Genomic DNA, 115343 nt, shown 5'->3' on the forward strand with positions numbered 1-115343 from the left:
ATGTTCGAAAAGGCTGGCAAACCAGGCTGGGCAGCAATAATTCCTGTTTACAATCTCATTGTTATTCTTGAGATTGTTGGAAAACCTATTTGGTGGATATTTTTCTTTCTGATTCCCTGTGTAAACTTTGTAGTAATCATTTGGGTGCTGAATCTGTTGATGAAGAGCTTCGGAAAAGATTCAATATACACGGTACTGGCGTTTTTCTTCTCTTTTATCATTTTTCCCATGATTGGCTTCGGGAGCGATCGCTATTTGGGACCATCAGCTGCTGAAGCGAGAGGTGGCAACTCGTTTGATCAGTTTAAGAATTATAAGAATCCATTTGATGATCCGAATGCACCTAGAGACCCAACAGCTTAATATGGTATGAACTATTTGCTGTTTTTGATTTTCAGTAGCTGGTCCGGAATAGACTGGCTACAACATCATCTTCTACCTTGCCCTTTTAAATGGTTAACCGGCATAGATTGCCCCGGCTGCGGTTTTCAAAGAGCATTATTGTTATTACTTCAGGGGCGATGGCAAGCCAGTATAGTACAATATCCACCAACCATTCCACTTTTATTATTAGGTTTATTTTTCCTGCTAAAAAACCGTTATTTTAAGAAAAATGAAAAACTTGCTACCGTATTATCTTGCTTAGTGGGCTTTCTAATCATCACGTCCTATCTTAACAAGATGTTTTAAGCGCAGCTAATGGAGCCTTTTATTTCGTATTTGATGTCAGATACGAATAGTCGCGAACAATTTGTTTCAAAAACTCCCATTCATTCATCTCGTTAGGAATGTTCACTTGTAACACATCTTTTGCTTTCATAGCCATTTTATATACGAGCATATTATTGCCTGACTTACTGAAATTGGCCAACACATCATGAATGAGTGTTATGTCCTGATCGTTAAGACTTGTCACCTCCGGAAACAAGGGCTTATATAGTTCTTCGGTTGGAGGATGAAAGGCAATTGCTTCTAACTGCGTTCGGGGAACGGTTTTAATTAAAGTTGTGCCCGCCACAATATCGCCTATTCGTTGCTTGTTTTCGGATAGTGCCACGCAGATCAATGCCCCTACTTGCATTGTTAGTGTAAAATCTACAAACCGGAATAACCACCTCAAAAAGTATTGACCTACACTAGGTTGATAACCGTCTAGGCTGACAACTTTAATTTTCAGTATGCGCTTGCCAACACTCTGCCCATTAAAAAAAATTTCACACAGCAAATCATAAAACACAAACAGCGAACCATATAAAGCCAAAAGTATCAGATTACCGGTATTATCAAAAGCCAGTCCTAAGCCTGAAACGATCAATATAAATAAGAGATAAATAAGAAAAAAGAGGAGCAGATCGATTATACGTGCAGCGATCCGCTCGCCCACGCCGGCGACATCATAATCGATCGATATATTTTGCGAAGTAATTACCTTTACATGATTCATCAAAACGAATTTAGTGAAATCCATGGATATGGAAGCGTTTGATTTTTATTATCTTTATTTCGATTCAGGACTTATACTCAAATTATTAATACCATATGCGGGAAGCACTGTTCGTCAAACAAAATAATGCAAAATGGGAAAGTTATGAAAAAATAAAGACAACCCATCCGGATGAGTTAGCAGCGCGTTTTATCGAAATCACGGACGATCTCGCCTATGCCAAAACCTTTTACCCAAAATCGAAAACCACCGCCTATCTTAATGGCTTGGCAGCTCGTCTACACCAGTCGCTCTATATTAATAAAAAAGAAAAGGCAAGTCGTTTTCTGAGCTTTTGGAAAACGGAGCTTCCGATTATCTTTTTTCAGTATCGAAATCAGTTGGCCTATTCTGCTGTATTTTTCTTATTATTCACCTTTATCGGTGCATTCTCTGCCGCGAATGATGAAACATTTGTTCGGCTTGTTTTAGGTGACGACTATGTAAATATGACAAATACTAATATAGAAAAAGGAGATCCTTTTGGCGTATATAAACAATCGAATCCGTTGCTTATGTTTTTGATGATTGCGCTGAACAATATTCGAGTGTCGTGTATGGCATTCCTCTTGGGTATTTTATGCGCTGTTGGCACGGTCGTACTGCTTATGTATAATGGCATTATGTTGGGATCTTTTCAATATTATTTTTTTACAAAAGGTTTAGGTTTTGAATCGGTATTAGTTATCTGGATACACGGCACATTGGAAATATCGGCGATTGTGTTGGCAGGAGCCGCGGGCTTGATATTGGGAAACAGTCTGCTGTTTCCCAAAACTTACAGTAGACTCACTTCGCTTAAACGGGGAGCGAAGGATGGTCTAAAAATCATTGTCGGATTGATCCCCATATTCATTATCGCTGCTTTATTGGAGTCTTTTGTAACAAGACATACAGCTATGCCCTTCTGGTTAAGCAGCGCTATATTGATAGCATCTTTTCTTTTTATCGTATGGTACGTGGTGATTTATCCCCGTAAGCTTTCCAAACTTATTTAGTTATGAATTATTCCTCTGAAGAACCGATTGAATTAAGAAAGGTAAGAGATTTCAGTGAGACGATGAATGATAGCTTCAGCTTTATCAAACAACATTTCAAAAATCTTTTTAAACCCCTTTTATATATAAGTGGCTTTTTTATTATCGCCACAATAGCCAGTAGCGTTGCACAACAAATGAAAACTATCCGATTGGTTGGCTTGGCAAAAGCATCAACCTCAACCGTATTAGCCGAAAATATGACGGGATACACATTTGGTTTAGCCTACTTTCTGTTACTTTTATTCAGTATCTTATCTGTTAGCGTAATTTATCTAGTTACCTATTGCTATATGAAACTCTATAAAGAACACCACCATACAATTCCATCCATGCAAGCCGTTTGGGACTTATTTAAAAGCCATATTATATCCTTTTTCATAGCGACCATTCTTTTAAGTATATTCATCTTTATTGGTTTCCTCTTTTGTTTAGTTCCCGGTTTTTACCTGATTCCCATTATTAGCTTAACCTTGCCCATTATGATTATGGAAGACAAAGGCTTATTTGAAGCATTATCGCGCAGCATACAATTGATAAAAGACCACTGGTGGAAAACCTTCGCATTGATATTTCTAGCATCTATCATTGCCTATTTTAGCATGGGAATACTGAGTCTTCCATCAGCATTTCTAAGTATCGGCGCCGTATTTGTTGAAGATTCTCCCACCTTGGTTCTCGCTGGTAGTATCTTTGGGTCTATTTTAACGGGTTTAGCACAGCTATTTTATATCTTACCTGCAATTGTGAGTGCGCTGTGGTATTTTAGTCTTACAGAAGAGAAAGACGGATTAGGCCTTATGGAACGAATAGAAGGCTTTGGGTCCGGCGGAGTGAAGGCGTCCAACGATTGGCCAAAAGAAGAATATTAATTATTAATCGATGCACCGTATCTGTCTCTTCCTATTGTGTTTGTTATCTTTTATACGCCCCCTCCAGGCCGTAAGCATAGACGCTGCTTTATCAAAAGGACAAGACAAACAGAAACAGATAAATATTGATACCGGGAAAATAATTTTACGCTCATTTGATGCTGCCAAGTTAGCAAGTTATAAAGAGGACGCAGCCTTCAAGTATGAGGAAGAACAGGTTCCTGTTGGATGGTGGCAACATTTTAAACAGTGGCTTTACAATCAGCTAGCCCGCATTTTTTCGAACGGACAATCCGGGTCAACTTTTAAATGGCTATTTATTATACTAGGGAGTGCCGCGCTCTTATTCCTTGTCTATAAAATTGCCGGTATGGATATACTGTACATATTCGGAAGAAGAAATCGGGTTAGTGGTGCAAGTTCCATTGCGGAAGAAGAGGACATACATCAAATCGATTTTGAAATGGAGCTCCAGACCGCTATTACAAACAAAAATTTCCGACAGGCGGTCCGTTTATCATATCTTCAATTGCTAAAAGAACTGACAGATCGGGCATTAATCGATTGGCAACCGGGAAAAACGAATCAAATCTATGTGCAGGAGTTAGGAAACAGACCATTCAGCAACGATTTTAGAAATTTGACAGGTCTGTTTGAAAAAGTATGGTATGGCGCCTTTCCGGTAAGAGAAAACGATTTTTTCGACTTTAGAAGAAGTTTCGCGAAATTAAAGGATCGGATTTAGATACAGTAACATATGAAAGATCTTAAGTTGTATCTTCTGCTAGGTTTTTTATTGTTGGGTATATATTTATTTATTGAATATAACCGTCCAGTGGCTGTTAATTGGTCGCCCACTTATCAGCGAAGCGACAAAATACCTTTCGGAACTTACATATGCTATCGCGAACTTCCGAAGCTTTTTAAAAGGGGTGTATATAATAGTCGACAACCGCTCGAAGAAACACTTCCAAAGGCTAAAGGTGCCAATTTACTTATTATTTCCTCCAAGATTTCCTTGGGCAACGATGATTATCAAAAGCTTTATACACATATCGAGAAAGGCAACGATGTTTTTCTCGCGGCGAGTGATTTCAATCAAATTCTTTTAGATTCACTTCATTTACAAATTCGTACACGAGATGTTCTTTTTGCAAAAGACAGCTTACAATTTCATTTTCTGAATAAACACTTGGCTCCAGGTCGTTATTATCGGTTCAACAGAGGCATAGCTTCCCAATACTTTAGTAAAATAGACACACTGAAAGCTACTATATTAGGTACGAATAATAAAGGTGAAGCAAATTTTTTGCGTTATCATATCGGCAATGGTGACTTATACTTGTTGGCTTCTCCCGATTTTTTCACCAACTACGCATTGTTAACTGAAGAAGGGGCTGCCTATGCCTCCAAAACACTTTCGTACTTAAATCCAAATCGGCCCCTCATTTATGATGAATATCAATTACTTGGTATGGCAGGTGAGCGATCGCTCTTGCGATTTATTTTTAGCAATGCCTCACTTAAGTGGTCTTATTACATTATGCTTGCATGCCTAATACTATTTGTTCTGTTCGAAATTAAACGGCGACAACGGATCATTCCAATAGAAGATCCAATGGCAAACACCAGCGTAGAATTTATAAAAGTGGTAAGTAGCGTTTATTTTCGACAGCGTGACAATAGCGATATCGCACAGAAAAAGGCTCAGTATCTTCTTCATTTTATTCGCGCTCACTATCGAATTAAAACAAGCGATTTAAACGATGAGTTTTTAGCGTTACTTGCCGAACGCTCGGGTGTCACAGCGGATGTCGTTCAAAAGATATTTGAATATATGGAAGCTGTTCACTTGGGGAAACAATTAAGTGATCAAGAATTGACAGATTTTAATAATTACGTGGAACGGTTTTACAATCAATCGAAGATACTATGGAACAAGAATTTTTCGAACAACGTGCCGATTTAGGTGAATTACAGCAAGCGGTTCAACAAATTAAAGACTCGATCGGTAGGGTTGTTGTTGGGCAGCAAAACCTGGTTGAACTCTTAATTGCCGGAATTTTAGCTGATGGCCATGTACTGATAGAGGGGGTGCCGGGCATTGCTAAGACGTTGACCGCTAAATTAATTGCAAAATGTATTGACGCACAGTTTAGTCGCATTCAATTTACGCCAGACCTCATGCCTTCAGATGTTCTGGGTACATCCATTTTCAATCCAAAAAGTGTTGATTTTGAATTTAAAAAAGGGCCTATATTCGGAAACATCATTCTAGCTGATGAGATCAATCGAGCTCCCGCAAAGACACAATCTGCCTTATTCGAAGTAATGGAAGAACGTCAAATGACCCTAGATGGTATCACACACCCAATGGAAGAGCCATTTATAGTGCTGGCGACCCAAAATCCAATAGAACAGGAAGGAACTTACCGTTTACCGGAAGCGCAACTCGACCGATTTTTGTTTAAGATCGAGGTGGGCTATCCCTCCCTGGTGGAAGAAACAGAGCTTTTGATCCGACACCATCAAGCGGATCCTCTTGAAACAATCAAGCATATACAACCGGTCCTCTCGAGTGGACAAATTAAATCCCTACGGAATACGGTAAGGAAATTACATGTGGAAGATAAATTAATCGAGTTTGTAGCGAAGATCGTCTATCAAACAAGAAACCACAAGTCTTTATTCCTGGGAGCGTCGCCCCGAGCATCATTAGCCATCATGAATGGGGCAAAGGCTATTGCTGCCATGAATAGTCGTGACTTTGTCACGCCGGACGACATCATAGGCGTTACACCTGCCGTATTGCGCCATCGTATTGTTTTAACGCCTGATCGAGAAATGGAAGGCATTACGCCTGATGAAGTTATCCATCAGCTCATTAAGAATATCGAGATTCCGAGGTGAAGCTTATAGGGGATAGGGATTAGGGATAGGGTGGAGATAAGGGTAAAGAGCGGGACTTAACAAAAAGCGTTTATTAAAGATTCTACGATGCGTAATATCGTTCGATTATTTTATTTGGATCTATTTCTGAGTAAGCGATTTTTTATCGCTTGGGGAATAACGGCATTCTTATTTTTATTAGCTTATTTTTTCCCTTGGCTGGGATTTTTACCTTATATAGCTGCTCTTACAACGACGCTGATTTTATTAGCAGATATCGCATTACTATACGCTGTAAAAAATGGAGGGGTAGTCAGTACGCGTATTGCTCCTGCCCGCCTAAGCAACAGTGATGATAACGAAATTTTTATTACAAGCAACAATCGTTATCCTTTTACTGTAAAAATAGGCATTATCGATGAAATACCTTATCAATTCCAAAAGCGCGATATTTGGTTCGAGCGAGCTCTGGAAGTTAAGGAACGGAGTACTTTTTCATACCAACTACGCCCTGTAAAACGAGGCCTTTACTCTTTCGGAAAACTACGAACTTTTGTACAATCACCCATCGGTTTTATACAACGTAGATTTAATGAAGATGCAGAGGCTAATGTACCCGTATACCCTTCTTTTCTTCAAATGCGTAAATACGAGATGTTAGCCATTTCTAATCGGTTAACGGATTACGGCTTGAAGAAGATCCGTCGTTTAGGCCATAGCATGGAATTTGAACAAATAAAGGCTTATGTTCAGGGTGATGATTATCGGACGCTAAATTGGAAAGCTTCTGCTCGTCAAGGCAGTTTAATGGTCAATTCGTACATTGACGAGCGATCGCAACATATCTATTGTATAATCGACAAATCAAGGGCAATGAAGATGCCCTTTCATGGCTTAAGTTTATTAGATTACGCCATTAATGCAAGTTTGGTATTGGCTAACATTGCGCTCAAAAAGGAAGATAAAGCCGGACTTATCACATTTGCCGAGCAAATTGGGACTGTTCTTCCTGCTGATAGGCGTTCTACACAACTTAATTATATTATGGAGGCCTTGTACAAAGAGAAGACACGTTATTTAGAGAGTAATTTGGAGATTTTATACTCGACTGTAAGGCATACGCTACGGCAAAGAAGCTTGATTATCTTATTTACGAATTTTGAAAGTGTATCTGCCTTAAATCGACAATTACCTTATTTGAAGAAAATTGCAAAATACCACTTATTGGTAGTAATCTTTTTTGAGAACATCGAGGTGAAAAACTTAAGTCAAGAAAAAGCGGAAAGCATCGAAGGTATCTATTTGAAAACAATCGCAGAGAAATTTGTCTACGAAAAAAAACTACTTGTTCGAGAGCTTGCCAGGCATGGAATACAGTCTGTCTTGACGCCACCTGAACATTTGACTGTCAACACAATCAATAAGTATTTGGAAATTAAGGCTAAGCAGCGGATTTGATGATTGTTACATTGCGAGTTATTAGTTGTTGGTTGTTGGTTATTAGTTGTTAGTGTTGGTAGTTAGTTGCGGGCAGATATCCATTGGCTATGAAAGGCCTAGGTTCATCATCGCATCATCACATTGGCTTATCGGCTAATTAACTCATTAGCTAATTAACTTATCGGCTAACCGACCGTAGGGAGCTCATGAGTGCCGAAAAAAGCAAGCACTTACGAATAGTTAACTACCTAACTATTTAACAACGGCAAAATGCTGTCGAGATAATTTCGGTCATTTGCCAATCGTGGCACCTTATTTTGTCCTCCCAATTTATCTCGGTTTTTCATCCATCGGTAAAAGGTACCTGACGGAGCCATATGTATAATCGGCGCCTTCAGTGCCATGTTTTTAAACCGTTTCGCATCATAGTCTGAATTCACTTCTCGCAGTTTTTCATCCAACACGTTTTTGAATTCCGTAAAGTCGTCCGGCTCTTTTTCAAATTCTATAATCCATTCGTGTGCGCCAGCCTCGTTATTATGGAAATAAACAGGCCCTGCTGTGTAATCGCGTACAATCGCATTGGTGATTTTACAGGCTTCTCTCAAACCATTATCGGCATTATCAACGATCAACTCTTCACCAAAAGTATTAATATATTGCTTGGTTCGGCCGGTAATCTGTATACGGTAAGGGTGTAAAGTAGTAAACTTAATCGTGTCTCCGATCATATACCGCCATAGACCGGCATTCGTCGAAATGATCAAAGCATAATTTTTACCAAGCTCAACCTGATCGAGCGTAAGCGTTAACGGGTGTTCGTCATACAAATTTTCAACAGGCAAAAATTCATAGTAAACCCCATAATCGAGCATAAGCAGTAAATCATCCGAGTCTGACTGATCTTGAATTCCGAAATAACCTTCTGAGGCATTATAGTTTTCCAAATAGTACATATTATCAGAAGGGATAAGTCTCTTAAACTGCTCTTTATAGGGCTTAAAGCTCACTCCACCGTGCAGATACAGTTCCAAATTAGGCCATATCTCCAATAGATTATCTTTCCCTGTTAATTCAAGCACCCTTTTGCCAATACTACGTTCCACGTGGGTACCCCGGATAAATTGGTTACATTTTCATGAATTACCAGATTGGCGACCCGTTCGATTTTCTCCTCAAAATTGGGATTAAGAGTTGTCTCCAAATCCGGTGTTCTATACATTTCGGCCCAAAAAGGCAGGTTTCGGATCAGAATGGCCGACAAATCACCGGAACTGGAATCTCCATTGCCAAGTTGATTTATTTTATGACTTCCTCCCAGCACAACCCCCTTTCCTGTAAAAACTTTAGCATCGGGCCGATTATGGCAATAAATAGAAAGCAGATCTTTCCCCCCCTGAAAATGGCAATCCTCTAAAGCCTCCTCACTCACCGGTATAAACTTACTCCTATCAGAGGTTGTACCTGAAGATTTTGCAAACCATTTTATATCCGATGGCCACAACAAATTTTGCTCACCTGCAATCATTCTGTCAATATATGGTTTCAGGCTATTATAGTCTTGTATAGGCACACGTTCTTTAAAAGTTTCAAGATTACAAATCGATTTATAGTCGAACTTCTTCCCCCACTCGGTTGCCTGCGCAGTGGTAATAAGGCTTTGAAACCACTCTTCCTGAACTTCATGAGGATATTTCATGAAAAGTTCAATTTGGTGGATTCGCTTTTTCATTATCCAATTAATAATTGAATTGACAATTGCCATTTTGTTATACTAGGATACTTGGTTTTAGCTACTAAAGTAGCAAATTTATTGGTTATTTGTTGTTAGTTACTCGTTGTTGGTTATTAGTTGTTAGCACAGGATTTGGTACCAGGACACCTGCCGGCAGGCAGGTACGTATCAGGATTTCCTATCCTGCGTCCTATGTCTTATATCCTCTTTCAGCCATCAGCAGTCAGCTATCAGCTTTCGGGCGGCCTGGCCGTTCTAATCATGTCGGCTCATCATCACATTGGCTAATTATTTCAGCTTTAGCCATCAGCAGTCAGCTATCAGCTTTCAGTCGTGCTGGCCTTTCTAATCATGTCGGCTATCATCACATTGGCTAATTATTCAGCTCTTAGCCATCAGCAGTCAGCTATCAGCTTTCAGTCGTGCTGGCCTCTCTAATCATGTCGGCTATCATCACATTGGCTCATCAACTACTTAACTACTTAACGATTCAACTACTTAACTATTTACCGGCTCAACTAACTATCCCAGTTTCTTCCTTCTCAACTCAAAATGACGCCCCAGATAATAGGTTCTCGCCATTTCATTGACCGCTATCTCTTCAGGAGTGCCCGTCAACATGATTTTTCCCTCAGTAAGCAAATAAGCTCGGTCTGTAATGGACAAGGTTTCCTGTACATTATGATCGGTTATCAGAATCCCAATATTTCGATGTTTAAGCTTATGCACAATGGTCTGGATTTCCTCGACCGCAATAGGATCGACTCCCGCAAAGGGTTCATCTAACAGAATAAAATGAGGGCTTGCCGCTAGAGCACGAGCAATTTCCGTGCGCCGGCGCTCTCCTCCTGACAGCAAATCGCCTCTGTTTTTCCTGACTTTATGTAAACTGAACTCATTGATAAGCTCTTCCAGCTTTTCTTTTCTAACCGTCTTATCCTGGTGATGGATTTCCAACACCGCCATAATGTTATCCTCAACAGATAGTTTTCTAAAAACCGAAGCCTCTTGCGCCAAATATCCAATTCCTTTTTGAGCTCTGCGATACATGGGATCTTCTGTAATATTATCATCTTCCAGATAAACATTACCTTCATTCGGCTTGATCAATCCGACGATCATATAAAAAGACGTTGTTTTACCGGCACCGTTAGGTCCTAATAATCCAACAATCTCTCCTTGCTCGACATGAAAAGACACATCGTTTACAACCGTACGCTGTTTATATTTCTTTACCAGATGTTCTGCCTTTAATATCATACTAGCTTTAAGCTTTTAGTCATCAGCTGCAAGCTTAAAGCTTACATCAACCTAATTCCCTTTAAATTTAATTGAATATTTTTTTTATCTCGCCATACGTTCTCTTCAATAGAGAAACATGCGGTAAAAGGTATTCCTTTATTAATATGTGTTATATATTCCCCTAAGCCAAATCCAATACAATCAAAGGCCGGAGCTCCTTCCTGTGTAATATACATCTTTAGGTGGTTCGCTCCTACCAACTGCGCCTCGCCTACAGAATACACATTTTTGGCAATAAAAACAGGTGCGTTGTTCTCGGGTCCGAACGGTGCAAATTGTTTTAAAACACGAAAGAATTTTGGTGTAATATCCGCTAGATGGATTTTTGCATCAATTGAAATTTCAGGTTCCAACAATTCGGGAGCGATACTTTGTGCCACTACCGCTTCAAATTTCGATTGCAATGCAGGCACATTTTCTGCTTTCATTGTTAGCCCCGCAGCATATTTATGTCCCCCAAACTGCTCTAATAGGTCACTACATTCAGATAGCGCCTCATATAAATCGAAGCCCGCCACAGATCGAGCAGATCCGGCTACATGACCGTTTGATTTCGTAAGTACAATTGTCGGACGGTAATACTTTTCTGTTAAACGTGAAGCAACGATACCAATAACGCCTTTATGCCAATCTTCCTGGTAGACGACGGTTGTTTTACGTTTAATAAGCGTTTCACTTTTTTGGATAATTTCGAGCGCTTCTGCTGTAATCCGCGCATCAAAATCCTTCCGTTGCATATTCTGTACGTCAATTAGCCCGCAACAGTTTTTTGCTTCCTCTAAACTTTTTGAAATCAATAATTTTACCGCATCTTTTGCATGGTCGATTCTACCTGCGGCGTTGATCCGTGGGCCAATTTGAAAAATAACGTCTGTTAAATTCATTTCACCGGCCTTCGTGGAAAGGTCAACCAAAGCCCTTAGTCCAAAGCTTGGATTATTGTTCAATTTCTTTAATCCGTAGTATGCCAGCACCCGATTCTCTCCAGTTATCGGTACGATATCTGAAGCTATACTCACCGCAACAAGGTCGAGATATTGAAAAACTTCTGCTTCCTCTAACTGATTTGTCTTTGCAAAAGCATGAATAATTTTGAAAGCGATACCGCAACCTGATAGCTCCTTATATGGATAGTTACAATCTTTTCGCTTGGATCCAAAACCGCCGTTGCCTTGGGCAATTCGTCCCCCGGCGTATGTGATCACAATGATAAAATCGATGCCCTTCTGTGCTGCATACTCAATCTTGTCGACTGATTTAATACCACAGTCCAACGCAATAATTAGCGAATAGTTGTTTTCTGCTGCATAATCGATACCTTGGAAGGAAATACCGTAACCTTCTTTATACCGATCAGGGATATAATATCCTATATGGTTATAAAACCGTTTCAAAAAGCTGTAAAGTACTGAAACTGCAGTTGTTCCGTCCACATCGTAATCACCGTAGACCAAGATATTTTCCTTCATGCCGATAGCCTGTTCAATACGGCGAATAGCAAGGTCCATATCTTTCATCAAAAAGGGGCTATGGAGATCGTCGAGTGAAGGCCTAAAGAATTTCCGTGCCTGCTCAAAGTCGAATACGCCTCGCTGTACCAACAATCTTGCTAAGACCTTATGTATATTAAGAGCCTTTGATAAGGAAGTAACGACATCTGTATCAACTGTATTTCTTTCAACCCACCTTTTTTGCATATACTTTTACCTATTAAACTGTATCTCTCAAAGGCTAATAAGAGAGTGACGAATACTTTGTACACGATGTGGGCTGCATGCATCTGCATTCCTGTATGACAGAGGCTCGAACACGCAACGAACACTTGTGAAAAAAAAGCATTTTGTCTAAGTTTGCGCTAATCAATGGGTAAATATACGCTTTTTTAGTTGTAAGTTTTAGGTTATACATTATACGTGGTCCAATCATTCACGGCAGTTTACTTATCACTTATAACTTATTACTTATAACTTATTCGCATGCAAGCATTCTCACTTTATGAAGGTTCCTATTCTGTTGATAGCAGCAAAAAATTTATCCCTTTCGATCCCTTAAAAGATGATCCGAAAGATCGAAAAGGCTCTTTGTTTATTCATATTCATCCCTTCCTCATCCAAACCGCTAAGGATCTGATTTTACTGGACACAGGATTAGGGTATAAGGATGATCTTGGCAATCTGACACTACATAATAATATCAAGAAGGCAGGATTTGATCCTCGTGACGTAAGTTTTGTTTTGATGTCGCACCTACATCAAGACCATGCCGGTGGTATGGTTTTCGAGCACCAAGGCAAGTTACAACTGGCTTTTCCCGAAGCGGAGTATATTGTTTCACGTGGAGAGTGGGAAACTGGTTATAGCGGAAAGTCGGGTTCTTACAAAACCCCAATTTTTGATGTGCTGCAACGTAGCGGAAATCTAGAGCTAGTGGAAGGAAATGGGCGTATTAACGACACCATTACTTACGAACACAGTGGTGGCCATACAGAGTTCCATCAAGTATTTCATATCAGCGAGAACAATTCACATTATTTTTTTGGAGGAGACGAGCTTCCCGAACCGGAGCAGCTTCTCCGAAAGTTTGTTGCTAAATATGATTTTGACGGTAAGAAAGCTATGCAACTTCGGGAAGAATACGGAAACAAAGCAGCAGAAGAAGGATGGACCTGTATGTTTTACCACTCGACGGGAGCCCCCTTTGGCAAGGTTTCCAAGGTAGCTGATAGCTTTCGAGTAGAGCCGTTGGATAGTTAAATAGGAAAATAGTTGAGTAGAAGAAGTCGTTAGGTTGCAGAATTTGGAACTACTTAACCACTTACTATTCTACTACTGAACTATATGAAGCTAGATCAGCTGATATTGCGTGGCTACGCGGATGAGGGCTGCCGCATTTGAAACTTCAAATTTCTGCATCAGATTTCTTCGATGGGTCTCTACCGTATGCGGGCTAATAAACAGTGTTTCGCCAATTTCCACCGTTGTTTTTCCCTCCGCAATACACCGAAGCACCTCCTGTTCGCGCCTGGTAAGTTTCGGTAAATTCATGGGATCATGCAAAGCTGCTTCGAACAAAGATTGCTGCACTTCCGGGCTGAAATAGAGCTTTTTGTTTACAACAGATTGGATCGCATTGATAATTTCTTCCGCGCTTGCATTTTTTAACACATAACCATTAGCTCCATTCTGCAGCATCTTGGTAATCATGCTTCGCTCATTATAATTGCTTATGCCGATAATATGAATATGTGGATGGAGCTGCTTAATCTGTTTACACAGATCAATACCACTGATATCCGGCAAATTAATATCGAGTAAAATTACATCGATATTGTTTTCTGCTAAAAACCGTAAAGCACTTTCGCCATCATGACAGCAAGCTTTGACCGTTACCGATTCGTTATCAGACAATAAGGCCTTCATACCTTCCAGCACCACAGGATGATCGTCAACGATAAGTAGGGATATATGCTTTATTGACATTGAATTCTATATTAATTGTTGTTCCCACATTTTTTTCAGACTGAATATCCAATTGGCCATTCAAATAAGCTACCCTGTTCTTCACGTTATGCAACCCCACTCCTTTTCCTTGTTGGTCGTCGGTATCAAAGCCACAGCCATCATCTTCTACGGTAATAAAAACCTTTCCGTCGTTTTGAATACACTGCACCAGAATGGTGTTTGCTCCAGCGTGTCGCACGGCATTATTGATCAATTCCTGCAAAATACGATAAACCATAATTTGCCGATCTTTATCATCCTCTAAACTAAAACCATAGGTCTGTAAAGATATGCTTATCCCGGATCGCTCAAGATCTTCACAAAAATCGCGAAGTGCGGTTACTAAGCCAAAACGCAATAAAGTTTCCGGCATCATATTCCTAGCGATTCTTCTCAACTCGTTTACAGCTACATCGAGTTTATTAAGAATAATCCTGTGTTGCTCTTGTGCTTGCGGCTCGGGACTTACACAGGGATTTTTAGATAAAAGCAATTTTACATTTGACAGTAATCCGCCTAAACCATCGTGTAAATCACTTGCCAGACGCTTTCTTTCTTGCTCCTGTCCTTGCAACATAGCATTAAAAAATCGTATTTGTTGCTCTTTCTGCATACGCTGAAGCTGTTCTTCGTGCAAATCGCACTGCTGCTTTGCTAACCGTTGTTTGTTTCGATAGAGTAAGTATCCAAGCCCAAGCAATATCAATAGGCACCCCAACACAATACAGATAAAGACCAGCATCGTTTTATTGTATTTCAAGGCCGCTGAATTAAGCTCATTTTCGGCCTTTAGTGATACGATCTCCTTTTCTTTTTTTGCATCTTCATATTTCTTTTCTATTAGGTTTATCTTTACGTTAGTCTGCTTTTCGTTCACTGTGTCGGCCAGCGCAAGATACTCTTTCAAAAGCGCAAAAGCTTTAGCTTTATTGCCGACTGCCTCTTCTACATTTACAAGGTTCCTCAAGCTAATCAGTTTATTTCGAGATAAAGGGAAGGCTTTGTTTTCGTTGTAGACGCGATAAGCCATTTCCTTTGCCTTATCGTACTGCTGATTCTCGAAATATAAATAATACTTACGGTTAAGGAGCTCGATGCGATTGTATGCTTCCTGGCGCTGGTTAGCGAAAGTGATTCCTTCGTTAAAGTTTTTCAGCGCGCGATCGAAATTCTTTTCAACATATTGTTGGTACATTCCTGCGAGGACATAGTAGTTCGTCCAGGGATAGGCTTGCGGATAATCCTTTAATTGCTTATAAGCAAAATTGAGATGTGCTTGCATTCGCTCCCGATTGGCGGGTGAAAAGTCTTCTTGATAAAGCAAGGCCTTCACGATACCTAAATGACTGTTAACAGCATCCGCATATTCATGATGATCAGCGAAAATAAGCGCTGCACGTTGAAAATAGGAATATGCCTTGTCATATTGCTTAATGTCGGCAAAAACATTACCGATATCGTAATAATTGTTTGCCAAGAGCAATGAATCACCTATTCTTTCGAGAATCGGACAGGCTTTTTCGATCAGCAATCTCAAAAAAGTCTCTGTATCGTCTTCGCGTTGACTTATAGCACCTATATTATGCCATACCCGTGCAAGATAACGCTGTGCGTTGTGGGATGTATCTGTTTCCAGTAAAGCTTTGGCTTTTTCAAATGCTCGTCGCGCTTCAGACAGATTATAATGCTCCATGTAAACCCCTGCTACATAATAATGTGCAATGGCAAGCGTTAAAGGTTCTTTCAATCGAACACTTCTCTTGAAGGCATCTTGCGCAAAACCCATCGATTTTGCTGAATCGATGTAAAGCCAGTGATCGGATAAATCCTGAAGTGCACTTATCTTCTTTCGCTCGCTCGCATCACTTTTTAGTACATTCTTCAAACTATCTTCATTAAACGCTAACCTTTGTTGCGCAAATAGCGAATAGCAGGAGAAGAACGATAGATAAAAAACTAAAAAGTAATGCATAAGCAATGGGCGACTAACAAACAAATTTATCGATTCTCTCAAGCATAATTGTAAAGAAAACAAGAATATACCTGAAAACCATTAGAATAAAATCCCGAATGTATAGGATAGCATAAAAGAAAATAAAGCTTCAATTTTGAGCCAATGGTTTTTCAAAAAAATAATTCTAACTTAATGATGAAACAATTTCTTTTCCTTTCAATCTTTTTAATGTTACTCGGGGCTCTGACCATAAAAACGGCTTCAGCCCAAAGTGGAGCTCCCTACAACACCGGTTTTGGTTTGTTTTTAGATCTAGGAAACGGTGGCACTTATGTCGGTCCTCATGTAAAACATTTCTTCACGGAAAACAATGCCGGACAAGCTATGGTATTATTTGGTAACGATATAACTATTCTAGGCGTAGAATACTCTTATAACAAACAAGTTCCTAATGCCGGGGGGCTTATGTGGAACGTAGGTATTGGTCCGCAGGTGTTATTTGGCGATGGCGATACCGGATTTGCCTTCCGCCCACAGGCAGGTCTTGAATTTAAGGTTCCACAGGCTCCTTTAAGTGTTGGTTTCGACTGGCGTCCCTATTGGATAGTTTCGCCCGATTCGGAATTTGAGGCTGGTAGATTTGGGCTTACTTTTAAATACACGCTTTAAAGGTGGAAGGTTTAGGGTGTAGGGGTTAGGGTTGATACTGCCCTGCACCTCATGCCCTTACCTTATACCTAACACCTAATGCCTTACACCTCGCTAAAACTTCTCCTTCATTGTTTTTTCAAGGGCAAACATTTCATCGCGAAGTTTGGCTGCCTGTAAAAAATCCATATCCTTCGCTGCCCGTTCCATGTCTCTTTTTGCAGTATCGATTGCCTTCTGCAGTTGTGCTTTACTCATATATTGCACCACCGGGTCAGCCGCTACACTGCTGGCAGGATCCGGATCGACATAGGCCTTCGCCGCTCCTCCTTTAAAATCGGCAACCGATGTCTGTTCCATAATGGCTTCTCTTGACTTGCCGACCGTACGAGGCACAATACCATGCTCCTCATTATATTTAATTTGCTTCTCTCTTCTTCTATTGGTTTCATCGATCGTTGCCCGCATACTATCAGTAATACTATCGGCATACATAATGACACGCCCCCGGTCGTTTCTCGCCGCTCGGCCAATCGTTTGTATTAGCGATGTTTGTGAACGTAAGAAACCTTCTTTATCGGCGTCTAAAATTGCCACTAAAGTTACTTCGGGCAAATCCAGTCCTTCACGCAGCAAGTTTATTCCCACTAACACGTCAAATTCACCCAAACGAAGTCCACGAAGGATCTCCACCCGTTCCAACGTTTTTATTTCGGAGTGAATATAACGTACTTTTATTCCTAATCGGCTCATATATTTTGTAAGCTCCTCCGACATTCTTTTTGTGAGTGTAGTTACCAAAACCCTTCCTCCTTCTTTGGTTACCTTATCTACCTCATCGAGTAAATCATCAACCTGATTAACTACCGGTCGAATTTCAATGGTTGGATCCAACAAACCTGTCGGCCTAATCACTTGCTCTACCACTACCCCTTCCGTTTTTTGCAGTTCATAATCACCGGGCGTAGCGCTCACATAAATGGTTTGCGGCGCCATTGATTCGAATTCCTGAAAATTCAGCGGTCGGTTATCGAGCGCCGCCGGTAAGCGAAAACCGTATTCTACAAGTGATATCTTTCGAGAGCGGTCGCCACCGTACATAGCCCGTATTTGGGGGACCGTCACATGACTTTCATCAATTACCATTAAATAATCGTCGGGAAAGTAATCTAACAGGCAGAAGGGGCGCATACCAGGTTGTCTGCCATCAAAAAAGCGTGAATAATTTTCGATACCGCTACAATAACCTAACTCGCGCATCATCTCCAAATCATAATTTACACGCTCTTCCAAACGTTTTGCTTCGAGCATCCGCCCATCCTTCACGAGTTGTTCCTTTCGTTGTACTAGTTCATCTTGTATAGCCCATAGGGATTGTGTAAATTTTTCTTTAGGCGTCACAAAAAGGTTAGCAGGAAATAGCGCTAACGTCTCCATCTTATCTAACGTTTTTCCCGATACAGGATCAATGACGCTCAGTTCTTCAATTTCATCTCCGAAGAAAGTAATTCGATAGGCGTCATCCATATAAGCCGGAAAAACATCCACTGTATCACCCTTCACTCTAAAAGTTCCCCGTTTAAAATCAGCGGTTGTTCTTGCGTATAGAATCTCCACCAAACGATGTAAAAAGGCATTTCGGCTGATGGTGGTACCAACGCCGAAGCGAAATACGGAACGTGAAAAATCTTCAGGGTTTCCCATACCGTAGATACAAGAGATTGACGAAACGACAACGATGTCTCTTCGTCCTGACATCAAGGCTGATGTTGTGCGTAAACGTAATTTTTCAATCTCATCGTTAATCTGTAAATCTTTTTCTATATAGGTATTGGAGTGAGCAATATAGGCTTCTGGCTGATAATAATCGTAGTAAGAAACGAAATAGTTTACCGCATTTTCGGGAAAGAACTGCTTCATTTCGTCATAAAGCTGCGCTGCCAAAGTTTTATTATGGCTTAATATAAGGGTTGGCCGTTGTGTTTGCGCAATCACATTGGCAATGGTAAAAGTTTTACCCGAACCGGTGACGCCTAATAGTGTTTGATAATGTTCCCCGGCTTCTACTCCTTCAACCAATTGTCGAATGGCCTCGGGCTGATCACCTGTAGGAACGTATTCAGAGGATATTGTAAATTTCATCTATTATTTTCTTTAATTGCCAATGAGAGCTCGAGTCACTAATAATTACCTTGTGTGTCAATATTATTTATATCTCGGCTTCATTGAGTGATTTATTTAATGGCCGTGGAGATTACGCTTATACAAAACTTTTTGCGTCTGTAATGCTCCAATGCTTTTTATTAATGTTCCGTTGCTTATTCAATTTACGTTATTAAAGGCGTAAATGATACTTATTTGGACCGCTAACGAATTCTGTTATCGTTATGGTAAACAAAGATACGAAAAAGCTGTTTGATTGTTAATTACTAAGTGCGTACAAACCAACACCAAATTGTCTGAACACATGGCCTTTATTCTAAGTAAAGAAAACAGCATTGCGAATCATTTCATTGCTGAAATGCGTGATCTCACTATCCAACAGGACCGAATGCGCTTTCGTCGCAACATGGAGCGTTTGGGCGAAATCTTTGCTTATGAAATAAGCAAAAAATTAGCGTTCAGGGCAGCCGAGGTAGAAACGCCGCTAGGTACCGCTGAAACGTCCTTATTGGTAGCGCAACCTGTACTGATTACGATTGTCCGTGCCGGGCTTCCTTTGCATGAAGGCCTTTTAAATTTTTTCGATCGTGCAGATTGTGGATTTATTGGCGCATACAGAAAAACAAAAAAAAGCGGTGCCTTCGAAATCGAGCGTAAGTATTTAACCTCTCCTGATTTGAAAGGTCGGACAGTTATTGTGATCGATCCAATGATTGCTACGGGTAGCAGCATGGTATTAAGCTGTCAAGAGCTGCTAGCAACTTATGACATCAAAGAATTGCATATTGTTGCCGCAATTGCGAGTGAAGAGGGCGTTGAGCATATTAAGGCCTATTTGCCCAAAGCCCATCTTTGGATTGGTGTAGTAGATAGCGAAATGACCAGCAAGGCTTACATTGTCCCCGGGCTTGGGGATGCCGGTGATTTAGCTTATGGGGAGAAAAGGTAAATAGTTAAGTAGTTGAATCGTTAAGTAGTTAAGTAGTTGATTAGCCAATGTGATGATTAGCCGACATGATTATGAGAAGCAGCGTGACCGAAAGCTGATAGCTGACTGCTGATGGCTAAAAGCTGAAATAATTAGCCAATGTGATAATGGTTATAACAACTTATGACTAGTATAGCTATCTTTGTAGTATGTACACAGGTAAGAGGCATCTTTTTTTTGATTTGGACCATACTTTATGGGATTTCGACAAAAATGCAGAGGAAACACTAAACGAACTTTTTATTTCTTATAAGTTTGTTGACCTCGGGATTTCATCAGCAGATCTATTTATAGAAACTTATACCCGTAATAATCAAAGGGTGTGGGCTCTATACCATAATGGAAAGATTGATAAAACAGAATTACGAAGGGCGAGATTTGCGGACACTTTTCAAGAATTGGGTTTATCGCCTACACTTTTTCCGAGCTCCTTTGAGACTGACTATCTTCGTTTATGTCCGCATAAAACGAACTTATTTCCGGGAGTGCATGAAACACTGAGCTACTTAAAAGAGAAATACGTTTTACATTTAATTTCAAATGGCTTTAAAGATGCTGCAGAAATAAAGGTTATAAAAACAGACATCAAAAAGTACTTTTCGCAAATAATCATCTCTGAAGACGTGGGCGTACATAAACCACATCCCGACATATACCATTACTCCTTAACTGCCGCCAAGGCATCAAAGGAAGAGAGTGTTATGATAGGCGACAGCATTGAGGCCGATATCCGAGGGGCACAGGCCTTCGGGCTAGATGCCATTTACTTTAATCCGAACGGGCTTGAAGAACCCATTGATGTTAAACGTAGTATCAGCGCCTTAACCGAACTGAAGCTATTATTTTAGCATATCGGCTGCGCCGTAAATCGCCGCCATCTCTCCGAGGGCTGCTATTTCGATTGGAAAAGTAAAACCTCTATTACTCAATAATTTGTGGGTATGTTCCAAAAAAAGGCCATGTGCCTTGCTAATATTGCCGCCTAAGACTAAACCTTCCGGCGATTTAATGAGTAGATAGTCGGCAATGAACACGCCTAATGTTTCGCCGAACTCACGAAAAACGCCCCTAGCAACATCATCGGTGGGAACGAGCTCGCACAAAGCCTTCACACTTTCTATATGCTGCCCACTCCGCTGGCAATACGTATCCTTTAGCCATCGCCCGGCGAGGTAGTCCTCCGCAATCCCTTCTCGAAAAGGAGCACACCAAAGATCACCATCCTCTGCATGTCCATTCAAAAACAAAGCACTCCCCAGCCCCGTACCTAATGTTAAGCCTACAGCTTTTTTGAAGGCAGCTCCGGCACCGGCAAACATCTCACCCTGTAGAAAACTAGCAGCATCATTTATAAACTTTATTTGCAAAGGATCGATCCCTAATTGGTTGGCCAATAAATTTCGCACATTGACTTGGTATAGGGCTTCATACTTATTCTGTCCCCTCATTAAGCTAACGCCCTGATCATAATCAAAGGGACCGGGAATGGCAATCCCCACTGCAAGCTTCTCAAAACCACCTTTTTGCAATGAGGCTTTAATACAATCAGTCCAAGCACTAATAATTTCGGAAACTGTATCGTGTGAATTTACTGAGCGCCGTTCGAAGCTATCATTGACTAGTGATTTGCTTTCCAGGTTGACCAATGCTGTTGAGATATGTGATCCTCCGATGTCACAACCTACTACAATTTTATTACTCATTAACGTGTTTATAATTTTTAATGGAACGTGAGGCAAATATAATTAAAGCGTTTTAGCAAAAAAATAAAGCTGCAAAATATTATATATTTTTTTTAAGAAAATGTCATTTCGACAGCAATTATAGTTGATTTGACTAACAGACGAGTATCATCGCTTACGAATTAGGGATATCTAAAGCTTGCGTTGAGATTTGAACTATTCATTGTCAACATTTTATAACGCTTCAGTGCCTGTATATAATAATAATCAGCATAAGGCAATGGCACATCCACTTCAGCCATAACGGGAATATAGCCTGCGCCATGCATTAAGATAAAACCGCCATTAGCTCCCAAAAGCGCAGTATATTCGGGAGATGCCAAGGTTTCGAGCATTGCTTCACCGGCTTTGAAGTATGTTTTACCGTTGTTGGTACTATAGCCACTTAACTCCAAAAAAGCGGCCGACATAATTGCTGCGGCAGAGGCATCTCTATAAGTATTAGGAATATCCGGGGCATTAAAATCCCAATATGGCACTTTATCTTTTGGTAAGTTTGGCTCATTCAGGATGTACTCTGCAATATGTTCGGCATAGTTCAAATAGGTTGGATTGCTTGTTTCCCTATAGAGTACGGTAAAACCATATAATGCCCAAGCCTGCCCCCTTGCCCAGCAAGACTCGTCGTTGTAGCCCTGCGCATTGCGTTTATGTTTAACCTTCCCGGTTTTGGTGTCAAAAGTCACAATCTGACAGGTGCTGTAATCGGGCCGTATATGATTTTTCCAAATCGTCTCGGCCTCGTTGCATGCAACTTTATAATAAGCGGAATCACCGGTAGCATGCGTAGCCCAGAACAGCAGTTCCAGATTCATGAGATGATCGATGACAACAACAAATTCTTTATCATTTTGTCTGGTATCCCAAGAACGAATGGCTTTCACTTTAGCGTTATATCTTTTCATCAGCGTTTTGGCACTGGCTACAAGTGTTTTTTGATAAGATACCTGTGGATCTATTTTCATCGCTGTACCGAAACTATTGTACATGATGGCCCCGAGGTCAGCCAATTTATCATTTGTCTGCTGTTTAGCTAAGAGCTTTAACGTTCGCCGCGCTTCTTTGAGTAAGACACTATCATTAGTTTCTTCAAAAAGGGCCCACAATGTTCCGGGATAAAAACCACTTGTCCACCAATCTGAACCGCTCGTTTCGAGGAAATTATTTGCCTTAACGTAAGTTTTTGGCAATTTATCTTCCTGCAACTCTTCCATGAGTAGCTTGTACTGTGTACTTGCATGTTTGAAGCGTTGTTCAATTGTTTCCGTGAGTGATTTATTCCCCTTTGTCGCGACTTGCTTGCCGGTAGAGCAGCCGCCGATCGCAAGAAGAAATAGCAGTAGTTGTAAAAGGTTTCTTTTGATTAATTTTCTTATCATGCTTGAACTCTGTACCGAAATCCCGGATATAAAAAAGTGCAACCCTATGATGGGTTACACTTTTATTATAACGTCGTCTTATGCTTTTTGTTGTATGGTTGATTAATCTTCGTTGCAATCATAAAAAAAGATTTTATTAATCAATTTCTTATCAAATATTTGCTCTTTTATCTTTGAAAGAAAAGAGCAGATAGATTCACTGATGGACCTCTTACCAGGTGTTGCAAGGGAATAGATAAACCGAAGCACCTTGCCAATAATCAAGCGGAGATGTATAAAAAAATTCTTTTACCGCCCCATCCAACCACCATCTACCGTCAAAATCGTACCATGAACATAGTCGGCCGCTTTAGAGGCCAGAAATACAGTCGGTCCCTTAAAATCATCGGGGTCACCCCACCTTCCTGCGGGGATCCGCGCCAGAATAGATTGGCTTCTTTCTTCATCAGCCCGAAGTGCTGATGTATTATCCGTTGCGATATAACCGGGTGCTATCGCGTTGACATTGACGCCACTACCGGCCCATTCATTAGCAAAAGCTTTGGTCAATTGTCCGACAGCACCTTTTGACGCTGCGTAACCGGGCACGTTAATTCCTCCCTGAAAAGTCAGAAGCGAGGCTGTAAATATAATTTTCCCGCTTCCTCTTTGGACCATATCCTTTCCGAATTCACGTGTAATAATAAACTGGGCAGTTTGATTAATGGCTATAATTTCGTCCCAGTATTCATCGGGATGCTCTGCGGCCGGTTTTCTAAGGATATTACCTGCATTGTTCACAAGGATGTCAATACTTTCGTGATCAGCTTTAACCTTCGCTATGAATTGATAAATGGCATTCCGATTTGAAAAATCACACTGATAGGCATAAAATTTACGACCCAGGGCTGTCACCTCTTTTGCGACCGTACTGTCGGATAATTCAAGGGTCGCCGATACACCGATAATGTCTGCACCGGCTTCCGCCAATGCTATAGCCATTGCCTTACCGATCCCCCTTTTGCAGCCTGAAACCAAGGCAAGTTTCCCTTTAAGATCAAATTTATTGAGTATAGACATATTTTTATTTTATTGAAATGCTTAACGGATTATTTACTTTTTCTTTATAGGATGTTAAATATTGTTCCCATTCATTCGCATTGTGAATCTTTCCTGCCTTATCCCAAGCGCCGCCGTTGTAATAAACCAAAGGTTGGTCGGCAATCGCACTAAAATGTGCCAGCAATTGACCTTCATTTTCGGTGATTTCAGGTAGATCCGTTTGCCCGAGCACCGCTATGCCCAAGGTTCCATCTTCGCCATGAGGAGGTTCCCAATAGGCTGCGATACCTTTGCTCAGGTTTTTTATAATCTTCCCCCCTTCTTCCTGACGAAGCACTATACCTGCCACTAGCGGAAGCTTCCCACGTCCCTCGAAATGATAAAGTAGCTCCACTCTATTCAATTGTGAACCAGCATCTAAGGTAATTGTTTTAGTAAGAGACACGACACGATCGTTCACTTGCCAAGGTTCATAACTTAGCCGAAAGGTAGTGCGCAACGGGCCGTTGTCCAGCACTTCATGCTTACGGTAATGCTTTGAATAAATTATTTTATCGGCTGCATAGGGAGCTATATCACCGGCACCTAAGGTCATACCAACGGAATAATAATCCAATCCATCGCCATGATCTTTATGGTAGTCGCCGGTTTTATACCACTCATCGACAACTAATTTTTCCGTTCGCTTCGCCCAAATATCAAGCCCCTGTGCATCATCCGGCCTTCCTTCTAAGGCTTTACCATACATCCGGAAAGCAATTCTGTCATTTTCCCACGCAAAATCATCATATCGTTCCGGTACGTAGCGGGCAAATGTCTTTGCCGTGATCGCGGTGGGCTCCCCCGACACGGCATGGAGTCTGACTTCACTGTTTGCAGGGATCGCTATCCAGATCAACACATTTACAATACTATCGCTGCCCTTTTTCTCCAACTGATAAGCATATTCCTTACCTTTATCATCAACCAGTTTGAAGCATTTAGGTGCAGAATGGGTATTGTATACCCTTAAAAATTCCCGGTAAGGGATGCTGGCCAATTCCTCACGATCAACTGCTAAAGTGTTAGCTATTACCAGCTGTTTTCCTACTTTATCTTTATTATTACAGGAAAGTAGGCCGACCATCATTATAACAAACGCCAGCCATTTATTTTTCTTGTCCATCTTTAATTGGATAACCTGCATGTACTACCTAAGTTCTGTAATGGCACATCCATCCATATCTCCATAATCCATATTTTCGCCCGCCATTCCCCATATAAAGGTGTAATTAGATGTAGCTGCTCCGGCATGTACCGACCAAGGTGGTGATATGACGGCCTGTTCATTCTGCATCCATATATGTCTGGTTTCTTGCGGTTGTCCCATAAAATGGCAAACCGCCTGACCTTGTGGGACCTCGAAATAACAATACACTTCCATACGTCTATCGTGCGTATGTGCAGGCATTGTATTCCAAACACTACCGGTTTTAAGCTCGGTCATTCCCATTTGAAGTTGACATGTCTCCACCACACTTGACACCAATAATTTATTTATAACTCGATGGTTCGCTGTTTCCAAACTTCCCAATTCGACTATTTCGGCATCCGCCTTCGTCACTTTCTTGGTAGGATAGGCATGATGTGCCGGAGCCGAGTTTATGTAGAATTTAGCTGGGTTATTTTGGTCTTTACTAGCAAAAATCACCTCCTTCTTTCCTTTTCCAATATACAATGCCTCCTTGAAGCCAATATCAAATGATTCACCATCTACTTTAACAATACCGGCACCACCTATATTAATTAATCCAAGTTCTCTCCGTTCCAAAAAGTAAGGTGCTTTCAATGGATCGATGGTTTCTAAAACTACCTCCTGTGCAATAGGCATGACACCGCCAGCAATATATCGGTCGTAATGGGTATATACCAACGTGATTTTGTTTTCTTCAAATAATCTTTCAATTAAGAAATTACTTCTCAAGGCCTCCGTGTCCATGCCTTTCGTTTCGGTTGGACTCGAAGCATAACGGGTTTCATACGTAGTGCTCATTATTTCAGTTTTTATTTTTTTACTAACTAATTGGCGTTTTAGTGGGCTAATATACAAGAAAGTCAGGAAAGGCGCAAACGTTTACATTGGTTAATATGGTCATGTAGCTTAGCATATATGCAGTAGTCTAGTTGATTGGAGTAATCCGTTTGATGTTTTATTCTTTCACGTACAGTTTTAACACACGTATGGCATTATCATATGGATCTTTTTCAGGTAATGAAATCGTAACTCCCTTGTTTCCGTCACTCTTTACATTTCTCATCTCTCCCGTTTCTACCAATTGACAGTTCTGAACCTTATCTTTAGCTATAGCAAGCTTTAAGGTGTTATCAGGAAGTTCATCCAGTATATGCGCATAGATAATTTGGCCACCTTCTATTCTCTTTTGAGTAAGAACGACTCCCTTGTTTGTTGGTACGTCACGAAGCGGTTGCGTGGCATATACTGCTTCACCGTGAGTAAGCATCCATGCCCCCATTTCCCGTAACCGTCTAATGGCCGGAAGCGGAAGCGTACCGTCCGGTTTAGGGCCAATATTAAGTAAATAATTTCCTCCCTTACTTGCATTACTTACCAAGTAACGTAACATTTGTCCGGATGATTTCCAGTTAAAATCCTTACTATGCCATGCCCAGGTATGATTCATGGTTGCAGGCGTTTGCCACGGTTTATCGAGCAATTGTTTGGGATAGGCATTATCCATCATCTCCAAAAAATCAATCTCGTTTCCGGGGTCATGCATCGCTATACGTCCATTGATCAAACATTTACTGCTTAATTTTCGAACTAAATGAATCAGCTCATCTCTTCGGGCAGGTGTAATCAATTCCTTCGCCTCCTCGTCCCAAGTATCAAACCACAATAAATCAGGGTCATAGCGTTCGATTAATTCCTGAACTTGCGGCAGGCTCTTCTCTTTCCAATATTTTTCGAAATCACGGCTTTTTCTTGCGGGTTTCCAGTAAGGAATAGCGCCATTGGGATGTTCCCAATCCTGCCAATGCGAATAGTAAAAGCCATATTTCAAACCGTATTTTTTACAGGCATCTACAAGCTCTCCTAAAATATCCCGGCCCCTGAGCGGTGTAGCCGCTATATCGTAATTTGAGACATTTGAGTCCCATAATGCAAACCCATCATGGTGCTTGGCAGTTATCACAAAATACTTCATCCCTGCGTTCTTCGCTTCCTTAATCCATTCATCTGCATTGAAACGACTTGGGTTAAATTTTTCGACTAAGGCTTGGTATTCGTTATTGGGAATCTCTAAACGTTGCTGTATCCATTCGGCATACCAGCTTTTTCCGTTTGCAAGTGCTGTATCCGGCATTGTTCTTCCATTGTAGGTACCACCCAATATGCTGTAAAGCCCCCAATGGACAAACATACCGAACCTTGCTTCTTTAAACCAGCTAATTTTCTCGACTTCTTTTCTCGATACCTCTTGCGCAATCACCGAGTAATAAAGGCCAAGCAAGACGAGTATCATACTGAAAAATCGTTTCATTCTTATTAATTTTAACTTACACCATCTCCTAATAACTCACCTGAATTTGGCATGCTCTATAAATACCAATCTTTATAACGTTTAAGCGCTTCCAAAAAATAATAATCTGCATAAATAATTGGTCTATCGATCTCAGAATTTAACGGAAAGGCGCCCGTGCTATGCTGCAGAAGAAAACCACCATTTTCGCCAAATTTAGATCGGTAAGTATCACTTGCTAAAGAACGCAACATCTGCTCTGCACTTTTCAAATACAAGCGTTTTTTATCCCCCTCTACATATTGCCCGAGTTCCAACAATGCGGAAGCTATAAGTGCACCGGCAGAGGCATCTCGTTCAGCATAAGGCATGAAAGGCGCATCGAAGTCCCAGTAGGGGATTTTGTCTTCCGGAAGATTGGGATGATTCAAGATAAAGGCGGCAATGCCTTCTGCTTGTTTCAAATAGGCTTCATTTTTCGTATCTCTGTACATGAGTGTATACCCATAAAGCGCCCAGCCTTGCCCCCTTGCCCAAGCAGAACTATTAGCAGCACCTTGCCAGGTAGCTTTTCTGCGTACCGTTCCATTGTTTGGGTTATAATCAATTACATGAAAGGAACTGAAATCGGGACGGAAATGATTCTTAAGCGTTGTGTTCGCATGTGTGATCGCGATTTCTTTATATCGCTTATCGCCTCCATGATCGCTCACCCAGTTCAGCATTTCGAGGTTCATCATGTTATCAATGATCACGGGACAGTCCCAGAACTTATTTTTATTCCATGATTGAATCGCTTGAATTTCGGGTCTATAACGCGTTGCTAAAGAGGCAGCCGATTGAAACAGAATATCCTTATAGGCATTGTCACGCGTGATACGATAGGCATTTCCGAAGCTACAAAACATCATGAACCCCAGATCATGGTTGCCGGTAAAAGTTTTATTCGGTTCAATCAATTTTAGTGTTCGCAAAGCCTCTTGATGGATAGTTTCATCTTTTGTTTGCTCATAAATCAACCATAATGATCCCGGATAAAAGCCGCTGCACCACCATTGAATGTCGCGCGCGTCGATTTTGCCTGTTTTCGGATCCCAATTTTGAGGCAACTTTTCAGATGGTATATTATTGGCAAGCACTTTATATTGCGCTCTTGCAAAATCAAAGTTTGCTTGAATCAGTTCTTTCATGCTTTTAGTTTGCGCGAAAGACTGTATACCTGATAGCATGATGCTTATAAGTATAAAAACCGGCTTGATTATTTTGGCCATCGTTATATTGGTTAAGTGTTTGGATTATGACGGCCAAAATAGTAGAAATAAGTAGTAATTGCAATCGATTACATTACACAATCGTTTGCATAAATTTCACGTTGTCATTCGCCTCACCAATGTTACGGGAACGATTTCTCGCGTATCATTTATAGCCCTTAGGGATTTATCCTTTAACAAGTTCAGCAATTTTTGGGCAACCCGATTTGCCATTTCAACAGGATGCTGGTCGATTGTTGTTATCGGTGGCGAAATAATAGACGCTCTCGGATCGTTTGAATAACCGACAATCTTCAGTTCATCAGGAATTTTTATCCCTTGTTCCCGAGCAAACTCGACAGCCGCTAAAGCGGTTGTGTCGTTTGATGCAAAAATGCCGTCAGGTCGCTCCTTACCGACAAATATCTGCCTTAGGCTATTCCACGCATTTTCCGCCGTAAGTTCTTGATAGAAACACCATTTCCTTTCAAGTTTTATTTTCGCTTTGTCTAAAGCATGTTGAAAACCTTCCGTTCGTTCCTTATAGATACTACATGACAATGGCCCCGAGATATAAGCAATTTTTGAACAGCCGGTTTCTATCAGATGATTGCCGGCCAACAAACCACCACGATAATCGTCGCCTTTGATAATATGCGCTGCATAGGTTTTTGTTGGAACCCGATCGTAAAAAATTAAGGGGATGCCCTGTTTAGTGAAACCATCGAAGTGCTTATAATCCTCTGTGTACAACGCTAACGAAACGACCAAGGCGTCTACTCGTGAAGAGTATAAGGTTGCGGCCAGCTTCTGTTCGATCGATTCGGAATCATTCGACTGGCAAACCATTAAGCTATATCCCTCTTCCTGCAACCTATTCTGTAAAGCGGTAATAAAAATCGCATGGAAGTACATGGAGATTCTGGGCACAATCATTCCAATGATATTAGAGCGCTTATTTCTTAACGACGAGGCCATGCTATTGTGCCGGTAGCCTAATTCCTCTGCCTTATCCTTCACCCGTTTCCGTGTTGCTTCACTTATTCGAGGATTATCATTTAATGCTCTCGAAACGGTTGCAGCCGAAACGTTCAAGGCCTCTGCTATATCAACAATGCTAATTTCGGACTTATCCGGTTTATGTTCTCTCATAAAACCCAAACATGGAGTCTACATTTAGTTAATATTGGCCAGTACTTAATAAAACGAGCGTGCAGGCATAAACAGGTTCAATTCCATTGGTTTTCGCCAATGCAGCAAGCTCATCGTTTTCTGTACCTGGGTTAAATATAATACGTTTAGGCTTAGTTTTCATAAGATAATCATAATATTGTCCTTGCAGTTTCGGCCCAATATAAAGGGTGACGGTATGAATATCGTGTAAAGGCTCTCCGGGCGGGACAATATCTACTCCTGCTACTGCGCCCTTTTTGATTCCCACATTAACAATTTCATGGCCAGCTGCCACCAAGCGATTCGCGGCTAAATAAGCATATCGCGCCGGGTTAGTGGTAGCTCCTAATATAAGGGTTTTCATATTCTTTGTCTATTTATTTGTTATTCGTCGTTGGTTATTAGTTATTGGTTATTGGTTGTTCGTTATTGGTATTGCTTTAGGCTTTACCACCTTGCTATAAGCAAGCATTAGGCCGCACGCCATGGGCCTCACTCCTTTAACGCTACACCCCACACCTTTCACTTCACACCTTATTCCCTATCTCCTATTCTACTAACACAATTCATGCCATCGATAGCCGCCGAAACAATTCCGCCCGCATAACCTGCTCCTTCGCCACAGGGGTATAAACCTTCGATCTCGGGGTGTTGTAAAGTATCTTTATCTCTAGGAATGCGTATCGGAGAAGAAGTTCTGGATTCGACACCAACCAACACGGCCTCATTTGTATAATAGCCTTGCATTTTTTTTCCAAAAAGTGGCAAGGCGCCTTTTAGTGCCTTATATATAAAGTTCGGAAGCAACTCTTCTAATTGAACGGATTTCAATCCAGGCTTATAAGAATTTATAGGTAAATCGGCTGACAATTTTCCTTCTACAAAGTCTATCATTCGTTGTGCGGGCGCCACCAGTTGTCCACCACCCAGGTCATATGCTTTTCGCTCGACTTGTTGCTGAAATGCGAGTAAAGCAAAAGGATTTGTGTGCGCCCCTGCAACGTCTTCCAAGTTCACCTGAACAACTGTTCCTGAATTCGCGTAGGGATTATTTCGTTTAGATGGCGACCATCCGTTCACTACAATCTCGCGCTCACCGGTAGCACAAGGTGCAATGATGCCGCCAGGACACATGCAGAAGGAAAACACGCCTCGATTGTCAATTTGCTCAACCAGGCTGTAGTAGGCCGGTGGCAGGTGCTCACTCCGTATCGAACAATGATATTGGGCTTGATCGACAATTTCCTGGGGATGTTCAATGCGCACGCCCAGAGCAAATGGTTTTGCCTCAACCAACCATTTCTTCCGTTCAAAAAGATAGAAAATATCTCTCGCCGAATGCCCTGTAGCTAAAATGACATGATTACCAACTACCTCTTCCCCATTGTGTAAAACAACGCCTTGTAATTTCTTATTCTTAACGACCATATCGACTACCTTGGAGTCGAAACGTATTTCTCCTCCAAATAAAATGATCTTTTCGCGAATAGCTTCTATAATATGTGGTAGTTTGTTCGTTCCGATATGCGGTCGAGCGTCCACAAGGATGTCCGGCGTAGCACCGTGATCGACGAGGATTTGCAGAACCTTTTGCACATCACCCCTTTTATTAGAACGTGTATACAACTTTCCATCGGAATAAGTACCCGCCCCCCCTTCACCAAAACAGTAGTTCGATTCCACGTTAACTAAACCTGCTTTGTTAATCGCCGCTAAATCACGACGCCTGTCTTTCACGGCTTTGCCCCGTTCCAAGACAACTGGTTTGAAACCTAGCTCCAAACATTGCAGGGCTGCAAATAACCCTGCCGGTCCAGCACCTATAATAATAACGGGTTGGCTTTTTGAAACGTCGTGATAATTAATTTTCGGAACGGTTAAGGTTACTGCTTCATCGATATAGACAACAAGGCGTAATCGGTAAACTACTTTTCGTCCGCGGGCATCAATTGATCTTTTTCTGATTTGAAGCGATTGGATACGTTTCGGTGTTACCTTAAGTTGTGCGGCCGCCTGTCGGAGGATGAAGTGATCGTCCGAAATATTTTCGGGATTCACCGCTAATTCGATTTCTTTTTGCATACTATATTGCCCGGTTGTTATCCAGGATATACAAAGGTAAAAAATTTTGTTGTCAGTCATTTATCTCAAGATAAATCCTCCGAGATTTGACTTTTAATGTAAAGAGGTTGTTGTTTAAATTAAAAGAACGTTTTTGTTTTTCTTTTTATTCGTTATTGTTTGTTTTAAAAAGCACTCATGCTACTTCGTGGTTTCCGCAAAAAAGAAACAGAATCTCATCGCTTGGAAGTTTGCTACAACGGTAGTGCATCAACTTGCAAGCCGCAAACTTCCTAGGTGATATTTTAGCAGAACGGAAGGCTTCTACTTTTAACCCGACTTATTAGCTTTAGCCCAGTACTATAGCCTTGTGCGCGGGAGAAGCGGCCTTGGAGGATACCGACGCAACGGGCAGCAAAGCATTTGCACCTCTGTTCATTGTGCAGTATCCAAGCGGATTGAGGAAGTGAAACGGCTCCAATATGCGCCGTTGATGCTTTGCCATCAGGTGCAAGGTAGCCTACACACGCCTTGATCTTTTGTAACTTTTGGATCAAACCAAAAGTTAAATAAAAAAGGTCAAGAAACCTTCCCGTTAAGTAAAGCTTGAATGCCTTAAAAAAACGAAAACTTAATGAAAAGAAAGAAAGAAGTTAAAATAAACGTTCTTTTAAAATCATTCCATCATGAAAATAATACGTATTAACCTGAGAAAGCCGGACTGACAAAACCAGTTGTTTATAATAAATGGCAGAACATTTGCTATAGCAGAATAAGTTCCGGAGATAATATCAACGGAGGTTACTTGTAGACGGCTAATTTGTATTTGTATTCGTGAATAACAAGCATTTTACATAAGTTTGTTAAGCAGGTAAAAATGATCAACATTAAAAGAAAAGACAATGATTAAAAGATTTATTTTTGGTTTAGTTGGCTTGATTGCCACCTTATCGCTGAGCTCATGTGGCTACAATAGTATGGTTAAATTGGATGAGAATGTTCAATCCAAATGGGCTGAGGTGGAGAATGCCTATCAACGTCGCGCCGACCTGATTCCGAATTTGGTGAATACCGTAAAAGGTGCTGCCAATTTCGAACAGCAAACATTAACAAGTGTAGTGGAAGCGCGTGCGAAAGCGACATCCATTAATATCGATCCATCGAACCTAACACCGGAAGCCATAAAAAAATTCGAAGACGCCCAGGGCGCTCTTACAGGATCATTAAGTCGTTTAATGGCTGTAGCGGAAAACTATCCTGAGCTAAAAGCCACTGAAAGTTTTCAGGGTTTACAGGCTCAACTAGAAGGAACAGAAAACAGGATTGCCGTTGCGCGTCGTGGCTTTAATGAAGCGACACAACAATACAACTCGACAATCCGCTCTTTCCCGAATAATTTGATGGCTGGTATCTTTGGCTTCAAAGCAAAGGGCTATTTCACCTCTCAAGCCGGTGCGGACAAAGCGCCTGAAGTGAAATTTTAAACGATAATGTACCACACGGAAGGCTCGCCTGAGGGCAAGCCTTTCACACTTTAACCTTCGGAAAGAGATGAATATTTTCAATAGTGAAGAACAAGAACACATTGCACATGCGATTGGTTTAGCGGAGGCAAATACCTCCGGAGAAATCCGCATTTGTGTGGAGAAAAGATGCGATCAGGAAGTACTTTCTCGTGCAGCAGCGTGTTTTAACCAACTTGGTATGCACAAAACCAACCTGCGCAATGGTGTACTCATTTACCTTTCTGTTGACGATCATAAATTTGCCATTATAGGCGATGCCGGTATCAACAATAAAGTTGAACCTGACTTTTGGGACACTACAAAGGATAAAATGCTGGCCTATTTCAAGACTGGCAATTTAGTAGAAGGTATAATAGCGGGCATTGAATCTGCCGGAAGCAAACTTAAAGTTCTATTTCCACGTGAACATGACGATGTAAACGAACTGCCTAATGATATTGTGTTTATGAATCGTCCAAAATAAAGCAAACATGAGAGCTTACCAGACCTTGTTCTTTTCTTTTATATTCTTTTTATCAACTTTAGTAAAAGCTCAGGATTTCCCTCCCCCGTCCAGAACATTGGTGACCGACTTTACCGGTACGCTAACGGATGCTCAGCGGCAGCAGCTTGAAAGTAAGCTAGTTGCTTTTGCTGACACCTCTTCAACGCAAATAGCCGTTGTGATTATGCGTTCGGTAGGTGATTACGACATAGCCGACTATGGAGTACGACTAGCCCAGCAATGGGGTATTGGAACAAAAGGTAAAGATAATGGGATTTTGTTGCTTGTTGCCAAGGAAGACAGAAAAGTAACTATCCAAACCGGTTATGGTGTAGAGGGTGCCGTACCCGATGCCATCGCTTTTCAAATTATTCGAAATATTATTACACCTGCATTTAGGCAGGGCGACTATTTTACAGGAATTAATCGGGCTACAGATGCGCTCATCTCTTACACGAAAGGAGAGTTTAAAGCTGAACCACGTAAGAACAGAGGAGGAGGTGGAAGCGGTGGACTCATCCTAACTGTGATTATAATTGCTGTTATCATTAGTTTACTTGCCAGCAGAGGTGGGGGCAAAGGGGGCGGTGGGCAAGTCATCGGTGGCCGTGGTGCATCTGATCTATTCTGGCTTACCATGTTAAGCGGCATGGGACGCGGAGGAAACCGGGGTGGAGGATTCGGTGGCGGCGGTGGCGGAGGCTTTGGTGGTGGAGGTGGAGGCTTCGGCGGCTTTGGAGGAGGAAGCTTTGGTGGCGGAGGCTCCAGTGGAAGTTGGTAGGTAGTTGAGTAGTTAAGTGGTTGAGTAGTAGTAGTAGTAGTAGTAGTAGTCGCATTGTCTTTAGAAGCGTTATCGGAACAACAAACAACGAGCATAACCATAACTGATAACGCCCAACTCAAAGAAATACTGCTAGTAACAGAAAACTGATAGCTTAAAAATGTTAAAACGAGATTCTTTAACCGCACAAATGCAGCAACTAAGCCATACACTGGCAAAGGTGAAAAGGCTGATCATAGAAGACCATGAACCAAAAGCACTGGAAGAGGTAATTTATACTTTAGAACACTATTATGGTACTTCCCAAAAAGCATTGGTTGCCATATCCACTGATGTGTTTATGGATCAAATCCGAGAACAAGCTTATAAGGCAGAAGAATTGAATATGCTAGCGGCCTTCTTAGATGAGCTTGCAGGCCTTAATGATGATGAAGAAACGAGAAAGAACCTATGGGCTAAAGTTATTGCGCTTTATGATTTCATCGAAGAAGAATTTCAAACACTTTCTTTTGATCACATTGCAAGAAGAAATATTTTAGTTAGGGCACTCGGTATGGAGTAATTATTTTGGGTCAAACTAGGTTGTTCGGTATCAATCGTGATATTTAGCTATATTTAGCATCTAAAATGATCGTATCATTTCTACACTTCAACAAACAGAATACATGATTCTTAAACTAGCTTTATAAACTTTTATGAACTTAAAAATCAAAATGTTGATCCTTTCGTGCATGACATGTCATTTAGTAAGCGCACAGACGGGTGATTTCCAACCCATTTACCCAAACGGCAAGATTCCCAATGAACGACCGGATAAAACGGCGGTAACAGAAGTAAGTGAGATAGGAAAGGATGGCATCGAGCGAATATCGTCAGTCAGTATCCCGGCGATAAAGTATTATGCACCAAATAAGCGCAAAAGTAAGGGGTCTGCCATTATTATTTGTCCAGGCGGCGGTTATGGCATTTTGGCCATGGGACATGAAGGGGATCAAATAGGCAAAAAATTTGCAGAGAACGGTATTGCTGCTTTTGTTCTAAAATATAGGTTGCCCAACGAAGCTTTGATGCAGGATAAGAGCATTGGCCCCCTACAGGATGTCCAACAAGCATTCAAACTTGTTAGGGAGCAGGCTGAAACGTATGGTATCAATCCACAAAAAATCGGTATTATCGGTTTTTCTGCGGGGGGGCATTTGGCCTCTTCGGCAGGTGTACATTATCAAGATGTTAAAATTGATAATCCAAAGAAAACCAGTCTTCGCCCCGATTTTATGTTACTGATCTACCCCGTTATTAGTATGGACTCCGGCATTACACACGGCGGCTCGCGTAATAATTTGCTAGGAAAAATGCCGAACAAGGAGATGGTAAACTATTTTTCCAATGAAACACAAGTTACTTCAGATACGCCACCTACCCTTTTGGTCCATGCAGAAGATGATACCGCTGTTCCGATTGCCAATAGCAAACGCTTTTACGAAGCATTACAAAAACAGCAGGTCCCTTCCAAGCTAATCACTTATCCTCATGGAGGACATGGCTTTGGTTTACACAATAAAACAACCACTGACAAATGGTTTGACCATGCCTTGGTATGGTTACATGAAATAGGCTTTTAGTGGTAATCAAGATAGTTTCTGAAATGTCCGCCACCAAAGGTCGGGCATTTCGCCTTCTATGGCTAATAGATAATCTTCATATCGGCAAGGCACTAAATGAAAACGCTCGTTTACTGACTTTGTATTAGGGTAAGGCACCTGCATCCACCAACGATCTGTTTTTTTACTTTTTATGAAAACCAATTCATAGCTATCATCGTTTAATGAAGCACGATAAGTAACATAAGATGATTTTGGTTGTAGTGGAAAATCTTTCTTTCTGTTATAGAAGCCGTCAATAAAATACCAGATCATTTGGGCTAATAACATGGCAGTTTGTCCATTTTGATCGTATGCAGGATTAAACTCGTAAAAGCCGATAGAACTTAACTTATCACTCATCCCAGCGTAGCGACATAGCTGACAGGCTTCTTCACCATAGAAACCGTTTGGTGTTGCATTTGCATTGGCTGCAGCATCAGAAGAACGAACAGCACTGATATCGAAGCTTAATAAGTCGGCATTTCTGATAACAGGTTCTGCCTGATCCGTTTTTCCGGTAAACAAGCCAAGACGATAGGAATCAAAATAGAGCTTATCCATCACTTTCAGACTATCTTGACTTACGAAGTAGGTTTGATACCCTATGTTACTATAATTAAAAAGATAGTTCGGCTGGTGTAGTAATATTTTGGTTAGGTAGGTTTGTGACGTTGTTTCACTTTCATTTTCAATAGATTCGTCTAAGTCGAAATGTGAATCAATCACCACCAGGTCCACTTTTTGCTCGAGTTTTTCATAACCTTGGAATTGTGCGTAGGTCAGATCCTGCCCTCCTCCGATAATAATCGGAATAATGTTCTTTTTTATTAACTCTTCTACCACTATTTTCAGGGCAGCATACGTATCGCTTATCCGCTCACCTGCTTGTATGTTTCCAAAATCAGCAATTCGCAAGAGGTAATCACCGCGGTGCAAGCTATACAATTTTTCACGCACATGATCAGGAGCAAGTGCACACCCTTGATTAGCGATTGCTCGGCGATCTTCCGCTACACCAATGATGGCTAAATCAAAAGCCTCCTCTTCTTGATCCGGGAATTTCGTTTCAAAAGCCTTTATATGCGCTCCAAGCTGACTGGTCAAGAAGCCATGCGGAGGGGTTAATTGCTGAACATCAATAGGAGAAAAAAAATCGATCAATGACATGAAAAAAGGATTAGCTAATGCAATTTACTTTAAGATTGTGCAAATATCCATTTATTAACTTACTTTTGAAAGTATTAATGATCAATCTATAGGAAATAAGACGGTGATATTAGTTACTGGTGGAACAGGATTTTTAGGTTCAACGCTTCTTAGACGATTACTCGCCGAAGGAAATACGATTCGGGCGATCAAACGTCAAACTTCAGTCATTCCTAATGATCTTCTTACACATCCAAACCTGCAGTGGCTGGAAGCCGATATTAGCAATTATTTTGAACTGGAAGACGCCTTTGACGGAGTTAAGGAGGTCTATCATTGTGCAGCAATGATTTCTTTCGATCCAAAAGACAAAAAGAAAATCGTTGCAGTCAATAGCAGCAGCACGGCCCACATTGTCAACCTGTGTATACAATACGGTGCCCGTCTATTACACGTTAGCTCGGTAGCTGCTATTGGTAAGCCGAAGCCACCACAGCTGCTCTCCGACGAAAATGACATTTGGGAATTTGACGGTTCACAGAATGGTTATGCCATTTCAAAATATGAAGCAGAAATGGAAGTTTGGCGAGGCACGGTAGAGGGTTTGGATGCCGTCATCATGAACCCTTCGCTGATTATTGGTTGTCAAAGCGGCCAGGAAAACACCGGTGCAATTTTTAAGCTTTTGAAAGATGGCCTGCGGTATTACCCGGAAGGCAGTGTAGGTCTGGTGGATGTGGAAGACGTTGCCAGAGCCGCGATCATTTTAATGAACAGTAAGGATATCCAAGCAGAGCGTTTTATTATTAACAATGAAAATATGACGTACCAAGAGCTCTTCCGCATTTGCGCGAATTACCTTGGTAAACCTGCACCCAATAAATTAGCAACCAGGGGCATGTTGGGATTAGCATGGAGGGCGGCGAAGGTTTTATCATGGTTTACCGGCCGACAACCGGGATTAACGCACGACACTGCGCATGCGGCCCGTGAAAAGCAAGCCTATTCCAATGCAAAATTTAAAGAGAAGATAGGCTTTTCATTTAAGCCTATTAGCGAAACGTTAAAAGAAATTTGTGAACATATTTAGATAGGCGGAAGTTCTTCTCTCGCCTATCTTTAAAGATTAATCCCATTACGGACATGAAACATTATTACATCATTGATTTCGACAGTACATTTACACAAGTTGAAGCACTTGATGAATTGGCCCGGATTTCCCTTGAACATCATCCGGCCAGAGAATTGATCTACACGGAAATTGAACGCTTAACCAACGCGGCAATGGAGGGCAACATTTCTTTCCGAGAGAGCCTTGCGGGCCGAGTGAAGCTTCTCCAGGCTAACAAATCGCATCTGGAGAAATTGATCAGTACCCTCAAAAAGAAAGTGTCTTCATCTTTCTCTCGAAATCGTGTGTTTCTCCGTGAGCATAGTGAAGATGTATTGATTGTTTCCGGCGGATTTAAAGAATTTATAACCCCCGTAGTAACTCCGTACGGTATAAAAACAGAAAATATTTATGCCAATACATTCATTTTTGATGAGGATGGAAATATCGTCGGTTACGATGAGAGCAATCCCTTATCAGATGAGGGAGGTAAGGTAAAATTGCTCAAGACAATGAATCTTGACGGCACTATTTATGGTATTGGTGATGGTTATTCGGACTTCCAATTAAAAGAATCGGGTCTGATTGAAAAGTTCTATGCCTTCACAGAAAACATTGAACGCAAATCGGTATCAGAAAAAGCAGACCATATCACACCTAGCTTGGACGAATTTTTATACGTCAATCATTTACCCAGAGCTATTTCATATCCAAAAAATCGCATTCTTTGTCTTATTGTTGGCGACGTTCCGGAAATTGCTATCCATCTGCTTAGGAGAGATGGTTTTTCTATCCGCCATAAAGAAACATTAGAAGAGAAATATGTAAAAGATGTCGGAATGCTTCTTTTGGCGAACGGTATAGATATCACCGATGAGCAACTTTCGCAGGCAGAGAAACTGAAAACCATTGGCTATCTCGGAAACAGTAAAGGTCACATTAATCGGGAGCTATGTAATGAAATGGGAATCGTTCTTTTTGACGACAAGAAGGATAAAAAAAGAAGTGGCGAGTTTATTCCTAAAAGAATGGCCGACTTCATTAATAAGGGAGATACAGCCATGAGCCGTAATTTTCCAAACATGCAATTGCCACGCATTCATCAAGCACATCGTCTTATCCATATTCACAAAAACGTCCCGGGAATTATGGCGCAAATAAACAATGTGTTTGCTCAGCACCATATTAATATCGTTGCACAATTCTTAATGACAAAAGGAAATATCGGTTATGTAATAACGGATATTAGTAAAGGCTATGATGATACGCTTTTAAAAGAGCTTAGGCAGATTACTACAACTATTAAGCTTCGGATTTTATATTAGCGCCTTGTCTTTGAAAAGGAACGCTTTTGTTTTTCTTTTTTGCGGAAAAAAGAAAAACAAAAGCGTTCCTTTAACATAACATTCCTATGGCTTTCTCAAAGCGAAACTCTTTCCTATTGAAGTATTTCAGCTAATTTGGCATGCAGTTCTTCTCCTCGTAGATTTTTTCCGACAATTTTTCCCTGTGGGTCAATCAAAAAATTGGCAGGTATGCCTCGTACGCCATAGAGTTGAGCCGCTGCATTATTCCAAAACTGCAGGTCGGAAACCTGTGTCCATGCCAATCCGTCATCGGAAATAGCTTTTAACCAAGCATCCTTTCCATTTGGTCTGTCCAGAGAAACGCCCAAAATAGTAAAATTTCTATCTTTATATTTATTAAAGGCCGCTACTACATTTGGATTTTCCTGCCTGCACGGGCCGCACCAGCTCGCCCAAAAATCAATCAAAACATATTTACCTTTGAAAGAGGAAAGGGCCACTGGTTTGCCTGTTGTATCATTCATGGTAAATTCAGGGGCTTGCGCACCGATACTGGTACCTTTTGCTGCATTCAATGATTGTCCGTATTCTGCGCCTATCTTGCTTGTTTGTATGTCTTTTGACAGGCTACTATATAGTTGTTGTGCCTGTTCATAATCTCTCCCGGGATCCAGCGTAGATCGCAAGGTATACATACTAACTAATGAATTTGGTTTGCTCTTAATGAAATCACTTACAATTTGTATTTGCTTCTGTTGTAAACCTTCATAAAGTGCTTGAAACTTCTTCTGAAACTCTTCGGAGTTTCTTTCTTCATCCGATGCTCCATAATATACATTCATGATGTTTGCCTGATCAGCCTTAAGCACATCCATTGCCTTGTTTAAGGTGGATTGATCTACATTTAATGGAGTTCCGCCTAATGTAGCTTTACTTAATGAATCAGCCGATTGCACCGTAATCGTTCCTTTTTCCAAAAAGACAGGAATCATATCGGGTGCTTCCAGTTGCATTACAGGTTCCCCCTTATGGGCTAATACTAAAACAGCGTTAAGCGGCTCTTCTACTGCACCTTTAAACGAAAATGCGCCATTTATGACACTTGTGGAGTCAAGCTGATTAGCTCCGTTTAGGCGATAAGAAATATAAGCCTTCGCCGGAGCATTTACATTTCCTATATTTCCTTTAATCACATAATCTTGCTGTGCATTGGCCCAAAAAGGCAGGGCTGTTAATACACCAATTATTAGTTGTTTCATACATTTCTTTTTATACCGTATAACTTACCACCAAAATAAACAGTAAGTAAACTGTGTTTAACAAAGTATTTCCATTGCTTGTAACCTAAAACAAAAGGCACCCCCTTCTTTACAAAAGTAACATTAAAATTAGGGAACGGAAGAGGGAATGTTTTAATCGCTAAATTTTAGCTAACATGTTACAGAGATGCCTTTGCAAAACCCTTCTGAAAGAATAAACGGTCTTTTTTAACGCGATCGCCCCACAACATGCTACAAGTATTTGCCTTCTTTTCCTTTTTTTTCCTAAATTGCACGGCATACAACTTATATATTTTTACCGTGGCACATTCTTATGAAATTAAAGTTGAGTTAACGAAAGACTCACAATTAGCAAAGGTTGATTTTAACAACCTAAAGTTTGGACAAATTTTATCTGACCATATGTTAGTGGCGGATTACGATGATGGTGAATGGAAAGAGGTCAAGATTGTCCCTTATGCTAACCTTAGTCTGAGCCCTGCCACTTCAGCCCTTCACTACGGGCAGGCTATTTTTGAAGGCATTAAGGCGTATAAATTTGAAGACGGTCGTGTTAGCATTTTTCGTCCGGACAGAAATTTTGACCGCTTTAATAAGTCTGCCGTCCGGTTGGAAATGCCTGAAGTCCCTCGAGAGATCTTTATGGACGGGCTAAAGAAATTGATTGATATTGATCGCAGTTTTGTGCCACCAACTACCGGTGCGTCCCTTTATATTCGCCCGTTTATGTTCGGTACAGAACCGGCTTTAGGTGTTCATCCCTCAAAGTCCTATAAATTTGTGATTATTACGGGGCCGGTTGGCGCCTACTACAATAAGCCATTACGTGTAAAAGTAGAAACCTATTTTACCCGAGCTGCAGCGGGAGGTGTTGGCTTCTCCAAAAATGCCGGCAACTACGCCCTTTCGCTCTATCCTACTCGGTTAGCACAGGACGAGGGCTTCGATCAACTAATTTGGACAGATGCCAAGGAGCATAAATACATTGAGGAAGCAGGCACTGCCAATTTAGTATTTATGTTGGGAGATACGCTTATAACCCCAGGGTCTGAAACTGTTTTACAAGGCGTTACCCGTCACAGCATTATGGATCTAGCTAAGAGCTGGGGAATCAAAACCGAAACACGGGATGTAAGTGTCCAAGAATTAATCGAAGGCATAGAGACAGGCAAGGTAAGTGAAGCTTTTGCTGCCGGTACTGCTGCTACTTTGACACCAATCTCGGAGATAGGATATGAAGGTAAGATTTATAAGCTCAGCGACCCCGCCACCCGTGAGTTTTCGAACAAGGTATTGGACTATCTTAACCAGTTACGTTACGGTAAAGTTGAAGATCCTTTCGGTTGGAACTTCATTGTAGGATAAAGCTAACCATCGGCTATCGGAATCAGCTGATAGCCGATGACTAATCATTGACGTTTAAGACTGTCTTGTTGTTCTTTTTTTTCCTTTTTATGGAATATTCCTTTAAAGAACTTTTTGAGCTTTCCAACTGCCTTATCAGCCTCTTCTGCCGTAGCTGTTAATTTAGCCTCCCGCTTCTTATCAATTCCGACGCTAGCCTTGACCCCTTCAAAGAGGCTCTTCCATAGGAAATTAAAGAAGGAAGCGGTTAAAGGTCGCCTATAATTAATAGGCCCGGGGTGGAATTTCTCGTTCGCGTCGGGATTACTATCATTGATCAGAAATTTATTTGTTAGGATTGACACCATTCCATTTTTAGATTTTGACCCATCGCTCTCTTTGGTTATTATCTGTACCGCCAAGTTTCTATAAAAGAAGTCGACTCGTCCCACTGCTTTGTACTCATTCGCTTTTACATTAAAATGGAGTCGATCAAAATATCCCGACGATACCTCTACCATTGCCAGCGGTTTTGTTAACGGATTTAATGCTTTGGCATTCATTGCTGTTAATGAACCTTTATAAGTAAAAGCCCCGAGCTTATCAAGCATATTAAACCCGAAATTAATATGGAGTTTACCGTTGTTCATGAATTTCGAGTGAATATCAGCGGTCATATAGGGATTATGGATCAGCGCCAGCGAATCGTTCGTTATATTATAAAAAGTGCCATGTGTATTGTGAAAACTTACTGTTCCAATTTGCCCGCTTTTCAGATTATATTCTTGATAAGTAACCAGCGCTTCTTTTAGCGTGAGTGTGTCTATTTTAATCGGAAAAGCCAGTTTTCTTAACTCCTGGTGCGGGAATTTTCCGATTTTTTCTTTTGCTTTCTTCTTCGGATAGGCTGTATTTTGGTAGATTTCAACTTTTGATTTTCCAAGTACAACTTCGCCTGCATATAATCTCTGTTGTTTTAAAAATTTAAATAGGTCAATGTGCTTGATACTGATGGTATCAAATCGCAATTCAAAACGCTCTTTCGCTATTTTCGTTTTTTTATGGAAATCCACTTTACTATAACGGGGCATCATTTGCAAACCGCTTAATACCATCGTTCGATTAGTGGAAGTAAATTGAATTCCCTTTAAGTCGATATAATATAAACTATCACCGGTGGCAATGCGGTAGTCATTCATTTTAAAATCTACCGAGCGAGCATTATAAAAGCGCAAGCTATCTTCCTGAGAGGTGGAATCTACGCGCAGATCGGTGATGTCGATATTTACATTTTTCAAACGCGTCGTCTTCTCCTTCTTTTCGTTTCGATTGGTATAGGCAATATTTACGTTTTCGAACGCGATATGTTCAACGGTTAACTCATTTAGTATTTTTGAAATCTTTTGATATAGGGTACGCTGATCCTTCGGCTGAACCTTATCATTGTACGCCTGCGTTTGATTGACCACCTTAATATCCGGGTTTTCAATCATAATTTCATCAATATTGAGCTTCCTTTCTGTGTAAATTCGTTTGGGGTGAAAATCACGAATAGCTAACCGGGCTACGGAAATATCGTATATATTATCCGGGGCTTTTCGCTGCGCTTTCAATTCATTGTATACATTAGTATCGGGCGTGAGCTTAAAATTATACAGATAAGCATTTCCTGTTACCATGTTGAAGTCAAGATCATCATAAGAGACCTGGTATAAGCTGTCGCTCGAGCTCAAAACGATCTCGTGTATCTTTTCATTTAAAATAGGTCGCCAGTGATTTCCCAGATACCATAGACCAGCGATAACAACGAGTATCAGCGTTAACAAAATGCCGATCACCCACTTCCAAACGGGTTTCATAGATTTATTTCTTTCGAATGTATAATATGCAATCCATAACCTAAATATAGGCAAAAAGTTTGCGCTCACTTATCATATCTCCGGCAAGCCTAAATTAACTTTTAATCCGGAATAGAGCGCTTTCCACATTAAATTAAAAAAAGTCTTTTCCTGCGGGTGTTTATAATAGTGCCGCGCAATACGAGGCGGCTTCCCATCCTTTGAAGGATTGTTCGCTTCTATCGCTAACCAGTTTATAAACAAGGAGAGAAAGCCTTTTTTCTCCAGTTTGCCACTACTTGCATCCAGTACGGCGACTTTCAAATCATTATATAACATTTCCGTTTCGACATTAGCGCCATAACGATTTGCCGTTATATTGAATCGAACGGAATTCACATAACCCTTTTCAGCTCTCGCTAAAGTAATAGGCTCGAGCAATTGGTTATAAAAGCTTGCCGGTGCTCCGTCCAAAACCCCTTTATAGTGAAATGCGCCAAGTGTATCAAGCATATTAAAATCTATATTCAATGTGAGTTTTGGTTTTCCTAAAAAGAATGTTGAGAAAGATCCTTTAATCCAGGGATTTTGTTTAAGCTGCAGACTATCGTTGCTAACATGTTGCAAATGAGCATTTAAGTTGTTAAAGAACACCAATCCTGCTCTACCGGATTTCGGGTTTAGTTCCTTGTAATAAACATCCGTGTTTTTGATATAGATATTGTTAATTGTAATCGGTACTTTTAAACGTTGAAAAGCAAGGGATGGAAAATTATTTGACGCCGTCGTCTTTTTTTCCCGCATCCCTTTGTCGGCATACACACGGATAATTGCCTGATTAACAACAAGGCTATCCATTTTTAAACATCCTTCGTCCAGCCACCGTTTCAGATCTAGCCCACTAGCCTCAATCTTCGGAAAAAACATGTCATAACGATCTCTTTTATATTTTAGCGTCTTTGACCATTGCTTCTCCGTGTATTTAGGAACAACTGAAAACGAATCAATACCAAGCGTATTTTTTTCAGTAGAAATATCTAAACGGGCTAGTTGCAATTTATATAGCTCATCGTTCGATAAGTAGATTACTTTCTTGCCATAAAAACGAAAGCTCTCCACAAGTCCAAGCCTTGTCGAATCCTGCTGTTTAGCCCACTGGCCTAGTTTAATATTACTTGCATGAAAATTAATATTTTTTAGCCAAGTTTCCTTCTTCGACTGCATATCGATGGTGCGGTATTGAATTCCTGACAGGGTAATTTTCTTTATAACGATTTTATTTTTTATAGCCCGCAATTGCTGTCTTATATTTTTTCCATTTTTTTCCGTTTTAGATGAGATCTTGTATTGTATAATGATTGGCTGACTTACAATTACATCGGAGGCATTGATCTCTTTATGCCAAAGGAGCTTCAATAGCTTAAATCCGGCAACATTTATGTACTTTGCTTTTAGCTCAAACAAAGTTGTCTGTCCTCCTTTTTTCAATCTCCCATTCCTGGCCGTATCCGGTATTAAGTGAATATTCTTAGCTATAAACTGGCCTCTCCATAAGTTTACCTTAGTATATCCGAAATGGATTTGATATAGCCCTTCACTTTCTTTGCTTATGGCTGATTGTAAACGTTTAGGCAGCTTATCTTCAATAATTTGCTCTGCAATTAAAGCGCTTATTAAAAAAACAAGGAGGGCGAATCCTACCCATAACCACCCTTTCGTACCCCTTCTTTTTCCTTTTATTGGTTCTGGCATATAGTATGATTAACACGTCCTAATTGCAAATAAATGCTACCTTGACGAATAGGTTTAATATTACTAGTAAAATAAAAACACATCTAAGTTAAATATCTTCTTTTCGATTAACACCGATTTATACAGATTGTTCGCAAAGGTTGGTAATGTCACTTCATTCAAGCAAGAAGTAGCCTGATGATCGTATTTTAGTATTCGTCTATACCGCGGCGCTGTTAATGCTATGAATAACCACCTTTCCAACAATAGCTGACAAAGTGTCATTAAAACCAAAATTATTTCGTAGTTTTGTAGCCTTAAATCATGGCCATGATAGAGACAGAAATGAGTTTAAAAGAACACGACGAATCGCGGCAAGGCGAAGCAGTAATGTTATCTGATAATAAAGAGCAAAATGGACGCAAACTTTATATTGAAAGTTATGGTTGTCAAATGAACTTTGCTGATAGTGAAATCGTTGCTTCTATACTACTGGATAAAGGTTTCAGCACTACTCCCGATTATAAAGAAGCGGATGTAGTTTTTATCAATACATGTTCCATTCGCGAAAACGCAGAACAACGCGTGCGCAACCGCCTAAAAGAATTTGAATCCGCTAAACTAAAAAAGCCGGGAATGATTGTAGGTGTACTGGGATGTATGGCCGAGCGTTTAAAATCAAAATTCTTAGAGGAGGAAAAGCTAGTTGATGTAGTTGTTGGACCGGACGCCTATCGGGATTTACCCAATTTAATCGAAAAAGTAGATGATGGTAGCCGGGCTGTTAATGTGTTACTCTCGCGCGAAGAAACCTATGCTGATATCAATCCGGTACGATTAAATACCAATGGCGTTACTGCGTTTATATCGATCATGCGCGGTTGCGACAATATGTGTTCCTTCTGTGTAGTACCTTTTACCCGTGGGAGAGAACGCAGCCGTGACCCCTATTCTATTGTTAAGGAAGCGCGAGACTTATTTAAAGCCGGTTATCGGGAAGTTACTTTGTTAGGACAGAATGTGGACTCCTATAAATGGTCGCCTCAAGAAGACGATGCTGCTGCAAATCATACGGCGATTACTTTTGCAAAATTACTGGAAATGGTGGCAGCTGTTGACCCCTTACTCCGCGTACGATTTTCCACCTCGCATCCCAAAGATATTACCGATGAAGTGCTATATAGCATCGCTAGGCATGAGAACATTTGTAACTATATACATCTACCCGTTCAATCAGGCAATAGCCGGATACTGGAACTAATGAACCGCACTTATGATCGCGCATGGTACATAGAACGTATTGACACCATAAAACGAATTATCCCTGACTGTGCGATATCGACAGATGTGATTACCGGTTTTTGCAGCGAAACGGAAGAAGAACATCAGGATACACTTTCCATGATGGACTATGTGCAATACGATTATGCTTATATGTTTGCCTATTCGGAACGTCCCGGAACACTGGCTGCCAAGCGTTACGCTGATGACATTCCGGAAGAGATAAAGAAGAGAAGATTAACAGAAGTAGTAGAGAAACAACGGGCACACAGTCTTTTCAGGTTACAGCAACAGGTCGGAAAGATACACAAAGTTTTGATAGAAGGTTTTTCAAAAAGATCTGACAAGGACTATTGCGGTCGTAATGATCAAAATGCCATGGTTGTTTTTCCCGTTGATGCCCGATATAAAGTTGGCGACTATGTCAATGTAATGGCAGAGACATGCACATCAGCAACCTTAATCGGTAAGATTGTTTGATAACGCATCTATATGTATCCAGTAGGATTGGCAATTCAATTCTGTGTGGCGTAAAATATTAGTAGAACAAATGGATATACAAGATATTAAGAATAGATTTGGTATTATCGGCAATTCGCCTTTATTAAATAGAGCCATTGATGTTGCTAGACAGGTGGCTCCAACCGACATCTCTATTTTAATCACCGGGGAAAGTGGCAGTGGTAAAGAAGTATTTTCGCATATTATCCATCAATTAAGTAGCCGAAAACACGGTGCTTTTATTGCTGTAAACTGCGGTGCTATCCCCGAAGGAACGATTGATTCCGAACTATTTGGACATGAAAAGGGTTCCTTCACAGGTGCTCACGAAGCAAGGAAAGGTTATTTTGAGGTAGTCAACGGTGGAACCATCTTTTTAGATGAAGTGGCCGAGCTCCCTTTAAGTACGCAAGCGCGTTTATTACGCGTGCTTGAATCCGGTGAGTACTTGCGGGTAGGCTCGTCGAAGGTACAGAAAACCAATGTGCGAGTGATTGCCGCAACCAATGTAGATGTTTATGATGCGGTAAAGGCCAACAAATTCAGAGAGGACTTATACTATCGCTTAAATACTGTTCCGTTACGGATCCCGCCGTTACGAGACAGAAGGGAAGATATTCATTTACTTTTTCGCAAGTTTGTTGCGGATTTTACGGACAAATATAGAAGTCCGAGTATTCAGCTTACCGATGATGCCCAACAATTGTTAAGCAATTACAATTGGCCGGGTAATGTAAGGCAATTAAAAAATATTGCGGAGCAGATCGCCGTACTTGAAAAGGAGCGAGTGATTACTGCACAGATATTACAAAGCTATTTACCCAACGAGCGGACAAGCACCTTACCTATGCGGTTAGAGAACAAAGCCAACGAAGATTTTTCAGAGAGAGACTTGCTGTATAAGGTTTTGTTTGACATGAAGAAAGATATGGTGGAATTAAAAAAATTAGTTGTTGAGCTATTAAAAAATGGCATCAATTCCAATACTATTTCCGACAATTCTCCGTACTTAAACCAATTATATCGGGAAGTGCAGCCAAATACATCATCAAGCAATGAAACCTTCTCACCATTAACGATCCATCAACCCCCTGCAAATAAAGAGAATTTTGAAATCGCTCCCCATGCAGAAGAAATAGAAGAATCGTTATCGTTAGTAGAAAAGGAATCCGATTTAATTAAAAGGGCTTTAAAAAAATATAAAGGTAAGCGAAAATTAGCGGCTCAAGAACTTGGAATTTCAGAGCGTACGCTGTATCGTAAAATCAAAGATTTGAATTTAAGTTAAGAGTTCCCGATTGCCAGAAAGTAAAAAGATGCTTAGAGCTGTTAGATTATCATTTTTATTGGTCCCGTTTTTAGTGCTTCTCCAGTCATGTGGAGTATATAAACTTAACGGGGCATCCATTCCCGAAGGAATGAAAACCTTTAATGTGCAATTTTTCGAAAATTCTGCTCCCATTGTGGTGCCTTATTTAAGTCAGCAATTCACCGAGGCATTAAAAGAGCGTATTCGCAACCAATCGCGATTAAGCCAAGTGACCTCCGAGGGCGATGCCATTTTTGAGGGACGCATTACCGGCTATGCCATTACTTCGGCAGCGGTTGGGGGTCAAGATCGCGCGCAGGCCAATCGTTTATCGATTACGGTGAGTGTAAAATACGTTGATAACATCAAGCCGGACAACAGCTTTGAACAGAGCTTTACACGATATCAGGATTTCACCGGTACAGTGCAGGCGCAGGAGCAAACGCTTATTGAAGCAATCAATAGACAGTTAACCGAAGATATTTTTAACCGCGCTTTTGCCAATTGGTAAGCGTAAAATCGTCGACAGTGGAGCAACAATCATTAAGACATAAATTTAATGGATTACTGGCAGATTCTACCCAGATGAAGCAAGAAGATTTGGCATTACTTCTGCAAGCCTATCCTTACAGTCATATCTTATGGTTTTTAGAAGCTAAACGCTGTTCACAGGACAAGGGTGATCAACAAGCTATCTTTAAGAAGGCAGCGCTATTTGCAAGCGATCCGGAACAGCTCTATAACTTTATTTACAATTCTCCTTTAAATGACCTTACGTTAAGTCAGGACGATGCTGTCGCAAAACTCGATCAGGTTTTGGGGCAAGACCGCCTTAAGGAACATGCCGTGGAAAGTGCGTTTATTTCCGAAGCAGCCATTGTAGAAGAAGATGTAATTGATGAAACCACTGAATCTGCGGACGAGCCTGAGGTTATATATACAGAAGAAGACCAAAGAGTACCAACAGGTGTAGCCCCCCCTTCTCCTGAAGAAACAGAAGCCTCTAGAGAAGATGTTTCGAAATATGACGACGATTTAATGCCGTACACGTTTGTATGGTGGCTTCACAAAACTCGTTTAGCTTATGCGGACACTTATCAACCTTATGCCACAAACCGAAAGCCTTCGTTAAAAAAATTACAAAACGATATTAGTGATTTGGTGTTAGATCAGCAGATCCGAGAAAACATCTTTCATTTGCAGGAGCCTGAAGAAAAGCTAAGTATTAAGGAAAGCAGAACCATCACTTTTAAGGTTCCGAAAAAAACCGATGAGATTATCGAACGCTTTATTAAAGAAGAACCGCAGATTCGACCTCCCCAAGCCAGTCAGATCACACTCGAGAATAAGGCTAGGCAAAGTGCCGAAGATCAATCTAACTTTGTTTCGGAGACCTTGGCTCAAATCTATGAAGAGCAGGGGCTTTATCATAAGGCAATCGATACTTACATGAAATTAAGTTTGAAATATCCCAAAAAAAGTGCTTATTTTGCCGACCGTATTAAAGCGTTAGAAAGTAGAATTAATTAACCACATAAAGAAATGTATACATTACTTATCGTATTAACCATTTTAGCCTGTGTGCTTTTGGTATTTATTGTTTTAATCCAGAATCCGAAAGGAGGTGGCTTAGCCTCAGGTTTTGCCGGGTCCAACAACCTCATGGGCGTGCAACGCACAGGAGATATTTTGGAAAAAGGGACATGGGGTTTGGTAATTGCGATTATGGTATTTTCGCTATTGTTGAATATTACGAACCCGGGCGCGGGTACTGGCTCTAATCCCGGATTAGAACTGCAAAAACAAATTACACCGACGGCTACACCGACTGCTCCTTTACAGAAACCGGCGACGACTCCGGCTACTCCGCAAGGGCAGAAACCAGCGTCTGTCGACACTACCAAGTAATTATATTAAAACCCGTAAAAAAACAAAAGGGCATTGCACATTCTGCACTGCCCTTTTTTCTGCCAAATATTCAGCCAAGCTGACAAGTTGAAAATAAATTTCTATTATCACGAGCCTTCGAAATGAAAAAATGACAACAAAAATCGTCTTTTTGATTTTGGCACAGTTCATGACTTAAAATTTCCCGGAAACGTTAATCTAATATTAAAAACAATAATATCTAGTACAATTATGGCATTAAGTATCAAACCGATTGGAGACAGAGTAGTAGTAGAAGCTGCTGCTGCTGAAGAGAAAACTGCATCAGGTATCTACATTCCTGACACCGCCAAGGAAAAACCGCAACGCGGAACCGTTGTTGCTGTTGGCGAGGGAAAAAAAGATGAGCCTATTACTGTTAAAGTGGGCGACCAAGTGCTGTACGGTAAGTATGCCGGAACAGAAATAACCTACGAAGGAAAAGAGTATTTAATTATGCGCGAATCCGACATCTATGCTATAATCTAGTCAGTATAGCTTTTTAGAATAGATTAAAACGAACATTAACCATTAAAAGCGCGTATAATTAACTAGAGAAGATCGATGTACGCAATTTTAAACTTTAAAAACTATGTCAAAACAGGTAAAATATAACGTAGAAGCGCGTGATGCCTTAAAAAAAGGTGTTGACATCTTAGCAAATGCTGTCAAAGTAACATTAGGTCCAAAAGGACGCAATGTAATTATTGAGAAAAAATTTGGTTCGCCTGCCATTACTAAAGATGGTGTTACTGTAGCGAAAGAAATCGATTTAAAAGATGCGCTAGAGAACATGGGTGCACAGATGGTGAAAGAAGTAGCTTCTAAAACCGCTGACCAAGCAGGGGACGGAACAACAACGGCTACAGTTTTAGCACAAGCCATTGTGACTGCAGGTATTAAGAACGTTGCAGCCGGTGCTAATCCAATGGATTTGAAACGCGGTATCGACAAGGCTGTTGCTACTATTGTTGAAAATTTAAAAGCACAATCGCAAACAGTAGGAGAAGACAATAGTAAAATTAAACAAGTTGCTACTATCTCTGCAAACAATGACGAAGTCATTGGTGAATTGATTGCAGAAGCGATGGAAAAAGTTGGAAAAGACGGTGTTATTACTGTAGAAGAAGCGAAAGGTACTGAGACAGAAGTAAAAACCGTAGAGGGTATGCAATTTGACCGCGGTTATTTGTCGCCTTATTTTGCTACCAACACGGAAAAGATGGAGGCCGAGCTTGAGAATCCTTACATATTGATTTATGACAAAAAAATCAGCAATATGAAAGAGTTGCTTCCGATTCTGGAAAAGCAAGTACAGACAGGCAAGCCGCTATTGATTATCGCTGAAGATTTGGATGGCGAAGCATTAGCTACATTGGTAGTTAATAAAATTCGTGGTTCATTGAAAGTTGCTGCCGTTAAAGCTCCTGGCTTTGGCGACCGTCGTAAGGCTATGCTTGAGGACATCGCGATCTTAACAGGTGGTACCGTAATCTCGGAAGAAAGAGGTTACAAACTAGAAAATGCAGACCTTTCTTACTTAGGACAAGCTGAAAAAGTTGTTGTTGACAAAGACAACACTACTATTATCAACGGTTCAGGTGAGGTAGAAACCATTAAAGGTCGCGTTAACCAAATCAAAGCGCAAATCGAGACGACTACATCTGACTATGACCGTGAAAAACTGCAAGAGCGTTTAGCGAAATTAGCAGGCGGTGTGGCTGTACTTTATGTTGGTGCTGCTACAGAAGTAGAAATGAAAGAGAAGAAAGACCGTGTAGATGATGCTCTTCACGCAACACGCGCAGCTGTTGAAGAAGGTATTGTTGCAGGTGGCGGTGTAGCCTTTATCCGCGCTATTGAGTCTCTTGAAAATCTTAAGGGAGAAAGTGAAGATGAGACCACAGGTATCAACATTATTAAACGTGCTATCGAAGAGCCGTTGCGTACAATCTGTAACAATGCTGGCGTAGAAGGTTCTATTGTTGTACAGAAAGTAAAAGAAGGTAGCGGTGATTTCGGTTACAACGCTCGCTTTGACAGATATGAAAATCTAATTAGCGCAGGTGTAATTGATCCTACGAAGGTTTCACGTGTTGCCTTGGAAAACGCAGCTTCAATCGCTTCGATGCTCTTAACGACCGAATGTGTATTAGCAGATGAGCCAGAAGATGAGAAAGCTGGTGCCGGTGCTCCTCCAATGGGTGGTGGCATGGGCGGCATGATGTAATATAAATCATTCCCATAAAAAAAGCCATGGTATAATATCATGGCTTTTTTATGGGAAATATGTTATTAAGTTGTTAGCATCAGCACTTTCCAAGTTACTGCTTCGGCAGTTAGCTAATACGTTTCACTATCGGGCGGGATACCGAAGTTATAATCACTTCGCCTATTTTTTCCGGATTTTGCAGTATGGCTTTTCTTTGTAGACTTTCTTATCCACGACGTAATGGCATCGACCCCTTGAGCGAGGCGTTCTTTATTAAAGAACCCAGCAGCTTGGCTTGAGAGCAACCCCATTAAAATACGTTTGACATAACCTGCTTTTCTAAAAAAGACGCGATTAACAAGGAAAGGTAACCCTACCCGCAAGCTCTTTGTCAGCCAATCGCCTTGAAAAGCTCCCCCTTTTGTACCAATGTTGCTAAACAAGCTCGCCGTATTGGGAAGAAAGGCAAACATGTTTTGAAAAAAATGAACGGGCTTATTGATTTTATTCTTCAGGATCCCAAACTGATGCTCCAAATAGGCTTCCTGTTCCATCTTTACTGTCTTCAATCGTGCAATTTCAGCTTGTAGCTCTTCTATATTAGTTATTTTGTTCTTCATCGTCATCGTCTTTACGTAGACTAATAAAAATTTTTATAAAAACATTGGCGATCATCTTTTTGATCGTTTGTCTAAATGCTGCTACAAGCAATATGAGTAAGATGAACACCAATCCGGTGACGGCAAAGCCCAATGCGTAGCTATCTAAAAGCTCCCCAATAAAAAAAGCGAGCGCCATACTTAGATAGAATACCACAAAAAAAGCAAATAAGAGGCTTATACCACTAACAGCAATTCCGGGAAGTATTTTGGAAATGCGTCCAACAAATTTTAGATAAGCTAAGTCAGTATAGTTTTCTACATATTCTTTTAGCTTCTGGACAACACCTTTAATTGAAAATGTATCTTTTTCTTCCATAGATAATATTTTTCCATTATAGATGCTATCAACATCTATAATGGATTTCATTTATATTCACGCATGTTCTTCCAATGCTTCTTCCACGCTCGCCTCGCCTTTATTCACTTTTGACTTGATTGTAGACACTAAACGTTCTTTCAAATCATTAAACTGCTCCACCTGTTCTGCTGTGCGCTCTTTAATTGCGTCGCCCAAATCTTTTAAGGAGTCGCTTAGTTTATCTCTAGTATCAGAGCCTTTTTCAGGTGCGAATAAGATTCCTAACGCTGCACCCGCAGCCAAGCCTGCTAGCAAAGCAGCTACTATTTTACCATTATCATTCATGACTTTTAAAAAATTAATGTTAATTATCAACTAATAGTTTTTAAAGGCTACCTGAAGCGACCTTATATATATACAAAATAACAAGCAAACAGTTTGCCAACAATACTAATTGTCATTATTTTTTTTCCTTAAGCGCATTTCAGCCAACTTGTTTGTTTCATAAATTTTCACAGTGATCAAGAAATAAGAAAGCAGCAATGGCCCGAAAACAAGCCCCATAATGCCGAACATGGGAATTCCTATAATAACCCCTACAATGGTAATAATGGGATGGATATCGCCCACACGCTTTGCAATTACCAAGCGAAGTACATTATCGATATTCGACACTAAAAGGATGCCCCATAGCAGCATGGCGATTGCATTGAATGTATCGCCGTCTATAAATTTTATGATACAAGCAGGAATAAAAACCATGGGAGCACCTACCACTGGAATAAAAGACAGGATAACGCAAATCACTCCCCAAAATAGAGGATCAGCGAAATCAAACATCCAATATCCAAAGGCGACGGCACCTCCCTGTATTACGGCAATCAGACCTTGACCTAGCACATTCGAATAGGTAATATTTCTTAATTCCACACCGAAGCGTATTGCGTTCTCATCCGAGAATGGGGAATAACGCAATACACCTTTCTCAAACTCCCTACAGCCTACAAACAGAAAATATAGTAGAAAATACATGACCGAGATGTCGAGCAAAATATTGGCGGCACCACTTAAAATAGAAGTCATCAGATTTCCCGCATAAGCCACCCCTCGTTGCAGGTTATTCGTTATCAAATCCGGCTGTTGTAACTTATCTCCTAAAAAGCGGTTAATCTCATCGATTACCCGTTGGATTTTATCAGGATGTTTGGTGAGCTCTATTACTCGTTTGGCAATCATGTTAATGAGGCCATAAAAAGGGAATACAATAATAAAAAAAGAAGCAATGATGATCAATACCGCTGAAATTGATTTCCGCCATTTCAGTTGCTCTGTTAAGTACAGATTTAGCGATCTGAAGATGGTGTACATAATCATAGTTGCCAGCAAGGCACCGAAAATGCCTCGTAAAGAATATAGAATAAATGCACCTAGCACAACGATAATCACTAAAGTGATATTATTCCGCTGTTTCTGATCGAACAAAGCTAAAGACATGCTTTTTTTAAATTCAAAATTAAAAATTAAAAATTAAAAAACTTGCCTCCCGTAGGGATGGTAAAAACTGACCTGGGTAATCAGGTGAGCTCATTTATGGTTATAAAAAGTAAAAGCAGTTATGCAAATACTTGATATCTCATTATTCTTTAGGAAATTGGGGTTGTCGTCTTTCAAGAAATGCAGCTACGCCCTCCTGAAAGTCAGCGGTTGCGAAGCATTTAGCAAATTCATTAATTTCAACATTAAACCCTTGCTCGCCAGCTACTAGGGAGGCATTAATTGCTCGAATGGCTGCGGCTACGGCACGTGGTGATCGCTTTGCTATGTCATTAATGATCTCTTCCGACTTGCTAATTACTTCGTCAGCCGGTACCACATGGTTAACTAAACCAATCTGCAAAGCCTTTTCAGCATTAATCATATTTCCGGTTAGTATCAGCTCCATCGCATTTCCCCTGCCTACTAACTGGGTTAAACGCTGCGTTCCCCCATATCCCGGGATTAGCCCAAGAGAAACCTCAGGCAAGCCCAAACGTGCGGTATGACTAGCAATGCGTATATGGCAGGCCATTGCAATCTCAAGCCCACCACCCAATGCGAACCCATTGATAGCCGCTACAATGGGCTTTTCTGCATGATGAATTAAGTTAAAAACCTCCAATTGCCCCTTAGTTGCCAGATCTCGACCCTGCGATTCGTCAAAGCCGGCAAATTCGCTGATATCGGCCCCTGCCACAAAAGCTTTTTCTCCGGCCCCGGTAATAACTATACCGGTTACGTTTTTATCCTGCAAACCTGTTGTAATTGCCTGGTTTAATTCTCGCAGCGTATCTCTATTCAATGCATTAAGCTTCTGTTCACGATTGATGGTTATTTTCAAAATCTCTCCCTCAATCGTCGTTAACAAATATTGATATGTCATATGAATTTCAGTTTAGTTCCTAACAATCAAACGAGCGAATGTTTTTAAATTCTGATAAATATAAAGCCTTCTCGCTTCGTTTTATATATAAAACTTCTGTTTTGACATTTTTCTTAGTATCCTGTTATTAAATTGTCAGAATAGTTAAAATATTTCTTACAATGAATGAGTTTTAAGATATTTATTGTATTTTTGTCACACAATAAATTCGGGGCAATTGTCGTTTTCAAAAAAACGTCTTTTGACTCTAAATGGAAAAGAGAAAAGTGGAGAGTATATGAAGTTGAGAAAGAGCATTTTAGTGCCCAGTATTATTTTTTTATTTTTAGCAATCGTTATTAATACCAGTTGGCGATCCATCCATTCACCCAGACCTATAAACCATAAGGTTTTTAACAAAAAAAAGAAGACCAATCGCGGTTCGCTCTTATCTAACACGTTTGAATCTGTTTACGAGCATGTGCAAAAGCTTGCACCTACATTAGATAGCGTCGTATTCAGGCAAGCATATATTGGCTATTTGAATTTAAGAGAACAAGGAAAGACCGATTCACCCATTTTGACCATCGCAGATCTCAGCATACACAGTAGTAAGCCTCGTTTGTGGATTATTGACTTGGAGCGGGATAGTCTATTGTTAAATACCTTTGTCGCGCATGGCCGCGGGAGCGGTATTCAAGAGGCTAGGTTGTTTTCCGATCGACCAAATTCGAATCAGAGTAGTTTAGGATTTTATTTAACGGGAGAAACGTATCAAGGAAAGCATGGTCGGTCGTTAAAATTGGACGGCTTAGATCGTGGATTTAATACAAACGCGCGAGCGCGGGGCATTGTGCTCCATGGCGCTTGGTATGTAGGAGCCAATATATTGAAAGGCCAAGACCGAATGGGAGTAAGCCAAGGCTGTCCAGCCGTATCCGAACCTTTAAAAGATAAAATCATTGATCTGATCAAAAACAAATCGGTTCTTTATATATACGGTAAATCAGCAAAATACCAGTCCGCCTATCTAAATGAGCAGACGGCAACACAAAGCTTAATGGCGGCCAACATGGATGAATCCAAATCAGAAATACCCGATTCAATGTCGTTAGCCGAAGCAGGCAACCTACTTTAGCGATCGGTACAATAGGGAGTCTAGTTTATATACGTCCGGATAAAACTTTAAAGTGGAAGAACTATCCATTTTACAAGTAACATAGTCTAATACCACGGGAACTTGTGGCTTAAGTCCAATTGTTTTGGCTACAGGTTCCTCACTAGACATCTCTTCCTTGATGAGGTCGTATTTTTCGCCTTCGCCAAATAAAGCACGTGCCAGATCCAGCGGCTTTTCTACCCTTACGCATCCATGACTGGCAGCACGCATTGATCTACTGAACACTGCCTTTGCCGGTGTATCGTGCAGATAGACGCTGCTTCCATTTTTAAACAGAAACTTAATAAGTCCGAGTGAATTAGTGTTCCCAGGTTGTTGCTTAAAGCTATAAGGCAGGTTTTCTTCATTATATACGCTCCAGTCGATCGTATCCGGATTTGCGATTTTTACGCCCCTTCTATACACATCCATTCCATGATTGGCCAGATAATATTTGTCGGCCTTCGCCTGTACTAATATCTCCTTCTTTGCAATACTTGTTGGTATATTCCAAATCGGATTCACTTGTACACTATGAATTTTACTTGCCAGCATCGGGGTTTCGTGCCCGTCTGCCTTTCCTACAACCACCTTCATTTGACCCTTTGTGCTTCGGTCACGGATAATATATAATTGATAAGCTGGAATATTCACATATATCAAATGGGTGCTGTCCATTTTGTACTTCCATCGCAAACGTTCCATATTTGCGATCAACGCTATCTTTTTTGCTCCATGGTTCTCATTAATCAAAGCTTTTTGCATCGCTCTGTAAGCACCACTTTTAGGCTGTATACTATCTAGGTAATGCTTTAAATTTTCAACGCTCAGAACCCGGTCAAAGGACACGCTATCGGGTCTGCTTACAGGAATATAATAACGAGGTAATACTTTCCTTGGATTCGTCATCCCATATTCCAATGCAAAAGCATATCGAGTAAGCGCCTCCGCCGCGAGCAGCTCCGCACGAACAATACATGCATAGGCCTCATCGACCTTCATATCCTTTCGACCCGACAGCTGAACAAGTGCATCGTATAGGGTATCTGCTTTATACGATCGGGTTGAAAGGCCATGTTCTTCGACACGCTTTAGAAAATCTATCAAACGAAAAAGTGAAGAATCCGCGTAAAACTTGGTAATTAGTACCGGCTCAAAATTTGCGTTTGTATAAAAGCGGGTTAAATACTTTGGATTCTTAAATAGATTTGTGTTTGTCTCCAAATAGTTTTTAAAGTAAGTATGTAACGAATCGGTGTTTACTTCTTTATAAACTTTATTTTTGGTTTGCTTAAATAACAGATCTCCGATAGGCGAGCCCGATTGTCTGCAAGCTGCCAGTAATACAAAAAATAAGATATAGAAAAGCTGTTGAGGTAAAGTTTTGTGCATAGACAAATTCTGGCTTTTTGTCTTTATTAAGACATAAATCATGCCGATTATTTTGCAACACTTTCGGGAAGCACACAAATTCCCACGTCGCTAACTCCTTTTAAAGGACTATCTCGCATGTTTTGCTCAATTTTAAAATAGTAAGTCCCTGTATCGGGAAAATGATAGTTGGTATTGTAAGCAATCTGATAACTATACAAGCTTCCGATACCTTTGCCCAGCCAACGGCCGTCTTTATCGGCCACCTGCAGCTCGATCCGTTTGCTGCTCGGTTTATGTTTTGCACTTCTTTGATGTACCAAAACAAATAGATTTGCGTATCGGTACTCCGACGTCAAGCGTACATTCACTTTCAATCGATAGGGTATCGTATTATTTTTTACTTCAACTTTAAACTCTGGTGTAAAGGCATAATTCCATGCCTGGTTGGGTACGGGTCTAAACTCGTCGACCAATGCGCCATGATTACACGAAAGCATACAGCTCATCATAGCCACCAAGCAAATAAGGTTACGAATTTTAGGGTTTTTCACCATTTGATGCCCCTCCCTCCTTATTTGTTCGTTTACCTCTGTATCGTCTGCGACTGTTTTTTGTTTTTTGCGCGTTTGCCGCGTCCTTAACCGCTCCCTTATCCCCTCCCGCATGATCCGCTGAAACCTTGCCTTCTTTTTTTGGAGAAGTGGCTGTTTTCTGTTGCAGTTTCTGTCCGGAATTTAGTGTCTGTCCGGCATCTGTCTGTCTATCGGAGGCTGGTTGTTTGTTTTTATTTCTTTTCTTGGACGGACGTTTCTTCTTTTTGCTTTTGTCATCTAAACGAGTTAAGCTATCCTGTCCTACTACATTTTCATAGTCGTAAGTTACCGGTTTAACAATGGCTACCTCTTCCTTAATCTCCACCAGATCATCTGGTTTGATGCCCTCTTTATTTCCTTCAGCTATGATACGCACCTGGTCTATTTCGAGGGGAATCCAGTTTTCATCTTCCGGAAAGGAAAACCACATTAGTCTCCTAAAGATATCCGTTTTCTGCAAACGTGCGGTACCTCTTTTTGTTTCCAAGCGGTCAATATCGTTAGGAATATCTTTTAAGGCGTCCATATAGGTATCCAATTCATAGTTGAGACAACATTTGAGCTTTCCGCACTGGCCGGCTAATTTCAGCGTATTCAGCGATAAATTCTGATATCGTGCAGCAGCGGTGGAGACCGTTTTAAAATCGGTCAACCAAGTGGAACAGCAAAGTTCTCTTCCGCAAGACCCGATGCCTCCCAAACGACTTGCTTCTTGCCGCATACCAATTTGGCGCATCTCAATACGAATACGAAAAGCTTCCGCCATCTTTTTAATGAGTTCTCTAAAGTCGACCCGGCCCTCAGCTGTATAGTAAAAAGTAGCTTTTGTCTTATCTCCTTGATAGTCTACATCACTTAACTTCATGGACAACCCTAAATCAAGAGCCAATTTTCGCGCACGATGCATAGTTTCCCATTCTAAGTCTTTAGCCGCCTGATATTTATCCATATCATTACTGGTTGCCTTACGAAATATCTTGCGTTCAACGCTATTAGGGTCAACCTTGTTCTTTTTAAGTTGCAAGCGAACCAGTTCACCGGTGAGTGAGACAAAGCCAATATCGTAACCGCCTGTTGCCGTTTCTACTGCAACAGGTTCGCCCATTTCCAGATAAAGATTATCCTGATTGATATAAAAGTCTTTTCGAGATCCTTTAAATCTTACTTCTACAATGTTAAACGGTATATAATTTGTTGGCATATCCATATGGCTTAGCCAATCGTACACATCCAATTTATTGCATCCATTCGTCATGCATGAACCGTTGCTCTGGCAACCTGCAGGGGCACAACCTCCTCCGGATGAACAATTATCACATCCCATATTTCTATATATTGAGTCCCGTTTATCACGGGAGCGTTTAGTGTTTAAATAATAAAACTAATTGCAAAGATACATCTAAAAATAAGATTTTAGGGTTTGCATTGCGTTCTACGTAATAACTTGTTTTTTCAAATATGCTGACACAAGCTTCCAATTTAGCCGTTTCATAAAGCGGGCTAAACTTTTCAACAAAAGACATTTCCGCCTCCGGTAGGTGTACGAGCGTTTTTGCACCCTCTTTAAATAACACTACATCACGCATCATTTGAATAGCGTAAAGTAAGAAACTTTTTTGATTTTCACGTCCAAGCTTGGACAAATCTTCTTCAACCAGTTGCAAAAGATCGAGTACACGTGCGCCAAAACAGAAGCGCAACCATTGTACAAAAAGCTGAAAATATCCCCCACCCGGATCATCGGACAAAAGGGACAGCGCTTGCTGCACATTACCCTCGCTAATATAAGCCAGCTGCAAAGCCTTCTCATGTGACACACCCTTTTCACGAACCAAAAACTCCGCCAGACTAACTTTATCAAGTGCATTTACTTTTACTAATTGAGTTCGGGATATAATGGTGTTCAGTAATTGATCCTGATTTTGCGTTACCAGCAAGAATAGCGTTTTTTCAGGCGGCTCCTCAATCAACTTAAGTAAGGTATTCCCTTCTTTATCCAAAAATTCGGGCAACCACATAATAAGCACCTTATAGGGAGCTTCAAAAGCTTTGAGACTTAATTTTTGGATAATGTGATGGCATTCAGCAATGTTGATATTCGCCTGTTTATTTCCTGCATCCAGGCTACTTCGCCAGGTTTCCAGATTGAGGTAGGGATTTCTCAGGAAACTGTTTCGCCATTGATCAATGAAAGTACTGGCCGTGTCCTCTTTATGCGACGCAAAAAAGGGGTAGGAAAAGTGCAGATCGGGATGAATAATCTTCGCATATTTTCTACACGAACTGCAACTACCGCAGCTATCGTTCTCTTGCTTGTTTTCACAATTAATGTATTGCGCGTAGGCGACAGCAAGTGGTAAACTTCCGCTTCCTTCGGGACCAAGAAAAAGTTGCGCGTGGCTTACTCTATTTTCCTTTACCGTATTGATCAAGTGCGCTTTTACTTTTTCCTGTCCTATTATATCTTTAAACTGCATATTTTCCTTTATGGGCTTGTACTACTCGCTCTTGGCCTTCTTAAGCCTAAAATAGATTAGCTTTCCGTATCTTTGCGAACAGATGTTCAAAAATAAGAATTTATGCGGATAATGGCTTTTGATTATGGCACAAAGCGAATAGGTGTCGCAGTGACAGATCCTTTACAAATTATCGCGACCGCTTTAACCACCATTCATCCAAAAGATGTTATTGAATACCTGAAAAAATATGTATCCCAGGAACAGGTGGAATCTTTTGTCGTAGGTATGCCCAAGCAACTGGATGGATCTGATTCTCAATCGGCCGTACATGTAAAAGGTTTTATTAATTTACTGAAAAAGTCCTTTCCTCAAATGCCAATCGTTACCATGGACGAGCGATTCACCTCAAAAATGGCCTCGGCCAGTATTGCACAAAGCGGACTAAGACGATCAAAAAGACAAGAAAAAGGCTTAGTGGATGCCGTTTCTGCTGTCATTATCTTGCAAGATTATCTTAAGACGATTCAGTCTTAATAACAGACCATTATTATGTTTTCAAAAAAACGTTCTCTTAATACTAGCACAATAGCAGATTAAAAGCGCTTCTCGAAAGGATCTTTGTATAGCTATAATTTATATTGTGGTATTCGAAAATACCGAGCATTTTATATAAGTTTGCTTCATGGAGATAATGGATAACTTGCTCAATGCCTATTTAACGAGTACCTGTGATGATGAGCCTCCCCTTTTGAAAGCAATTAATCGGGAGACCTATTTAAAGGAAACTCAGCCTCATATGCTTTCCGGACATTTCCAGGGGCGTTTTTTGAGTTTAATAAGTCACCTCTTAGCTCCGAAAAGAATTTTAGAGATTGGCACCTTCACAGGTTATGCGAGTCTTTGTTTAGCAGAGGGGCTTGTTTCTGATGGGATCTTGCATACCATTGATATCAACGAAGAGTTGGCTGAACGAGTTCAGGGGTATTTCGATGCTTCACCTTACGGTGCCAAAATACGTTACCATATTGGCGAAGCCCTGCAGATTATACCGACACTTGAGGAAACCTTCGACCTAGTCTTCATCGATGCTGATAAAAAGAATAACCTTAATTATTTTGAACTCGTGCTTGACAAAGTGAGAACAGGCGGGCTGATTATGATCGACAATGTACTTTGGAAGGGAAAAATTACAGACGCATCACCGGATAAACAAACCGAGCAAATCATTGAACTCAACAAAACCATCGCACAAGACAAACGGGTACAGAAATTGATTTTACCAATCCGTGATGGTATATTCCTTATCAGAAAATTATAGTAAATGAAAACCCTTCGGTTTCCCATATTCTTGTTTTTCCTTTTTTTCTTGTCGCAAACCAGCTATGCGCAAGGGGGCGCGCATGCCTATATAGAGGCTCACAAAGAGTGGGCCATCGACGCGATGGAGAAATTCGGTGTTCCGGCCAGTATTATTCTAGCGGTAGCTATGCATGAAAGCGCGAATGGTAGTAGTAAGGTTGCAATCCATCTCAATAATCATTTCGGCATTCGTGGTGCCAATAACAGCAAAAAAATCCGATCGTCTTACAAGGGCTATGATAGCGTTAAGGCTTCTTACGATGATTTCATTAATTACCTCAAAACCCGTAAGCAATTTCGGTCGCTTTTTGATCGATACAGTGCGTATGATTATCATTCTTGGGCCTATGGCATCATGCGCGGTGGTTACGCAGGTAGCAAGGCCTGGGCAGCCCACATTGTTGCCATTATAAAGAAACATCAACTTTTTTTATTTGACAATAGACCAGCGGATTATATAGAACCGCAGGATGCCCCTTTCGAAGAGAAATCCACTGCTTCCGAAATCAATCTACGCTATACGGTAAAAAAAGGCGATACGTTGGGAGCAATTGCCAAACGATACAAAACCTCCGTTAGCCGTATTAAAACCAAAAATCAACTTCGGAGTGACCGGCTAAGAATTGGTCAACATTTAAAAATTTAACGTAGATCGCAAAATGAACAAGCAGCTGCAGCATATCGCTTTACCATCGTTCGTATACCTCATTCTTTTTTTTTGTATTTCCTTGAGCCTAACATCTTGCCTACCTAAGCAAAAAGTGCTACAGAGTTCCAAAACTCGACAACAGGGATCGTACGGAAGCAACAACGAGGGACGGCGGCATAATCATCCGCATCGGCCGAGTAACAAGCCTGCCGCGATAAGCGCTTCTGCACAAGATTATATCAGTCGTTATAAAACGATTGCTATTCAAGAGATGAACACTTACGGGATACCCGCCAGCATCACGTTGGCACAAGGCCTTTTAGAGTCGGCTAACGGAAATAGTACATTGGCTAGAGAAGCCAACAATCACTTTGGTATCAAATGTACCCCCGATTGGAAAGGTGAATCGTTTTTTAAGGATGATGACGCTATCAATGACTGTTTCCGCGTGTATCGTTCACCGGAAGACTCTTTTCGAGATCATTCTGAATTCCTCTTACGAAAACGCTACGCTCCTTTATTTGAGCTTGACAAAGACGACTATACCGGGTGGGCTAAAGGGCTGAAAAAGGCCGGTTATGCCACCAATCCTCGCTATGCAGAATTATTGATCGATTTGATTGAACGTTATGGATTATATGAATACGATCGTGGAGAAAAAGCACCGGAGAAAATAAACAGGGAAGAACGGGTATTAGTTGAAATTGCTGATAACAGTCCGAAAGAACCTGAAAAAGCCGAAGCCAAACCACCGGTAGAAATGAAAATACATGAGGTGCGACAAGGCGATACAATTTACAGTATCAGTAAACGTTACGGGCTTACCACCGACGAACTAAAAAATCTTAACAGCTTGGATAGCGATGATCTCGTTGTTGGACAATTGCTCCTCGTTTCGAAATAAAATCAACAAATTCCTGTTAGTCGTGTTAAAAAGTGCAAAATGTTTTTCAATGACATAGGCCATTCCCTATCTTTGTTAACTTGAAAATTCTTGCAACCATAATCGTTTTACTATTAGCTTCCATCTTCTTTGCTTCGGCACAAGAGCGGGAAGGTATTGTATTTGACAGTTATACCAAACAACGGATTGCACGCGTCTATATCTACAATACAGCGAACGACGAGATGAAGTATAATGATAAGCGCGGAGAATTTGCAATTAAAGCGAGTCCGGGCGACACCCTGATTGCCATTGTTAAAGGCTACCATGCCGATACGTTAATCGTAAAGAAAGATCCCGTCATTGTTTTTAACTTACAACGATCGACTATCTGGCTAGATGAAGTAAGTATTATTGCGAAGCGTTCACCTGCGGAAATACTTGAAGATCGTAAACGGGAATACAGTTCGGCTTATCGAAAGGGAAATCCGGGCAGTTTATTATCGACCGGACCTACCGGAGCAGGCTTAAGTATTGATGCGCTGTACTCTTTATTGAGTCGACAGGGCAAAAATGCACGTTTTTTACAGGAGCTTATCCAACGTGAATACGAAAACAATATGATCGACGCCCGATTTACGCAAGCCATGGTAAAGCGCTTGACTAATCTAACAGGCGTAGCTTTAGAAGACTTTATGCATCAATATCGGCCATCATACCACTTTATTATGCAAGCCAATGATTATGAGCTGGGCAAGTATATACAGAGCTCCTATAATATGTACCGTAAAAACCCCAGTGCATATCGACTACAGCCATTACCCAGAGTGCAGCCTAACAAAGAAGAGGTAAAGATCGAACGATTGGATTCCAATTAGAGGCATTATTATTGCTTAAGAAAAGCAGATAAAATGCTTCCGACGATACGGGCATTAGTTTGGGTCGGAAATTATACGACCGAAGAGAGCCTCATCGTACAGTTTCGGTAATTATGTGCTTGGCATATAAGATCATTTTATCTATGTTTGTGGTTTGGATTGGAGTCAGCTGAGCGTAAGTATTCGGCAAAGGCAAACCAGCGTTAACAATAAAACTATTCTGATGAACGTACGACATTTACTTGTTGCATTTATTCTCACGGGCGCATTTTTCTTCGCTAACGCGCAAAATTATGATCTCAATGATCTTCGCCAGGCCCCGCCAAAAAACAGCCTACCCGTTAGAACTCCCCAAATGGGCATTCATGATGTAGAAGTACAGAACCCTAGTTTAGATTTAAAGGTTAACTATTGGCGGAATTGGACAAATTTCGCCATAAACGCGAACCAAGCTTCCTTTAGTGATAGCTGGAACAGTGGTGGTGTAAACTCTATCTCTTTAGGTGCCCTTTTTAATACGAAATGGGATTACACCAAAGAAGGTAAAAACTTTGTATCTGAATTAGACTTAAGGTATGGAAAGATTAAGAATGAAAATCAACTTGCGCGTAAGAATCAAGACCGCATCTGGTGGGATAACAAGTACTCCATTAAATTTTCTCAGAAATGGGCATTATTTGCAGCCTTGACCTTTGAAACACAATTTGATGCAGGTTGGCAGTATACGAACATTGATGGTGTAGACACCAAATCCAGAAAGATATCCAATTTCATGGCTCCAGGTTATCTTACACCCGCAGTCGGTCTTGAATATAAACCGGATCAGTTTAGTTCTATCCGTTTTGGTCCAGCGACCCGTATGACCTTTATTTTAGATGACCGAGTTCAATCGGTAAGGGAAGAAGATACTACTCGTTTCGGTGTAGAAATCCCTGGAAAATTCAAGAATGATGTGAGCTTTCAACTATTAGCTGGTACTGATCGAGATTTAACAAAATGGTTGCATTTAAAAACCACCTACGAATTTTTAGCTAATTTTGAAGAGCTTAGCACTTCAAGGCATCGCCTAGACGCCATCTTAGGGGTACGCGTCTCGAGGGTAATAAGCCTGTTGTTCAATGCGACCTTATTGTATGATCCTAATCAAATAGAGGAACTGCAACGCTCTCAAAGTATAGGTATTGGTTTGAATTATAAATTTCCGAGATAACCTATGCTGAAACATATTTGCTCATACGGATACATGGTCTTAATGCTATTTTTTCTAAGCGCCTGCGCTTCAAAAAAGAAATTTGCAGAGACTAATAAAATATATGAAAAGCAGGTAGAACAATTGGCTGAAGTAATTAAGCAACCTTTGCCGACTCCGCAGCACATGGCTTCTGCCGGATTGCCGTCTCCGGGAGTAGAAGGCCAGCGAAAAGATTTTGAGTGGGTAGGCACCGTTAATTTCAATATGCGCAAACCCAATTTTGTTATTTTACATCATACAGCTCAAGACAGTATTCAGCAAACCTTACGGACGTTTACGCTAGAACGTACACAAGTAAGTGCTCATTATATCATTGATAAAGAAGGTAAAGTTTATCAATTGCTCAACGATTACTTACGAGCTTGGCATGCGGGTAATGGAAGGTGGGGATCCGTTACGGATATGAATTCCGCATCTATAGGTGTCGAAATGGACAACAACGGTGTTGAACCTTACACTGAGCCACAGATAAACAATTTGCTCGTATTACTGGATACCCTCAAAGCTAATTATAAGATTCCTTCAGAAAACTTCATTGGCCATGGTGATATCGCTCCGGGACGCAAAGTAGATCCCGGCATCAATTTTCCATGGAAACGCTTAGCAGAAAAAGGGTTTGGTTTGTGGTATGACGACGTACTGCAAGCACCCCCCACCACTTTCAACCCGCTAGATGGTTTGCGTATTCTAGGCTATGATACCCGAAATGCTTCAGCCGCAATCTTAGCTTTTAAGAGACATTTTATACCTGAGGAAACCACTGAAGAGTGGACTCCTTTTGCACTTAGCGTGCTTTACAATCTTTATATCAAGAAAACAACCTTATAAAAAGGAGTCATCTCTTACCAGATGGCTCCTTTTTTATAAGGATCCAATTAATTACTTAAGCTTCTTTCTGTGATTCTTTCGCCCATGTGTCGCGTAAGCCAACAGTGCGATTAAACACCAATCGATCAGGTGTCGACCGTGTATCGAGCGTAAAATAACCCTTACGAATAAATTGATACCCTTTCCCCGGTACGGCATTTAATAAATCAGGTTCAATATAGACCTTTTCTAAAATCTCAAGACTATCCGGATTAATAGATTCTTTAAAATCACCGGTTGTGGCTAAGGGGTTTTCAGCCTTAAATAAACGATCGTAAAGTCTTACCTCCGCTGTTTTCGCATGTGGTACACTTACCCAGTGAATTGTTCCTTTCACTTTTAGGCCACTTGTGTCCTCTCCACTTTTTGAGTTTGGAATATAGCTACAATGGATTTCTGTGACATTACCGTCTCCATCTTTTACGAAACTATCACATGTAACGATATAAGCATGCTTTAAACGAACACTTAATCCAGGGCCTAAACGGAAGAATTTCTTAGGTGCATTTTCCATAAAATCCTCGCGTTCAATCCATAGTTCACGACTAAAAGGAATCACTCTTTCCCCCTCACCACCTTCCACCTCCGGATTGTTTTCTCCATGTAACAGTTCTTCTTTTTCCTCCGGATAGTTTGTTATAATCAGTTTTACCGGATCCAGCACCGCCATTCTACGCCAAGCCGTTTTGTTTAAATCTTCGCGGATGCAAAATTCCAACAGGCTTACGTCAATTACGTTTTCCCGCTTTGCCACCCCAATTCGCTCGCAAAAATTACGGATACTTGCAGGCGTATATCCTCGTCTTCTTAATCCGCTGATGGTAGGCATTCGAGGATCATCCCATCCTTCCACATGCTTTTCGTTTACCAGTTGCAGTAATCGGCGTTTGCTCATGACGGTATAAGTCATATTCAATCGTGCAAACTCATATTGTTTAGATGGGAAGATACCAATATGCTCGATTAACCAATCATATAAAGCCCGATGTGGTATAAATTCCAGCGTACAAACAGAATGTGTGATCCGCTCAATCGAATCACTTTGTCCATGCGCGAAATCATACATCGGGTAAATACACCAAGCATCCCCCGTACGGTGGTGATGCGCGTGTTTTATACGATAGAGTAAAGGATCGCGCATATGCATGTTTGGATTGGCCAGGTCGATTTTCGCCCTCAACACTTTACTTCCATCGGGATATTTTCCATCCTTCATTTCTGCGAATAAACGAAGGTTTTCCTCCACCGTCCGGTCTCTATAGGGAGTCGGCTTACCTGGTTCGGTAGGTGTCCCTTTACTTGCAGCGATCTCTTCCGGTGTACTATCGTCGACATAGGCTAAACCCTTTTCTATCAAGCTCACGGCATATCCGTATAGCGTATCGAAATAGTCCGATGTATACAGCTCCTCGGCCCATTGGAAACCAAGCCATTTGATATCATTTTTAATACTTTCCACGTATTCAATGTCTTCCGTAACCGGATTGGTATCATCAAAACGCAGATTAGTTTTACCATTATATTTTTGTGCCAAACCAAAATTTAAACAAATCGACTTCGCGTGACCGATATGTAAATAACCGTTTGGTTCCGGCGGGAATCGCGTCAGCACCCTACCGTCATTTTTCCCATTTTTTATATCTTCCTCAATAATTTCCTCCAGGAAATTCAATGATTTCTCTTCGTTCATAAGGCACAAACTTAGCTAAAATTCTCTGATGAAAAAGTATGCTGAAAAAATTTAATGCTTTCTATTCTCTACATTAAAAACAAGAAAGGCCGTCCTCTTCGGACAGCCTTCATACGATTTATATTATTACTATCCTAGATAACTTTAACATTTACCGCATTTAAGCCTTTCTTTCCCTGTTCAACCTCGTAAGATACGTGGTCGTTTTCACGGATAGAATCGATAAGGCCAGATGAATGAACGAAGATATCGCCTCCACCAGCATTTGGAACGATGAAACCGAAACCTTTCGTTTCATTAAAGAATTTTACTACTCCTTCTTGCATTGTATTGTATTGAATTTATTAATAATTAGAGCAAAGGTAAGGATATTAATCTAAGATTTTCTTAATAAAATATTTATTTATAAAATCTTAACAAAAAATTAGCCTATTCTATTCCCTTTTTGTGCGCTGGCAGGTCTGAATCGGCGTTTTTTCCGATTTTTATTTGTTGACGCTTTTTCTGATTTGTTCTGTAACGGTCGTTTCGGGAGAGGTACAGCCACAAACTTATCAGTCGCAGGAAAAGGATGCTCATTGATCACGGGAATGGCCTGATTTGTTAAATTGTTTATACTTTGCAAATAGGGCCGTTCCTCCAGATCGCAAAATGAAAGAGCTTTACCGCTCGCACCCGCCCTACCGGTACGGCCAATACGATGCACGTAAGTTTCAGGCTCGTTTGGGAGATCAAAGTTGATCACAAATTTAAGTTCTTCAACATCGATTCCACGAGCTGCGATATCCGTCGCAATAAGTACTTTTAGCTGGCCGCTCTTAAAAGCTTGAAGTGCATTTTGTCGGGCATTCTGCGATTTATTTCCATGAATAGCTGCTGCTTGAACACCTTGTTTCGCCAAGAACTTTACCAAACGGTCTGCACCATGCTTCGTCCGCGTAAACACCAGCACATGATCACGCACTTCACTCTTTAAAAGGTGTAAAAGCAACTTCGGCTTATTTGCCTTATCAACAGCGTATACTACTTGAGTCACTTTTTCGGCTGTTGAAGAAACCGGTGTTACCTCTACACGTACCGGGTTCTTTAAAAGCGTATTCGCGAGTTTCGTAATTTCGGGCGGCATGGTTGCTGAAAAGAAAAGCGTCTGTCGCTTTATTGGCAAAAGAGCAACAACTTTTTTAATATCATGAATGAATCCCATATCCAACATTCGATCCGCCTCGTCTAGCACGAAGTGAGAAACAGCCCGAAGGGTAAGCACCCGCTGTCCAACCAAATCCAAAAGACGTCCGGGAGTCGCTACCAATATATCGATTCCTTTTTTTAATCCTGAAATCTGCGTATTAATATTAACCCCTCCATAAACGACTTGATGTTTTAAGGGTAGCAGTTGGCCATACGTAGCGATACTCTCGTTAATTTGGATAGCCAATTCCCGCGTGGGGGCCAACACCAAAGCTTTCACTGCTTTCTCTTTATTAGGCAGGCTGTTCAGTTGCTGCAAAATAGGCAGAATAAAAGCCGCAGATTTGCCCGTACCTGTTTGGGCGCAACCGAGTAAATCTCTTCCTGAAAGTACAACGGGAATCGCTTGGGACTGTATGGGTGTGGGGGTTTCGTACCCCTCCTTATGGATTGCCTTCAATAAAGGATCAATAAGCTTCAGTTCTTTAAATGACAATATATCAGTGTATTAGTTGTAATAAAAACCATTATCCGTTCTAGGATATGCATTGTTGCAAAGATACGATTTAACTTCCATAAAGCTTCAATGAAAACAGATAGTTGCTTTATGACCGTATTTATATAGCTGATTTCAGGGATCTTCTCACCTTATTTTGGAGCTATGAAAGGTTTTATGGTATGTTTGTCTCGACATCGGTAATTACTATAAAACACCCATATGAAAACAATTAAACTTGCTATTCTTTCTGCACTAACAATCATGTGCATTCATGCTCAGGCACAATTTAAATTAAATACAAAAAGTATCAAGGCAGCGACTACAGCAGCAAAGGCAATTACCTTATCAGACGATGAGGTAATAGGTTATGCAAAGGAGTACATGGTTTGGATGGACGAAAATAACCCCGTTGCACCGGAGGATCATGAATTAGCCCAACGCCTAGCCAAACTAACGAAAGATTTAACTAACCACGATGATTTAAGCCTGAACTTCAAAGTATATTTAGTTCGTGACATCAACGCATTTGCCTGTGCCGATGGCAGTGTACGCGTATGTGCAGGTCTAATGGAAGTGATGGATGATAACGAAGTATTAGGCGTTATCGGCCATGAAATTGGTCACGTAAAAAACAAAGACTCGAAAGATGCTTTCCGTACTGCTCTATTAAGCTCTGCCTTAAAAGACGGTGTGGGATCACAGGGAGGCACAGCCGGAGCACTTAGTGACTCTAAGTTAGGAGAATTGGGTACTGCTGTTGCTAATTCGTCTTTCTCCCGTTCGCAAGAAAGTGCCGCGGATATCTACGGTTATGAACTACTAAAAGCGCAAAAGGTCAACCCGTGGTATATGGCCACCGCTTTTGAGAGTCTGGCTAAACAAAGTGAAGGCACTGAAAAAGCGTCCACCATGCAGCGCTTGATGTCTTCCCATCCAGATACAGAAAAACGCATTAAAGTAATGTCTGAAAAAGCGACTAAAGAAGGCTTTGAAAAACCGGTTAAGTAAAACGAAAAGAGGGAGCTTGAAACTCCCTCTTTTCGTTTTACTTTTGTCCGTATTTATACTCAAATCGCTCAAACAATTGTTTATGCAAATTATCTAAATTAATATCTCTTCCCCCAATGAACGCCTTTTCCAACTGATTTCCTTTCATATCAAGAGCGTCTCCTACGGAGAGAAATAGATTCGCATCCTTCCCAAGTTCTAAACTACCCGTTGTTTGATCAATTCCCAAAATTTTCGCGGTGTTTAAGGTAATAGTAGCCAGTGCTTTTTCTTTATCCAAACCAAATGCAGCCGCGGTACCGGCCATAAAAGGCAAGTTACGTTGTTGCCAAAAACCATCCATCCCGTAAGCGACCAGAAGTCCTGCATCTGATAAGAGTTTCGCTTGCTTATAGGGTAAATTAACATCATCATCTTCATTCGCAGGAAGCGAATGCGCCTGATGTATGATGATCGCAATATCATTTTCTTTCAAAAAAGCACTGACAAGATGAGCTTCCGCTCCTCCTACTAATACCGGCTTCAATCCATAATCTTTGAAAAATTGTACCGCTGCAATGATATCGTTCTTTTTATCAACATGAACCATGAGCTTTCTTGAACCGTCAAAGACCTTTCGAAAAGCTTCTAACCGCCCATTGAACACGTCTGGTTTATCTACGGCGCAATAAGCGCTTGCATCGGTTAATAAATCCGCCAAGGTAGTGCGTTCCTTTCGGATCCGTTCCTTTTGCTCCTCTTCATTGGTTGCACCAAAACGTGCATAGCGAATACTGGGCCAATTAATATGGATCGCATCGTCCTTTTTATAAGCAGCGTCTTCCCAATTCCATGCATCGAGTTGCACTATGGACGACTGACCAGTAACCAATCCTCCTTCGGGCGTCACTTGCGCCAATAATATACCGTTAGTGCGCAAGGTATTAATCACCTTAGAATCGGTGTTATAGGCAATCAGCGCACGCACGTGCGCGTTATTTCCCCCTACTTCTGTATTATCAACTGTCGCTCTCACCGCTTCGATTTCCACTAAGCCCAAATTGGTAACAGGCGCAATAAATCCAGGATAAAGATGTTTTCCATGGGCATCAATGGTCTCCGTGGCATTAGGTGCTCCGGACCCATCGCCCACATAAGTGATTTTTCCCTTATCAAAGACTAAGGTACCGTTTGTTATTACCTGTCCATTGCCTATGTGAATAGTGGCTCCTTTTATGCTAATGGCTGAAGTTTGCGCCTTTGCCGGATAAACGGTTGGCTGCGCCTGAGCCCAAACTCCGGCCAGCAGGAATAAACTTAGGCTGTATATGTATTTAAAAGTGAACTGCATCGTCATTGTATTAGTTATGGTTGACATCCTCGTTAATATCTCCTGAAAGCGTTTCGCAATGATAAATAATGGTTGGCTTTTCGACTGCTTTTTGTGTTGCATTCCCTTTATCCTTTTCTTCCAACGATTTAGCAATCAATCTAGCTTTCTCTTTTTGTTGAAAATCTCGAATCTTCTCATCTTCCTCTACATCCCAATATTTTACACCATCTACAAAGGTCTTCTCGGCACGGGCATAAATACTTAAAGGATTACCACTCCATATCACCACATCTGCATCTTTGCCGGCTTTCAAACTACCCACCTTATTATCAATGTGCAGCATTTTTGCTGGATTGAGGGTTACTAATTTCCATGCCTCTTCTTCTGTCAAGCCACCATACTTGATTACTTTTGCAGCTTCCTGATTTAAGCGACGAGCCATCTCAGCGTCATCCGAATTAATGGCCGTTACCACACCCTGCTTTTCCATTAAATAAGCATTATAGGGTATTGCCTCCTGTACCTCCATTTTATAGGCCCACCAGTCTGCAAAAGTAGCTCCTGCAATACTTCTTGCGGCCATACGATCCGCTAACTTATAGCCTTCTAAGATATGCGTAAAGGTATTTACCTTGAAACCAAGGCTATCAGCCAAATGCATGAGCATATTGATTTCAGACTGCACATAGGAATGGCAGGTGATAAAACGCTTATTGTCTAATATCTCCACCAAAGCATCCAATTCGAGATCACGACGCGCATTGCTGCCTTTCATCGCTATTTTTGCCTTATATTCCTTCGCTCTTGTAAAAGCATCTACATACACCTGCTCCACACCCATTCGTGTTTGCGGGAAACGCACCCGTGCAATATCTCCCCAATTGCTTTGTTTTACGTTTTCGCCAAGGGCAAATTTTATGAAGCCATCGCTCCCTTCGAATTTAAGCTCCTCAGGTGATTTACCCCAACGCAACTTAATTAATTGAGATTGCCCGCCAATTGCGTTAGCTGAGCCGTGCAATATATGCGAGGACGTTACCCCGCCTGCCAATTGTCGATAGATATTAACATCTTCCGAATTTATAATATCACCAATACGCACTTCAGCAGTAACTGATTGCGTTCCCTCGTTTATGCCTCTAGAAATAGCGATATGTGAATGCTCGTCTATGATACCTGCCGTAATGTGCTTGCCGGTAGCATCAATGAGCGTTGCGCCGGAGGCATTGAGATTTTTACCGACCGCTTTGATTTTTCCACCGGCAATTAATACATCTGCTCCTTCCAATATGCCTTCTTTTTCATTAGTCCATACGGTCGCATTTTTTAACAATACATCGGCAGCAGCAAGAGGTTGCTCATGACCATAGGCTGCAAAAGGATAAATTACCTTGCCTAATTCAAGGGGCTTGTCCGCTCGCTTCGTTTCGGTCTTTTCCGTGTAGGCCCCCGTATAAGAAGCTGACCAAGGAATAGTACCACCATCCTCACGATTAATTTCACCTTTTAATTGAAGTGGTTTTACTGTTGCAATATAGGCGCTAATCCGGTAGCTTTTCTTTACCCCTTTCGGATTAAAGCTCAGACTTAACAAATCACCATCTACTACCAAATTCGCTTTGATTTTTGTCGTATCGTTCGGCTTGCTAATGTAAGCTTCATACTTTCCCTGCTTCCCGCCTATCAGCAGTTTTATTGCACCGAAATCATCCACATTGCTTGCGTACTCTCCTCTCAGATCTTTATTACTGCTATGGTTAGCGATAAATTTTTCTCCTTCAATCCAATTTTCATAGATGATATTCCCTTCTTTGAACAAACTATCCGAAGTAATAATAAAACTAGCCAGTTTTCCTTTCTCCAAGGTTCCTAAGCGATCACCCGCTCCCAACAATCTAGCAGGAGTCTCCGTCAATGCACGTAGAGCGGCATCTTCACTTAATCCATATTTAATGGCTTTGCGTAAATTGGGCCAAAAGTCCCGGACGTTATCTAAATCGCTAGCTGTTAAGGCAAAAGGAATGGATGCCTTTTCCAAAGCGGCGGGATTGCCTGGAGCAAGCTCCCAGTGCTTCAACTGCGCAAGCGACAATTTATTAGCCTCGTAGGGGTCTGCTACATCATATGTTTTCGGAAAGTTAAGCGGAACGATAAGACTTGCCCCTGTAGCCTTCACTTCTTGAATACGTTGATAGTCATTTCCTCCCGTTTTGATAATATAGGATTTCCCAAATTCTTTGGCTATTTTATCAGCCCTTAAAACATCCAATACATCGTTCACTTCAAAAAATTGTGGTAGCGACTGCCACTTATTAAACGCTTCTAAGGAAATGTTGTATTCTTTCTTCTGTTGCTGATACCATTTCGCATCGTAATATGTTTGACGCAAAAGGGCAATGCTTCCCATTAAAGAAGAAGGGTAAGACGTTTTTGCAGAGCCTTTATCGAAAGAATACTGAGCAGCGGCGTCGGGAATGATGACAAGCTCATTATCTTTATTGGTGTTCAGTGCAATCAATGCACTACTTCCCCGCGCAATTCCGTCTTTTACTATCGTGTGTACCGCTCCGAAGCCAATTTTCTTAAGTTGTTCTGCTTTCTTTTCATCCTGTGCAAAAACATCGATCGCCCGAGTCTCCGGCCGTATTGCCTCGTTCCAGGCGTATGGGCCGTTCTTTGTAGAAGTGAGTACCTGGGCAGCCCTCCCAAAAGCGCGTGATTCCTTGTTTTCAGGTACGCCGTAGGTAGTAAAAGGATCAATCAGAGATGGATAGATAAACTTGCCTTGCAAATCAATCGTTATGTAACCTGCGGGCACTTCCTGTCCCGCTCCTACGGATTCGATCAGTCGATCGTTCACCAGTAGCGTCGCATTTTTCAGACTCTGCCCAGCTTTTGTGATAATATGAGCATTTATAAACGCGTACTTTTTCGGTCGCTTATCGTGCGAGCCGTTAACAGGAAAAGTTTCCTGGCTTTTCAGGAAGTAAAAGCTAAATAAAAAGAGGCAAAAGGGTAAGATTTTTCGCATAATGCACATCTAATTAAAGAATAAAAAGTTCAAGTTGTCAAAAAAGAGAATCCATTTTGCGGATTTTTTGTTGTTGACGATAAAAACCAAGCGTTCGCCAAGTTTTTCACTAAAATACCCTTTTTAATTAAAAAAATTTGTTTTGGCCTTCTCTCATAAGAATGTTACCTTTTTTACATTATAAGTTATACCTTCGTTCAAAAACATTGGCATGGGAAATCCAATAATACAAGCGCTTCATCATGTGGCTATTATCTGTTCCGATTATCAACGATCCAAGCAATTTTATACTACCGTACTTGGGTTTGAGGTCCTTAACGAAACTTATCGAGATGAACGGGAATCTTACAAACTAGACTTGGCCTTAAATGGTCAATACGTCATTGAATTATTTTCCTTTCCTGAGCCTCCGAGACGGGTGAGCAAGCCTGAAGCTTGCGGTTTAAGACATTTAGCCTTTGCTGTTGACAATCTAGAGAAGGCAATCGATCATCTAACGATGCATCAGGTACAAACCGAACCGATTCGGGTAGATGAACTAACCGGAAAACGCTTTACTTTTTTTGCGGATCCCGACGACTTGCCTTTGGAGTTCTACGAAATTGACCATTAATTGTCATTCCATTGAAATAAAGTAAAAGATGATCAAACACCTAATTTAGTATGATTGTTATCAACTCATATCTTATCTAAACGAAGTAGCTTTGATAAAGCTCGGGTTCTTGATTAATTTTATTCATATGACAGCATTTATACAGGAGATTAAACGTGAGGTCAAAAATTGGTGGCTTTTCACTGTTATTGGCATCTTGTTATTGATTGCCGGTTTTTATACAATATCGAATCCGCTGGCGAGCTATTTAGGCTTATCGGTTTTCTTTGGTGGTCTTATTTTTGTTAATGGTATTATGGAGCTTTCCTTTACATTCGGGAATCGACACCGTTTGCATCATTGGGGTTGGACACTGTCTGCAGGCATTCTGGACGTTGTACTGGGCTTCGTTTTATTATTATATCCGAGTTTATCGATGAGCGTTCTACCTTTCATAGTGGGTTTTTATATACTCTTATTAGGAGCTTCACTTTGCAGCTACGCCTTTCAACTGAAGAACTTAGACGTAAAGGGCTGGGGATGGATCTTGGCCGGAGGTATCTTAACGGTATTATTCGGCCTAAGTATGATTTTCAATCCAGTGATCGGTATTGCGACTATTGTTGGGTGGACGGCCTTTGCTTTTATCGTTGCCGGCGTGGTAAATATCATTTTTTCTATGCAGCTCAAGAAAATCAGGGATCATATGAATCCCTAACAAAATGAACTATAAATATCTTAATGAACTCTAATAAACTTTTATCATGGCACTCGTAAAAACTGCTAAAATTGACATTGGCATCTCTGAAGATAATCGCCAAGCGGTAGCAAACAAATTGAATCATTTATTAGCTGATGAATTTGTATTGTATACCAAGACTCGAAAATTCCACTGGAATGTAAAGGGCATCCACTTCCACGACCTCCACTTATTCTTTGAATCGCAATATAAAGAACTTGCGGAAATGATGGATGAAGTGGCAGAGCGTATCCGTAAATTGGGTCATTATTCATTGGGAACCTTACAACAATTCCTTAATGAAACCAATCTTTTGGAGCATACAGATGATGGATCATCTGCTGAAGTAATGATTGAAGCGCTTTTAGAAGACCATGAAACCATCATACGAGAGATTCGCACATCGATTGATCCTATTCAAGATAAGCATAAAGATGCCGGAACGGCAGATTTCCTGACAGGCTTGATGGAGCAGCACGAATCAATGGCTTGGATGCTGCGTTCTATGGTTCAATAATAAAAAAATGGGGCGGGGCGTTATAAGCCTCCGCCCAACTTACCATCCCTCTTCGTGTAAGCGTAACCTGCTTTTTAACAGCTTAATTTCTGTTTGCATACTTCTAATCTTTCCAATTAAATGGCGCATGGCGTCAATACCTTCGACATTAATGTGTAAATCGTAATGCCATTGCCTAAATCGTTCCAACGCCTCAAGGTCTTCTTCATGAATATACCATTCATCTGCTTGCAAAGTGAGCTTTATTAACCCTTCTTCATAAAGCGAACGAATAAAACCTTCGTCCACCGTGCTCTGTGCACAATATTCCTTGACCAAAATGAATGTGGTTCCCATTTGTCTAATTATTTAGTCGTTAAATTGGCTAGCTGCTGAAATAGCGTTTTTTGTTCTTCACTCAATCCGGTTGGTATGTTGACTTGATAGGTTATAATTAGATCGCCAAATTGACCTTCTTTTTTATATACGGGAAAGCCCTTCCCCTTTAGACGCACTTTGGTACCATTCTGGGTTTCCGGTTTAACTTTTAATTTAACTTTTGATCCCAGTGTATCGACCATAACCTCTCCTCCCAAAACGGCTGTGTATAAATCAATTTCCTGCGTCAAATACAGATCGTCCTTTAATCGCTTAAACACTGGGTCATTTCCAATAACGAAAGTGATGTAGAGATCGCCCGCCGGCCCGTTGTTTACACCGGGTCCACCCTGACCCTTCAAACGAATTTCCTGTCCATTTTCCACACCCGCAGGGATGGTGATGCGCAGCTTCTTCCCATTTATTGTTAAGGTTCGTTTATGCGTTTCTGCAGCATCCCTCAAGCTGAGATGTAATTCCGCGCGGTAATCCTGCCCTTTAAATTGGCTTCGGCTCCTTCTTCCTCCACCGAACATGGAGGCGAAAAAATCTGAAAAACCGCCTGAAGAAAAATCGCCTTCCGATCCGTCAAAACCGCTTTCGAATGGATTTTGATTGCCAAAAGGATTTCCACGTGCATAGTAATCGCCTCCAGGTTGTGACTGTCTCGCCTGCTCATAAGCTTCCGCTTGCTTCCAATCTTTCCCATATTGATCGTACTTCTTCCGCTTGTCAGGATCACTTAGTACCTCATTGGCCTCATTTAATTCCTGAAATCGTTTATGCGCTTCTTTATCATCCGGATTTAAGTCGGGGTGCAACTTTCTGGCAAGTTTACGGTATGCTTTTTTAATATCATCTTGAGATGCATTCTTATCAACGCCCAATATTTTATAGTAATCAATATATTCCATAATTAAACCTTCAACCTAGATACAGCTGTGTGTCCCTTTTTGTTTGGGACTTTCATATATTCCTATTTTCCTTTTAAATTGAAATGAATCGTGGTTTTAAAAGAAAGTTTATTTTATACATCCCACTTACTGCGCCCATTAGCAAGGTGGATAACCTTGACTTTATTCACTTGCATTTATTTTCAAAAGCGTTCATAGGAGCTCGAAGGCAAACTTCTCGGTTTCGTTCTTTTTGCCAAGAAAAAGAACATATATTAAAAAGAGTAACTCAAGGAAACCTTTCTTTAATACTAACATCGTAATATCGCTTAAAAAGAAATTCCATAACGCAAAGCACGGGCAGTAATCCCAACGAAAATTATTAAGTTTGCACACATGTCGCTTTATGTTACCTCGATCAATTCCGGAAGTAATGGCAATTGTTACTATGTTGGCAATGGAAGAGAAGCTGTTCTAATAGACGCCGGCATTTCATGCCGCGAGATTGAGCGACGAATGACCCGTTTAGGTTTATCCATTCCATCTATCAAAGCGATTTTTATATCCCATGAACATAGTGATCATATAAAGGGCTTGTGCAGGTTAAGTTTAAAATACCGCATACCAGTCTATATCAATCAGCGGACATTAACAGCAACCGGCTTTTTTATTGCTCCCGAGCTGCTCCACCTATTTCATGCATCCGATCCTATTCAAATTGGCGATTTTCAAATCACTCCCTTTGCCAAGTATCATGATGCGGCTGACCCTTATAGCTTTGTGGTAGAAGGAGGAAGCATTCGGATCGGCGTTTTTACGGATATAGGAAGGGTGTGCGAACGTGTACAGCATCATTTCAGCCAGTGTCATGCGGTTTTTTTAGAAGCCAATTACGACGACGATCTATTAGATCGCGGGCGTTATCCGTATTTTTTGAAAAACAGAATTCGCGGGGGGTATGGTCATTTGTCCAATAAGCAAGCTTTAGAGCTCTTTCTAAACCACAGAACGGACAATTTGAGTCATCTTTTTTTATCTCATTTATCCAAAGATAATAATTGTCCGAATTTAGTTACCGAGCTTTTCTCAACCCATGCCAATGGCGTAAAAATTGTGGTTGCTTCGCGATACGAAGAAAGTCCTATTTTTGAAGTAAAAAGATGGTCACAGCCGGCAGATCTTATTCCCGAAATTCCGCTTTTTCCCAAGACTCTTTTTTAAAAAAATGTAATAGCAGAAAGAATGTACCGACGGCAAGGCTAGCAAGTGCCCACACCAACCACTCATAATTAACAGCTAAATAATGCCCAAAGCCGATCGCGCTGATTAATCCTATCAAAAGCAGATTGGCAATAAAGCGCCCTTCTGTCTTTTTTATCGGTTGACTAAAAGGATAGCCTGTTACGGTAAACAGACAAATTAAAATGGCCGCTACTCCGCCTACAGCCGTAGATAAAAGGAGGTCATTTATTACCGGCAGACCAATAAAGGCTAGTCCCAGCACGGAAAAAACAATCATAAAAGGCATATAAAATTTAACAAACGCAGCTTTCAATACACCGGACATCAAAAGGCCCGGTTGTTGAATAGGAGCCACAAAATAAATCCAGGCAGCTTTATATTTTTCGCTTTGTGTGATAAATTGGAATACGGTTAATAAAGTAAATAAAGAAAAGTAAAAAATGAAGAGATAAGTATGTTGCGCGAGGATATTCTTCCATTTTTCTGTCCACGTTCCTTCTGCGTTTCCTCGGTTACGTACAAAAAACATGAAAAAAAAATACACCGGGACATAAGCCAACGAAGGGTACACTTTAGTTTTAAATTCACGTGTGCGTCCCGTTACATTCCAAACTAATCTAAAACCGGCATTTTCCAATGGGCTACCGGTTAATATATTCGCTAATTTATCGCTAAGCGTTTGCCTACGGGTGGCAGCTGTTTCGACCTTAACCGAGTCGTCGCTTGTCTGCAAAGCGCTCAACGTAGCGTTCAATCCGGTAGAGAAGTTTTTGCTCATTATCCACAAAGCCACCAACGGCGATAAGAAAGCCGCTAGGGACAGTGCAATGGTAAGTAATGACGTATCTCCCCTTCCGAGTTCTTGTAGTCCGCTGATCCAAGCACTTGGTGTAAGCCATAACCAGGGCACCGCTGCAAAGTCAAGCTGCTGAACCATGGCACTTTCCAGCACATTTGGCATCGTGTAGTACAACATAAAGATCAGCACCGAAAATACAATTTGTAAATACGCTACAATGTCTTTAAAGCGCTGCACCGAGACGAATTTCATGGCAATCAGGTAAAACAAGTTTACCAGTAATACACAAAGTACGGTTGCTATTGCCGCTTGAAAAATAAAAATAACACCGGCAAATCCTCCTCGACTAATTATTGTAAAAATAAGTCCCGGGAGCGCTAAACCAACCGCTTGTTTAGCTATACTGATTCCGATGTGCAGGATGCGTGTTAAGGCAAACGTTCGATCATCAACGGGACGTGGCAATATGATAAAATTATCTCTACTGTCTAACAGGATGACGGAAAAGTCAGCGATCAAGCTGAGGCATAACATTGCCATAAACACACCGAAGTAGATCGTAAAAGACAGATAAGGTTGGTTGACGGAAAAAAGGAAAAGCAGCAATACGCAACCCATCACTGCTAGCAGTAAAAAATTAAGCCAGGAGCTGTAGTTGTTTTCCTTTTTCGATCTGTTTCCAAATGCCGTTAGCGGTCTTCGGTCATCCATCAGTAATTTGACACGTAATATAACCTCCATCTGAGCGGTATTTACCCCGATTTTACGATATAGAGGACTAAAAAGTAAAGCCAGTTGGACAATGAAATTATTCATGGATATAATATTTTGCGATCATTCTCGCTATTCGAAGGCAGACATGATACTAGAAGCACTTCCTGAAGTTTCCGCATGGCCGGTGAGCTTAGCAAAAATATGTTCGAGGGAATCGCCATGCTCAGCTTTCAATTGCTCGAAAGTACCATTTGCCACAATACTGCCTTGATTAATCAATAGAATACGGTCTGAAACCTTTTCAACAATGTCCATCATATGCGAACAATAAAATATCGTTTTGCCTTCCTTTGCCAATAGAGAGATCAGCTCTTTAACAACAATTACTGCATTTGCATCTAAGCCAGACAAAGGCTCATCTAAAATGAGAATTTTTGGATTATGAATAATTCCGGAAGTCAATAACACTTTTTGCCTCATACCTTTCGAAAAGGTATCCATTCGCTTATTAAGTGATTCACTCAGGCCAAAAGCAGTAAGCAACTTAGTTGCTCTGGCTGCAATGAGCGAAGTTTCCATGTCATATAGCTTACCCACGAAATCCAGATATTCCAAAGGGGTTAACACATCGTATAGCTCAGCATTCTCCGGAACATATCCTATAATGGATTTAATTGGAAGTGCATTCTCTTTTAAGTTGATGCCATCAACAGTGATATGACCCTCGAAATCACTTATTAATCCGGTAAGGATCTTAACGGTTGTTGATTTACCGGCACCATTTGGGCCGATATAGCCAATCACTTCACCGGGATATATTTCAAGATCAATCCCTTTCAAAACCTGTTTATCATCATAACTTTTATGAAGATTTTCAATGCGTATGATAGGTTCATCTTGGTTCATTCTTATCTTTCTTGATTAATGTAAAGCAAGATAAGAAATTCTTTATATTTTGTGAACTTTGAAAATAAGACGCGGAGCAACTGCTATTAAAAATGAAGGGCTTTTACTTTTAACCGTGCGTACTAGCTTTAGCTTTGTATATAGCCAGTGTATTGGGAAAAACGGCTTCGGAGGAAACCGATGGAACGAGCAGCAAAGCAAATGGTTTCCCTAGCATAAAGCTATAAGCCATCTCCATATTTGAAAAAGCTGTTAATGGTTATCGGTAATTTACCGGTGGCTTTTAATTGCCCGCTTAATAACTTTGCCGCTGCTTTTTGAAAGGTTCCGTCATTTTGATAGGCTACCACCAAACCACCGGCGTGCTCCAAGCCGGGGAAGGAAGCAATAGTATAGGGGTTTGCAAAGACGTTAAATAGCACATTATGACTAGCAAGTTCGCTAATTAACATGTTAAGCTCTTGGCTATAGTTTAATTTACTTTGCGGACGCAAACGTGTGTCATGAAGTGCTACAATCACCTGTTTATAGTTCTTCAGCTCATTAGCTACCTTTGACACTTCTGCGCCAGTAGCCTTAGCAGATAAGATGAAATTTAAGCTATTATCAAAATGTCCACCAAGTATTTGCTGAAATGTAGTTAAACTATCGACGCCAATACTAACCAGCGCCGTCTTTTCTGCAAGATCTAACTGCTTAATGAGTGTATCCCCTTTCAACAGTGTAATAGCAGCATCCGCTAATTGTTGATTTAACTGCTTGGCAGAATCATTATTAAGATCCTGGTATAAATGTTCTGTGATGACCGCTTGCCGTTGATTCAGACCCATCCAGTATTTAGCTGCTAGTATTTTTTTTACACGCGCGTTGATATCATCCCAAGATAATCTCTTTTTACGGATCGCTTTTCTTACTTTTTTGATTGCTCGTTTACTGTTTTCTGACAATTCAAGCACGTCATTTCCGGCAATAATCGCCCTTACATCAGCCTCACCATCCGGGAAGTACTTTACAACGCCTTTCATATCCATCGCATCGGTAAAAGTGAGTCCTTTGAAGCCCATACGCTCTTTCAGCATACCGGTAATTACATTTTTTGAAAGTGACGAAGGCAGATGCGCGGTTGTATCCAAGGCGGGGATATTCATATGGGCCACCATTACCCCAGGGGCCCCCTGTTTGATCAATTCTTTAAAAGGGTACATTTCCAGTGAATCCAGGCGAGTTATCGTAAAATTCAAACTAGGCAAGTCATAATGAGAATCCACATCAGTATCACCATGGCCTGGAAAATGCTTTAAAGTAGTCATTAAACCGCCATCCATCATCCCCTTCATATAGGCACCCCCTTTTCGCACCACATTCATTTTATTCTCGCCGAAAGACCGGTAGTTGATTACCGGATTATTCGGATTATTGTTTACATCCACATCGGGAGCGAAATTTACATTTAAGCCAATTCGTTTAAAATTTTTGGCAATCTCCTGCCCCATCTGATAGATTAATCGTTCGTCCTGTACGGCTCCCAAAGCCATCTGATAAGGAAAGGAGATGGTCGAATCCATCAAGCGCATGCCCAATCCCCATTCTCCATCCAGCGCCATTAACAACGGAACTTTTGCAAGTTTTTGATACCTATTTATAAGGTTAGCATGCCTAACAGGGCCGCCCTGAAAAAGCACCACTCCTCCTAACTTTTGCTTTTTTATCACTTTGGCTACTGAATCGCTATACGCATTACCTAAATTTGTATGCGCACGCACCATGAACATTTGCGCAATACGATCTTTTTTGCTCAACCTGTTAAAAACTGAGTCCACCCATGTATGTTCTTGATTAATGAAATCTATAAAGTTTGAAGACGATTGAGCAGAAACTATCTGCGATGCGGTCAAAACGATGAGGAGTATTAGGCTGGCTTTTCTTAACATAATGAAACAATGAAATCAAACTTAGTTATAATTGCCGTTTTATGCAAAAATTTCAATAAAAAAAGATAATAAAAGCAGAATATCGCCCTATAATGCTTTTAAGCAAAATGAAAACCGCAAAAAAACGCATTTTAAAAATTACAATCCATCTCCGTATTTGAAAAAAGTACTGACAGTTACGGGCAATCTACCAGTCGGCCTTAAGCTTTTCAATATGACTTTTGCTCCTGCCCGTTGCAGTTCATCACTATTTTGGTAACCTAGAACCAAACTTTTACAAGCCTCAATACCCGGCATGCCCGCTAATGCATAGGGATTGGTGAAGACACAAAAGATGCTATTCATGTTAGCTAATTCATTAATAAACAAACGGACTGTGCCACTGAAGTTAATTTTACTTTGCGGCGATCGGCGCGTATCATGCAAGGCGACGATCACCTGATTATATCGCAACAGTTCGACAGACACTTTTGCGATATCATTAGGTTTCGCGTCGGGTGAGATGACAAATTTCAGCGCATTATCAAATTTACCTTCCAATTCTTTTTGAAAAGTAGTCAATTCTCGAGCTCCTATGCTAATGATAGCGGTACGTTTGCCATAATCAATGTTCCGTATAAGGCTATCGCCTTTCAGTAATGTGACGGCTGCGTCAGCCAGTTCCTGATTCAGCTTTTTTGACGCTGACCGGTTTAGTTCGCGATACAAGCCATCCAGCATTACCGGTTCCCTTTTATCCAGTCCGAGCCAGAGTTTAGCCGCCAAAATTCTTTTTACTTTTGCATCTAAGCTTGCTTGGCTAATCCGTTTATCTTTAATGGCTTTAGCGATCATAGCAATGGCTCTTTTGCTATTTTGAGATAATTCCAATATATCATTCCCGGCAATAACGGCACGTACATCTGCTTCTCCATTTTTAAAATATTTAACCACGCCATTCATATCCATGGCATCCGTAAATACCAAACCCTTAAAGCCAAGTTCCTTCTTGAGTAATCCGTCAATTACAGCAGGCGACAGTGATGACGGCAAATTAGGCGTTTTATCTAGGGCGGGGATATTCATATGGGCAACCATCACACCCGAGGCTCCTTCACGTATCAATTGCTTAAATGGAAACAACTCCAGCGAATCCAGCCGACCTCTACTGAATGCCAATTGAGGAAGATCTTTGTGTGAGTCGACATCGGTATCCCCATGCCCGGGAAAATGCTTTAAGGTAGTCAATATATGTTCATCCATCATTCCCCGCATGTATGCGCTTGCTTTCCGCGTTACATTACCTTTATTTTCTCCAAAAGAGCGGAAATTAATGACAGGATTTCTCGGGTTATTGTTTATATCAACTACCGGTGCAAAGTTTACATTCAAGCCAAGTCGTCTGAAGTCTTTTGCAATTTCACGTCCCATATTATAGAGAAGCTTCTCATTTCTAATAGCTCCTAAGGTCATTTGATAAGGATAAGAAATGGTGGAATCTGCCAGACGCATTCCCAACCCCCACTCACCATCGAGGGCTATCAGCAGTGGAACTTTTGAGATGGATTGATACGTATTAATAGCCTTTGCATGTCCAAGGGGGCCACCTTGAAAGAACACTACACCGCCTAATTTCTCACTAGCAATTATTTTCGCTACAGAATCTATATACCTTTGTCCTAAGTTAGTATGCGCTCTTACCATAAAGAGCTGTGCAATCTTTTCGTTCTGGTTTAAACTATTAAAAGTAGAATCCACCCATCGATGAGGGGAATTGATAAAGGTGGTAAAATCTGCAGGCTGCTGAGCAAAAGATTGCCAAACAGATATAAGAAACAGATATGTGAATAAATACTTTTTAACCATGAGTATTATCTACCTCAAAGATAATACCCATGGTTTAACTTTCTCGAAAATATTTTGGCTAAACTTTTTTTCGCAAACGATCTCTATCTATAAAATCATGCTTATCTCTCCATAACACTAATACAAGCGCGCACAGGATAGCAATACTTACCCAAACGGCAGCATAGGGATTAAGCACATCCTTCGCCAGATCTCTGAACAGTAAGGCCATCAGAATAACGGGCATCTGAAGAATACAAGCAATACGAACATAACTCCCTGTAAACAATGCTATCGCACCAAAAATATGGGCTACGATGATTGTATGTACGAGCACACTCATCAGAATAGCAACAGGTACCGAACTATTCATCATGATATCCGTAAACACATGTATATTAGCAATGAATTCAATTCCCTTCCAAAGAATAACCAATGAAAGTACAATTCTGGTTATTTCCAACCAAAGTGGGTGATGCCTTTCACCCTTGTGGGAGACGTGATGGGTAAGCATAGCATTCAGTTTTAAGTGTTTATATTAAGTTAGCTTTAATGTAATATTAAAGTTACGTTTTTTTTATAAGAATAACAAATGAAAAGCGAAGAGGTTTTTAGAGCAGGGAATAGGGAGCAGGGAATAGGGAGCAGGGAGTAGTTAATGGGGAGTTGGGAATAGTTAATAGGGAGCAGGGAGTAGTTAATGGGGAGTTGGGAGTAAGAAAAAAGCAAACTTAATATGGCTGTCTGCAGATAGCTGTTAATTAAGCGTTTTTATTTAGCAATCAATAATTTCTGTAGTTCTTTTTGTGTGATTTTAAAAATTGTACCATGCCGGATTCCATTTGGCATATTAATCCTGTCAGACACGTCTTTCCAATTTTCCAGATCGGTAGATGCGATGGCTCCATAGCGATGTTCGGTATACTTATCGAAATACAACAGCCAAGTAGCGCCTACTTTTGTAAGTGTCGGGCCTTCCGCCCAATAATTCCCTGTGATGGGCTTACTTGCTTTTGAATAGGGGCCTTGCAGCTGATCAGCATAGGCTATCTTTATATTCTTTTCGACAGGTTCTTTCGTCTCATCTTTCAAGAACATGATCCATTTATCGTTTATTTTAGCGATCGTTGCATCGATCACATTAAAACCGGGATCATATAGTAAGCGTGTATCACTGTATGTTTTAAAGTCTTTCGTGTATATACAATACATTCTATGATTATAGGCATTTTCTGCCTCGATTTGCGTTTCGGGAAATTTTCCCGGAATAGTTGTTGCCCAATAGATCATGTAGTTTTTCGAGTTGGGATCGTAAGTTATTTCTGGCGCCCAACAATTCCTCGCCCCTTCTTCCCTCCGCATAACCGGTATATATTGCTGCTCTGACCAATTGATCAGATCTTTCGAAGAAGCATAGCCGATTCCTTTGTCTGTCCAACTGACTGTCCAAACCATATGAAACAGTCCATCACCACCTCGAATAATACAAGGATCACGCATCAGCTTGTCCTTGCTTAATTTTGGTTGTAAAAAAGACTCATCATTCTTTAAAGCATCCCAGTTATAGCCATCCTTGCTATAAGCTAAATGAAGTCCATCTTCTCCATTGCCCTTGAAATAGGCAAATATATAAATCTCTTCTTCTCTATTCCCTGCAAGCACATGCAAGCCATTGAACAGAATCAGTGATAAAGTTATAATCCTGAACAAATTATTATAAAGTAACATAGACAAAATTTAAGGTTTCCATTCCAGTACGTTAACCATCTGTGGAGGAAAATCCGTCTGGCCCTCCAGATCTGCTTGTTCAACTTTTTGCAAATAGAGATTGACGATTTTCTTCTTTTTCCAAAGTTCTGTATCAAGTGTTGGTTCCCACGCCCCCATATCCTCGTTAAATAGATCGATAATCTCCCAGTGGTTATTCTGATCGTTCGTTACTTTGAGAAGTGACACTTTTCCTTTCCGTTCTTCATCCCTAAAAATCATATAAAATACCGATCTACCACCATATCGGCTCGCCAAAATTTGCGGTCGCGAAACAGGGATACGTTTAGTTCCAACACCACTCAAAGTAAAATTCGTCTTCCTAAAGGGCAATATCTTCACGTTCCATGAATCGTTTTGCAAATAAATCAGGTGATATTGCGGCACATCTTGAGCCGACTCTTTCCAGTAGGTGGCAATTACCGGATTTCCTATATCGTCCGTGGTCATGGATGTCTGATTAATCAACTCGCTATTAGGTGGAATACGCGCCGCCACTTCTGCATTACCCGCTGTTATTGGGAGTGTGTAACGCTCACCATTGCTTTTTTCCCAGGTGTGTCCACCATCTCTCGAACGTGCATAACACATATTGTGATTGGTTGACACGTCCGCACTACTCCTCCAAACCCAGGATAAATGAATGACGCCTTCCTTATCCACTGTAGTCTGGATATAAGCGTTTCGTTGTCCTTCACCATTAATCAAATTATCATGTAGCGTTGTCCATTTCTGTTGTTTACAATCGTAAAGGTTCACAATCAGATTTCCTTTGCCGGATTCCCCGTTTCTATAAGTAAAAAGCAAATTGCCATTGGCCAGTTTGTAAAATTCAGGATAGGCAACGCGACTTTCCTGACTGCCTGTCATCTCCATTTTTGGTCCTAATTTTAACGACTCCGGCTTTGTGCTGCGACAATAGTTTAACGGATTATTATGATGATCCCAAGAAACATGCAAATAACCCGTACCATCTACCATTATACTGATCACGTTGTGAGCATCCTTTACATTCCCGGAATAGCTAGTGGTTATTAGTGACCAATTTTCAGAACCAAGCCTCCTTTTGCCCAACACCACTTGTCCTTCTTCATCATAGAAGGCGATATATTGATGCTTTTTATAGGTCACCAATGAATTCTTCCTAAAAATAATCGCATTAATTGAGTTTTTTGACCACGCCTTTGCCACGGGATAGATTGTAGTAAATGGCTTTACTTGTGCCTGCACATTAGTATTTGTAAAGACACTGCCTAGTATACTTAGTAGTATAAGTTGAAAAGCATGTATCCATAAGAAACGCATGCTCAATAATATCAAGGATGGAAAGGATCGCTGTTTAACTTGTCGGACCGAAAGCAGTAAGCACGCATGCCAAATCGATAGGCAAACAGGACGAAAAGGTATCATTACCATTATTTCACATTAACTAGTTGATTCATTTCACCCCTTCTATCCCATGAAGACTTGGCTTAACCGGTAAAATCCGCCCCTCACTGTCAAAAGACATTTTATCAATACATACTTCTCGATGGTAACCGGCTGCTTCTCCCATTTTGATCCCATCGGGCCTGCTAAAGCGATGATAAACCATATACCACTCATCTTTACCCGGAATCTGCAATACGGAATTGTGTCCAGTGCCATAGATGCCCTGCGATGGATCCTTTGCCAGTACTAAATTGTTTTCCGGAATTTCTATGGGTCCGAGTGGTGATTTTGCGGTACCGTATCGTACGCGATAATTTTCGCTTCTCGTATCATCTTCCGACCAAAGAAAATAATAAAGTCCCTTCCTATAAAAGACATACGTTCCTTCACGGAAAGTTTTGTCGGGTGTTATGACCTTTACCGTACTTTCCTTAATCGAAACCATATCTTTATTCAACTCTGCTACAGCCATATATCCATTGCCCCAATATAAATAGCTCTTACCCGATTTTGGATCTGTAAACACATCGGGATCAATCTCTTGTCCACGGTTTATTCCCTTTGGTTTAGAAGCAATTAAAGGTTTTCCAATGTCCCTAAAGGGACCTGTCGGTTCATTAGCTACCGCGACACCGATTTTTTGTGCGCCGGAGTAATAATAAAAATACTTGTATTTACCATCTATCTTCTTTTCTTCAATAGCCGGGGCCCAAGCGTTGCGGCCGGCCCAAGGCACGTTCTTTTTTAAGTCGAGGATAACCCCTTCGTCCTTCCAATCGACCAAGTTGTCGGACGAGAATGTTTTAAAGGAATAACCGCCCCAATGATCAAATCCGTCACTAGTAGGGTACAAATAATACTTTTTCGTTTTCTGAGCGTATAGTATTTCCGGATCGGCATAATAACCCTCCAACACCGGGTTTTGACGAAGCGATTCAAGGTCGATACCAGGATTTCCCCATTTATTTGTGAGACGTTTCAACTCTGTTCTCGTTATTGGCATCACCGTTCCATGCCGCGGGTGGAAATTCATTGACACTTCATTATCAATAACTGAGAAATGTTCCAGATCGGTGCTCTTTGTAAATTGATACCTGCCCTTTCCATATACGTCATACATCAATACATAAGTATCCGTTCCGATTAACTTAAATACGCAGGAGCCTTCCACCGCATCTGTAGTTTGTTGTTTATAATCTACCGATTCTTCCCAGTTACCATCCGTAAGCGAAGCAGCTTTCGCTACTTTGATGCCATTACCATGTCCTTCCGTCTTATAAAATAAGTAATAGGTATTATCCTTCCGTACAATATCTCCATCTATACACGATTTCCCATTCGAAGGAAAAAACAATTGTTTCGGCTCGCCTTCCAGATCCGAGAAATCCGGATTGGCGTAGGCATAATAAATCTTGTCCGGTTCATCACCATATTTCATTGACCAATATACCATATACTTCGCGGCCTGTGGGTCGTAAATTGTTTGCGGAGCCCATACGCGCAACAACTTATCCTGATTAGCATATCTTTGCTGTATATTGACAACGTGCGAAGTCCAATTGATCAAGTCAGTAGACTTCAGCAACACCATCGCCCGATTGGAGTCCCATCCTTTTGCTGAGACCATATCTGTCAGTACCATATAAAAGGTTTTCCCATCCTCTCCACGAAGGATGTGAGGATCGCGCACTCCACCGGTTGAGCTGATCTTTTTGGAATCCAGTATTGGTAAGTCATTATTAAGCGCCTTATAATGGTAGCCGTCCAAGCTAACAGCAAATCGCACAGCCTCTTCCTCCATACGGTTTCCGGTAAAGTAAGTGAAAAGATAGGCGACATAATCTTTTTCAGCTATCGCCTTTGGCCCCTGTTGAGCAAAAAGCAGCTGCCTGCCAGCAGGTGCTAAAAGGATTAGTGAAATAATAATCAGTGTACGGAATGAGTTGGTTGATAACATGAACAACTAAATTGTTAGACTTGAGGTATTGTATAACCGTTATTATAAGACGCTGTGATTAGCTTATCGGCATCTGTATCATTAAAAGAACCTTTTTCTTCGTCCCAATAAATCTTTTTCCCTGTACGGTAGGCAATATTACCCATTTGGGAAAATATCGCAATGTGAGCTCCCGCTTCAATCGGCGTATTGAGTGAAGCCTTATCACGGCTTTTCACCGCTTCGATAAAATTAACGGCGTGCAGATCCAACCCATTATCCACTTTCTTCTGCAATGGCACCGCTTCCATCCGATCACCTTCGGGTATTACCTCCCAACCGTCACGATTCACCACCAATGTTCCTTTATTTCCGATAAAGGCAACCCCGTGGTTTCGACCATAAGGACCTCCATCGATGCCATTGGCATGCTCCCATTGGATGTTAAAGTCATCAAATTCAAAGACCGTTGTCAGTGTATCCGGTGTTTCGGCGGCATCCTCCGGATAGGCGAACTTTCCACCTGCAGCCATAATGGATTTTGGCGTAGTTGCCTTCATACCGATGAGTGCATAATCAAGCATATGAACACCCCAATCAGTCATCAATCCCCCTGCATAATCCCAGAACCACCTAAACTCAAAATGGAAGCGATTAGGATTGAAAGGACGTTTTTTTGCCGGACCCAGCCAGAGGTCATAATCCACACCGGCCGGTACAGGGGCGTCCGGTTTAATCGGAATACTTTTCATCCATCCTTGGTAAGCCCAGGCTTTTACCAAACGTATCTTACCCAGTTTTCCCGAATGAACAAAGGCCATTGCATCTTTAAAGTGCTGCTGGCTACGTTGCCACTGTCCTACCTGCACCACTCGGTCGTATTTCTTTGCAGCAGCCACCATGGCTTTACATTCCGTAATCGAGTTGCCTAAGGGTTTTTCTACATAAACATCCTTCCCAGCTTGACAAGCTTCAATCATCTGCAAGCAATGCCAATGATCCGGTGTGCCGATTACGACCGCATCCACATCCTTGCTGGCCAGTAGGTCTCGATAATTATTATATCCTTTCGTTTTTATACCACGATCGGCAAGTTCCTTCGTTCGTTTATCCAATACATTTTTGTCAACATCACAGAGTGCCGTACATACTACATCCGGATGTTTTAAAATCGCATTCAAATCCGCCCAGCCCATTCCGTTAATCCCAATAGCCCCTATTCTGATTTTTTGCTGAGCATGTCCTGCAGCAATGCTGTAGAGATTAGGGAAAGCAGCTGATAAGCCTGTTGCTGCGGCAAGCGCCGTTGATTTTTTAATAAAGTTTCTTCTTGCGTTGTTCATAAATGGTTGCGTTATGGTTACCATTCAAAAATATATCTTTTTTTCAACAATGCCAACGTTTTCAAAAAATGTAAATAAGACATTTATTACAACCTTTATATCTTCACAAGCTATCACTTAGTTCGCTCCAAATAGCGGAAAAGCTCGGCCGAAGCCAACAGAAACGCTCCAACACCGAAATTTGCTTCCGATTTGATATCGACAACCTGACCAGGGATTGCTTTTTCGCCAATGGGCTGAACATAACCTACTTTACCATCAGGCTGTAGTGCTACCTCGCTCAGATAAGTCCATGCTTTTTTAACGGTGGGCAGATATTGCTTTTCACTCAACAAACCATTATTAATCCCCCATAAGTATCCATAAGTAAAAAAGGCCGTGCCACTTGTTTCATAACCAGGAGCATGTTGTGAATCCAGCAAACTTCGCGTCCAGTATCCTTCGGGTTGCCGGGCCTTCCGAACAGCCTTCGCCATCTCCTTAAAAAGTTGTTCATATTCCTTTCGATGGGCATCATCCTTCGGTAGATCGGTTAGTACCTTTGCTAAACCTGCAAAAAGCCAACCATCTCCCCGTGCCCAAAAATCCTTTTTCCCATTGCTGGTCTTATGCTTTGGATAAATGTATTTAGCATCGCGATAAAACAGCTTGGCGTCTTCATCATACATTAGGTTTTTTGCAAAACTGAAATACGCATACAACTTGTTCAAGTATTGCTGATCTTTTGTGACGGTATATAGCTTTGTCATTACAGGCATTACCATATAAAGACCATCAACCCACCACCAATAATCGTTTTTACCAGTGCTCATTTGATATTGCATAACCTCTTTTGCACGAGCGATTTTCCTTTCGTCCGGATTCAATTTATACAAATCAATATACGTTTGGAAACAGATCTGCCAATCACCAAACAACACATATTCGTCCGTTTCTCCATAGGAATACTTCCAAGTCGCTTTATCGGTGGATTTTGCGCCTTGCCACTCGTTGTGTATGGCCCAATCTTCCGAGTATTTACGATAGCGTTCCTCCTGTGTAACCTGATAGGCTTCCATATTACCCGTATGATAAGCGGCATTATCCCAAAAAGCCCGTACATTGGCGGGGTGTTTACTTTGCCAATAATCATTTACCTGGCGAATGATATTAATTACTTCCACTTTATCTGGCAGCTCCTGCGCATTTAACACAGTATATAGTAACGATGAAAGTATGACTCCTAAAAGAATAAAATGCTTTTTCATTTAATATTTTATTTGCGTTAAGATAGTAATCCACTCGATGGTTAGCAAACCTTATTCAGGAAAAAGAAGCTCCCTAAGGAGCTCCTCGATGTGAACAACAAACAACCCGATCTTTATTAACTATAGAGACTCTCTATGAAGCAGACCTCTCTTAACATTAATTATAACCTGGGTTCTGCTGTAAAACAGCGTCTCTATTTAATTGTATCTCTCTCAGCCAAAGGTGTCATTAGGATCAAACTGAAATGTGCAACCAATTCGGTTACACATTCGATCATTATAACCAAACACAACATACATTTATAAAGATTGATACACCCGAAGTTCCTATATCCAGCGAATCCAATTTACGCTTCTTATTACAGCCTGTCGGCATATTAAGTGTCTCAATACTTAGTACAATATAAAATAGGTGACTTTATTTATGCATGGATTTCTATGTTATTAATTAAATTAAAAAGCCGTAGTGGACCCTGCTACATAAATATTTCTTGCTTTCATTAAAGCTTCTTGCGGCCCGGGTTCTCCGCTTGATCCTTCCATTTGCATATTAATAATCAACCAAAAAGGCTTATTCATAAAATCGGCGCGGTGTGTGGCCATGAGTTGATTGTCTATATAGTAATCTAAATCGACATGTGTCGCCGACACGCGACGTACGCGTAGCATATAATTATGCCAATTACCGGCGTTGGTTACCGGGGTAATCTTATTTTGCCAAGTAACATTTTGCCAACTAGGCCCCGTAGCGGTATTCTGCCAATTTCGGCTATCGCCCTTAAACTCCATTATATCGCTTTCCGGAGGCCAGCTATCGGCACCTGTTAACCAGAAGGCCGGCCAAGAACCACGAACCGTTGGCACTTGAAAATCACCTCGGATTTCCCAATAGGGAAGCGCGTCGGTAAAAGTTATCTTCTCCTTTAAATGAATAGCACCCGAATGGTAGCGAATGGGTAGATACGGATCATGCGGACTATTTCCTTCATTCCAGTTTATTCGGGTAGCCAAAATATTTAAGTCCGTTCCTGTTAAATAAATGTGATTATGATCGGTAGAACTTCCGTACATGCGTGCCGTCCCATTATGATCACTGCCCCAGGGATAAAGATAATTCCATTTTTGCTCAAAGGTTGTGTAATTGTTAAATGAAGAAGCGTCAACCAAGACCACGGGACTTTGCTGTAACACTACATTCTCCGTGTTGCTTAATTTGCCATCAACACCTGAACTTGTTTTTACTTCACCCAGCTCCTGCTTTGAACAGGCAAAGAACAGCGATCCCACTGGAATCATCCATCCTAGCTTTTTAAATAAAATAGGTACATTCATTTTGGTTCATATTTGTGTTTATACTAAAAATTGGTTTTATCACACAAACCTACGGAGTGCACTCTGCAAACAAGGGGGGTATACTCATACAATTCAGGGGGCAAATCCGTTAACAGAAACCATAACGATGATCAGTTTGCCGTCGGAATATTTATATAAGTGTACAATATAGTTTAATACAGTAAATCATCTAAATTAGCTGCTTCAAGGGGTAGTTTTTTGCCTGTCTCATCAATATAGAACCATTTATCGTCGTTGAAGACCGGTACCGGAAACATATCGACGCTGTCCGAACTCGTATAAAAAGCACCATTTCCCAAGCCCATGTTTGCATACTGCACCGGAACTATAATCTTTCCTTCAAAGGTGGCCAATCCGAATTTAGCTCCTTTCTTTAGTAAAAGTAGGCGATTATTCTTCGTCGGAATGATGTCATTGTAAATCGGCTCCAATAGCACTTGCCCCTTACTATCGGCTAGGCCAACGCGCAATTCGCTCGTATGTGAAAGCATTTTAAAAAGCAATATTTTATCGTTCAGAAACAGTTCAGAAAAATCCGAAAATTGTAGATCAGGCGCTACATAACCTTCAGAAAGTAAAGTTCGCCCGCTCTTATCGATGATATTTACGGGCCACAGCCGGTTGTTATAACCCATTTCTTGGAGCTTCCGGGCATCAACTACAACGGCAAGCCCTGCTCCGTTGAAATCCGATACCTTGGCATATTTTGGAGGTAGAAGCTCCTTTCCTTTTTCATCTATAAAACCATATTCTCCATGTTTTACGATCTTTGCAAAACCATTTTTGAAAGGAAACAGCGTAACATAGGTGGTATTCCGTTCGCCATTCAATTCAAAGTTAAACTGACTGGCATCATAAACGGTCCCAAGCTCTCTATCCTCCAAAATATCAAAAAGCTTCCCCTTTCTCCCATCATCTGATACAAAGAGCAGACGCGACGAGCCCACCTTCCAAACATAAGCGTAATCTAAAAATCGAACTTGCTTCGTTTCTACATTAAACAGTGAATAACCGTTTTGGTCGTTTTTTAACAGACAATATTGGGTGTTTATGGTGTCCTTGTCGGTGAAGGTTTTACCAATAATTTTTTGTCCCTGTAGGTTCCAAAATTCATAGGCAGGTTTATCATAGTCCCCTTTCGTTGTCATTATCAATTCGTGCTGCGGTCCCATCAGCTCAAAATGGTCGTAAACAGGCGGTATAACTTCCTTTTGTGATTTCACGTTATATAGGCCCACTTTCTTACCCCGCACAATTTCCGCTAACGAATCCGGTAAGCTTTCCAAAAAAGAGAAGCCATTATACTGTCCCGGTATCAACAAATTTCCATGAGCATCGAATACCGTAAAAAGCCCTTGCTTTTCCCCCACAATCAAGTTTCGATTTTCACCATCAAATTTAGCTTTGATATCCACGTCATAAAACTCCGGCGGGTAATACCTTACGTTGTCCACGAAATAAAGACCGTAGTAAGCACGCTGCTTAACTTTAAAAACGGCTAAACCATCACTACCATTGGAGTAGAAATACTCGTTGGCATGCGTAATTTCTGCATTATTGACCTGCAATAGTTCTTTTTGATTCTTGTCAAATAAGATGGCCAGGTTATCCTTTCTAGCTACAAAATAATCATCATAAACCTTTACATCATCATATTGAGCCGGCAGTACCCATTTCCCCGAGTGGTTAACAACACCCATCTTACCATCGGCTTTTGCGAGAAGATAAGGTCCATAATACCCTAGGTAAGAATTAGCATTCGGTTCGTCGATCCATTCATACTGTGGCGGTGAAACCATTTCTCCATCCTGCCCGTAGATACCAATACCATATCGCGCCATAGAACCATTATTTCCTGTTTTAACAGTTTGCCGATGCGCTACGTTTATAATTTCTTTAACCAGCAAAAGACCTGCAACGATTTTAGGATAATCGTCCTGTTCATCTGCCAGGAATTCTTTTCTAGTGGGAATATGTACAATTAAGCGCTTCCCATTCTTCGTAAAAGATTCTACCCAATTATCGCTCCGCATGCCATAGTGACCATGTTCATAAACAAAGGGAAGTAGTTCTTTTCCGTTCCAATCCAGAATACCCCACTTACCATTATGACTTGCATATACATAAGAAGGTTTTCTTCCACAACCACCGCAGTAATCAAAGGCATCAAAGATGGCCGGTATTACCAACTTTTGCTCTTTGAAGCTGTAAATACCCCACTTTCCTTGTTGTTTTACATCAAAGTAATTACCATCTAAATAGCCGACATCCTCAAAAAACGGCAACATCTTTCCCCCTTTAAGGTAGAAGGAAATTTCGTTAGCCTTCTTCAATTTCCAGTAATAGGGATTATCAACTCCCACACTGTCATACGCTGCCTTCAATAAAACTTCACCCCGTGGGTTCATCACTCCCCATTTCCCGTCCTTTATAAAGGGGATTACCTTAGTTGGTAGTAGTTCACTTTTAACAGACTCATCATAGGCGGCGATATCGTCTTTATTCCCTAACATGACATTTGCGTTCGGAACTACTGTATCAAAAGCCTTCCCGCCCTGTTTGTTTATATAGTATTCTTTTTCTCCTTTCTTAACGCGTGCATAACCATGATAAAAAGAAGCCAAACTGGTCAGCTGTTCAACTTGGCCAGCTATCGATCCTTGACTGTCATTTTCCTTCCCTTGCCCTGCGCCAAGTATGGGAAGCAAAAGCCAAACAACGATATAAAAGTATCTTCCCATATTAATAAGCTCCTTTTTTCTGCGTCTTTATTGGATAAATCGTTCCGTCCTTGGCTACGATGTGATACCACTCCCTCTCTTTTACCAAGACGGGCCAAGTGTGCTCATCACCCTCATAGTTAACAAATAACTCATCATATTTTGGGGCAAGCACTATTTCCCCGTCTTTAGTTGCCAAACCAATTTTACCGTTTTTCACAATTCGCACATAGCGTTGCGAACTATTGATTTCTATATCATCGTATTCTAGGTTTAATAAGAATTTCCCTTCTCGACTCCACAGCCCGTATTGATTATCTTGGCGTACCAGCAATAAATTGGGGTGGTCGTATACGGTATTGATTTGTTCCAGTTTTGCCGGAATTAGCTCTTTCCCATCTTTATTGATTACCCCGTAGCGATCCTTTCCATCCTCCGCTTTTTTCACGACGAAGGCTAGCCCCTTATAAAAATTTCCCACCGCCGTGTATCCTGCAAAGCGCCTTTCTCTAGCCTGCAAATCGATGAAAAGGTTGTGCTGATCACCGCTTATTTTTAGCAGGCCGCTTTCAAACGGAACTGCATCCTGATTTTCATTAATAGGTAAGCCGAAGCCCTGCTTTCGCAAACTGCCCTTCCAACTTGGATTTTCATAGACGACCTTTCCATCGCCATTTATCAGTTGTAAACTTTGGTCTTCCCGCTCCAGCAGGAAGAAATTTTCACTAACAGGATGATAATCGTAAACATTGGCATCAAAACCCCTGACACATTGCCCCTCGCTGTTGTAAAGCGCTGCCTCATAGGCGTAGTCCCTATCCTGTAGTTTACGGGTCACAACCAAATAATGTCGGCTAATCCAGCTGATTTTTTGATCAGCCACAGGAACTATAAAGGACTTTTGCACTAAATTAAATAGGCCCAGCTTTTCACCATCATATATAGGGACGAACGATGAATCGGACAAATCGATTCCGCCTAGGTTATAGTCCGTCGTCATTGCATATTGATCCTGCGGTAAGTGATACTTCGTCGGTAAAATCTCTTCCCCCTCTGCATCATATACACCATATAAATCTTTTGTGAAAACGCGATAGTAAGATTTTCCTCCTTGGATAAAGGGATCAGTCGTCAACAATTGATTGGGCGGAAATATAGGTTTACCGGACCAGTCGAGCCGATTACTTTGATCGCCCCGTTGTACATAAATGGTATAGGGTAATGCAGCTATTGCTTTCCTTTTTGCTTGCTCCTTTAAAGCTACCTCCGACAACTCAGCCCCATAAGATATGGGCGCCATTACCGCCGCTGCAGCAGGAAATACGGGTTGTCCTTCCGCATCCTGAAATTCAATCTCATCATAGCCAAAAGGGACGAGCAATTTTCCGCTGCTATCCACAACCGCTTGTTTCCCATCCTTTGCAACAATCGCCAAACGCTTAACAAAGTCGTCGATTTGGTCGTATTCAGCAGGAATAATCCAATTGCCTTGCGTGTTAATAGCCCCAAATTTACCTCCTTGTTTCACCTTTATTAAATCAATGTCACCTAAAGAGGATACCGCCTCAAATTGAGTAGACGTAAGCGCCTTTCCCCCTTGATCCAAAACACCATATAATCCGTTTTCAGAACAAGCAATGTAGGATGCCGAATGTGTATAAAGATTCGAAAGAAAAACGTATTTAGGTGGAATAATAACGGTTCCATCCGCCTTTGCCATTCCTTGCTTATCTCCTAGATAAATCGCCACACACTTATCATTCAAGTAGCATTTACGCACTTCGTCATAAATAGGCTGTTGGATGACATGACCATCCTCTGCAGCAGTCCACCCCCATTTGCCGTGTTGTTTAACTCCTATTAAATCCTTATTAATAATCTCTATCCCGTCATATTGAGGTGGGCTAATCTCACGACCCTTGACATTTATAACGCCATATTTGCCCTCTTTTTCGGTTATAATAAACTCATAATCGTAACTTATTCCTTCATACCATTGTCCTTTATACTCGTCTTTCAACTCAATACCGTCGTATTCGATAGCCGCAAGGATTTTCCCATTTTTATCCACAGCGCCGTACATGCCATCCTTTATCTCACTTAACATATTTCCGGTGCTGTTTTCTACTTTATCAATTAGCAAGTTCGCCTCCGGTAAATACAGATATCTCTTGCCATCCAACTGTACTTCCGGAAAGGTTTCATACGACGAAAAATCAATAGCATCCACTACTGCAGGTGTCTGCCCAAAAACTGACAGATGAACCATGAAATATAGAAGCAACAAATAGCGTTTATTCATGAATCAAAAGTAAGCAGCATAAACTATTGCGTAAATCCCTGATTTCGGGGAATTCCGGAATAGTAACCGTCATGTTTAATGCCGCAAATGCAATCTTAAAAACGAAGACATACGCTTAATATTAATGAGATGATTAACCGCCTTACAGCATATTCGCCGGTCTACTTCTTATCTATGTTCGAGGAGCTCATTACTGCACGTCGTTGTTTCAACTGCAACCATTTCCTAACGGGTGTATCAAACAATCTCATAATAACATAGGCTAAACCTAAAGAAAAGGCAGTTCCAAGAATTATAATGAAAGTCAGCCGAAGCGTGTCTACCTGATGACTATTGTAATAATTGCCGAATATCCATATCATGGGAATATGAGTCATATATAAAGGATAAGATATTTTGCCGAAAAATACACAAAGTGACCTCATGCCTTCCGAAAGCTTTGTTCCCACGCCCAAGGTTAGTAGCAAAGGGAAATAAAACACAACAATACCGACTTCTACCAACCAGTTCCATTTAAAATATGGAACTATAAAAGCAAGCAATAGCAAAATGGAAAGCCCAACAAAGCCCATTTTATTTTTAACCAACCAGTTCGAACGATATACAAGCAGACCAGCTAAAAAAGAATAGGCAATACGCGCAGCACCATCCCAAGCGCTTTTTCCATCCCAACCACCGATCAAAGTACCTGCTTCATAACTCACCCAACCAAGCCAAATCATTGCCGCTAACCAGAGCAGGAATAAGGTTTGGCGACTTATTTTATAGAGCCAAAGAGCGTAAACAATATTCGCTACATACTCAAAAAATAACGACCACGAAGGTGTATTCAGTCCAAACAGACCATAACCGCGATCGGGCATAACGGGATAAGGAACCAACAACACCGAAAAAATAAAAATGAGCGAGAGCTGCCCTGCATCATAACCTATGTCGGAAAAAGGGTCAATCCAAACGCCAAGTAATCCCAATACAGACCCCAATAAAACGAGCGGATGCAAACGAATAAGCCTTGCCTTAAAAAATTGCCAGGGACCAATTTTAGTTATTCGTTCATCATAAGCATAACCAATGACAAAACCCGATAAGCAGAAGAAAAAATCAACTGCTAAAAAGCCGTGTCCTAAAAAATTTTGACTATAGTCAGGGTATACAAATTCCAGAAAATGAAAAACGACAATTGTAATAGCCGCCGTTCCCCGTAAACCATCCAGTAGATCATAATGAGGCTTGCTTTGCAAATACCTAATTTTAGGCTCCTGAGGCATAGTGGCTTCATCTTGGTTAAGATGCATAGGTAAGCTATTTCAAGGAAAAGCTATTCAGATATTTTGGCATATCATTCAGCGAAATTGCTTTTTACTGATAACCACGAATATAGCCGTGGTAAGGAACGCATATAACAGGAGATTCAATTTGAAAAAAAACCTCCATTGCGGAGGGTTTTTTCGGAATATTACAAACATTATTTGATTTCCAGATCCACCATCACCGGAAAGTGGTCTGACGGAAACTTACCGTGGTAAGTATCCGTCAGCACACCCCATTTAAGGGCCTTAAAATCTTTGGTAACAAAAATATGATCAATGATTGCCGTTGCCTGTAGAGACTTTTCGTTGCCAAAACCATTGAACGAAGCATTGGGCTTATACGGTTTCGCTACCAGCTTTTGCGTATCCTTCAGCAAAGCCGACTGTGCTAAAGCTTGATACCATTCCGTTTCTTCAGAGCCGTTCATATCTCCCGTAAAGATTGTCGGAGCGCCTTGGGCAATTTCCTTGATCTTATTTAAGATCAACTTACTGCTTTCCTTACGGGCCTGTACACCTTGATGATCGTAATGCGCATTAAACACAAAAAACTCCCGCTTGCTTTTCTTATCGCGCAGCTGCACCCACGAGCATATGCGCTTATGCGATTTTGCATCCCAACCAAAGCTCGGCTTATCCGGTGTTTCTGACAACCAGAAATCGCCTTTCTTTAATAAAAAGAATCGATCTTTTTTAAAATAGATAGCCGAATGCTCGCCCCCTTCCTGTCCGTCATCTCTGCCTAGACCATACCGTTGGTATTCAGGCAAAGCGGCACTGATATCGTCCAATTGCCTCTTCAGTGCTTCTTGGGTACCAAAGATGTCAAAATCATGAAAGTCGATCAAAGCAGCCACTACAGGCGCTCTGTCCTCCCATAAGTTACCGGTATCACCCGGATTAGCGTAGCGTACATTAAAGGTAGCCACTCTTAATTGTTGCGCCTGTAATGTTGATATACCTATAATAAGGAGACACAATACGCCTATTATCTTTCTTTTCATCTTAACTCTTTTAAGGATCATTTTATTTATTTAAAATTAAAAAAACTTTACCATCCCGGGTTTTGGCTTAAGTTGTTATTTTTAACAATGGCCGTCGATGGAATAGGATACAGGTACTGCCGGCCATCCTCATACCATTTTCTAGGCTGTGCTTTAAACCATTCCAAATGCCTATTTGCCGTTAATGTCTGGTAATTTGTACTTTTCCCGCCAATTGCTACCTTCGCACAACCACTCGGTACCGCGATTGTTGGGCCTTCGGTATTGCCATCATAGAATACCACATCATAGCTACCATTATGGTCAAGATCCATCAGTACATTCAGTGCCGGCACATAAATTCCCGACCATTGCAAATTAGCCATGAGCTCGCCATGCTTCCAACGTTTCAAATCGTTAAAACGAAAACCTTCCAGCGCCAATTCCACTTGTCGCTCGCGACGAACTTCCAAGATAATCGGGTTACTTATGTCCGGAAAAAAGGTTTGCTGTAAATAAGTGTCCACCGTTGTTGGCAAGGTGGTCAAACCACCGGTAATACCCGCGCGTGCGCGCAATGCTCCGATCGATTTTGCCCAGTCTGCATCCGTTAACGTACCTAGCTCAGCCTTCGCCTCCGCAAAATTCAGCAGTATTTCCGCATAGCGCATTAAAGGGATCGCGTTCGTATTGTACGCTCCATTATCATAGTGAGGGTCGTCCAAGGTATATTTGATGGGCTGATAACCTGTATAGGTATGGCTGCTAAAATTAGGCGGTGCTGCCACTCCCTTACGAGAATATCCAGGGGTGCGGATCAGCTGCGCTAAACGGTAGTCACGATTCTGGCACTCGTCATAAAATTCCTCCGTTTGAAAATCTGTCCGGCTGGTATAAGGCGTTCCATCAAGATTCAAAATGGTATTAATAAAAGGACGTACTAAGCTATAACGCGGACCGTAGGTTGCTGATGTCCACCACCAGTTGGCGCTGCTCATTACCGCCAGATCCTCGCTCATTGTTACCGCCCACATTACTTCCTGCGTAAGCGGTGCGTCACTGATAAATAATGCCCGCTGCGAACCTTCCACACCGGCACCTGTGTACAAAGAATAAGGGCCATTTTCCATTAATTCCGTAGCGGCATCTACTACATATTGATAAAAAGTATTGGCACTTTCCTGCAAATTCAACTCCGGGTGGTATTTCCGATAGGAAGCTTCAAATAGCGCTGCCCTTGTTTTCAGGCCTAACGCGGTCCATTTTGTTATCAGTGATCCGTCCGAGCTGGTAGATGAAATATTTTGCGAAGCAAAATCCAAATCTTCCATCACATGCTCCATTACCACGGCGCGCGAATCCCTTGTCCCATATAAAATGTCCGTTTCGTCAATACCCAAAGCATGATCTACCCAAGGCACATCTCCAAATCGCATAACCTTATCAAGATAAAAATAGGCACGGAAGAAACGGGCAATTCCTATGTAATTATTGCGTACAGCTTCACTCACATTGGGATCAGTGCAATGTTCGATGAAATAATTGATATTCCTAAGATCACCCCAGCTCCAACCATCACTTGTCTCCGCAGAGTAACCGCCTTCGCGGATAAAGCTGTTGAGGTTATTTACTGCGCCATAATCCGCCATTGCATCCCTATTATAAGCATTGCTTGCATCAGGCAGCATGCCATAGAAAGAGCGGCTATAAGCCGCTAAGCCATTTTCGCTCCCAAAAACATCTTCTTCCGTTGCGGTAGCCTTAGGCGTTTCATTCAATTCGCAAGATGAAAACGCCAATGCTGCCATGGCCAATAGAATCCATTTTCTTTTCATCACTTTAAATGTACAATTGCGTTTCGATTTCTTGTTTTGCGACCTGCTATCGCTATATATTTCTTTCAACATGATTGTTTATCTTAAAAGTTGATTAACAGATTAAAACTTACACTGCGCATCGTTGGATAATTAAAGCCATCTCCGGAATTGGAGTCGCTGACATCTTCGTCAGACTTACCAATATTCGCTACATCGATATCCTTGGTGTGCTTGTATAAAGGCGACCAAGTAAAAAGATTCTCACCGGATAAACCTACCCGTACCGCTTGCAGACCGGCTTTTTGCACAAATTCTTTAGGCAAATTGTATCCTACCTGCAGGTTACGCAAGCGCAGATAAGCAACGCTTTGCAGGTAACGAGTTTGCGCCGTATTTTGTATGGAAGTATTATAACCTGCGTAACGGGGCAAGTAAGCGTCCCGATTATCCTCCGTCCAGTAATTGTTCAGGTGCCACGTTGGCAAGTTATTATAAGGCCGGTTGAACTGCCCCCAGAAAATCGACTCGTTACTTGGATACCAATCCTGTTTACCTACACCCTGAAAGAACGCCGATACATAAAAGTTACTATAATTTAAATTCAGGTTGAAGTTATAGATATAACGCGGTTCAGTATTACCAATAATAGTCTTGTCACCATGATCGCTCAGTGTATTCGAACCATAATCAATAACGCCATTACCATCTAAATCCGCAAAGCGTACATCTCCCGGATATACCACACCCGAGTTGGAAGATTTAATCAAAGTTTGTTTAGGTGCTGCGTCAATTTCTTCCTGCGATTGGAAGAGACCTTGAGTTACATAGCCCCAAACATCCCCTACACGTTGCCCGGCATAATAGTCGGTAATAGCTCCCGTGGTATTATTATACCTGTCGATCGTCGAACGGTAATCCGCCAAACCGGCTTTTACACTGAAGCGGAACGGTTTGTTGGCTATATTAAATTGGTCATTATAACCGATCGATATCTCATATCCATTCGTGGTTAAGTCGGCGTAGTTACCCTTTGGTGATTCTGCTCCGAAAATATCCGGTAAAGTAGGACCAACCGTATACATATTCAAGGTTTTGCGCGTATAAATATCACCGGTAAAAGTCAGCTTGCTATTTAGTGCTACCAAATCCAAACCAAAGTTAGCTGTACGAGCCGTCTCCCAGGTCAAGTTATCAGGCCGTATGGTTGGCCTTGAGGTTACGGGATTTTTAGCCCCATTCAAAATAATACCCTGTGTTGTAATGTTATACGTATTTAAGAAGGTATAAGGATCGATGTTTCCATTTCCAAGAGAACCGTAGGATGCCCGTAACTTCACATCCGAAATGGCCTTCGGATTAACATTCCAGAAAGACTCCTGCGAAAGGCGCCAGCCAACCGAAGCCGAAGGGAAGAAGGCCCATTGCTCATCGGTCGGAAACTTCGAAGACCCATCGTAACGACCGTTCACTTCAAAGAGGTATTTATCCTTAAAAATATAATTCGCACGGAAAAAGACACCCGCAATCCGATACTTATTATACCCCGCTGTAGCTGTTACGGATTCGCCTAAAGCCAAGTTAATATTTTCGGTATTTTCTGTTAACAAACCATTCTTGGTAATATAATTGGCATCGTAGACCCGCTGCTCATAGTTATAACCTACCAAACCTTTAAAATAATGATCGCCCCAAGTTTTTTCATAATCCGCGTATAGATTCGTAAACAAGTAGCGCCACTTCTCGGTAAGCTGATAAATGTTATCGTTGAAAGAAGTACGTAACAGCAGAGTTTCTCCCTCCTTCACGCTATAAGGTACGGGCACCCTAATCCGCGTAGACGTAAAATCACGATTACGGAAAGTAAGATCCCCACGGATATGAAAACTGTTATTAAAAAACTTCGTTTCAAAAGAAGTCGTATTCCGTAAATTATCGTTTTTGCTATCCACACCGTTCTTGCCATAGATAAAGTCGCCCACCGTGTAAGCCGCAGAATAGGATAAAGTACCGTCAGGATTGAAGATGGGCGACGTGGGGTGCCCTTCATCGTCAATATTGCGCCATATATTCCCTCCTTCACCGGCCGTTTGCGGATCATGATATTTAGATAAATTAAAATCCATATTATTGCTGATCCGTAGCCAATCAGTTACCTGTAAGCCGCCCTTTGCGCGTAGGTTATAGCTATTGTAATCATCTGTATTATAGCGATAAATACCGTTATAGTCATACAGACGCCCCGATAGATAAAAATCTGATTTTTCCGTTGTACCCGATACAGATAGATTATGGTCCTGCGCCCACGTTCTATCTTTCAACAAGGTGCCAAAGTAATCCGCATTACCATAATATACATATTCACCATTATCATTTACGGTTACCTCTTCGGTAATGCCCTGCTCTTTCCTCCTTTTAAACTCTTCCAGCCAATCGAGCGTAAAGATTTGTGTCTTATTTAACTTACTCGGCACCGACGAATAGTTGTTCCATGCATTATAAGCTTCAAAAAAGTGCGAAGCGTAGGTGTAGCCATCGGTCACAAAATCCGGTTGCGTCGCTAGTTGTTGCATGGACGTGTTCCCGCTGTAAGTAAAAGAGGTCTTTCCTAAAGCTGCTTTTTTGGTTGTAATCAACACGACACCGAAGGTACCGCGCGAACCGTATACCGCTGCTGAGGAAGCGTCTTTCAGTACCGATACCGACTCAATATCATTCGGGTTCAAGGTCGAAGGATCACCTTCAACACCATCAATCAATATCAAGGCGCTTCCACCCTGACCAATAGAGGTGGTACCTCGCACATTATAGCTCGGCGAACGAGTCGGTTTCCCGTCCTGTAAATTGATGTTTAAGTTCGGTACAGCACCGGCCAGCATTTGCGTTGCATTAGCGGCCACGCGCCCTTCAAATACTTCACTGCCCACCTGATCTACCGCACCGGTCAAGTTTACTTTCTTTTGCGTGCCATATCCTACAACCACTACCTCATTTAACTCGCCGCCTTTCGCTTTCAACTGAAAGTCGGCAGTCGTAGGTTTACCTTCCTCCACCACTACCCCATTTCGCACCTGTGTTTCAAAAGACACATAGGATACCTCCAAGGTATAAGTGCCTGCCGGAACAGAAATCAGGTAGTTCCCTTCTTCGTTAGCCGCCGTGCTCCTGTTCAGTTCACGGATACGTAAACTTGCACCGGGCAAGGCCATTCCTTGGTCGTCCACAATCTTTCCGGAAAGTGGCATCATCTGCCTAGGAGGATTATAGGTTACTACCAGGTTGTTTCCCTGTTGCTCATAACGCGTATGCGTTTGCGCCGAAATCTTATTTAGCGCTTCGGCCATTGTGCCTTCCATTTCGAGCGAAAGCGACTTGTTTTTCGGAATCGCCCCATCGCTGTACACAAATCGGAAATCACTTTCCCGTTCCAACTGTTGCAAGACTTCTTTGAGCGATTTGTTACGTAAATGGAGCTTCACCAGTGTCTTCGATAGCTCTTGAGCCTTCACCGTGTTGGCGCAAACAAGGCTATAACTCCACAGCACCACCGACAAAGCAAAGCAACCAGTGCTGAACGCTTTCAGCATAAAGTTTAGATAGTTAGGTATTCGATTGTTCATCCCTGATTTTGATTTTGCAAATTTTAACTTATTTAATATAGACCTGATTCTTTTCAATTCGATAAGAGAAAGAGCTGCTCTTACTTAGCATATCCAGCACTTTGTTAATGGGTAAATCTTTAAATTCACCGGTGAAACGCCGATTTAACAAAGACCGGTTATTAACATGGATTTTTACACCATACCATTTTTCCATTAAGGACGCTACTTCGGCAAAACGTTGCCCGTTAAAAGCCAAGACCTCCTTACGCCAAAGCCCCCAATAATCCTTATCATTGATGGGCAACACGCTACTTTCCTTGGTTAATTTATTATAGTTGATTTTTTCGCCTGGTTTTAATACAGAGGACGATGAGTCATGGTCAACACGTACCGATCCCGTTATCAGCGCCACAAAAAGATGATCGTCGTCACCAAAAGCCCGCACGTTGAACGACGTTCCTAAAACGTGAGTCCGCAGCTCTTGACTACGTACAACAAATGGCCGTGCTTTATCCGGCGCTACCTCAAAAAAGGCTTCGCCGATTAATTCAATTTCCCGATTCTGTTTATTATAAGTATTGGCATAGCGCAATACACTTCCTGCATTCAGGTAAATTAAGCTTCCGTCTGGTAAGGTGATTTTCTTTTTCTCGCCATAGTTGGTTTTTATTTCCGTCACATGAGGTGCTTCCGGACCTGGTGTTTTTACCTGTTGGGCGTAATAAAGTATTGCCAACCCAAACCCCAAGGCAATACTGGCTGCCGCTGCCCAGAAGGCTGGGAATCTCCTCTTTACTCTTCTTTCAGGGCTTTCGATGCGTGCCATTACCGAGGCTATCCGCTTCTTCCCCGCCGATGTTAGCGGGGCATTTTCAAAGTGCTCCGTGTCCTTCCATAGTTCGCGTATTAATTCCTCTACTCGTTCTTTATATTCGGGATTCCCCAGCAAGCTGAAAAAAAGTTCCCTTTCCTCTTCACTTAGGGTTTGACTTCTATACTTTTTAAATAGGGTTTGTAATAACGTCTCATTCATCTAATAAGATGACAGAACGACCTATTGAAAAGAGCTACGCTCAGAGATTAAGCTTCGTTTAAAGATTTGTTAAGGAAAAGTAAACTAAGTATCTGTAAACTCAGCTTCACTTTTGATATAACAGTCTGGGTGTTTATATTAAAGGAACCTTTTCTTTAGTCACTTTTATTCGTTATTGTTTGTTTTAAAAGGCACTCATGCTACTTCGTGGTTTCCGCAAAAAGTGACGCAAAACCGAGCAAGGCGAGCTCATGAACGCCTAATGAAATAAACAATATGTGAATAAACTCGTCGCTTCCTGCCTACCGCAGGCAGGCAAAATTTACAGGAACGGTAGTGCCTCCCAATACGAAATGTAAATTTTGGAGGCGACATTTAGCGGAACGGAGGGCTTTTACTTTTAACCGAACGTATTATTCTTTAGCCTGGTACTATAGCCCTGTGTGAAGGGAAAACGGCCTCACAGCATGAGCGTTAAGAAGATTTAGGATAACCCTGGGAAAAAATCATGTGAAGAAGCGAAGGGTTGACAAGCGTGGCGGAGCGGCTCCACAGGATTGCGCTTGTGGCCTAAATCTTTAGCGAAAGGATGTGCAGCCTTGATGTTTGCCTCACTTTGCATCAAAGGTAAAGTGAGAAAAATTAATGAAACATAAAGAACGAAAAAATTTGGATTAAGCCAGAGTGACAACAAATTGATTTAAAAAAAGGTTCCTTTTATACAATCACTGAACGTAACATTAAGATAATATAGCATTATTACTTTTGCCGCTGTAATCTGAAAGAGGTATCTTATGAATCAACCGGTCATGTCTCGACAGCAAGAAAAAGCATTGCTGTTGGAGATCAAGCAAGGTAATGCCTATGCATTGGAAAGCTTGATGATGCGTTACGAAGAACGGGTGTTCCAATTTATTCTTCGTTTGGTAAATTCCAGGGAACTTGCAGAAGAAATTACGCAAGACGTGTTTGTGAAGATCTGGGAAGGTCGAGAGCATTTAGGCAAAATTGACTCGATAGGGGCCTGGATGTACACCTTGGGAAAAAATAAAGCGATCAATTTATTAAAAGAATTAACGGCCAGAGCTGCCCGTGAAGAATATTATGCAAAGGATCGTGATTGGTCGATTGGTGGAGAAATTGAATCAGAAGAAAAGGGGGATATTTTTAGCTTGGTAGATGAAGCCGTAGCACAAATGCCCGAAAAATGTCAACAGATTTTTATCTTAAAACGCGATGAGGGTCTGAGTAATGAAGAAATTGCAGATCGTTATAATCTTTCCATTCATACGGTTAAAAATCAATTGAAAAAATCTTACGCTATATTACGCAAATCTATCGTGGAACAAACCTTACTTCTCATCCTTTATTCTTTTTTATCTAACCGATAAGTTTATATCCCACGTATTATGGATACCCTTCAAATCAGCTTTACAAACGGGATAGGATATATAAAATAAATCCTTCGCGGATATCGAGGCACAAACAGTAAAGCATAACACCAAAATAACAACTGCTTAACAAGAAGTTAAATTTAGCAAACTAGCTTTGAGGCCGAACGTGTCTAACCTTATGTCTGGTTCTATCTTAGACGAACTCTTCGAACACAGCAAAGCCGGTGATTCTGTCGCTTTCACATCATTGTATAGGGATACTTGGCAAAAGCTTTATCAATTGGCATTCCGTAAAACGCAAGATGAGGAAGAAGCAAAGGACATTGTACAAGATATTTACATCCAATTATGGCAAAAGAAGGAAAACATTCATATTCAAGGTTCGGTAGAAGCTTATCTATATAGCATGACCAAATATGAGTTGGTCAGACGTATGCAGCGCTCGCTAAAGGACGAAGCGCATCGATTCGATTACCGTCAACTTATCGATACCTTAACCCATGCCGATGACCAGCAATTATTTGCAGAAGAATTGGAGGCACAACTGAAAAAAGAAGTGGATGCACTCCCTACCAAGCAACAGCATATCTACCGCTTACATCAAGAAGACAATCTGAGCACTGAAGAGATTGCACAAGAACTCGGATTGGCCGAGCAAACTGTCAAAAATCAATTAGGACACGCGAAGCGTAAAATACGACTGGCTATTAAAGATCACATGCTCTCCGTTATATTCTTTTTTTAGCCCACAACATAAAACACATAATTTATTAACAATTTGATAACCTAATCCCATTGGTACCCATGTCGGCATTTTTACTCCTATAGAATAAACGCACCAACATGGATCAAGATAAGATACGTAATTTATTAGAGAAGTATCTCAGGGGCACTTGTAGCCAAGAAGAAAGAGAACTGATCGATCGCTGGTTCGAAGCTGATCAGCGATTCGAACAGCCCTTAGCTACCGGAAAGGTTCAGGAATTAGAAGAAGCGATACTATCACGTATTCAAGAACATTTACCCCTAAAGCATCGAAACCGGAATGATACTCACAGGCTATGGTTCACAAGTAGTATCGCAGCTTCTATCGCATTGCTGATCGGTGTATTTATTCTTTTTAGTAAAAGGAGCCAAAGCGGCAGCGAAGGTAAACAGCCTGTACCTAAACTTTTTACCTTTCACACTGAACCAGGGCAGCGGGCTAAATTGCGACTACCGGACAGTAGCACAATCTGGTTAAACGGCAATACCGCGATACGGTATGATCAACACTTTGCCGGTCCCAATCGCGCTATTTATCTTGACCAGGGAGAAGCTTTTTTTGAAGTATATCCCAATCAGCATAAACCCTTTATCGTATACACAACTAAGCTGCAAACGCGCGTACTTGGTACTTCCTTTAATTTACAAGTACAGAATCATCGCAATCAATACAGCTTAAGTATCAATACCGGCAAGGTGAGCGTTAGCCATAACCAAGGTAAAATACAGCATACTGTGCTTACCGCCGGGCAGCAGTTCACCTACGATTATATCAATGGCAGGCACCAAATCAAGGCCATCCAACCCGGAAGCGAGCACGCTTGGATTTATAATGAGCTGGTATTTCAAAGCGCCTCTTGGAAAGAAGTTGTTGCTCAGCTACAAACATGGTATGGCGTAAGCATTCATTTAAACCTACGCAGGGGGCAACATGAAACCTTCACTGCCCGATTTGAAGATCCAACGCTGGAGGCCGTGCTAAAAGCCTTACAAAAAATCAATCCATTTCAATATACCATCAAGAAAAAGGAGGTTCATATACACAACTAAAACCCGTTAAACAATAAACCGAAACTGTTGACAGCAGTTCCGGTTCCATCTGTTTTCAATCGTTCTTCCACAAACAAATCAAAAACAAATAAAGATATGCCAAAAAAACGAATACTGGTCACTTATTTCATTGCATTTATGAAGTTATCATGCATCACCCTCCTCACCTTGCTATCCATGGCCGGCACCCTGTTAGCACATAAAAGCGAGGCACAGCAAACCAGCAGCACAGTCATTCAATTTAAGTCGAAGAACATCGCCTTAGAAGAGGTGCTGCAAACCATTCAGGCGCAATCAGACTTCAACCTGATCTATAGCCCAAGCCAGATTAATGGGCAGATCGTAGTAGAACTACCTCAAAAGCGTACTACATTAGACGTGCTTCTGCAGTATTTGGCCGAAACTGCCGCCTTAGTTCCCGAAGTAAACAAAGGAAATATTTACATCAACCGCAAACAACAACCCGGAAGGCTCGCCGGCTTTATCAAAGACACGGAAGGCAATCCACTTATCGGTGCGAGCGTCAGTTTATTAGGAACCAATAACGGCACTATGACCAAAGAAGATGGCAGCTTTGCCCTTCAGGCCTACCCCGGTACCTATACACTCCGTGTGAGCTATATTGGTTATGAAACATACGAGCAAAAAGGTGTCAACGTTCTGGAGAATAAAGAAACATCGCTACAGGTGAGCTTACGCGGAACGGGGCAACTGCAAGAAGTGGTTGTGAGCTACGGTACCCAACGTAGACGCGAAATCACGGGTGCACTGGAAGAAATCAGTGCCGAAAATTTACAGGATATGCCTGTCAACCAATTTGCACAACAACTACAGGGTAAACTGGCCGGTGTCCAAATTTATCAAACATCAGGACAACCTGGCAGGGGGATGTCCTGGCGTATTCGTAACGCAGCGTCCCTCTCCTCCGGCAATTCCCCCCTTTTTGTTATCGACGGTATGCCAATCACTGGCAGCATCAATAACATCAATCCCGCAGAAATCGAATCTTTCACCGTATTGAAAGACGCATCAGCTACCGCTTTGTATGGGTCAAGGGCCTCAAACGGTGTGATCCTTATCACCACCAAACATGCGAAACCCGGCGATCAAACCAAAGTGGAACTAAACAGTAACTATGGTATCCAAACCATTCCAAGTCGCGGTGTACCCGTCATGATGAATGCCCGCCAGTATGCGACGTTCATGAACGAACGCTATCAGGACATGATTCGCTATGAAGGCTATAAAGGCACCATCCCGGAGGTTTATCAAAATCCCGAGCAATATGGTGAAGGTACCGATTGGTTTGATTTGTTAACCCGTACCTCCCCCATTCAGCAATACGATATAAGTTTCACCAGCGCAGGTAAACACTCCGCATCGTCGGTTGTGGCAGGCTACCAGAATCAACAAGGAGTTGTTATCAATAGCGGTACCCAACTTTACTCCCTTCGTATCAATCAAGATTATAATCTCTTTGACGACAAGCTAAAGGTTGGTTTTAACCTCGCTCCGAGCTATCGTTTAGATCACAACAACCGCTTAGACGACGGTATTCAAGGCATTGTCCAAAAAACTTCCGAGGCGAGCCCCTTAATCAATCCCTATGATGAAAACGGTAA

At 41.2% G+C, this 115343-nt stretch carries 98 protein-coding genes and 1 pseudogene (2 of these 99 running past the window's edge); 44 read left to right on the forward strand and 55 right to left on the reverse strand.

What is annotated here, in order from left to right:
• Window positions 1-363: the 3' portion of a DUF5684 domain-containing protein gene (locus QT327_RS27185; protein WP_013664010.1), read on the forward strand. Its footprint begins 117 nt before the window's first position; the window shows 363 of its 480 coding nt (coding positions 118-480); its start codon lies off the left edge, out of view; its stop codon occupies window positions 361-363.
• A gap of 6 nt (window positions 364-369) precedes the next feature.
• Entirely contained in the window at window positions 370-690 is a 321-nt protein-coding gene (locus QT327_RS28435) for a DUF2752 domain-containing protein (protein ID WP_013664011.1), read from the forward strand.
• 19 nt (window positions 691-709) lie between these two features.
• Here the strand turns inward: QT327_RS28435 and QT327_RS27190 are convergent, their stop codons facing one another.
• Window positions 710-1444: an RDD family protein gene (locus tag QT327_RS27190; protein WP_130858131.1), complete on the reverse strand. Its 735-nt coding sequence runs from the start codon at window positions 1442-1444 to the stop codon at window positions 710-712.
• A 95-nt stretch (window positions 1445-1539) separates the two neighbouring features.
• On the opposite strand from QT327_RS27190, the gene QT327_RS27195 reads away from it, so the two are divergent.
• The 6 genes from QT327_RS27195 (at window position 1540) to QT327_RS27220 (ending at window position 7739) form a co-directional block, all read left to right on the forward strand.
• Complete coding sequence (locus QT327_RS27195) at window positions 1540-2481, forward strand: stage II sporulation protein M (protein WP_013664013.1); 942 nt, start codon at window positions 1540-1542, stop codon at window positions 2479-2481.
• Between the two features lie 2 nt (window positions 2482-2483).
• Window positions 2484-3392, forward strand: a complete 909-nt coding sequence (locus tag QT327_RS27200; RefSeq protein ID WP_013664014.1) for a glycerophosphoryl diester phosphodiesterase — start codon at window positions 2484-2486, stop codon at window positions 3390-3392.
• 10 nt (window positions 3393-3402) lie between these two features.
• The gene (locus QT327_RS27205) at window positions 3403-4137 is read left to right on the forward strand and encodes a DUF4129 domain-containing protein (RefSeq protein ID WP_013664015.1); all 735 of its coding nucleotides are present in this window, start codon (window positions 3403-3405) and stop codon (window positions 4135-4137) included.
• A gap of 12 nt (window positions 4138-4149) precedes the next feature.
• Complete coding sequence (locus QT327_RS27210) at window positions 4150-5361, forward strand: DUF4350 domain-containing protein (protein ID WP_013664016.1); 1212 nt, start codon at window positions 4150-4152, stop codon at window positions 5359-5361.
• Complete coding sequence (locus tag QT327_RS27215; protein WP_013664017.1) at window positions 5325-6302, forward strand: AAA family ATPase; 978 nt, start codon at window positions 5325-5327, stop codon at window positions 6300-6302. Before QT327_RS27210 ends, QT327_RS27215 begins: the two co-directional genes overlap by 37 nt.
• An 87-nt stretch (window positions 6303-6389) precedes the next feature.
• Window positions 6390-7739, forward strand: coding sequence for a DUF58 domain-containing protein (locus tag QT327_RS27220; protein WP_013664018.1), 1350 nt, complete (start codon window positions 6390-6392; stop codon window positions 7737-7739).
• Between the two features lie 230 nt (window positions 7740-7969).
• On the opposite strand, the pseudogene QT327_RS27225 reads toward QT327_RS27220, so the two are convergent.
• The 3 genes and pseudogenes from QT327_RS27225 to recJ form a co-directional block, all read right to left on the reverse strand.
• Window positions 7970-9486, reverse strand: a pseudogene (locus QT327_RS27225) (GH3 auxin-responsive promoter family protein).
• Window positions 9487-9978: 492 nt separating this feature from the next.
• Complete coding sequence (gene lptB / locus QT327_RS27230; RefSeq protein WP_013664020.1) at window positions 9979-10716, reverse strand: LPS export ABC transporter ATP-binding protein; 738 nt, start codon at window positions 10714-10716, stop codon at window positions 9979-9981.
• A gap of 41 nt (window positions 10717-10757) precedes the next feature.
• Window positions 10758-12455 (reverse strand): single-stranded-DNA-specific exonuclease RecJ, encoded by a 1698-nt coding sequence (gene recJ, locus QT327_RS27235; RefSeq protein ID WP_289554360.1) that lies wholly within the window; start codon window positions 12453-12455, stop codon window positions 10758-10760.
• 279 nt (window positions 12456-12734) lie between these two features.
• Between recJ and QT327_RS27240 the strand changes: the two genes are divergently transcribed.
• Window positions 12735-13511 carry an MBL fold metallo-hydrolase gene (locus QT327_RS27240; RefSeq protein WP_289554361.1) on the forward strand — a complete coding sequence of 259 codons (777 nt, stop codon included), beginning with the start codon at window positions 12735-12737 and terminating at the stop codon, window positions 13509-13511.
• 90 nt (window positions 13512-13601) lie between these two features.
• On the opposite strand, the gene QT327_RS27245 is transcribed toward QT327_RS27240, so the two are convergent.
• Both QT327_RS27245 and QT327_RS27250 read right to left on the reverse strand, forming a co-directional pair.
• Window positions 13602-14237: a response regulator gene (locus tag QT327_RS27245; RefSeq protein ID WP_013664023.1), complete on the reverse strand. Its 636-nt coding sequence runs from the start codon at window positions 14235-14237 to the stop codon at window positions 13602-13604.
• A complete protein-coding gene (locus tag QT327_RS27250) occupies window positions 14203-16143 on the reverse strand; it encodes a tetratricopeptide repeat-containing sensor histidine kinase (protein ID WP_289554362.1) in 1941 nt (646 codons plus the stop codon). Before QT327_RS27250 ends, QT327_RS27245 begins: the two co-directional genes overlap by 35 nt.
• Before the next feature lie 261 nt (window positions 16144-16404).
• On the opposite strand from QT327_RS27250, the gene QT327_RS27255 reads away from it, so the two are divergent.
• Complete coding sequence (locus tag QT327_RS27255) at window positions 16405-16881, forward strand: hypothetical protein (RefSeq protein ID WP_013664025.1); 477 nt, start codon at window positions 16405-16407, stop codon at window positions 16879-16881.
• Window positions 16882-16974: 93 nt separating this feature from the next.
• On the opposite strand, the gene uvrB is transcribed toward QT327_RS27255, so the two are convergent.
• Window positions 16975-19002, reverse strand: a complete 2028-nt coding sequence (gene uvrB, locus QT327_RS27260) for an excinuclease ABC subunit UvrB (RefSeq protein ID WP_289554363.1) — start codon at window positions 19000-19002, stop codon at window positions 16975-16977.
• 325 nt (window positions 19003-19327) lie between these two features.
• Here uvrB and upp point away from each other — a divergent pair, with 325 nt between their 5' ends.
• Together upp and QT327_RS27270 are read left to right on the forward strand one after the other, a co-directional pair.
• Window positions 19328-19972, forward strand: coding sequence for a uracil phosphoribosyltransferase (gene upp, locus QT327_RS27265; protein ID WP_013664027.1), 645 nt, complete (start codon window positions 19328-19330; stop codon window positions 19970-19972).
• A gap of 188 nt (window positions 19973-20160) precedes the next feature.
• Window positions 20161-20859, forward strand: a complete 699-nt coding sequence (locus tag QT327_RS27270) for a YjjG family noncanonical pyrimidine nucleotidase (RefSeq protein WP_130858136.1) — start codon at window positions 20161-20163, stop codon at window positions 20857-20859.
• Here QT327_RS27270 and QT327_RS27275 read toward each other — a convergent pair.
• The 10 genes from QT327_RS27275 to QT327_RS27320 form a co-directional block, all read right to left on the reverse strand.
• The gene (locus QT327_RS27275) at window positions 20851-21714 is read right to left on the reverse strand and encodes an ROK family protein (protein ID WP_013664029.1); all 864 of its coding nucleotides are present in this window, start codon (window positions 21712-21714) and stop codon (window positions 20851-20853) included. The two genes, QT327_RS27270 and QT327_RS27275, sit on opposite strands and share 9 nt — an antisense overlap.
• Window positions 21715-21875: 161 nt before the next feature.
• Window positions 21876-23132: a glycoside hydrolase family 88 protein gene (locus QT327_RS27280; protein ID WP_289554364.1), complete on the reverse strand. Its 1257-nt coding sequence runs from the start codon at window positions 23130-23132 to the stop codon at window positions 21876-21878.
• 288 nt (window positions 23133-23420) lie between these two features.
• Window positions 23421-24185 carry an SDR family oxidoreductase gene (locus QT327_RS27285; protein WP_198140348.1) on the reverse strand — a complete coding sequence of 255 codons (765 nt, stop codon included), beginning with the start codon at window positions 24183-24185 and terminating at the stop codon, window positions 23421-23423.
• A 10-nt stretch (window positions 24186-24195) separates the two neighbouring features.
• Window positions 24196-25338, reverse strand: coding sequence for a BT3233 family polysaccharide utilization protein (locus QT327_RS27290; protein WP_289554365.1), 1143 nt, complete (start codon window positions 25336-25338; stop codon window positions 24196-24198).
• 24 nt (window positions 25339-25362) lie between these two features.
• Complete coding sequence (gene kduI, locus QT327_RS27295; protein ID WP_013664033.1) at window positions 25363-26205, reverse strand: 5-dehydro-4-deoxy-D-glucuronate isomerase; 843 nt, start codon at window positions 26203-26205, stop codon at window positions 25363-25365.
• Between the two features lie 157 nt (window positions 26206-26362).
• Entirely contained in the window at window positions 26363-27715 is a 1353-nt protein-coding gene (locus QT327_RS27300) for an alpha-L-fucosidase (protein WP_289554366.1), read from the reverse strand.
• 56 nt (window positions 27716-27771) lie between these two features.
• Complete coding sequence (locus QT327_RS27305; protein ID WP_130858141.1) at window positions 27772-28965, reverse strand: glycoside hydrolase family 88 protein; 1194 nt, start codon at window positions 28963-28965, stop codon at window positions 27772-27774.
• A 96-nt stretch (window positions 28966-29061) separates the two neighbouring features.
• Complete coding sequence (locus QT327_RS27310) at window positions 29062-30096, reverse strand: LacI family DNA-binding transcriptional regulator (RefSeq protein WP_130858142.1); 1035 nt, start codon at window positions 30094-30096, stop codon at window positions 29062-29064.
• A gap of 28 nt (window positions 30097-30124) precedes the next feature.
• Window positions 30125-30481: a CoA-binding protein gene (locus QT327_RS27315; RefSeq protein WP_013664037.1), complete on the reverse strand. Its 357-nt coding sequence runs from the start codon at window positions 30479-30481 to the stop codon at window positions 30125-30127.
• Window positions 30482-30651: 170 nt separating this feature from the next.
• On the reverse strand, window positions 30652-32199 hold the full coding sequence (locus tag QT327_RS27320) for an NAD(P)/FAD-dependent oxidoreductase (RefSeq protein WP_130858151.1): 1548 nt from the start codon (window positions 32197-32199) through the stop codon (window positions 30652-30654).
• An 881-nt stretch (window positions 32200-33080) separates the two neighbouring features.
• Between QT327_RS27320 and QT327_RS27325 the strand changes: the two genes are divergently transcribed.
• The 5 genes from QT327_RS27325 (at window position 33081) to QT327_RS27345 (ending at window position 36591) form a co-directional block, all read left to right on the forward strand.
• The gene (locus QT327_RS27325) at window positions 33081-33662 is read left to right on the forward strand and encodes a LemA family protein (RefSeq protein WP_013664039.1); all 582 of its coding nucleotides are present in this window, start codon (window positions 33081-33083) and stop codon (window positions 33660-33662) included.
• A 67-nt stretch (window positions 33663-33729) separates the two neighbouring features.
• Window positions 33730-34167, forward strand: a complete 438-nt coding sequence (locus QT327_RS27330; RefSeq protein ID WP_013664040.1) for a TPM domain-containing protein — start codon at window positions 33730-33732, stop codon at window positions 34165-34167.
• 7 nt (window positions 34168-34174) lie between these two features.
• On the forward strand, window positions 34175-34969 hold the full coding sequence (locus tag QT327_RS27335) for a TPM domain-containing protein (RefSeq protein ID WP_149104983.1): 795 nt from the start codon (window positions 34175-34177) through the stop codon (window positions 34967-34969).
• 160 nt (window positions 34970-35129) lie between these two features.
• Window positions 35130-35531, forward strand: a complete 402-nt coding sequence (locus QT327_RS27340; protein WP_013664042.1) for a hypothetical protein — start codon at window positions 35130-35132, stop codon at window positions 35529-35531.
• Between the two features lie 133 nt (window positions 35532-35664).
• Window positions 35665-36591 carry an alpha/beta hydrolase gene (locus tag QT327_RS27345; protein ID WP_242627136.1) on the forward strand — a complete coding sequence of 309 codons (927 nt, stop codon included), beginning with the start codon at window positions 35665-35667 and terminating at the stop codon, window positions 36589-36591.
• 6 nt (window positions 36592-36597) lie between these two features.
• On the opposite strand, the gene QT327_RS27350 is transcribed toward QT327_RS27345, so the two are convergent.
• Window positions 36598-37779, reverse strand: a complete 1182-nt coding sequence (locus QT327_RS27350) for a formimidoylglutamase (protein WP_130855127.1) — start codon at window positions 37777-37779, stop codon at window positions 36598-36600.
• 103 nt (window positions 37780-37882) lie between these two features.
• Here QT327_RS27350 and QT327_RS27355 point away from each other — a divergent pair, with 103 nt between their 5' ends.
• Both QT327_RS27355 and QT327_RS27360 read left to right on the forward strand, forming a co-directional pair.
• Complete coding sequence (locus QT327_RS27355; protein WP_130855126.1) at window positions 37883-38848, forward strand: NAD-dependent epimerase/dehydratase family protein; 966 nt, start codon at window positions 37883-37885, stop codon at window positions 38846-38848.
• A gap of 53 nt (window positions 38849-38901) precedes the next feature.
• Entirely contained in the window at window positions 38902-40194 is a 1293-nt protein-coding gene (locus QT327_RS27360; RefSeq protein ID WP_013664046.1) for an HAD-IB family phosphatase, read from the forward strand.
• A gap of 113 nt (window positions 40195-40307) precedes the next feature.
• Here QT327_RS27360 and QT327_RS27365 read toward each other — a convergent pair whose 3' ends face one another.
• Entirely contained in the window at window positions 40308-41435 is a 1128-nt protein-coding gene (locus QT327_RS27365; protein WP_013664047.1) for a TlpA disulfide reductase family protein, read from the reverse strand.
• Between the two features lie 321 nt (window positions 41436-41756).
• Here QT327_RS27365 and QT327_RS27370 point away from each other — a divergent pair, with 321 nt between their 5' ends.
• On the forward strand, window positions 41757-42821 hold the full coding sequence (locus QT327_RS27370) for a branched-chain amino acid aminotransferase (protein ID WP_041387921.1): 1065 nt from the start codon (window positions 41757-41759) through the stop codon (window positions 42819-42821).
• Window positions 42822-42865: 44 nt separating this feature from the next.
• On the opposite strand, the gene QT327_RS27375 is transcribed toward QT327_RS27370, so the two are convergent.
• Together QT327_RS27375 and QT327_RS27380 are read right to left on the reverse strand one after the other, a co-directional pair.
• Window positions 42866-44659: a hypothetical protein gene (locus QT327_RS27375; protein WP_130855124.1), complete on the reverse strand. Its 1794-nt coding sequence runs from the start codon at window positions 44657-44659 to the stop codon at window positions 42866-42868.
• Window positions 44660-44731: 72 nt separating this feature from the next.
• Window positions 44732-46390 carry a hypothetical protein gene (locus tag QT327_RS27380; protein WP_130855123.1) on the reverse strand — a complete coding sequence of 553 codons (1659 nt, stop codon included), beginning with the start codon at window positions 46388-46390 and terminating at the stop codon, window positions 44732-44734.
• Between the two features lie 309 nt (window positions 46391-46699).
• On the opposite strand from QT327_RS27380, the gene miaB reads away from it, so the two are divergent.
• The 7 genes from miaB (at window position 46700) to groL (ending at window position 53616) form a co-directional block, all read left to right on the forward strand.
• Window positions 46700-48130, forward strand: coding sequence for a tRNA (N6-isopentenyl adenosine(37)-C2)-methylthiotransferase MiaB (gene miaB / locus QT327_RS27385; RefSeq protein ID WP_130855122.1), 1431 nt, complete (start codon window positions 46700-46702; stop codon window positions 48128-48130).
• 70 nt (window positions 48131-48200) lie between these two features.
• Window positions 48201-49439, forward strand: coding sequence for a sigma-54 interaction domain-containing protein (locus QT327_RS27390; RefSeq protein WP_013664053.1), 1239 nt, complete (start codon window positions 48201-48203; stop codon window positions 49437-49439).
• Window positions 49440-49467: 28 nt separating this feature from the next.
• Complete coding sequence (locus QT327_RS27395) at window positions 49468-49971, forward strand: LptE family protein (protein WP_013664054.1); 504 nt, start codon at window positions 49468-49470, stop codon at window positions 49969-49971.
• 17 nt (window positions 49972-49988) lie between these two features.
• Entirely contained in the window at window positions 49989-50990 is a 1002-nt protein-coding gene (locus QT327_RS27400; RefSeq protein ID WP_130855121.1) for a DUF8458 domain-containing protein, read from the forward strand.
• A 12-nt stretch (window positions 50991-51002) separates the two neighbouring features.
• Window positions 51003-51368 carry a preprotein translocase subunit SecG gene (gene secG, locus QT327_RS27405; RefSeq protein WP_289554367.1) on the forward strand — a complete coding sequence of 122 codons (366 nt, stop codon included), beginning with the start codon at window positions 51003-51005 and terminating at the stop codon, window positions 51366-51368.
• Window positions 51369-51599: 231 nt separating this feature from the next.
• A complete protein-coding gene (gene groES / locus QT327_RS27410; protein ID WP_013664057.1) occupies window positions 51600-51875 on the forward strand; it encodes a co-chaperone GroES in 276 nt (91 codons plus the stop codon).
• 103 nt (window positions 51876-51978) lie between these two features.
• Window positions 51979-53616 carry a chaperonin GroEL gene (groL, locus tag QT327_RS27415; protein WP_013664058.1) on the forward strand — a complete coding sequence of 546 codons (1638 nt, stop codon included), beginning with the start codon at window positions 51979-51981 and terminating at the stop codon, window positions 53614-53616.
• A gap of 113 nt (window positions 53617-53729) precedes the next feature.
• On the opposite strand, the gene QT327_RS27420 is transcribed toward groL, so the two are convergent.
• The 5 genes from QT327_RS27420 to QT327_RS27440 form a co-directional block, all read right to left on the reverse strand.
• A complete protein-coding gene (locus QT327_RS27420) occupies window positions 53730-54218 on the reverse strand; it encodes a hypothetical protein (protein ID WP_013664059.1) in 489 nt (162 codons plus the stop codon).
• Window positions 54199-54627 carry a phage holin family protein gene (locus QT327_RS27425; RefSeq protein ID WP_013664060.1) on the reverse strand — a complete coding sequence of 143 codons (429 nt, stop codon included), beginning with the start codon at window positions 54625-54627 and terminating at the stop codon, window positions 54199-54201. Before QT327_RS27425 ends, QT327_RS27420 begins: the two co-directional genes overlap by 20 nt.
• Before the next feature lie 6 nt (window positions 54628-54633).
• A complete protein-coding gene (locus QT327_RS27430) occupies window positions 54634-54903 on the reverse strand; it encodes a YtxH domain-containing protein (RefSeq protein WP_013664061.1) in 270 nt (89 codons plus the stop codon).
• Between the two features lie 105 nt (window positions 54904-55008).
• Complete coding sequence (locus QT327_RS27435; RefSeq protein ID WP_013664062.1) at window positions 55009-56052, reverse strand: AI-2E family transporter; 1044 nt, start codon at window positions 56050-56052, stop codon at window positions 55009-55011.
• 142 nt (window positions 56053-56194) lie between these two features.
• Window positions 56195-56977, reverse strand: coding sequence for an enoyl-CoA hydratase/isomerase family protein (locus QT327_RS27440; protein WP_130855120.1), 783 nt, complete (start codon window positions 56975-56977; stop codon window positions 56195-56197).
• A gap of 277 nt (window positions 56978-57254) precedes the next feature.
• Here QT327_RS27440 and QT327_RS27445 point away from each other — a divergent pair, with 277 nt between their 5' ends.
• A complete protein-coding gene (locus QT327_RS27445) occupies window positions 57255-58094 on the forward strand; it encodes a murein L,D-transpeptidase catalytic domain family protein (protein WP_049794946.1) in 840 nt (279 codons plus the stop codon).
• Here QT327_RS27445 and QT327_RS27450 read toward each other — a convergent pair.
• Genes QT327_RS27450 through QT327_RS27465 form a run of 4 tightly spaced genes read right to left on the reverse strand, consistent with a single transcriptional unit; the run spans window position 58086 to window position 62559 of the window.
• Window positions 58086-59507, reverse strand: a complete 1422-nt coding sequence (locus tag QT327_RS27450) for a L,D-transpeptidase family protein (protein ID WP_041387925.1) — start codon at window positions 59505-59507, stop codon at window positions 58086-58088. The two genes, QT327_RS27445 and QT327_RS27450, sit on opposite strands and share 9 nt — an antisense overlap.
• A gap of 47 nt (window positions 59508-59554) precedes the next feature.
• A complete protein-coding gene (locus QT327_RS27455; protein ID WP_130855119.1) occupies window positions 59555-60043 on the reverse strand; it encodes a gliding motility lipoprotein GldH in 489 nt (162 codons plus the stop codon).
• Window positions 60027-61406 (reverse strand): PSP1 domain-containing protein, encoded by a 1380-nt coding sequence (locus tag QT327_RS27460; protein WP_130855118.1) that lies wholly within the window; start codon window positions 61404-61406, stop codon window positions 60027-60029. Before QT327_RS27460 ends, QT327_RS27455 begins: the two co-directional genes overlap by 17 nt.
• A gap of 37 nt (window positions 61407-61443) precedes the next feature.
• Window positions 61444-62559 carry a DNA polymerase III subunit gene (locus tag QT327_RS27465; RefSeq protein WP_130855117.1) on the reverse strand — a complete coding sequence of 372 codons (1116 nt, stop codon included), beginning with the start codon at window positions 62557-62559 and terminating at the stop codon, window positions 61444-61446.
• 102 nt (window positions 62560-62661) lie between these two features.
• Between QT327_RS27465 and ruvX the strand changes: the two genes are divergently transcribed.
• From ruvX to QT327_RS27500, 7 genes are all read left to right on the forward strand, one after another.
• Window positions 62662-63075 carry a Holliday junction resolvase RuvX gene (ruvX, locus tag QT327_RS27470; RefSeq protein ID WP_130855116.1) on the forward strand — a complete coding sequence of 138 codons (414 nt, stop codon included), beginning with the start codon at window positions 62662-62664 and terminating at the stop codon, window positions 63073-63075.
• 148 nt (window positions 63076-63223) lie between these two features.
• On the forward strand, window positions 63224-63859 hold the full coding sequence (locus QT327_RS27475) for an O-methyltransferase (RefSeq protein WP_130855115.1): 636 nt from the start codon (window positions 63224-63226) through the stop codon (window positions 63857-63859).
• Between the two features lie 3 nt (window positions 63860-63862).
• Window positions 63863-64546 (forward strand): glucosaminidase domain-containing protein, encoded by a 684-nt coding sequence (locus QT327_RS27480; protein WP_130855114.1) that lies wholly within the window; start codon window positions 63863-63865, stop codon window positions 64544-64546.
• A 13-nt stretch (window positions 64547-64559) separates the two neighbouring features.
• On the forward strand, window positions 64560-65453 hold the full coding sequence (locus QT327_RS27485) for a glucosaminidase domain-containing protein (RefSeq protein WP_130855113.1): 894 nt from the start codon (window positions 64560-64562) through the stop codon (window positions 65451-65453).
• Window positions 65454-65533: 80 nt separating this feature from the next.
• Window positions 65534-66310, forward strand: coding sequence for a hypothetical protein (locus QT327_RS27490; protein ID WP_013664074.1), 777 nt, complete (start codon window positions 65534-65536; stop codon window positions 66308-66310).
• Between the two features lie 223 nt (window positions 66311-66533).
• A complete protein-coding gene (locus QT327_RS27495) occupies window positions 66534-67520 on the forward strand; it encodes a DUF3078 domain-containing protein (protein WP_130855112.1) in 987 nt (328 codons plus the stop codon).
• Window positions 67521-67562: 42 nt separating this feature from the next.
• Window positions 67563-68390, forward strand: coding sequence for an N-acetylmuramoyl-L-alanine amidase (locus tag QT327_RS27500; protein ID WP_246860232.1), 828 nt, complete (start codon window positions 67563-67565; stop codon window positions 68388-68390).
• A 55-nt stretch (window positions 68391-68445) separates the two neighbouring features.
• Here the strand turns inward: QT327_RS27500 and QT327_RS27505 are convergent, their stop codons facing one another.
• The 3 genes from QT327_RS27505 to QT327_RS27515 form a co-directional block, all read right to left on the reverse strand.
• On the reverse strand, window positions 68446-70119 hold the full coding sequence (locus QT327_RS27505; protein WP_130855110.1) for a glutamine--tRNA ligase/YqeY domain fusion protein: 1674 nt from the start codon (window positions 70117-70119) through the stop codon (window positions 68446-68448).
• Between the two features lie 134 nt (window positions 70120-70253).
• On the reverse strand, window positions 70254-70445 hold the full coding sequence (locus QT327_RS27510) for a cold-shock protein (protein ID WP_013664078.1): 192 nt from the start codon (window positions 70443-70445) through the stop codon (window positions 70254-70256).
• Window positions 70446-70543: 98 nt separating this feature from the next.
• Window positions 70544-71803: a DEAD/DEAH box helicase gene (locus QT327_RS27515; RefSeq protein WP_130855109.1), complete on the reverse strand. Its 1260-nt coding sequence runs from the start codon at window positions 71801-71803 to the stop codon at window positions 70544-70546.
• Between the two features lie 222 nt (window positions 71804-72025).
• Between QT327_RS27515 and QT327_RS27520 the strand changes: the two genes are divergently transcribed.
• Window positions 72026-72814, forward strand: a complete 789-nt coding sequence (locus tag QT327_RS27520; RefSeq protein ID WP_130855108.1) for a M48 family metallopeptidase — start codon at window positions 72026-72028, stop codon at window positions 72812-72814.
• A gap of 37 nt (window positions 72815-72851) precedes the next feature.
• Here QT327_RS27520 and QT327_RS27525 read toward each other — a convergent pair whose 3' ends face one another.
• Window positions 72852-74171 carry an amidohydrolase family protein gene (locus tag QT327_RS27525; protein WP_289554368.1) on the reverse strand — a complete coding sequence of 440 codons (1320 nt, stop codon included), beginning with the start codon at window positions 74169-74171 and terminating at the stop codon, window positions 72852-72854.
• Window positions 74155-77157, reverse strand: coding sequence for an amidohydrolase family protein (locus QT327_RS27530; RefSeq protein WP_130855107.1), 3003 nt, complete (start codon window positions 77155-77157; stop codon window positions 74155-74157). The genes QT327_RS27525 and QT327_RS27530 overlap by 17 nt, the downstream gene beginning before the upstream one ends.
• Window positions 77158-77368: 211 nt before the next feature.
• Here QT327_RS27530 and gloA2 point away from each other — a divergent pair, with 211 nt between their 5' ends.
• The 3 genes from gloA2 (at window position 77369) to QT327_RS27545 (ending at window position 79005) form a co-directional block, all read left to right on the forward strand.
• Complete coding sequence (gene gloA2, locus QT327_RS27535) at window positions 77369-77770, forward strand: SMU1112c/YaeR family gloxylase I-like metalloprotein (RefSeq protein WP_130855106.1); 402 nt, start codon at window positions 77369-77371, stop codon at window positions 77768-77770.
• 127 nt (window positions 77771-77897) lie between these two features.
• On the forward strand, window positions 77898-78467 hold the full coding sequence (locus QT327_RS27540; protein ID WP_130855105.1) for an HdeD family acid-resistance protein: 570 nt from the start codon (window positions 77898-77900) through the stop codon (window positions 78465-78467).
• A gap of 46 nt (window positions 78468-78513) precedes the next feature.
• Entirely contained in the window at window positions 78514-79005 is a 492-nt protein-coding gene (locus QT327_RS27545; RefSeq protein WP_013664086.1) for a Dps family protein, read from the forward strand.
• A gap of 39 nt (window positions 79006-79044) precedes the next feature.
• Here QT327_RS27545 and QT327_RS27550 read toward each other — a convergent pair whose 3' ends face one another.
• A complete protein-coding gene (locus QT327_RS27550; protein ID WP_013664087.1) occupies window positions 79045-79341 on the reverse strand; it encodes a chaperone modulator CbpM in 297 nt (98 codons plus the stop codon).
• 8 nt (window positions 79342-79349) lie between these two features.
• Entirely contained in the window at window positions 79350-80276 is a 927-nt protein-coding gene (locus QT327_RS27555) for a DnaJ C-terminal domain-containing protein (protein WP_130855104.1), read from the reverse strand.
• 375 nt (window positions 80277-80651) lie between these two features.
• On the opposite strand from QT327_RS27555, the gene QT327_RS27560 reads away from it, so the two are divergent.
• Window positions 80652-81476 (forward strand): MBL fold metallo-hydrolase, encoded by an 825-nt coding sequence (locus QT327_RS27560; protein WP_130855103.1) that lies wholly within the window; start codon window positions 80652-80654, stop codon window positions 81474-81476.
• Here the strand turns inward: QT327_RS27560 and QT327_RS27565 are convergent.
• From QT327_RS27565 to QT327_RS27650, 18 genes are all read right to left on the reverse strand, one after another.
• On the reverse strand, window positions 81436-83112 hold the full coding sequence (locus QT327_RS27565; protein WP_130855102.1) for a hypothetical protein: 1677 nt from the start codon (window positions 83110-83112) through the stop codon (window positions 81436-81438). The two genes, QT327_RS27560 and QT327_RS27565, sit on opposite strands and share 41 nt — an antisense overlap.
• 27 nt (window positions 83113-83139) lie before the next feature.
• The gene (locus QT327_RS27570) at window positions 83140-83916 is read right to left on the reverse strand and encodes an ABC transporter ATP-binding protein (RefSeq protein ID WP_013664092.1); all 777 of its coding nucleotides are present in this window, start codon (window positions 83914-83916) and stop codon (window positions 83140-83142) included.
• Between the two features lie 221 nt (window positions 83917-84137).
• Complete coding sequence (locus tag QT327_RS27575) at window positions 84138-85847, reverse strand: glycoside hydrolase family 3 protein (RefSeq protein WP_130855101.1); 1710 nt, start codon at window positions 85845-85847, stop codon at window positions 84138-84140.
• Between the two features lie 138 nt (window positions 85848-85985).
• A complete protein-coding gene (locus tag QT327_RS27580; RefSeq protein ID WP_130855100.1) occupies window positions 85986-87692 on the reverse strand; it encodes a glycoside hydrolase family 3 protein in 1707 nt (568 codons plus the stop codon).
• Between the two features lie 58 nt (window positions 87693-87750).
• Complete coding sequence (locus QT327_RS27585) at window positions 87751-88185, reverse strand: DoxX family protein (RefSeq protein ID WP_289554369.1); 435 nt, start codon at window positions 88183-88185, stop codon at window positions 87751-87753.
• A gap of 257 nt (window positions 88186-88442) precedes the next feature.
• Entirely contained in the window at window positions 88443-89399 is a 957-nt protein-coding gene (locus tag QT327_RS27590; RefSeq protein WP_130855098.1) for a glycoside hydrolase family 43 protein, read from the reverse strand.
• A gap of 9 nt (window positions 89400-89408) precedes the next feature.
• Window positions 89409-90743: a BNR repeat-containing protein gene (locus tag QT327_RS27595; RefSeq protein ID WP_242627132.1), complete on the reverse strand. Its 1335-nt coding sequence runs from the start codon at window positions 90741-90743 to the stop codon at window positions 89409-89411.
• A 133-nt stretch (window positions 90744-90876) separates the two neighbouring features.
• Window positions 90877-92826 (reverse strand): glycoside hydrolase family 43 protein, encoded by a 1950-nt coding sequence (locus QT327_RS27600; protein ID WP_130855097.1) that lies wholly within the window; start codon window positions 92824-92826, stop codon window positions 90877-90879.
• Between the two features lie 14 nt (window positions 92827-92840).
• On the reverse strand, window positions 92841-94148 hold the full coding sequence (locus tag QT327_RS27605) for a Gfo/Idh/MocA family protein (RefSeq protein WP_130855096.1): 1308 nt from the start codon (window positions 94146-94148) through the stop codon (window positions 92841-92843).
• A 113-nt stretch (window positions 94149-94261) separates the two neighbouring features.
• Window positions 94262-95395, reverse strand: a complete 1134-nt coding sequence (locus tag QT327_RS27610) for a glycoside hydrolase family 88/105 protein (RefSeq protein ID WP_130855095.1) — start codon at window positions 95393-95395, stop codon at window positions 94262-94264.
• Window positions 95396-95848: 453 nt separating this feature from the next.
• Window positions 95849-96727 carry a LamG domain-containing protein gene (locus QT327_RS27615; protein ID WP_130855094.1) on the reverse strand — a complete coding sequence of 293 codons (879 nt, stop codon included), beginning with the start codon at window positions 96725-96727 and terminating at the stop codon, window positions 95849-95851.
• Between the two features lie 173 nt (window positions 96728-96900).
• A complete protein-coding gene (locus QT327_RS27620) occupies window positions 96901-99489 on the reverse strand; it encodes a WG repeat-containing protein (protein WP_289554370.1) in 2589 nt (862 codons plus the stop codon).
• Between the two features lies 1 nt (window position 99490).
• Complete coding sequence (locus tag QT327_RS27625; protein WP_289554371.1) at window positions 99491-101770, reverse strand: WG repeat-containing protein; 2280 nt, start codon at window positions 101768-101770, stop codon at window positions 99491-99493.
• 161 nt (window positions 101771-101931) lie between these two features.
• A complete protein-coding gene (locus tag QT327_RS27630; RefSeq protein ID WP_130855091.1) occupies window positions 101932-103065 on the reverse strand; it encodes an acyltransferase family protein in 1134 nt (377 codons plus the stop codon).
• Between the two features lie 170 nt (window positions 103066-103235).
• On the reverse strand, window positions 103236-104084 hold the full coding sequence (locus QT327_RS27635; RefSeq protein WP_130855090.1) for an endonuclease/exonuclease/phosphatase family protein: 849 nt from the start codon (window positions 104082-104084) through the stop codon (window positions 103236-103238).
• A 47-nt stretch (window positions 104085-104131) separates the two neighbouring features.
• Window positions 104132-105970 carry a RagB/SusD family nutrient uptake outer membrane protein gene (locus QT327_RS27640; RefSeq protein ID WP_289554372.1) on the reverse strand — a complete coding sequence of 613 codons (1839 nt, stop codon included), beginning with the start codon at window positions 105968-105970 and terminating at the stop codon, window positions 104132-104134.
• 11 nt (window positions 105971-105981) lie between these two features.
• The gene (locus tag QT327_RS27645; RefSeq protein WP_289554373.1) at window positions 105982-109497 is read right to left on the reverse strand and encodes a SusC/RagA family TonB-linked outer membrane protein; all 3516 of its coding nucleotides are present in this window, start codon (window positions 109495-109497) and stop codon (window positions 105982-105984) included.
• 28 nt (window positions 109498-109525) lie between these two features.
• Entirely contained in the window at window positions 109526-110512 is a 987-nt protein-coding gene (locus QT327_RS27650) for a FecR family protein (protein WP_130855088.1), read from the reverse strand.
• Window positions 110513-111306: 794 nt separating this feature from the next.
• Here QT327_RS27650 and QT327_RS27655 point away from each other — a divergent pair.
• The 4 genes from QT327_RS27655 to QT327_RS27670 form a co-directional block, all read left to right on the forward strand.
• Complete coding sequence (locus tag QT327_RS27655; RefSeq protein WP_130855087.1) at window positions 111307-111903, forward strand: RNA polymerase sigma-70 factor; 597 nt, start codon at window positions 111307-111309, stop codon at window positions 111901-111903.
• 181 nt (window positions 111904-112084) lie between these two features.
• Window positions 112085-112651: an RNA polymerase sigma factor gene (locus tag QT327_RS27660; RefSeq protein ID WP_013664110.1), complete on the forward strand. Its 567-nt coding sequence runs from the start codon at window positions 112085-112087 to the stop codon at window positions 112649-112651.
• Between the two features lie 98 nt (window positions 112652-112749).
• Window positions 112750-113721: a FecR family protein gene (locus tag QT327_RS27665; RefSeq protein ID WP_130855086.1), complete on the forward strand. Its 972-nt coding sequence runs from the start codon at window positions 112750-112752 to the stop codon at window positions 113719-113721.
• A gap of 96 nt (window positions 113722-113817) precedes the next feature.
• Window positions 113818-115343, forward strand: the start of a protein-coding gene (locus QT327_RS27670) for a SusC/RagA family TonB-linked outer membrane protein (RefSeq protein WP_130855085.1). It continues 1819 nt past the right edge of the window; 1526 of the gene's 3345 nt are visible here — the first part of the coding sequence; it begins with the start codon at window positions 113818-113820; the stop codon falls past the right edge of the window.

It is taken from the genome of Olivibacter sp. 47, assembly GCF_030372825.1.
GTDB lineage: Bacteria > Bacteroidota > Bacteroidia > Sphingobacteriales > Sphingobacteriaceae > Olivibacter > Olivibacter oleidegradans.

Bases quoted from the DNA above. Each gene is read 5' to 3' on its own strand.
- QT327_RS28435 (WP_013664011.1), top strand. From the start codon at position 370: ATGAACTATTTGCTGTTTTTGATTTTCAGTAGCTGGTCCGGAATAGAC.
- QT327_RS27190 (WP_130858131.1), bottom strand. From the start codon at position 1,444: ATGAATCATGTAAAGGTAATTACTTCGCAAAATATATCGATCGATTAT.
- QT327_RS27195 (WP_013664013.1), top strand. From the start codon at position 1,540: ATGCGGGAAGCACTGTTCGTCAAACAAAATAATGCAAAATGGGAAAGT.
- QT327_RS27200 (WP_013664014.1), top strand. From the start codon at position 2,484: ATGAATTATTCCTCTGAAGAACCGATTGAATTAAGAAAGGTAAGAGAT.
- QT327_RS27205 (WP_013664015.1), top strand. From the start codon at position 3,403: ATGCACCGTATCTGTCTCTTCCTATTGTGTTTGTTATCTTTTATACGC.
- QT327_RS27210 (WP_013664016.1), top strand. From the start codon at position 4,150: ATGAAAGATCTTAAGTTGTATCTTCTGCTAGGTTTTTTATTGTTGGGT.
- QT327_RS27215 (WP_013664017.1), top strand. From the start codon at position 5,325: ATGGAACAAGAATTTTTCGAACAACGTGCCGATTTAGGTGAATTACAG.
- QT327_RS27220 (WP_013664018.1), top strand. From the start codon at position 6,390: ATGCGTAATATCGTTCGATTATTTTATTTGGATCTATTTCTGAGTAAG.
- lptB (WP_013664020.1), bottom strand. From the start codon at position 10,716: ATGATATTAAAGGCAGAACATCTGGTAAAGAAATATAAACAGCGTACG.
- recJ (WP_289554360.1), bottom strand. From the start codon at position 12,455: ATGCAAAAAAGGTGGGTTGAAAGAAATACAGTTGATACAGATGTCGTT.
- QT327_RS27240 (WP_289554361.1), top strand. From the start codon at position 12,735: ATGCAAGCATTCTCACTTTATGAAGGTTCCTATTCTGTTGATAGCAGC.
- QT327_RS27245 (WP_013664023.1), bottom strand. From the start codon at position 14,237: ATGTCAATAAAGCATATATCCCTACTTATCGTTGACGATCATCCTGTG.
- QT327_RS27255 (WP_013664025.1), top strand. From the start codon at position 16,405: ATGATGAAACAATTTCTTTTCCTTTCAATCTTTTTAATGTTACTCGGG.
- uvrB (WP_289554363.1), bottom strand. From the start codon at position 19,002: ATGAAATTTACAATATCCTCTGAATACGTTCCTACAGGTGATCAGCCC.
- upp (WP_013664027.1), top strand. From the start codon at position 19,328: ATGGCCTTTATTCTAAGTAAAGAAAACAGCATTGCGAATCATTTCATT.
- QT327_RS27270 (WP_130858136.1), top strand. From the start codon at position 20,161: ATGTACACAGGTAAGAGGCATCTTTTTTTTGATTTGGACCATACTTTA.
- QT327_RS27275 (WP_013664029.1), bottom strand. From the start codon at position 21,714: ATGAGTAATAAAATTGTAGTAGGTTGTGACATCGGAGGATCACATATC.
- QT327_RS27280 (WP_289554364.1), bottom strand. From the start codon at position 23,132: ATGATAAGAAAATTAATCAAAAGAAACCTTTTACAACTACTGCTATTT.
- QT327_RS27290 (WP_289554365.1), bottom strand. From the start codon at position 25,338: ATGGACAAGAAAAATAAATGGCTGGCGTTTGTTATAATGATGGTCGGC.
- kduI (WP_013664033.1), bottom strand. From the start codon at position 26,205: ATGAGCACTACGTATGAAACCCGTTATGCTTCGAGTCCAACCGAAACG.
- QT327_RS27300 (WP_289554366.1), bottom strand. From the start codon at position 27,715: ATGAAACGATTTTTCAGTATGATACTCGTCTTGCTTGGCCTTTATTAC.
- QT327_RS27305 (WP_130858141.1), bottom strand. From the start codon at position 28,965: ATGGCCAAAATAATCAAGCCGGTTTTTATACTTATAAGCATCATGCTA.
- QT327_RS27310 (WP_130858142.1), bottom strand. From the start codon at position 30,096: ATGAGAGAACATAAACCGGATAAGTCCGAAATTAGCATTGTTGATATA.
- QT327_RS27315 (WP_013664037.1), bottom strand. From the start codon at position 30,481: ATGAAAACCCTTATATTAGGAGCTACCACTAACCCGGCGCGATATGCT.
- QT327_RS27320 (WP_130858151.1), bottom strand. From the start codon at position 32,199: ATGCAAAAAGAAATCGAATTAGCGGTGAATCCCGAAAATATTTCGGAC.
- QT327_RS27325 (WP_013664039.1), top strand. From the start codon at position 33,081: ATGATTAAAAGATTTATTTTTGGTTTAGTTGGCTTGATTGCCACCTTA.
- QT327_RS27330 (WP_013664040.1), top strand. From the start codon at position 33,730: ATGAATATTTTCAATAGTGAAGAACAAGAACACATTGCACATGCGATT.
- QT327_RS27335 (WP_149104983.1), top strand. From the start codon at position 34,175: ATGAGAGCTTACCAGACCTTGTTCTTTTCTTTTATATTCTTTTTATCA.
- QT327_RS27340 (WP_013664042.1), top strand. From the start codon at position 35,130: ATGTTAAAACGAGATTCTTTAACCGCACAAATGCAGCAACTAAGCCAT.
- QT327_RS27345 (WP_242627136.1), top strand. From the start codon at position 35,665: ATGAACTTAAAAATCAAAATGTTGATCCTTTCGTGCATGACATGTCAT.
- QT327_RS27350 (WP_130855127.1), bottom strand. From the start codon at position 37,779: ATGTCATTGATCGATTTTTTTTCTCCTATTGATGTTCAGCAATTAACC.
- QT327_RS27360 (WP_013664046.1), top strand. From the start codon at position 38,902: ATGAAACATTATTACATCATTGATTTCGACAGTACATTTACACAAGTT.
- QT327_RS27365 (WP_013664047.1), bottom strand. From the start codon at position 41,435: ATGAAACAACTAATAATTGGTGTATTAACAGCCCTGCCTTTTTGGGCC.
- QT327_RS27375 (WP_130855124.1), bottom strand. From the start codon at position 44,659: ATGAAACCCGTTTGGAAGTGGGTGATCGGCATTTTGTTAACGCTGATA.
- QT327_RS27380 (WP_130855123.1), bottom strand. From the start codon at position 46,390: ATGCCAGAACCAATAAAAGGAAAAAGAAGGGGTACGAAAGGGTGGTTA.
- miaB (WP_130855122.1), top strand. From the start codon at position 46,700: ATGATAGAGACAGAAATGAGTTTAAAAGAACACGACGAATCGCGGCAA.
- QT327_RS27390 (WP_013664053.1), top strand. From the start codon at position 48,201: ATGGATATACAAGATATTAAGAATAGATTTGGTATTATCGGCAATTCG.
- QT327_RS27395 (WP_013664054.1), top strand. From the start codon at position 49,468: ATGCTTAGAGCTGTTAGATTATCATTTTTATTGGTCCCGTTTTTAGTG.
- secG (WP_289554367.1), top strand. From the start codon at position 51,003: ATGTATACATTACTTATCGTATTAACCATTTTAGCCTGTGTGCTTTTG.
- groES (WP_013664057.1), top strand. From the start codon at position 51,600: ATGGCATTAAGTATCAAACCGATTGGAGACAGAGTAGTAGTAGAAGCT.
- groL (WP_013664058.1), top strand. From the start codon at position 51,979: ATGTCAAAACAGGTAAAATATAACGTAGAAGCGCGTGATGCCTTAAAA.
- QT327_RS27420 (WP_013664059.1), bottom strand. From the start codon at position 54,218: ATGAAGAACAAAATAACTAATATAGAAGAGCTACAAGCTGAAATTGCA.
- QT327_RS27425 (WP_013664060.1), bottom strand. From the start codon at position 54,627: ATGAAATCCATTATAGATGTTGATAGCATCTATAATGGAAAAATATTA.
- QT327_RS27430 (WP_013664061.1), bottom strand. From the start codon at position 54,903: ATGAATGATAATGGTAAAATAGTAGCTGCTTTGCTAGCAGGCTTGGCT.
- QT327_RS27435 (WP_013664062.1), bottom strand. From the start codon at position 56,052: ATGTCTTTAGCTTTGTTCGATCAGAAACAGCGGAATAATATCACTTTA.
- QT327_RS27440 (WP_130855120.1), bottom strand. From the start codon at position 56,977: ATGACATATCAATATTTGTTAACGACGATTGAGGGAGAGATTTTGAAA.
- QT327_RS27445 (WP_049794946.1), top strand. From the start codon at position 57,255: ATGAAGTTGAGAAAGAGCATTTTAGTGCCCAGTATTATTTTTTTATTT.
- QT327_RS27450 (WP_041387925.1), bottom strand. From the start codon at position 59,507: ATGCACAAAACTTTACCTCAACAGCTTTTCTATATCTTATTTTTTGTA.
- QT327_RS27455 (WP_130855119.1), bottom strand. From the start codon at position 60,043: ATGGTGAAAAACCCTAAAATTCGTAACCTTATTTGCTTGGTGGCTATG.
- QT327_RS27460 (WP_130855118.1), bottom strand. From the start codon at position 61,406: ATGGGATGTGATAATTGTTCATCCGGAGGAGGTTGTGCCCCTGCAGGT.
- QT327_RS27465 (WP_130855117.1), bottom strand. From the start codon at position 62,559: ATGCAGTTTAAAGATATAATAGGACAGGAAAAAGTAAAAGCGCACTTG.
- ruvX (WP_130855116.1), top strand. From the start codon at position 62,662: ATGCGGATAATGGCTTTTGATTATGGCACAAAGCGAATAGGTGTCGCA.
- QT327_RS27475 (WP_130855115.1), top strand. From the start codon at position 63,224: ATGGAGATAATGGATAACTTGCTCAATGCCTATTTAACGAGTACCTGT.
- QT327_RS27480 (WP_130855114.1), top strand. From the start codon at position 63,863: ATGAAAACCCTTCGGTTTCCCATATTCTTGTTTTTCCTTTTTTTCTTG.
- QT327_RS27485 (WP_130855113.1), top strand. From the start codon at position 64,560: ATGAACAAGCAGCTGCAGCATATCGCTTTACCATCGTTCGTATACCTC.
- QT327_RS27495 (WP_130855112.1), top strand. From the start codon at position 66,534: ATGAACGTACGACATTTACTTGTTGCATTTATTCTCACGGGCGCATTT.
- QT327_RS27500 (WP_246860232.1), top strand. From the start codon at position 67,563: ATGCTATTTTTTCTAAGCGCCTGCGCTTCAAAAAAGAAATTTGCAGAG.
- QT327_RS27505 (WP_130855110.1), bottom strand. From the start codon at position 70,119: ATGAACGAAGAGAAATCATTGAATTTCCTGGAGGAAATTATTGAGGAA.
- QT327_RS27510 (WP_013664078.1), bottom strand. From the start codon at position 70,445: ATGCAAGAAGGAGTAGTAAAATTCTTTAATGAAACGAAAGGTTTCGGT.
- QT327_RS27520 (WP_130855108.1), top strand. From the start codon at position 72,026: ATGAAAACAATTAAACTTGCTATTCTTTCTGCACTAACAATCATGTGC.
- QT327_RS27525 (WP_289554368.1), bottom strand. From the start codon at position 74,171: ATGTCAACCATAACTAATACAATGACGATGCAGTTCACTTTTAAATAC.
- QT327_RS27530 (WP_130855107.1), bottom strand. From the start codon at position 77,157: ATGCGAAAAATCTTACCCTTTTGCCTCTTTTTATTTAGCTTTTACTTC.
- gloA2 (WP_130855106.1), top strand. From the start codon at position 77,369: ATGGGAAATCCAATAATACAAGCGCTTCATCATGTGGCTATTATCTGT.
- QT327_RS27540 (WP_130855105.1), top strand. From the start codon at position 77,898: ATGACAGCATTTATACAGGAGATTAAACGTGAGGTCAAAAATTGGTGG.
- QT327_RS27545 (WP_013664086.1), top strand. From the start codon at position 78,514: ATGGCACTCGTAAAAACTGCTAAAATTGACATTGGCATCTCTGAAGAT.
- QT327_RS27550 (WP_013664087.1), bottom strand. From the start codon at position 79,341: ATGGGAACCACATTCATTTTGGTCAAGGAATATTGTGCACAGAGCACG.
- QT327_RS27555 (WP_130855104.1), bottom strand. From the start codon at position 80,276: ATGGAATATATTGATTACTATAAAATATTGGGCGTTGATAAGAATGCA.
- QT327_RS27560 (WP_130855103.1), top strand. From the start codon at position 80,652: ATGTCGCTTTATGTTACCTCGATCAATTCCGGAAGTAATGGCAATTGT.
- QT327_RS27565 (WP_130855102.1), bottom strand. From the start codon at position 83,112: ATGAATAATTTCATTGTCCAACTGGCTTTACTTTTTAGTCCTCTATAT.
- QT327_RS27570 (WP_013664092.1), bottom strand. From the start codon at position 83,916: ATGAACCAAGATGAACCTATCATACGCATTGAAAATCTTCATAAAAGT.
- QT327_RS27575 (WP_130855101.1), bottom strand. From the start codon at position 85,847: ATGTTAAGAAAAGCCAGCCTAATACTCCTCATCGTTTTGACCGCATCG.
- QT327_RS27580 (WP_130855100.1), bottom strand. From the start codon at position 87,692: ATGGTTAAAAAGTATTTATTCACATATCTGTTTCTTATATCTGTTTGG.
- QT327_RS27585 (WP_289554369.1), bottom strand. From the start codon at position 88,185: ATGCTTACCCATCACGTCTCCCACAAGGGTGAAAGGCATCACCCACTT.
- QT327_RS27590 (WP_130855098.1), bottom strand. From the start codon at position 89,399: ATGTTACTTTATAATAATTTGTTCAGGATTATAACTTTATCACTGATT.
- QT327_RS27595 (WP_242627132.1), bottom strand. From the start codon at position 90,743: ATGCGTTTCTTATGGATACATGCTTTTCAACTTATACTACTAAGTATA.
- QT327_RS27600 (WP_130855097.1), bottom strand. From the start codon at position 92,826: ATGTTATCAACCAACTCATTCCGTACACTGATTATTATTTCACTAATC.
- QT327_RS27605 (WP_130855096.1), bottom strand. From the start codon at position 94,148: ATGAACAACGCAAGAAGAAACTTTATTAAAAAATCAACGGCGCTTGCC.
- QT327_RS27610 (WP_130855095.1), bottom strand. From the start codon at position 95,395: ATGAAAAAGCATTTTATTCTTTTAGGAGTCATACTTTCATCGTTACTA.
- QT327_RS27615 (WP_130855094.1), bottom strand. From the start codon at position 96,727: ATGAATGTACCTATTTTATTTAAAAAGCTAGGATGGATGATTCCAGTG.
- QT327_RS27620 (WP_289554370.1), bottom strand. From the start codon at position 99,489: ATGGGAAGATACTTTTATATCGTTGTTTGGCTTTTGCTTCCCATACTT.
- QT327_RS27625 (WP_289554371.1), bottom strand. From the start codon at position 101,770: ATGAATAAACGCTATTTGTTGCTTCTATATTTCATGGTTCATCTGTCA.
- QT327_RS27630 (WP_130855091.1), bottom strand. From the start codon at position 103,065: ATGCATCTTAACCAAGATGAAGCCACTATGCCTCAGGAGCCTAAAATT.
- QT327_RS27635 (WP_130855090.1), bottom strand. From the start codon at position 104,084: ATGAAAAGAAAGATAATAGGCGTATTGTGTCTCCTTATTATAGGTATA.
- QT327_RS27640 (WP_289554372.1), bottom strand. From the start codon at position 105,970: ATGTTGAAAGAAATATATAGCGATAGCAGGTCGCAAAACAAGAAATCG.
- QT327_RS27645 (WP_289554373.1), bottom strand. From the start codon at position 109,497: ATGAACAATCGAATACCTAACTATCTAAACTTTATGCTGAAAGCGTTC.
- QT327_RS27650 (WP_130855088.1), bottom strand. From the start codon at position 110,512: ATGAATGAGACGTTATTACAAACCCTATTTAAAAAGTATAGAAGTCAA.
- QT327_RS27655 (WP_130855087.1), top strand. From the start codon at position 111,307: ATGAATCAACCGGTCATGTCTCGACAGCAAGAAAAAGCATTGCTGTTG.
- QT327_RS27660 (WP_013664110.1), top strand. From the start codon at position 112,085: ATGTCTGGTTCTATCTTAGACGAACTCTTCGAACACAGCAAAGCCGGT.
- QT327_RS27665 (WP_130855086.1), top strand. From the start codon at position 112,750: ATGGATCAAGATAAGATACGTAATTTATTAGAGAAGTATCTCAGGGGC.